Consider the following 115343-nt stretch of genomic DNA (forward strand, 5'->3'; position numbering starts at 1 on the left):
CGTCCCCCCCCCCCCCCCCCCTCCCCCCCCCCCCCCCCCCCCCCCCCCCCCCCTCCCCCCCCCCCCCCCCCCCCCCCCCCCCCCCCCGCCCCCGTGGTTCACCGCTCCGCCGCGTCCGCCTTCGGCATCGCCGTCTGCGGGACCACCAGATCCGCCCGCTCCCGAGTCGTCGCCACCAGGTCGGCGTTGCGCTGGTCCGTGCCGAGCACCCATGCGACCGCCTCGTCGTGACCCTTGCCGAACTCCTCGTGACGGGCGACGAGGCGCCGCACACGCTCGGTCTCGTCGGGCGCGCAGAACCAGACCTCGTCCAGCCGGGCACGGACCCGGGCCCATGCCCCCTCCTCCAGCAGCAGGTAGTTCCCCTCGGTCACGACCAGGCGGGCATCGGGCGGCACGGGGATCGCCCCGGCTATGGGCTGCTCCAGCGTCCGCTCGAAGCCCGGCGCGTACACCACGTCGGGCTCGTCGTCGCGCAGCCGCCGCAGCAGGGCCGCGTACCCGGCCGCGTCGAACGTGTCCGGCGCGCCCTTGCGGTCCCGGCGGCCCAGGCGGTCGAGTTCCACGTCGGCGAGGTGGAAGCCGTCCATCGGGACATGGGCGACCCAGGGGTCCCCGCCGCCGTTGAGCGAGCTGGTCAACCGCTCGGCGAGGGTGGACTTCCCGGCTCCCGGGCTGCCGGTGATCCCCAGCAGGGCGCGGCGGCCGGGGCGGACGAGTGAGGCGGCCCGCTCCAGCAGGTCCTCGAAGGTCAGGGACATGCGGACGACGGTAGACCTTATTCGGCTTAGCCGGGCCCGGACGGGGCAGGGGAGCGGTGCTGGAGCCAGGAGCGGGACGTGCGGGAAAGCGGAAGGTGATCATGGGAGAGGAGCGCGAGCCGGAGTCGGTGGGCGACGTCGAGGCGATGCGGGAGGAAGTGGCACGGCTGCGGGCGGAGATCCGGCAGCTGCGCACCAGGACGGCGGGCCGCCCTGTGATCGCCCAGGCCCAGGGCATGCTGCGGGAGCGCTACGCGCTGCCCGACGCGGAGACCGCCTTCGCCCTGCTCCAGCGCGCTTCGCAGCAGTTCAACGTCAAGCTGCGGGCCCTCGCCGAGGCCGCCGTGAGCGCGCCCAGACCCGAAGGGCGCAGCGCCCTGTGGTTCCCCGGCCGGGCCCGACGGCCGGAGCCCCCGTTCACCTTCGAGGAAGGCCGTGCCCGCCGCACCGGGCGCGGCAACCGGAGCGCGGTCCTGGCCGCCGTGCTCAGCCAGACGCTCGCCGTCGTCGGCACCGACATGGGCAACGTCCAGATCGCCGACCGTTCCGAGGGCGGACTGCGCATCGAGCGCCACACGGGCCTCACCGCGGACTTCGTCGACTTCTTCGCGTTCGTCGGCGAGGAGGGCACCTCGTGCGCACTCGCCGCCCGTGATGTCACCCAGGTGACGGTCCGGGACGTGGCGACGCACCCGGTGTTCACCGAGGACGCCCGGCAGGCGATCCTCCTGGCGGGCAGCCGCGCCTGCCACAGCGTGCCCCTGACCACCACGTCCGGGCTGTGCGTGGGCATGGTCTCGGCTCATCTCGCACACCCGGTCAAGGAGCTGACGCGCGCCCAGCTGAAGGCCCTGGCGGTCGTGGGTGCCGAGGCCGGCGAATGGCTCGCCTGGTACGACCGCACCGTCGTCCTGGACGCCCTGGAACACCTCCATGCCCTCGGCCGCGCCCACAGCGGCAGCCGCGTCCCCCGCCGCTGACCGGTTCTCGCGATCTTCCCCCACTGACTCCCGCCGCACGGGGAACCTGACTTCCATGACAGAGACGACCGAACCGACGGAACTGGGCCTCCCCAAGCCCATCCGGGCCTGCCTCTTCGACCTCGACGGCGTCATCACCCGGACCGCCGTCGTGCACGCCGCAGCGTGGAAGCAGGCGTTCGACGAGTTCCTGCGCCGACGCGACGGCGACTCCTTCCGGCCCTTCGACCGCGGCGGCGACTACGACGAGTACGTCGACGGCCGCCCCCGCGCCGACGGCGTACGCACCTTCCTCGCCTCACGGGGCATCCACCTGCCCGAGGGCGGCCCCGACGACCCGCCCGACGCCCCCACCGTCCACGGCCTCGGCAACCGCAAGAACGACCTGCTCCTCCAGCTCATCCGCACCGACGGGGTCGAGGCCTACGAGGGCACCCTCCGCTACATCGAGAAGGCCCGCGCCCAGGGCCTGCTGACCGCGGTCGTCTCCTCCAGCGCCAACTGCCGGGACGTCCTGCGCTCCATCCACGCCGAGCACCTCTTCGACGTGCGGATCGACGGTGTGGTCGCCGCCGAGCGCGGCCTGCCCGGCAAACCGGCTCCGGACACCTTCCTCGCCGCCGCCCGCGACCTCGGAGTCGAACCCGCGGAGGCCGCCGTGTTCGAGGACGCCTTCGCCGGCATGGACGCCGGACGCGCGGGCCGTTTCGGACACGTCGTCGGCATCGACCGCGTCGGCCAGGCGGACGCCCTGCGTGCCCACGGCGCGGACGTCGTCGTACGGGACCTGACGGAACTGGGGGACTGGGCGTGATCATCCACCGGTCGTACGGCGTCGCCCCCTGGGCCCTGCGCGAACGGCGCCTCAAGCTGGACCTCCTGCCGCAGAGCGAATCGGTGTTCGCCCTGTCCAACGGCCACATCGGCTGGCGCGGCAACCTCGACGAGGGCGAGCCCCACGGCCTGCCGGGCACCTACCTCAACGGCGTCCACGAGACCCACCCACTGCCGTACGCGGAGGCCGGCTACGGGTACCCGGAGTCCGGGCAGACGGTCATCGACGTCACCAACGGCAAGATCATCCGCCTGCTCGTCGACGACGAGCCCTTCGACCTGCGCTACGGCCGCCTGCGCTCCCACGAACGCGTCCTCGATCTGCGCTCGGGCTTACTGCGGCGCACCTGCGAGTGGACCTCCCCGGCCGGGACGACCGTCCGTGTCCGCTCCACCCGCCTCGTGTCCTTCACCCAGCGGGCCGTCGCCGCCGTCGCCTACGAGGTGGAGGCCGTCGACAGCGGGGCCCGCGTCGTCGTCCAGTCCGAACTGGTGGCCAACGAGCAACTCCCGCAGCGCAACGGCGATCCCCGCGCCGCCGTCGCCCTGCAGTCGCCGCTGGAACCGGAGGAGCACTTCGCGGACGGACCCCGGCTGAGGCTCGTCCACCGCACGCGACGCACCGGACTGCGGGTCGGCGCCGCCGCCGACCACCTCGTCACCGGACCCGATGAGATCACCACCAGCGGTGAGAGCAGGGACGACGTCGCCCGCCTCACCGCCACGACCGTGCTGGAGCCCGGCCAGAGCCTGCGCGTGGAGAAGTTCGTCGCCTACGGCTGGTCCGGGACCCGTTCGCTGCCCGCCGTCGCCGACCAGGTCGACGCCGCGCTGTCCGCCGCCGCGTACGGCGGCTGGGAGGGACTCGTCGACGAACAACGCGCCTACCTGGACGACTTCTGGGCCCGCGCCGACGTCGAGGTCGACGGCGACGAGGAGATCCAGCAGGCCGTACGGTTCGCTCTGTTCCACGTGCTCCAGGCGGGCGCCCGCGCCGAACAGCGCGCCCTGCCCGCCAAGGGCCTCACCGGCTCCGGGTACGACGGTCACGCCTTCTGGGACACCGAGACCTTCGTCCTGCCCCTGCTCACCTACACGGCGCCCGGCGCGGTCACCGAGGCCCTGCGCTGGCGGCAGAGCACCCTTCCGGCCGCCCGCGACCGCGCCGCCCAACTCGGCCTGAAGGGCGCCGCGTTCCCCTGGCGGACCATCGACGGTTCGGAGGGCTCCGCGTACTGGCCCGCCGGCACGGCCGCCTTCCACGTCAACGCCGACATCGCCGACGCCGTGGTCCGCCACACCGCCGCCACCGGCGACACCGACTTCGAACGCGACACCGGCCTCGAACTCCTCGTGGAGACAGCCCGGCTCTGGCGCTCGCTCGGCCACCACGACCCCCACGGCGCGTTCCACATCGACGGGGTGACCGGCCCCGACGAGTACAGCGCCGTCGCGGACGACAACACGTACACCAATCTCATGGCCCGCGCGAACCTCCTGGCCGCCGCGGACGCCGCGGAACGCCACCCCGAGCGGGCCGAGCGGCTCGGCGTCGACGACGAGGAGAGCGCCGCCTGGCGGGACGCCGCCCACGCCATGCACGTCCCCTACGACCACGAACTCGGCGTCCACGAGCAGCACGCCGGGTTCACCCGCCACCAGCGCTGGGACTTCCGGGACACCCGCCCCGACCAGTACCCGCTGATGCTGCACTTCCCGTACTTCGACCTCTACCGCAAACAGGTCGTCAAGCAGGCGGACCTGGTCCTCGCGATGTACAAGTGCGGCGAACACTTCTCCGAGGACCAGGTGGCCCGCAACTTCGCCTACTACGAGCCGCTCACCGTCCGCGACTCCTCCCTGTCCGCCTGCTGCCAGGCGGTCATCGCCGCCCAGGTCGGCCATCTCGAACTGGCCTACGACTATCTGACCGAGGCGGCGATGATGGATCTGCGGGACCTGGAGAACAACACCCGCGACGGTCTCCACATCGCCTCCCTCGCCGGAACCTGGACGGCACTGGTCGCGGGCTTCGGCGGAATGCGCCACCGGGGCCCGACCGTCGACTTCGCCCCCCGGCTCCCCGAGCGGCTGAGCCGGCTCGCCTTCAGCCTCGGACTGCGGGACACCTGCCTGCGCGTCGAGATCAGGCCCCGCCACGCCACGTACGAGCTGCTCGGCGGCGACTGTCTGACCATCCGTCACTACGGCGAGCCGGTCAACCTCGACGGGGAGAAGCCCCTGCGGCTGGACATCCCGGCCGCGCAACCGGTCGGTCCGCCCCCGCAGCAGCCGCCACACCGGCGCCCCGGCCGCCGCGGGAGGCGGAAGGTGTGAGACACCCGACGCCACGGATCGCCGTCGGCCGGGCGCTCGCCTTTCGGGGTCAGCCGCAGAAGGCGGCGTCCAGCGTGCGGTTCATGGTGCTGTACACCGTCCCGTTGTTGGAGGTGTTGGCGAACGACGTCAGACTCCGCTTGGCCGACTTCGAGGTGAACGCCCAGGTGTAGTAGCCCTGCACGGTGCCCGTGTGCCCGTACACCGAGATCCCGCACGACAGATCACGGCGGCGCAGCCCCAGCCCGTACGCCTGTGTGCTGTTCACCGGTGTCCACCGCAGCATCTGCTTCAACTGGGCGGCGGAGGTGAGCTCGCCCCGCAGCAGCGCGGAGAGGAACGTGTTCAGATCCTTGCCGCTGGACACCAGGGCCCCCGCGCTCTGCGCCCAGGACACGGTCTGCCGCGTCGAGTCGATCTTCCGGCCGGAGGAGTCGGCGGTCATGTAACCGCGCGCGTACAGGCCGGGGATCGTGTTCTTCGGATGGACGTAGTAGGTGTCGGTCAGCTTCAGCGGCTTGATGATGCGCTCCTGGTACACCGTCGCCACCGACTTCCCGGTGAACTTCTTGATGAGCATGCCCGCCACGACGAAGTTCGCGTTCGAGTACGAGTAGACGGCGCCCGGCTTGTTGGTGAGTGGCTTCGCGAGCGACAGGTCCATCAGCTGGCGGAGGGTGTAGACCCGGTTGCGCACGTTCTCGAAGCCCTGGACCGGCCGTGCGAAGAGGGTGCTGGCGTGGTCGTACAGACCGCTGCGGTGGCTGAGCACATGACGCACGGTGATCCGCTTGTCGGGCAGCAGGCCGGGCAGATAGGTGTTCACCGAGGTGTCGAGCTTCAGCTTGCCCTCGTCGACCAGTTGCAGCAGCACCACCGTCGTGAAGGTCTTGGTGACACTGCCGACGCGGATCCGGTCCCCGGTGCCGATGGCCCGTCCGGTGCTCCGGTCGGCGACGCCCTCCGCCAGATGGATGGCCTTTCCGCTGTCGTCGATCCGCGCGAACGCGCCCGGCGCACCCTGCGACAACGCCGTACGCAGCACCTTGCGCAGCTCAGCCTTGTCCGGTGCCGCCAACGGGGCCACGGCCGCGGCGGGGTCCGGCCGCGCTGCGGTGCCGTGCGCGACGGGCGGCGTGGCCGCCTGCGCGGGGACCGCCAGGAGGGACGACACGACCGCGCCCAGGGCCGCCGCGCTGGTGACCACCGTTCTCGAAACCATCTGATTCGTCTCCCGTCGCCTTCAGTCCGTCGACAGGGTGCATTGGAGTCCAGTGGTCACGGAGAGTCAAGTAGCGAGTGGGGGTGCCGAGTTGAGCGACTCGAAAGAGGGAAAGGCGCCGGGGTTCGGTTTCAGCCGCCGAACAGCTGCGTCCAGTAGGTGCCCGCGGCGCCGCCCCCGGTGAATCCGACGCCCATGTGGGTGAAGTCGCGCTTGAGGATGTTCGCGCGGTGTCCCGGGCTGTTCATCCATCCGTCCACGACCTCGGCGGCGGAGCGCTGCCCGCACGCGATGTTCTCCCCGATCGACCGCCGGGTGGAGCCGGCCGCCGCCGCCCGGTGCCACGGCTCGCCGCCGTCGGGGGACGTGTGCGCGTAGAAGGCCCGCGCCACCATGTCGTCGCAGTGTGCCTGCGCCGCTGCGGTGAGCCGCGGGTCCGAGGTGAGCGGGGGCAGACCGGCCGCGGCCCGCCGGGCGTTGGTGAGGGCGGTGACCTCGTCGGCCGTCCGCCGCAGCCCTTCGGCGGAGAAGGGCTCGGCCCACAGTGCCGTCCAGAACACGGTGTCCGAGCGTGGGCCGGTCGCCCGGCCGAGGCCGGCCTCGGTGCATGCGGGCAGGCAGAGGGTGTGCCGGGCCTGCGGGTCGGAGAGACAGTAGTCCACGAACTCGGCCGGAGTGCGGGGACCGGAGACCAGGTGCTCGCCGACGGTCAGACAGCGGTAGCCGCCGATGGCGACCCGCTGGTGGACGGAGAGCCCGTCCGCCCCTTCCGAGGCGAGCCGGCCCTGTGCGGCCATCGCGGCGGCGTGCTCCTGCGCCGCGGCCGTGAGGCGGGGGCTGAGCGATACGGGAGGGGAACCGGCTGAGGCCCGGGCGGAGTTGACCAGAGCGAGGAAGCCGTCGGGGGAGGCGGCCCGCGGGGCCGTGGGCGCGGTGCGGGGCGGTGCGGGCGGGGTGACGCCATGCCGGGGAGCCGCCCGGGTCGCGGCGTCGCGCCCTCCCCGGGGCGGAGCTGCCGTGTCCTCCACGACGTCGACCCCGAAGTCCCTCGCCACGCCGGCCAGTCCGTCCGCATACCCCTGCCCCAGGGCCCGCAGCTTCCAGCCCGGCCCCCGGCGGTACAGCTCCGCCAGCAGCAGTACCGTCTCCCGCTGGGGCCTCGGCGGGGTGAAGCGGGCGAGGGCGCGGCCGTCGACACCGGTGACGAGCAGGGTCGGAGCGGGGAGGCCGCCGAGGGGCGTGCCCGGTTCGGCCGGGCTGATCACGACGGTGAGGCGGGTCGCTCCGGCGCGCAGCGCGGGCGGATCCACCGTCAGGGTCGTGCCTGCGAGGCGGGCGCCGGGCGCCGTCGGCTGGTTGTAGAAGACGAAGTCGGTGTCGCCGCGGACCTTGCCCGTGTCGTCGGTGACGAGGGCGGAGACGTCGAAGGGGCCGGGCACCCTGATCGTCAGGGTGCCGTGCGGCAGGGGCACATTGCCCCCGGGTACCAGCTCGCTCATCGGGGCCGTCCGTCGCAGTGACCGTCAGCCCGACAACGTCTCACCCCCGCAGGGCGGTTCCCGTGCCGTCACCGCGCTCGGCGGCCAGGGCGTCCTGCCGTCCGGAGCGCAGGGACTTCAGGGCCAGCAGCAGGACGCCGATGTCGTCGAGGTACACCGGGTCGGGCAGCACGTCCGTCGGCAGGACGAGATAGAGGACGGCGCCCCAGAACACCCACTTGGGGCCGGTGGGGAGTCCGGCCCGCTGGAGGTCACGCCGGGTGCGCACCAGTCGCAGGAGCAGCCATACGGCCACGCCGAGGACGGCGGCCGCGACCACCACGACCGCGACGATCACACCCCAGGTCCAGGAGTCCATCGGTCCCGCCCCTCGCTCGTACGTACCCGTACCTTCTCATCGTCTTCCCGGCACGGGCGCCGCCTACCGCGTCCGGACGCACGTGTCAGTGCGAGGCGCGGGCGTGGTTGTGGTCCACGAGGGCCTGGCTGACCGCCCGGATGGAGCGGGCGATGTGGCTCAGCTGCATGACCTCGGCCGCGTACATCTTGATCGTGTGCTCGATGACCGACTCGGACATCCCGAGGCCGGGCAGCTCGGAGCGGGCGGTCTGCAGGGCCGTGCGGGCGACCCGGATCTCGTGCTGGACCTGGATCTGGGCGTGCCGGGCGAGCAGCACGGGGTGCCGCATCATCGCCGGGTAGCTGCCGTAACGCGCCGGCACCAGCTCGCGCAACCACTTGGCCGCAGACCGCTCCCAGTCGTAGCTACCGGGTGTCTTGACCTGGCACGGCCAGTCCGTGCGGATCGGCGAGGTGGTGAGGGCCATGTTCAACGCTCCGGTCTTGCATCGACGCGAAAAAGTCCAACAGGTGGAGTCCGGGCGGCCCCGGTCTAGGGGATGGCCGGGGCCGCTGCACCCGGGGCGCCGTGGTGGGTAGGAGCGGACGGTCCCGGGCGGACGACGCGTCCCGGTGTCCCACCGGGCCGCGATCCGGGAGCAGTATTTATATATACCGATGAGTTTGCAAGGGCATGAAAAAATTCATGCCGGAAAAGATCTGAATAAGCCCGTGCTGTCGGGACGTAGGGGGACTCAGTCCCTGAGGAAGAACTGATGCTGCTCGGAGACCTGCTCGTACGCCTCCAGCCGCGCCTGGGTGCGTTCCGGATCGGCGTCCGTCATGGCCTGGAGCAGCGCCGAGGACATCATCACCGGGGCGGCGTAGGAATCGAAGACCAGGCGTGATCCGGTGCCGGTGGCGAAGACGGCGTCGGCCTCGTCCACGAGCGGTCCGAACCCCAGGTCGGTCACCAGGGCCACCCTCAGCCCGGCCGTGCGCGCGACCCGCAGCGCGGTGAGCGTCTCCTGCGCGTGGCGGGGCATGGAGAACGCCAGCAGCCAGGTGCCACCCGCCTCACGGGACTGCAGCAGGGCGTCGTAGGCGACCGTGCCGCCCTTGGTCACGAGCCGGACGTCGGGGTGGATGCGGCGGGCGGCGTAGGCGAAGTACTCCGCGAGGGCGCCGGAGATCCGCAGGCCGAGGACGGTCAGCGGGGTCGAGCGGGACAGGGCGCGGCCCACCTCGATCACCTGGTCCGGGTCGGCGAAGTCGCGCCGCAGGTTCTCCAGGTTCTCGATCTCGGCGTCCACGGCGGCCTGGAGTTCGTTGCTGCGGTCCGGCGCGGGCGCACCGGGCGCGCTGCCGAGGGCGGCGAGCGCGATGGCCTGGAGCCGCTCCCGCAGCGCGGGATAACCGCTGAAGCCGACGGCGGCGGCGAACCGGGTCACCGAGGGCTGGCTCACGCCGACGCGGTCCGCGAGGTCCGTGATCGACAGGAAAGCGGCCTCGGTGATGTGCTCGATGAGGTACTGGGCGATGCGCCGCTGCCCGGGGGAGAGCCGGGGCCCGTCGAACAGCTCCCTGAGCCGGGCCGTGGGCGACGGCTCGGTCTCCTCGGCGGTCCGCCCGGACGTGATCGCTGATGCCTGCGCGCGTGCCTGCTGCGGCGATGGCACCCGCGTGCCTCCTTCGTCTCCCACGACCACTCAACATAGCCCACGGTCAGCGCGGTCACGGGCGGGTCCCAGGTCACCCTCCGGGCCGGGCGCCCGGTGCGCGTGGACACCGCTGCGGGCGGTCGACCGGTGCGCGACCTGCGGCAACCCTGTTTCGGGCCCACCATGGGGGTACCCGCACGCTGTCGTCCACACCAGGGAGAAGGCTCGTGACTCTGCCACGTCTGCCCGTGTCACAGGTCGAGGTCGTGCTCTGCGACTGCTCCGCACAGGACGCCGAGCGTGTCTTCGCGTGCCTGTGCGCCCATTTCGAGTCGGACCGGCGTCCCGAGGACCCGCCGCACGAGACCGCAGGCGACCGGCCCACCATGTGGACCGGCACCTACGACACGGCGGCCGTCCCCGCCGGCGCCGAGGAACCCGCCGCACGGCTGTCCGGCCCCGTCACCGTCGATGTGCAGGGCAGCCCGCCCGCCGTACGGATGCTGCGGGCAGCACTGGAGGAGAGCTATTCGGTGCGGCAGGTGGGTGTGGACGCCGGTGACCAGGAAGTGAGCCTGCAGCTGCGGCTCGAAGGACGACAGGAGAGCTGATGACGGCAGTGGGGGTGGGCAGCGGGCAGGCGGCCCGCGGTTCCGCGACGGAGGGTGCGGCCAGGGCCGGGCTGACGGCACGCGGAGTCATCTATCTGCTGGTCGGGGCACTGGCCCTGCAGATCGCCTTCGGCGAGGGCGGGCAGCAGGCGGACCGGCAGGGCGCACTGGAGGAGATGTCCGAGAAGCCCCTGGGCTCGGTCCTGCTGTGGGCATTGGGCATCGGCGTGGTCGGCATGGCCCTGTGGCGGCTGTCGGAGGCGGTGTTCGGCGCGGCGGGCCCGGACGGCCGCAAGTGGACCAAGCGGCTGGCCTCCGCCGCGCGGTTCGTCTTCTACGCCTTCGTCGCCTACTCGGTGCTGATGTTCGCGGCAGGCTCGGGCGGCGCGAGCGGCGGAGCAGGGGGCTCCAGCGACGAGCAGTCCAAGGACGTGACGGCCCGCGCCCTGGAGCTCCCCGCCGGCCAGTGGCTGGTCGGCGCGGCGGGGGTCGGAGTGATCGTCGCGGGCGTCTGGATCGCCGCCCGGGCCCTGATGCGCTCCTACCACAAGCACCTGCAGCTCGGTGAGATGTCGCGCCGCACCCGTCGCGTCGTGGACATCACCGGGGTAGGCGGCGGGGCCGCGCGGGGCGTGGTGTTCGCCGCGGCCGGTGCCTTCGCCGTCCGGGCCGCCATCGACTACGAGCCGGACAAGGCCAAGGGCCTGGACGACACCCTGCGCTCCTTCGCCGACACCCCCGCGGGACCCGCGCTCCTGGCCTGTGTCGCGGCGGGCCTCGTCCTGTTCGGCCTCTTCTCGTTCGCGATGGCGCGCTGGCGGCGGGTCTGATATTCGCTCACGCGAACAGCCCGTCGAGGAAGGGTCACGCCGGGCTGGGACAGGGCACAACTGGCCGATGCACCGAGCGGGTTCACTCATGCGAGTGAAGTGGTCGATGTTCCCGCTTGCCTGTGCCGGGCGCGGCGCCATCCAGGAAGGAGGACACCCACCGAGCCTGGAGGACGCCGTGCCCGAGGGGACCGACAACGGATACGCCACTCCGGAGCGAGGCCGCGACGAGACGGCGGACGAGCGCGCCGACCGCCGCTGGGGCGAACTCATCCAGGAGGTACGGGTCGCCCAGACCGGGGTGCAGATCCTGTTCGGCTTCCTGCTCACGGTCGTGTTCACCCCGCGCTACGCGGAGCTGGCGCAGACCGAGCAGACCATCTACATCGTGACAGTCGTCCTCGGCGCCGCCGCCACCGGCGCCCTCATCGGCCCCGTCTCCTTCCACCGGATCGTCGCCGGCCGCCGCATCAAACCGGCCGCCGTGCTCTGGGCCGCCCGGCTGACCGTGGTCGGCCTGATCCTCCTGCTGGCCACGATGACCGCCGCGCTGCTGCTGATCCTGCGCGTGGCCAGCGACGACGGCTATGTGCCCTGGCTGGTGGCGTGTGTGCTCGTCTGGTACCTGCTGTGCTGGTTCGCGCTGCCGGCGTGGATCCGGCACCGTCACGCGGGCGGGTGACGTCCGCGGCCGGCGTGAACGGTGTGGTTGCCCCCGGGGCTCATGGTGCGCAAGCGTGACACGTCATGGCCCCTGACCACAGCAGCCCCGCCCCTTCCCTGAGCCGCCGTCAACTCCTCGCCGCCACCGGCGCCGCAGCGGTCCTCGGTGCCGCGGCCTCGGCGACGCCCGCAGCCGCCCGTGACCGCGCCGCGACCGCTGCCGGTCTCGCTCTCACCTTCACCCGGGCCACCAACGGCGCGGCCACCCCCGCACCCGGCGGCGACACCCTGATCGCCGAGGTGCAGAGCGAGCTGTGGTCCCTGCCCCGAGGCGGCGGCAAGGCGGTCCCCCTCACCCCGGCCGGACTGGAACCCAACCGGCCGACGCATTCCCCGGACGGCTCCCTCGTCGCCTTCTGCGCCTACCAGGGCGGCGGCTTCCACCTGTGGACCATGCGCCCCGACGGCACCGGCCTGCGGCAGCGCACCCACGGACCCTGGGACGACCGGGGGCCCGCCTGGTCGCCCGACGGCACCCGGATCGCCTTCGGCTCCGAACGCGGCGGCGACCCCGTGACGGGCAGTCCGTACCGCATCCACGTCCTGCACCTGGCCACCGGGGACATCACCCGCGTCACCGGCCTCCCCGGCCAGGAGGGCCCCCTCCAGGACGGCGGCTGGGAGGACTTCGACCCCACCTGGTCACCCGACGGCAGCCGGCTGCTGTTCGTGCGGGCCAAGGTCGTCACCTCCGCCTCGGGCACGGGCGTCGAGTCCCGGACCATCGCCGCCGTGTCCGCCGACGGCACCGGCCCGGTCACCGTCGAACACACCGGGACCGGGGCCGCGCAGGTCATGACGCCCGCCGTCGCCCCCGACGGCCGCCTCGCCCACCTGCGCACCACCGCCTCACCCAACGGCTCGTGCACGCTCGTCGTCGACGGCGAGCCGGTCCGCGTCGACGGCGACATCGCCCCCGTACCGCCGCGCTGGACACCCGACGGGGCACTGCTGATCACCCTGGACGGACAGTTCACCCTCGTCCGCCCCGACCGCCCCGAGCAGCCCGACACCATCCCCTTCGAGGGCGTGCTCCCCGTCGACCGGCCGCGCTACCGCGTCAAGGAGTACGACCTCGGGCAGACACGGGTCGGGCCCGTGCGCGGCATCCATCTGCCCGCGCTCTCGCCCGACGGGCGGAGCGTCGCGTTCGCCGCCCTCAACGCGCTCTGGCTGGCCGGGACCTCGGGCGGACGTCCCCCGAGGCGGCTGCGGACGTCCCCGCCGACCCGCTGCCTCCTCGCGCCCTCCTGGTCCCGCGACGGGCGTTTTCTCGTCTACGCCGACGACCGCGACGGCCTGCTCGGCGTGTACCGGCACGATCTCGCCACCGGCGAGGAGACCGCCCTCGCGACCGGTGGCCGTGTCATGCCCGCTCTCTCGCCCGACGGAGGCCGACTGGCCTGCCTCGACCTGACCGGACGCCTCGTCGTCCGCGACCTGGCGAGCGGCGAGGAACGCGTCCTCGCCTCACCTCTGGGCGGTGGCGGGCTGCCCGGCAGACCGAGCTGGTCCCCCGACGGCAGGTACCTCGCCCTGTGCGACCGCAACCGTCTGGGGGCGCGCTTCCGGGAGGGCTACAACCTCATCCGGGTCGTCGACACCACCACCGGGGCCGACCGTCTGCACGCGGTCGCCCCGCACGCCTCCATCGCCGACCGCTACGACTCCGGGCCCGTCTGGTCGCCCGACGGCCGCTGGATGGCCGTGATCGTCGAGTCCGCGCTGTGCCTGCTGCCCGTCGCCGCCGACGGCACCCCACGCGGCGAACTGAGCACCCTCACCACCGAACCCGCCGACCACCCCACCTGGTCCGGCGACTCCAGGACCCTCCTGCACCTTTCCGGCACCCGGCTCCGCCTCCTCGACATCGCCGACGGCCGCACCCGCACCGTCCGCGTGCCCCTCGACCGCCCCCGGAGCACCCCCGCCGACACGGTTGTCCACGCCGGGCGGCTCTGGGACGGCACCGGCGACACCGTCCGGGAGGACGTCGACATCGTCGTACACGGCGGCCGCATCACCGCCGTCGAAGCCCACCGCACCGGCCGCCGGGCCACCCTCCACCGGGTCGACGCCTCCGCGCACACCGTGCTCCCCGGCCTGTGGGACACCCACACCCACCCCTGGCACAGCACCTACGGCAGCCGCCAGGCCGCCGGCCAGCTCACCTACGGCGTCACCACCGCCGTCTCCCTCGGCGGCTTCGCCTACGAACAGGTCCGCATCCGCGAGGAGGTCGCCGCCGGCCGGCTCGCCGGGCCCCGGCTGCTCACCACCGGTGAACTCCTCGACGGCGCCCGCGTCGCCTACAGCATGGGGCGCGCCCACCGCACCAGGGCCGGCCTCCGCCGCTCCCTGGAACGGGGCGCCGCGCTCGACTGGGACTTCGTCAAGACCTACGTCCGGGCACCCGGCTGGGTGATGAGCGAGGCGGCGCGCTTCGCCCACGAACGGCTCGGCGTCCGCACCGGAAGCCATCTGCTGTCACCCGGGGTCCAGCTCGGCCAGGACCTGACCACCCACCTCCAGGCCACCCAGCGCGCCGAGTTCGGGCACGCCCTCACCACCACCGGGCGCGCCCACCAGGACGTGGAGGAGGTCTACAGCGCCCACGGCGTCGGCTTCTCCCTCATCGCGACGCCCTTCACCGCAGCGCCGCTCCTCGGCGCGGACCCCTCCCTCGCCGACGACCCGCGGGTCACTGTCGTGATGCCCCCGTGGGACGCCGTCTCCGTACGACAGTCCGCGGGCACCCCTCCCACGCCCGCCCAGCTCGCCGCGCTGCGCACCGAGACCGACGTCTACCGGCGGATCCTCGCGGCCGGCGGTCTGGTGGCCCTCGGCACCGACCAGCCGCTCCGCCCCGTCGGCCTCTTCCTCCACCTCGCCCTGCGTGCCCTGCACGCCGGAGGCCTGAGCCCCGCCGAGACCCTGCGCACGGCGACCGTCATGCCGGCCCGGCTGTTCGGTCTCGACGACCATCTCGGCACCGTCGAGCCGGGCAGGCTCGCCGATCTGACCGTCGTCGACGGCGACCCCTTCACCGACTTCGACAGTCTCGTGCGGACCGTGTCGGTCCTCAGGGGCGGCACCCACTACTCCACCGAGGACCTGGTGGCCGCGTACCGGCCGACCGCGCGCCGGGCGAAGGCCGCCGAGAGCGACGAGCACTGGCTGGAGGTGGGCCGGCTGATGCGCAGGGACGAATGCTGCGACATCCACTGACGGGCTGACGGGCCGGAGCCTTCTAGCGATCGGTGTCCTTGCCGATGAACAGTTCGGCGAACGTCGACGCGGCGGCGGGAGAGCGCAGGACGCGCCGCAGCCTGGCTCTCGCCGTGCCGGCCCGGAAGGGGTCACCGGACGACGGGCCGTGCAGCAGCTCCGCCAGCCACTGCGAGAACTCCTGGTAGTGCCAGACCCGCCGCAGACAGGCCGCCGAGTACCCGCGCAGCCCGCTGTCGTCGCCTTCGCCCAGATACGCCACCAGGGCGTCCCCGAGCAGCAGGGCGTCGTGCAGCGCCAGGTTCATGCCCTTCGCGGCGATCGGCGCGACCAGGTGGGCGGCGTCGCCCGCCAGGTACAGCCGCCCGTACGCCATCGGTTCGGTGACGTAGTTGTGCATGTCCAGGACCCGCTTCTCGACCAGGGGCCCCTCCGTGAGCGGCTCGGCGCCGGTCACCGCCAAGCGGGCGTGCAGCTCGGACCAGACCCGCTCGTCCGGCCAGTTCGCCGGGTCGTCGCCGGCCGGGACCTCCAGGTAGTAGCGGGTGACGTCGGGGCTGCGGGCCATGTGCCCGGCGAAGCCTCGCGGATGGACGCCGAGGATCACACAGTCCGACGACGGCGGGGCCTCAGCGAGGAGTGCCAGCCAGCCGACGCCGTGGTCATGCCGGGCGACGGTCGTGTGCTCGGCGGGCAGCGCCGTCCGGGTGACCCCGCGCGCGCCGTCGCAGCCCGCGACGAACTCACAGCGCACCAGCCGCCGTTCATCCGTCTCCGCGTCCGTGTACGACACCGAGGGGTGCCCGCCGTCGAGGTCGTGAAGCTCCACGTCGCGTACACCGAAGCGGATGTCGCCGCCCCGGACGTCCGCGTACTCCCGCACCAGATCCGTCACCAGCAATGGTTGCGGATACACGTAGTGGTGGTGCCCGGTGAGCTCCGTGTACGGGAACCGCTGCCGCTCGCCGTCGAAGCGGAACTCGAACTCGGTGTGCACCGGCGCCCGCTCCACGAGGCGGTCGGCCAGCCCCCGCCGCTCCAGTGCGCGTACCGCCCACTCCTCCAGGAAGCCGGCGCGCGCCCGCCGCTCGATGAACTCCCGGCTCTCGGTCTCCAGGACCACACAGTCCACGGCGGCGGCCCGCAGGATGTTGCCGACGGTGAGCCCGGCGGGCCCCGCGCCGACGATGACAACGGGGGTGCGCCCGGCAGTGGGGGAGACCGGACAAGGAGTGGGGGTGGTCACCCGGGCATTATGCCGGGCGCCTCCGCGAACGTCCTCAAGTGCTGTGGGGACCAAGCTGGTTGGCGCAGACGGGCACGGCGGACGTCACAAGCCGAACCGCCGTGCCCACTCCGTGATGTCCGCCGGGGTCGTGTTGCCCCCGCACACCACCAGGCCGAGCCGGGCCCCTTTGCCGACACGTTCCACGACCCGCCGGGCGGCGGGCAGCAGACAGCCGGCGGCCGGCTCCGCCCACACCTTGGCGTGCTCGGCGAGGTCCAGAACACCGCGGACCGCCTCGGCGTCCGGCACCACGAGGACGTCCTCGACGAGCGCGGACACATGGTCGTAGGTGAGGCGGGAGGCGGAGGGGGCGCTGAGCGTGGTGACGACCGAGGAGAGATCGACGGTGACGGGCCCGCCCGCCGCCAGGGCCTCGCTCATGCAGGTGGCGCCCTCGGTCTCCACCCCCCAGACGCGGACCTCCGGGCGCAGTGCCCTGAACGCGGCGGCGACACCGGCGATCAGACCGCCTCCGCCGATGCTGACGAGCACGTCCGTCACTTCCCCGGCGCCCCCTGCGCCTCCTGTGGCCCCTGTGGCCCCGGTGTCCTCGGCGAACTCCAGGCCGACGGTGCCCTGACCGGCGATCACCACCTCGTCGTCGAACGGGTGGACGAGGGTGAGGCCCTCCGCCCGCAACCGCTCCGTGAGCGCGAACGCCTCGGCCATGCCGTCGGTGAGCCGCAGCGACGCGCCGGCGGCCTCGACGAGTTCCGTGGACCGCCTGGGCGCGGTCCGGGACATCACCACGGTCGCCTTGACGTGCAGGGCCGCCGCCATGTGGGCCAGGGCGATGCCGTGGTTGCCGCCGCTCACCGCGACGACGCCGGCCGCCCGTTCCGCCTCGGTCAGCGACAGGAGCTTCGCGGTGGCGCCGCGGGCCTTGAAGGAGCCGGTGCGCTGCAACAGCTCCAGCTTGGCGGTGACCGGTACGCCGAGGAACTCGCTGAGCCCAGGGCTCCGTACGGTCGGCGTCCGTACGACGTGATCGGCGATCCGCTCGGCCGCCGCCCGGATCTCGGAGAGCCCGATCAACCCATCCACCCCGTTCCACGATGCCCTTGCCGACGCCGGCCGGCCCGGCGTTCTGCCTCGACCTTGATCCACGACGGCGCGGAGGTCAAGCGACATCGGATGCCCAGCAGCTCAGGGGCGCGGGGAACCGTGCGAACAACCCCCACCTAACCGCAGCCGCCAACGCACCCGAACCCGCCGGCCACCAGTCACCCCGGCTCACCCCAGGCGTTGCGCCCAGTCCGACGGCACGCGGCCCGCGGGGCCCGGTGCCGGCTGGTCCGCCGGGTGGCTGTGCGGCGGCGCCAGGTCGGGGCCCGACTCGTACATCTCGGACGTCTCGTAGTTCCAGAACCACGTCTCGCCCGGCTCGTAGCTCTGGACGAACGGGTGCCCGGCGGCCGCGGCATGCGCGGTGGCGTGCTTCGCGGGGGAGGAGTCGCAGCAGCCGATGTGCCCGCACTGGGCGCAGCGCCGCAGGTGGAACCACCAGCCGCCCGCGGCGTCGCACTCCACGCAGCCGTCCCCGCTCGGCGGTACGGCGGGATCGATCCCGGCAGGCAGGCTCATGACGTCTCCTCGGGCGCTTCGGATTCGGGGGCGAGGGTGAGGTCGAGGTCCGGCGCGGGCGCCGTCAGCGGCAGGAAGACCTGGAAGCGGGTGTCGCCGGGTTCGGAGTGGACGTCGATGTGCCCGTGGTGCTTGTTGACGACGATCCGCCAGGAGATGTCGAGGCCCAGCCCGGTGCCCTGCCCGACCGGCTTGGTCGTGAAGAACGGGTCGAAGATACGGCCGCGGATGCCGGCCGGGATGCCCGGCCCCGTGTCACGGAACTCGACGAGCAGCTGGTCGCGCTCGTCGCGGGCCGTGCGCACCGTCAGCGTTCCCTCGCCACCGGTGTCATTGATCGCGGCGACCGCGTTGTCGATCAGGTTCGTCCACACCTGGTTCAGCTCACCCGGATAGGCGGGGATCTTCGGCAGTGTGCGGTCGTACTCCTTCACGACCCCGATGCGCTCCCCGATCTTCCCGGACAGCATCAGCAGTGTGCTGTCGAGGAGTTCGTGCACATCGGCGTTCTGGTACGGGGCCCGGTCCAGCTGGGAGTACTGCTTCGCCGCGTCGACGAGCTGGCTGATCCGGGTCGTGGAGTCCTCGATCTCGTTCATCAGCAGTTCGGTCTCGACCGTGTAGTTGAGCCAGCGCACCGCCCCTTCGAGGGTGTGCTCGTCCACCGCCGCCGCGACCCGGTCCAGCCAGTCGGTGTCGAGTCCGGCCTGCACGAAGTTCGGCGCGAGCTGCCAGCCGCCCGCGATGCCGTGGTCGTCGAGCCAGTCCGTCAGCTCGTCCTCCCGGTCGGCCGCCTCCAGCGGGCTGAGCGGCATGGCCTTGGAGACCTGCTCGGCGGTCCGCTCCTGGAGCTCGACCAGCGACTCCAGTGTCTCGCGCCGGTACGACCCCGAGGCGATCGCACCCAGCTTGTGCCGCATCCCGGCCACCCGTTCTCGTAGCGCGGACGTGGCCCGTACGGCTGCCGCGGCCGGGTTGTTGAGCTCATGGGTGAGGCCCGCCGACAGCGAACCGAGCGCCAGCAGCCGCTCGCGCTGCCCGATGGTCCGCTGGGTGTTCTGGCTGCCGAAGAACAGCCCCTCCAGCAGATGCACGGCCATGGGGAACCACTCGCGCATGATCTCGGCGAAGGAGGCCGAGGGCAGGATGAAGAACCGGGACGGCTCGATGACCCGCATCGAGCCCTTGTAGCGGGCCTGGTCGGCCTGGTCGCCCAGATACGCCTGGAAGGCGCCCGCGTACACCCCGCGCTGCGACGTCCGGTTGAGCTCCACGTCGTCGTCGCCGACCTGCCGCGACATCACCAGCGTGCCCTGGAGGAGCACGAAGAAGCAGGTCGCGGGCTCGCCCTCACGGTAGACCCAGCCGGGTTCGAATCGTTCCACCCGGCCCTCACGGCACAACCGGTCCAACTGCTCGGGCGACAGCTTCTCGAAGAGGAACAGCGTGCCGAGCTCCGCCCGGTCGCAGTCCAGCGGCTGCCCGCTCACGACAGCATTCCCGGAACCCGGGCGGAGCTCATGACTGCTCCAGATAACGGTGCACGAGCATGACGGCCATCGCTCCCTCTCCCACGGCGGACGCGACCCGCTTCGCGGACTCGTACCGGGCGTCCCCGGCGACGAACACGCCGGGCACATTGGTCTCCAGGTGGTACGGCGGCCGGTCCAGCTCCCAGCCCGCCGGCGGGCCCCCGTCCACGGTCATGTCGGGCCCGGCCAGGATGAAGCCGCGCTCGTCGCGCAGTACGGTCCCGTCCAGCCAGTCGGTGAGCGGTTCGGCGCCGATGAACACGAACATCCACTGCGCGTCCACCAGCTCCTCGTGCCCGCTCGCGACGTCCCTGAGCGTGAGCCGCTCCAGCTGGTTGGTGCCGTGCGCGGCCTCGACGACCGTGCCGGTGCGGACGTAGATGTTGGGTGTCTCCGCGAGCTGCTGGATCAGGTAGTGCGACATGGACGCCGTCAGTGAATCCCCGCGGACGAGCAGCGTCACCGACTTCGCGCCGCGGGACAGGTACATCGCGGCCTGCCCCGCCGAGTTCGCGCCGCCCACGATGTACACGTCGTGCCCCTGGCAGGCGGCGGCCTCGGTGAGCGCCGAGCCGTAGAACACGCCGCAGCCGTTGAGGTCGGAGCAGCCCGGCGCGTCGAGCTGTCGGTACGACACGCCGGTCGCCAGGATCACGCTGTGCGCGGCGACGGCCGAGCCGTCCGAGAACCGGATGGTCCGCGCCGCCCCGTTCACCTCCAGGCCGCTGACCTCACGGGCGGTCAGGATCTCCGCGCCGAACTTGGTGGCCTGCCGCCGGGCCCGCTCCGTGAGCTGTGCGCCGGACACCCCGTCGGGGAAGCCGAGGTAGTTCTCGATCCGCGAGCTCTGCCCCGCCTGGCCCCCGGTCGCCGACCGCTCGACGAGCAGCGTCCGCAGCCCCTCCGAGGCCCCGTACACGGCGGCGCCCAGCCCGGCCGGGCCACCGCCGATGACGACCAGGTCGTAGAACTCCTCCGCCGGTGTCGTCGCCAGCCCCACCCGCTCGGCCAGTTCCGGGTCCTCCGGCGCCACCAGCGGCGTACCGTCCGGCGTGACGACGAGCGGCAGCCGCTGCCCGTCCGCGCCGGCCGCGGCGAGCAGCCGCCGCCCCTCCGGCTCGTCGGACGAGAACCAGCGGTACGGCACCTGGTTGCGGGCCAGGAACTCCCGGACGCCCGAGGACCGCGCGGACCAGCGGTGCCCCACCACCTTCGTCGTGCCGACGCAGGTCCGGTCGGCCGCCCGCCACGCCTGCAGCAGGTCGTCCAGGACCGGATAGAGCTTCTCCTCCGGCGGGTCCCACGGCTTCAGCAGATAGTGGTCGAGGTCGATCACATTGATCGCGTCGATGGCGGCGTTGGTGTCGGCGTACGCGGTGAGCAGGACCCGGCGGGCCCCCGGATACACGTCCAGGGCCTGCTCCAGGAACTCGATGCCGTTCATCTGCGGCATCCGGTAGTCGGCCAGGACGACCGCCACCTGGTCGCCGCGCAGCTTCAGCTCCCGCAGCGCCTCCAGGGCAGCCTCGCCGGACTCGGCCCGCACGATCCGGTACGACTCGCCGTATCGCCGCCGCAGGTCCCGGGCCACCGCACGCGACACCCCCGGATCGTCATCCACGGTGAGGATCACGTTCCGCGCCGGACCGACTGCCTGAGTCATATGCCTCCCGCCCCGAGCCAATGCGCTCATCGTATGTTCGGATGTTCGGGTTCGCGCGGTTTCGCGGTCTCCTCGGCACCGGGGCCCGTGCGGGCCGCCCCTCAGGCCCGGCGACCGGAGAGGACACAGAACTCGTTGCCCTCCGGGTCCATGAGAACGACCCAGGTCTCGGCGCCCTGCCCGACGTCCGCGTGCCGGGCACCGAGGGCGAGGAGACGGGAGACCTCCGCCGCCTGGTCCACGGGACGGAAGTCGAGGTGCAGCCGGTTCTTGAGCGTCTTCGCCTCGGGGACCGGGGTGAACAGGAGTCCCGGCAACCGGTCGGGCGCCGGACGGATCTCGTACTCCTCGGGCGAGTCGTTCACGACCACCCACCCGAGCGCCTCGGCCCACCAGCGCCCGAGGGCCACCGGATCGGCGGCGTCCACCACAACCTGCTCCCAGTTCAGGTCCATGGCGCGAGGGTAGTGAAGACTGGGCCCGTCAGCCTGATGAGACGAAGAAAGGTGGCCGATGTCGACGCGCCCGATCACTGCCGGAGTGGACGGTACGTCCGAGAGCCTCGCCGCACTGGCGTGGGCCGGCCGGGAGGCCGTACGCCGGGGCACAGCGCTCCGAGTGGTGCACGCCTGGCAGTGGCAGCCGCACGAGGCGATCACCGTGGACCGGGACGGACAGGCCCGGTGGGCACTGGACGCGCTTGCCGAGGCCGTGCGGAGCGTGTCCGAGCGGAACCCGGACCTGGAGATCTCGACGGACCTCGTCGAGGGTCCGCCCGTCGAGTCCCTGACCGCCGCCGCGGAGCACGCGGAGACCTTGGTGCTGGGCTCGCGCGGCCACGGAGCGGTGGTCGGCTTCCTCCTCGGCTCCGTCGGACAGCAGGTCCTCGTCGACTCCCCGCGCCCTGTCGTGTTCGTCCGCGCCGGGGACGATGCCTCCGCCGAGGCCGCCGGACGCGAGGTCGTCGTCGGCCAGAACGGCACACCCGAGGACAGCGCCGCCACCCTGCGGTTCGCGTTCGAGACCGCGGCTGCCCGAGGCGCCGCCCTGCGCGCGGTCCGCGCCTGGACCCTGCCCCCGCTGTACGCGTACAGCCCCGGTTCGCTGAAGCTGCTCGACGAGGCGGGCGGCCTCGAACCGTACGAGAAGAAGGCACTGGCCGCCGCCCTCCAGCCGTGGCGGGACCGCTTCCCCGACGTACCGGTCACCGAACACGTGGAGATCGGCAGCGCCGGTCAGGTCCTGCTCTCCGTGGCCGGGCACGCCCAGCTGATGGTCGTGGGCCGCCGCGCCCGCCGTACGGCCGTCGGCGCCCGCATCGGCTCGGTCGCCCACGGCGTCCTCCACCACGCGGGCTGCCCGGTGGCCGTGGTTCCGCACGACTGAGCGGCGTCGGGTGAACGGCGAGGTCACCCCCCGCCCCGGCCACACAGGCCGGCCGCGGAACCGCATGGGCGGCCCCAGCACCGGCCCCAGCCCGTGGGTCTTTGCGCTGGCGGCGGCCACAGGTCCACGACCCGCCTCGCCCATCGGGACGGGGTCCGCAGGCGCTCCAGGTCCGTGTCCGGCCCCTCGTCCACGGCCGGGGGCCGCGCGAATTCACTGGCCGAGAGAAAGGCCCTCACGGGATGCTGCGCACGTGATCGAGCGAGAGGCCGCCCTTCGGGCTGTCCAGGAACAGCTGGAGTGCGACTATCAGAAGTGGCGGGCCGTCAGCGCGGACGCGGTGAGGATGGCTGTGGTCCGTGTCAAGGAGCACGAGCTGGTGTGGATCGTCTCCTGGCAGTCCGCGGCCTTCCTACGCACCCGGAACTCGAAGTACGCGCTGGTCGGAAATGGGCCGTACCTGGTTGACCGCGTCGATGGGGGACTGCACCGGATCGGCGTCGTATCCGCCAGAACCGGCGCCTGGGAGACCGACTACCGAGCCCGCATACGTGGGTTGCCGGTACGCACCGCAGTGGACGATCTGCACGATGCGGTACGCCAAGTCGCCGCTGCACGCGGACGCATGCACGCTGTGCGAGAACTGCGCCGGAAGCTGCCCGTGCTCTCGCCTGCAGAGGCCGTCGAGTACCTGAGCGCGCTGCTGGACGGTGCTGCGCCCGCGCGCCTTGTGGCCGTCGCCACCAGGGAACTCGTCGAGCCTCTCAACCCGGTGCTTGCGGTGAAGACCGTTCTGAGCGGGGCGGCGATCCGAGCCGGTCGGAGACCTGACGGATGACGGGAAAGCCGGTCGGCATACCGATCACTCAGCCGGTCCGCTCACATCGCCGTGACGTCGTCCACCGGCGGCGGCAGCACCGCGCGCGCCTTGGGCAGGACGTTGTCGATGTAGTCCTTCACGGCGATGTCCAGGCCGATGTCGTGCTGTGCCCGCTCCGACAGGAACCAGCGGTGCTCCAGCAACTGGTGGTAGATCTCCGCCGGGTCCATCGAGCCGCGCAGGCCCGGTGGTACGGCCCGCACGGTCGGGCGGAACACCTCGCGGACCCAGCGGTGGGCCAGCACCTCGGGGCGGGCGCCGAGGGGGTCGCCCGGCGCGTAGTCGTCCTGGGTGGCCATCCAGCTCTCCAGGTCGTTCAGCAGTCGGCGGGCCTGGTTCTCCTCGGTGTCCAGGCCGGTCAGCCGCAGCAGCTGCCGCTGGTGGTGGCCCGCGTCCACCACCTTCGGCACGAAGGTGACCGTGTCACCGTTGGAGGAGTGCTCGATCTGCATCTCGGCCACATCGAAGCCCAGGTCGTTCAGACGGCGGATGCGGCGCTCGATGTAGTGGTACTTGCCGGCCGGGTACACCGAGGTGCGCGTCAGCTCCTCCCACAGCTTGCGGTAGCGGGAGCAGATCTCGTTGCCGAAGTCGATCGGGTCCACCGAGGGGTGCAGCGCCCCGGAGGCCTCCAGGTCCAGCAGCTCCCCGCTGATGTTCACCCGGGCCAGGTCGAGGTCGTACTCCCGCTGCCCGGTGCTCAGCTGCGGGTGCAGGTCACCGGTCTCGGCGTCCACCAGATACGCGGCGTACGCGCCCGCGTCCCGCCGGAACAGGGTGTTGGACAGTGAGCAGTCGCCCCACGCGAAGCCCGTGAGGTGCAGCCGCACCAGCAGCACGGCCAGCGCGTCCATCAGACGGTGCATCGTCGCCGGACGCATGGTCGTCTCGAACATCGAGCGGTACGGCATCGAACCGCCGAGGTGCCGTGTGATCAGCACCGGCTCCAGCGGGGCGCCGGCGTCGTCGGTGCGGCCGGTGACCACGCCGAGGGCGTCCACAGCCGGGATGCCCAGCCGGTCCAGGTCGCGCAGCAGCTGGTATTCGCGCAGCGCGGGCCGCTCGGCGAGCTCCTTGACGGCGATCACCTCGTCGCCCGCGCGGGCGTAGCGCACGACGTGCCGGGAGATACCGCGGGGGAGCGGCACGAGGTGGTGCTCGGGCCACTCCTCCAGGGGCAGGTGCCACGGCAGTTCGAGGAGCAGCGCGGGGTGTTCCGGGTTGGTGGCGCTGATCTGCAGTGCCATGGGTCCTCTGCCTTCGTCTCACGGTCGAACGGGGTGCTCACGGGCGGGCGGCCGACCGCCCCCGCTGGAGCATCTCCGCATCTGGAGGACCGTTTCGTCAACAGAGGGTGAAGCAGACACGTCCGCCGGGGGCACGGGCGGAGGCGGCGGACCGCGTCGTCACGGGCGGGGGCGGCGGAAGACGTCGTCGGAGTCGTCCCAGCCGGGGATGTCCTCCGTCACCGAGCGGCGGGCGGCCCGCGCGGAGGTCGCGTACATCGTCTCGATCTCCGCCGCGTACCGCTGCACGATGGTGTCCCGACGCAGCTTCATCGACGGGGTCAGCATGCCGTTGGCGAGGTCGAAGGGCTCGGGGAGGACACGGAAGACCCGGATGGACTCCGAGCGCGACACGGTGCTGTTCGCAGCGGCGATCGCCCGCAGCAGCTCCTGTCGCAGCGCGTTCTCCTCCCGTGCCTCCGGCCCCATCAAATCGTTCGCGGGGCCCAGCGCTCCCCGCCAGTGGGCGAGGAACTCCGGGTCCAGCGTGATCAGCGCGCCCACACAGGGCCGGTTGTCGCCCACGACGACCGCCTGGTGGATCAGCGGGTGCATCCGCAGCTGCTCCTCCAGCGGCGCCGGGGCCACGCCCTTGCCGCCGCTGGTGATGATGATGTCCTTCTTGCGCCCGGTGATCGACAGATAGCCCTCGGAGTCCAGCCGCCCGATGTCCCCCGTGGCCAGCCAGCCGTCCTGGAGCGCGGCCCGGGTCCCCGCCTCGTCGTTGATGTACCCCTGGAACACCGACGGCCCGTTGACCAGGATCTCCCCGTCCCGCGCCACCCGGATCTCGGTGCCCGGCAGCGGCCGGCCCACGGTGCCGAACTTCTCCCGGCCCACCGGCTGCGCGGTGATGCCCCCCGCGGTCTCCGTCAGACCGTACCCGTCGTGGACGAGGATCCCGATCCCGGCGTAGAACAGCGCGAGATCGCGGTTGAGGGGGGAACCGCCGGAACAGCCACCGCGCACCCGGCCGCCGAGCGCGGCACGCAGCTTGCGGTACACGGTCCGGTCGTAGAAGGCGTGCTGGAGCTTCAGATCCATTCCGGGACCCGGTCCCGTGTCGAGGCGGTGCCGCTCCGCGGCGAGCGCGTAGTCCTGCGCGGTGCGCACCGCGCGCTCGAACACGGCGCCGCGTCCGGCCTGCTGGGACTTGCGCAGGAAGTTCTTGTAGATCTTCTCGAAGACGTACGGGACGCCGAACAGGAACGTGGGCCGGAACGACAGCAGCGCCGCCGACAGCGCCTCCTCGCTCAGCTCCGGCTCATGCCCGAGCAGCAGCCCGCCCCGCAGGCACATCCCCTGGATCATCAGACCATAGACGTGGGAGAACGGCAGGAAGGCGAGGATCGCCGGCTGCTCCCCGGGTGCCGACGCGGTCTGCCGCCATCCGGCCAACAGGACATCGCAGGGGCCGGCGAGACTGCGGTGGGACAGCGCACAGCCCTTGGGGTGGCCGGTGGTGCCGGAGGTGTACGCGATCACCGCCGTCGAGTCGGGCATCACGATGCGGCGCAACGAGTCCACGGTCGCGTCCGGCACGTCCCGGCCGACCTCGACCAGCTGCGGCAGGGCGTCGGCGTCCAGCTGCCACACATGGCGCAGCAGCGGCAGCTTGGCGCACACCGAGCCGACCGTCATCACGCTCTGCTCGTCCTCGACGACCACGCCCACACAGGCCGCGTCCCGCAGGATCCACTCCACCTGGTCGCGCGACGACGTCGGATAGATCGGCACGATCTCCGCGCCCACCGACCACAGCGCGACGCCGAGCACCGTCCACTCGTAACGGGTCCGCGCCATCACGGCCACCCGGTTGCCGGGCCGGATCCCGCAGGCGACCAGCCCCTTGGCCAGCCCCACCACCTCGTCGCGTACCTCCGCCGCACTGAGTGGCGTCCAGCCGTCCGGGGCGCCGGACTCGCGGCGCGCGATCTGCGGCAGCGCGGGATCACGCTGCGCCGTGTCGAACAGTGAGTCGGCGAGTCCCCCGGTCATGACCGGGAGCGCCGACGGAGCAATGCCGAACGTGCTCATGCGCTGCTCCCCAGCCCTTCCCTGCGCGCGATCCCGCCGATGGTGCGGTGACCGGCGGTGATCGAACGTAGCGTACGGCGCCGACACGCGCGCGTGGAATGGGGAAGTCGTCGCCACGTGACGCATCGGGCGGGGCCGCCCGCTCGTATCCGCACAACGGGCGGCGAACGTGATGTACGGCACGTGGGGGACCCCGCCCCGGACCCTTTGGCGGGAATCGTCGCTGCACACGGCTTGATCACCTCTGACCGGCGGTTATGCCCCGACTTCGGACGCCCGGCAGGTGTGGCACTGTGGTGCGCGCGAGCGCGGGAGTTGTCCCGCCGACGTGGAGAGGTGGACGGTGCGCGAGCCCAACGTGATCGGGGACTGGCAGGAGTACGACGGCGACCTGGCCGGCCTGCGTGTGCGCGTCCACGGCCTGGAACCCGCACAACCGCCGCGAGGCGGCGACGACGCCGCCGAGGGACTGACGTACTTCCGGTTCCGGGTGACCGTGGAGAACCGCGGCACCGGCCACGTCGGCCTCCACCTGGAGGACGGGCAGCTCGACATCCGCACCGGCCCCGAAGGTGAGAGCGCCTTCCTGGACTGGCGCAACTCCAAGTTCATCGAGGGCTTTGACCTCTACCCGCTGCGCCGCGCCACGGCCGTCCTGTACGCCGCCGCGCCCGAGGCCCAGCTCATCCAGCTCGACATCCAGGTCCAGCTCCGGGCCGACGAGGAGTGGACCGAGCGCTATCTGTGGTCCGGCGGCATCGGCGTCGCCGAGGAGCTCCACGACCCGGCCTGCGGCACCGTCCGGGAAAGCCTCGCCGGTCAGATCAGCGCGTTCCTGCACGAGGAGGCGGAGCGGGGCGCGGGCTGAGCCCGGCCGCCCCGTCGTGTGGGCGGAGTACGCGGGTGATACTCCGCCTTGCGATGCACTGCACCGGACGCCGCGAGCTGTCCGGCAAACCTTTCCGGTCGCAGCACTACTGTAGGAGCGGTCCCGCAGCCACGACCGGCGCCCGGCCGCGGGTGCCGGGGGAGTGCCGGTGGGGCGCGTCGTCACAGTCCCAGCTCCTTCAGCACCGACACCACGCGTTCGTCCTGGGCGTCCAGGAAGTCACCGAACTCGTCGCCGGTGAGGAAGGCGTCGTCCCAGCCGTTCTGTTTCAGGGACTGCCGCCACTCCGGGGAGTCGTGCAGTTCTTCGACCAGCCGGGTCAGCTTGTCCCGCTCGGCGTCGGTGAGACCGGGCGGGGCGACGATGCCGCGCCAGTTGGTGAAGTTCACGTCGTAGCCCGCCTCCCGGAGCGTCGGCGCGTCCAGTCCGGCCACGCGCTCGGGGCCGGTGACCGCGAGCGGCCGCAGTTCGCCCGCCCTGATCTGGTCCAGGTACTCGCCGACCCCCGACACCCCGAAGGCGACCTTGTCGCCGAGGATCGAGGCGAGCAGCTCACCGCCGCCGTCGAAGGGGATGTAGTTGACGTCCTTCGGCGCGATCCCGGCCGCCCGGGCCATCAGCATCGGCGCCAGATGGTCCGGCCCGCCCGGCGCCGAGCCACCGCCCACCGGGAGCTTGCCGGGGTTCTCCTTCCAGGCGCCGATGAGATCGTCGATGGTCCGGTACGGCGAGTCCTTGGCGACGACCACGACGTCCTGCTCCTCGGTGAGCCGCGCGATCGGCGTGGTGTCCGCGAGGGTCTTGGGCGCGTCGTTGGAGCGGACGGCACCGACGACGCCGAGGCCCATCGACATCGCGAGCCTGCCGTTGCCGTGCTCGCTGACCAGCCGGCTCAGCCCGACCGTGCCGCCCGCGCCGGGCAGGTTGAACACCTCGATGCCGTGCGTGAGCCCGGCGTCCTCGGCGTTCTTCGCGGCCGTGCGGGCCGTGATGTCGTAACCGCCGCCCGGCGTGTTCGGCACCATGAAGCGCAGGCCCGGTATCTGCGTGCCCGTGTCGCCGCCGCTGCCGGTCGTCAGCAGCGGCGGCCCCACGAAGACGAGCACGGCGGCGCCGAACAGAGCGAGGGCGTGCCGCCCCCGAGGGGTGCGCAGGCGCACGAGTTGTCACCACCAGTCGTGTACGTCGAGGAAGGAAAGTGACCCGGGACACAGCGTGCCCAGCATCAAGGAACGTGTACCGGTTGCGAAGGCAAGGGAGGTTGTGGTCTTTGTGGTCACGGCCTCTGTCACCTTATGGGCACTCTCCTCCCACCTCTCTTCTCCTGACCCCCCACGAGCGCCATCATTGTGCGACCCACCGCACGAGCCGACGTCCGAGCCCCCGGCGTCGCTTCCGCACCAGAGATGAGTCCGTCGTGGTCGCCGAGTTCCGCCGCCATACCCTCGCGGGCGAGATGCTGGTCCTCCAGCTCGCCATCGTGGTCGTGGTGCTGCTGGCGGTCGCCGGGGTCTCGCTCACCCAGTCCGCGGCCACCTTCAACCGGGTCGAGGGGCGTCGCGTCACCGCCCTCGCCGAGCAGCTGGCCGCCAACCCCCTGGTCCGCGACGGGCTCGCCCGGGCCCTGCCCCAGGAGGCCCTGGCTCCCCTGGTGAACTCCACCCAGACCCAGTCGGGCGTCACCTCGGTCACCGTCGCCGACGCCGACGGCAGGATCGTCAGCTCCACCAACCCCACCGTCATCGGCGACCGGCTCCCGCTCGGCGAGGGCGCGGCCCGGGGTCGCGGCTGGTCCGGCTCGCTCACCCTCGACGACAGCCGTCAGCTGGTCGCCCAGGTGCCCGTGCTCGGCGCCACCGACGACAACCTCGGCCGGCTCCTCGGCACCGTCATGGTCGGCGAGGCCTCCCCGACCGTGTGGCAGCGCCTCAGCGGCGCCTCCTCGTACCTCCTCGCCTACCTGGGCGTCGCCAGCGGCCTCGGTGTCGCCGGCTCCTGGTTGCTCGCCCGCCGTGTCAAACGCCAGACCCTCGGCCTGGAGCCCCGCGAGATCGCCGGCCTCGCCGAACACCGCGAGGCCATGCTGTACGGCATCGCCGAGGGCATCGTCGCCCTGGACCCGCAGCACCGGGTCACCCTCGTCAACGAGGTGGGCCTGCGCCTGCTCGACCTGCCCGTGGACTGCGTCGGCAAGAGCCTGAGCGAGCTGGGCGTCAAAGGGCGACTGCGGGACGTGCTCACGGGCGCGCAGGAGATCCCCGGCGGCAAGGGCGACGAGGTCGTCATACGCCGGGGCCGCGTCCTCGTCATGAACCGGATGACCGTCACCAAGGACGGCCGCCACCTCGGCTCGGTCACCACCCTGCGGGACCGCACCGAACTCGCCAGGCTGGAACGGGAGATGGGCTCCTTCCGCAGCTCCTCGGAGCTGCTGCGCGCCCAGGCCCACGAGTTCGCCAACCAGCTGCACACCATCTCGGGGCTGATCCAGATCGGCGAGCAGGACGAAGTGGTCCGCTACATCCGGGCGCTGAGCCGTCACCGGCAGTCCCTCGACATGACCCTCAGCCGCCGTGTCCGTGACACCGCGGTCGCCGCGCTCCTCATGGCGAAGGCGTCCCTCGCCGCCGAACGCAAGGTCAGTCTGCGGATCTCCGAGAGCACCGCGCTGGACCGCCTCGCCCCGGAGGACGCCGCCGACGTCGCCACCGTGGTCGGCAACCTCGTCGACAACGCGGTGGACGCCGCTGCCGCCCCCGGCGAACCCGGCGACCGCGAGGCCTGGGTCGAGGTGGAACTGCGCCAGGACGCCTCCAGCGTGGAGATCGTCGTACGCGACTCCGGCCCCGGCGTCGCCCCCGAACTCGCCCGTGAGGTGTTCTCCCACGGTTTCACCACCAAGGCCGCCCAGGAGGGCGAACGCGGCATCGGCCTCGCCCTCACCCGCCTGGTCTGCGAACGCCACGGCGGCGAGATCTCGGTGACCAACACCCCCGACGGGGCGATGTTCACCGCCCGCATGACCGTCAGCCACCTCACCGACGCGGTGGCGGAAGGAGCGACACCATGAGCCCTGGGCCGCCCACGATCGATGTGCTCGTCGTCGACGACGACTTCATGGTGGCCAGAGTCCACCGCACCTTCGTCGAGCGGGTCGAGCCGTTCCGGGTCGTCGGGGTCGCCAGTACCGGGGAGCAGGCGGCCGCCGCGGTCGACGAACTGCGCCCCGACCTCGTCCTGCTCGACCTGTACCTGCCCGACGTCTTCGGCCTCGATGTCATACCCCGGTTGCGCACGGCCGGCCACGACTGCGACGTCATGGTCATCAGCGCCGCGCGGGAGGCCGACACGGTGCGCGGCGCGGTCCGCCACGGCGTCGTCGACTACCTCCTCAAGCCGTTCGAGTTCGAGGAACTGCGCTCCCGGCTGCAGCGCTACGCCGCCCAGCGGGGCCGGCTGCTCACCGCGGTCGTGCAGAGCCAGGCCGATGTGGACCGGGTCCTCGCGGGGGCGTCGGCGCCGCAGGCCTCGGCGGCCGGCGCCCTGCCCAAGGGCATGAGCGTCGAGACCGCCGACCTCATCGAACGCACCCTCCGGTCCGCCGACGGCACCCTGTCCGCCACCGAGTGCGCGACCCTCGCCGGCATCTCCCGCGTCAGCGCCCGCCGCTACCTGGAGTACTTCCACGCCAACGGCGCCGCGGACGTCTCCCTCCGCTACGGCGTGGCGGGGCGCCCGGAGCGCCGGTACAGCTGGCGGGTGTGAGGGGAGCGGAGCGCTCTCCTGCGCTACCGCATCCCGAGACGGGCCTCGGCGGTCGGTATCCGTTCGAGGACGCCTCCCGCGAACACGTCGTACAGCGGCAGGGTCTCCAGGTGGACGTAGCCGATGTGGCAGTCGCAGACGGCCAGCGGGCAGACGCGGGGCGCGAGGGCCGTACGGAAGGAGCCGTCGTAGAGGTTGCCGAGTTCGTCCCGGACGAAATGGCACCGCCTGACGGTCCCGTCACCGTCGACGGACACCACCGTCGAGCCGGTACGGCACGCGCGGCCCGCCGACCGGTGCGGATGGCGGCTGAACGGGAACAGCGGGTCCAAGGCGGTCCACAGGGCCGCCTCCTCGTCGGTGTAGGTGTGGCCCTCGGCGGCGTTCACCCACAGGTACACCTCCGCCGGCAGCTCCGCGCGCAGCCGGCCGGCGTGCTCCAGATGTTCCGGCAGGCCCACGATTCCCACACTGAAGCGGATCCCTGTCGCGGCGAGCCGTCGGGTCTTGCCGAGGAACCGGTCGTACGGGGTCTGGCCAGGGTGGTACGTGCACCACAGAGCCACCGTGTCCCGGTCGGCCTCCGTCAGCCACTCCGTGCGGCAGCTGAGGTTCGTCTGGATCGCCACCCGGTCGATGTGCGGCTCGTGCGACAGCTCGACCAGCGCCCGCCGGTACCACGACCGCGTCAGCCCCTCACCCCACGGGGTGAAGAGCAGCGAGAGCCGGTCGTCGGTCTGTGCCCGCGCCCAGCCGGTGAACCGGTCCAGCGCCGCGCGGTCGGCCCGCAACTGTGCCGTCGAGTCGCGGCGCTTGGCGAACGGGCAGTAGGGGCAGTCGTAGTCGCACGAGGCGAGCGGCCCGCGGTACAGCAGGGTCAGGTCCATGGCGGCCGTCACTTCAGCTCGTAGTCGGCCATCGCGGCCCGTACGGCCGGGGAGAAGAAGCCGGGACCGATGGCGTCCGAGTGGGCCAGCCCCTCGTCGGACAGCTTGAGAACGGCCCCGCCCGTGTCCGCCAGCCAGCCGCGCGAGGCCAGCCGCTCCAGTTCCGCCGGGAAGTCGTCGTAGGGATCGGCACCGAACCGCCGCCGGTAGTCGGCCACCGGCAGGCCCTGCGCCTGGAGCAGCGACTGCAGCAGATGACGGCGCCGCGCTTCGTCCTCGTCGACCTCACGGCCGTGCACGGCCCGCCCGAAGTCCTCGGTGGCGGTGTAGTCGTCGATGATGCCCCGGATCTCCCGCATCGCCACCGCGTAGTCGAAGGAGTAGTGCAGCCTCGACGTGTACGAACGGGCGCCGCAGCCCAGGCCGATCATGCCGTCGGTCTGGCAGGCGTAGTCGTCCGGGCCCTGCGGCGGCGCGTCCGCGCGGCGGAACATCCGCATGGAGACCTGCTCATAGCCCCGGGCGAGCAGATGGTCACGGCCCTCGCGGTAGCGGCGCAGCCGTGCGGCGTCCCAGGCGCGGTCCGCCGACTCGGGGTCGGCGTGCCGGCCCAGACCCGTCAACGGCCGTACGTACAGCGGGTAGAGGTAGATCTCCTCGGGCCGCCAGGCGAGGGCCGCGTCCAGGGAGAGCCGCCAACTGGCCGCCGTCTGCCCGTCGATGCCGTAGATGAGATCGATGTTGAGGACCGGGATGCCGACGTCGCGGATACGGGACAGCGCCGCCTCCACAGCGGCACGCCGCTGCGGTCGTACGGCCGCACGCGCCTCCTCCTCGACGAAGCTCTGCACACCGAGGCTCAGCCGCGTCGTGCCACGCCCGGCCAGCACGGACAGCCGGTCGGCCGTCGCCGTCGCGGGGGACGCCTCGACCGACAGCGGGATCGCCCGCAGATCCGCGCCCATGTGCCGCTCCGCGATGTCGCAGAGCCGCTCCAGCTCCGCGGCCTCCAGATAGGTCGGGGTGCCACCGCCGAACGCGGCGTTCGCGAACCGCACCGGCTCCGTGTCGCCGAGCGCGTCCCGGACGGCGATCGCCTGCCGCTCCAGGGCGTCCAGGTAGCGTCCGGTCAGCCCGTCCGGAGCGCCGATCCGCGTGAACAGGTTGCAGAAGCCGCAGCGGACCTCGCAGAACGGTATGTGCGCGTACAGCGACAGGGCCGCCTTCGGCTCACCCGCCCACAGGTCGGAAAGGCGCGGCCGCTCCGGGAGCCTCCTGTACGCCGTCTTGTGCGGATAGGCGTACACGTAGTGCTGGTACGGGCGAACGGGGGGCGCGGTCACGGTCATGCGGACGGCTCCAGGAAGAAGTGGCTGTAGGGGACGGTCCACACGGCCTCGTGGCCCAGGCGGTGCCCGGTGTAGCCGTCGTCGCCGTAGGTCGTCCCGTGGTCGGAGCAGACGACGGCGAAGCAGCGGCGGCGCGAACTCATCGCGGCGAAGAGCCGCCCGATGTGCCGGTCGACGTACTCCAGGGCCGCCGCGTGCGTGGCCAGGCTGTCGCCCGCCTCACGGGTGGCGCCCGGCAGATGGAACCAGTTCGGCTGGTGCAGCGCCGAGGCGTTGAGGAACAGGAACAGCCGCTGCTCGGCGGGCAGCCCTGCCACCACCTCCTCGGCACGGGCCACCTGGGACTCGAAGGAGGTGGGGGACGCGACGGAGAACTCCGGCTCCCAGTGGCTCTCCTGGAACATGCCCGGCAGGACGCTGCCGAGCGCCCCCTGCTTGTTGAAGAACCCGACACCACCGACGCACACCGTGCGATAGCCGCGCTCGGCGAGCGCCGACACCAGGTCGGGGCTGTCGAACACGAAGGTGCGGCCCGCGGTCGTCTCACTGCCGGCGAACCGGCTCGCGAACAGCCGGGGGTGCGGCCCCGGTGCCGCCGGGGTCGGCAGGAAGCCCGCGAACATTGCCTGGTGCGAGGCGTAGGTGAAGCTGCCGGGCGCGTGCCGCTTCTCCCAGACGCCGCCGGGCAGACGGGCCGCCAGGTTCGGGAGCCGGCCGGCCGCCGCCAGCTCCGCCGCCACGTCGTACCGGAGCGTGTCGAGGGTGAGCAGCAGCAGGTCGTCCCGGCCCACCACCTCGTTCATGTCGGGTGCGGGTGCGGGTGCGGGTGCGGGTGCGGGTGCCTGGGCTGGTGCTTGGCCCGGGTCGCGTGCGGCCTCGGCTCCGGGCAGCCGGGGGGCCGTGTCAGAAGGGCGCATGGTCGTTCCTTGGCTGGGGGTGGTGCGAGAATGCCGGCGGCAGCCGGTCCCGTACGGCCGCGATCTGCGCCGTGTAGGTGTCCTCTCCCTCCGCCGGTCCGCCCGGCAGGCCGGTCAGCCGGGGCAGCAGATCGCCGAAGGCGTTGACCTCTCCGACGGCGAACCGGCGCCAGCCGATCGCCGGGAGCAGATCCACCCCGACGCTCAGTGTGCCCGGGAAGCAGGCCGCCGCCCGCTCACAGATGTCGAGGGCCTGGCGCCAGCGGTCGCCCGCCGCGTCGACGACCGACGTCAGATCGCCCCGCGCGCCGCCGAGATGGAGGTTGGTCAGGGGGAAGCGGCTGGTGCGGACCACGGCGTGGGTGGCCCGGCCCGCCACGACCACCACACGCAGATCGGCGGACCTGCCCTGGGCGGACGCCTTCGGCAGCCAGCGTTCGATGTGCAGACCGTCGGGCGCGAGAGCATCGACGATCCCGGCGATCTCCCGCTCGTCGGTGTACCGGCGCACCCGCAGCGAGTTGTGCAGCCGGAGCGGGGTGCGCAGCCGGCCGTCCGCCGCGACCTCCACCGAGGTGGTGGCCCTGACCCGGCCGCCCGCCGCCGACTCGACGGCCAGCACACCCGATGCGGAGGAACCGTGCGCCGGTTTCACGAAGACACGCGGCATCCCGTGCTCCCGCATCATCGCCCGTACGTCGTCCCAGCCGCGCACCGTCGTCGCGGCGCCCGAGGTGGGCGAGGGCGGCACCGGGACGCCCGCCGCGTCGAGCCGGGCGTGGCACAGCCGTTTGTCGAACAGCACCGCCAGCTCCGCCGGATCGTCCAGCCGGACCCCGCCCCGCAACGACCCGACCGCGTCCAGGAAGCGCTTGTACCAGGTGGCCGAGCCCTCCACGCGCGTCGGATCGTCGACGTCCCGCAGCAGCCGGTCCACCGCGGCGTTCTCGCCGGGCGAGTCCAGACGCACCACCTCGTCGTCGGCGAACTCGTGGCCGCCGTCGCGCAGGACGTCCCGCCACTCGACGACCCGCGGTGTCCCCACGCCGGCGGCCTGGGCCGCCGCGACGAACAGCCCCACCCGGCGGTTCTCGCCGTTGCCGACGACCGCCCACCTGAACGGGTCCGCACCCGCACCGGTCCGACCGGACACACCGACACCCCTCACCTCGAACCCCCCGAAACCCTGTGCCGCGCGCCGTTACTCGCCGACCGCGACGAAGCGCCAGACCGTGCCGTCGTCGTCCTCGTCCGAGTCCGCGTCGTCCGGGTCGACGTCGACCTGGACGCCCTCGGCCTCCAGGGAGTCCCGGAGACGGTCGCGGATCGCCGAGCTGAGGTAGTTGTGGTGCAGGTCCAGCGTGGTGAGGTGGGTCAGCGGCTGCCCGGTGAGCAGCGCGGTCGCGCCGTCGTCGGTGAGGACGCCCATCGACACGTCGAGGACGTCGAGGCGGGCCACCACCGGGGCGGAGGCCAGCGCCGTGCAGATGTCGTCCTGAATCTCGCTGTTGCGCAGCGCCAGATGCTTCAGGGCGGGCAGCCGGGTGCCCGCCAGGATCGGCGCCAGGTCGGCCACCTCACAGTCACCGCCGTACTCGGACGTGCCGAGCCACAGGTCGAGGTGGACGAGGGCCGGCAGATCGCTCGCCGCCACGCCCCGCACCGCCTCGACGGGCATCCCGCCCGTCTCGACGGTCAGCTTCCGCAGCCGCTCGTGACGCAGTGCCGGGAACACGAGCCCCTGCCCACCGCGCACACCGAACTCCTCCAGCTCCGTGAAGGCCGCGAGCAGCGGGCTGACGTCGCCCTGGTTGATCCAGGAGATCTCGCACTCCTCCATCACGATGTCCCCGAGGAACAGCGCGCGCAGCGCGGGCAGCCGGTCCTTCGCCGCCACCAGGGTCTCGATCACTGTCTCGGGCCCGCTGTCGTACGCCTCGCTCCACGCGCCCACGACCAGTGCCCGCACCCTCGTGGTGTCGACCGCGGCGAGGAACCGCGCGAACGCGTCCTCCCACGCCTCTTCGCTGTCGTACGCGTCGACGGCGACGGACCAGGCCACCTCTCCCGGAGCGGGCAGCTCACCGGCGTCCTCCGGTCCCTTCACCGAGTCGGGGAACTGGACGACGGGCAGGTCGTGGAACTCCCGCAAGTGGCTTCCGATGGTCATGTGTCCCCGCCCCTTCGTTCCATGTCGGTGGGCAGGATCCGAGCCCGTGCGCGGATCCCCCCGTTGCTCCCCGGTGCGCACACGGCGCCGTCGGGTAGGGGAGTTCTACCAAGTCCCTCTGACAACGCGGACAGCGGACCCCGTTGCTTGTGGACCGGCACCTGACCGGCACCGTGAACAGGGGCTCAAGGGGCCCCGCGTACGGGGCGATTGTCAGTGGCTGCCTCTACGGTCCTTTCCATCCGGAGCACAGCGAGTGCCCCGACGGGAGGGAGACCCATGTACCGGCAAGGAGACGTCCTCATCGTGCCGATCGCGGAGACCGCCGTGCCCGACACGGCGCGTGACGCCGCGTCGGAACCGCGCGACGGACGGGGCCGGCTCGTCCTCGCCCTCGGCGAGGTCACCGGACACGCCCACGCCGTCGTCGGACCCGGCCGCCTGATCCGCGAGACGAACGCCTTCGGACCGATGCTGCTGCACGTGCCGGAGGGCGCCCGTGTCGTCCACGAGGAGCACGCGCCCATCTCCCTGCCGAAGGGCTGGTACCGGGTCGTACGCCAGCGCGAGTACGTGCCGGGTTCGGTGCGGATCGTCGCGGACTGAACAGCTGGGATACGGCAGCCCCGGCACACGGCTGCCGGAGGACAGGACGACGAGATCGTGACATCCAGGAGGAACGGCGTGGCGGAGCGGACGAGTTGGCGGACGGTGGCGGCGGCCACGGGACCGGGCGACAAGGCACGGACCGAGGCGGGCGTACGGCTCGCCTACCGGCGGGCAGGACTGCCGGAGCCCCGGCGGATCGTGTGGGCCCGCTCGCCGCTGGAGGCGGTGCGGCTGTTGTCGGGAACACCGGCCGAGGGCGGCGAGGCGCTGACCGGCACCGGGGCGAGCGTCCGTGACGCCGTCCGCAACCGTCCGGTCGCCGCCGCGCGCGACATGCTGCACACCCGTCTGGGCCCGGCGGGCTGGAGCGACCACTGGCGTGCGGCCGGCGCGGACCTTTGGGAGACCACCCGCCCGCTCGTCGACCGTGTCCGCACCGGCGTCGTCGAGGCACTGGCCCCGGACGACCGCAAGGAGGAGACCCGCATCCGGCTCCTCCTGCTGGACGCGGTCCTCGGACAGCACGACGCGGCCTGGCTCTCCGCCTTCGACGAGACCACCGGCACGGGGGGTTCGCCCGTCACCGGCACGAGCACCGAGTCCGTGACCGGCCCCGGCACTGCGCCCGGCCCCGGCACTGCGCCCGGCCCCGGCCTCGACGGACTCGCCGAGGTCGCCCGTACGGCGGGCTGGTGGTGGCCGTACGAGAACGTCGCGGTCGTCACCGAGCGCCCCACCGAACTGCACCGGGACGAGGCGGGCCGGCTGGACCGCGGCGACGGCCCCGCCCTCGCCTACTCCGACGGCTTCGCCCTGCACGCCTGGCGCGGCCTGCCGGTGCCCGGCGAGTTCCTCGACTCCCTCACCGCGCTGACGCCGGCGCGGATCCGCGAGGAGGAGAACGCCGAGCTGCGCCGCGTCATGCTGGAGCACTACGGCTACGACCGCTACCTGGAGGAGTCCGGGGCCAAGCCGGTGAACCGGGACGAGACGGGTGTGCTCTGGCGCGTGGAACTGCCCGGCGACGAGGACGTGGTGATGGTGGAGGTCGTCAACTCCACCCCGGAGCCCGACGGCACGAGCCGTACCTACTGGCTCCGGGTGCCGCCCACGACGCGCACGGCCCGCGAGGGAGTGGCCTGGACGTTCGGGCTCGGCGCCGAGGAGTACGAGCCGCTGCGCCAGACCTGAGCTCTGGCGGCGCGGCGCAGGACGTACGCCCCGGTCACTCGAACCGTGAGGTGTCGCCCGCCCCCTTGCGGATGATCTCGGCCTCGCCGCTGGAGAAATCGATCACGGTCGTGGGCTCCGTGCCGCAGTCACCGGAGTCCACCACGGCGTCGACCTGGTGGTCGAGCCGCTCCTTGATCTCCCAGCCCTGCGTCAGCGGCTCCTCCTCGTCGGGGAGCAGCAGGGTGCTGGAGACCAGCGGCTCACCCAGCTCCGCGAGCAGGGCCTGGGCCGCCTTGTGGTCGGGGATGCGCACCCCGACGGTTCGCTTCTTCGGGTGGAGCAGCTTGCGCGGCACCTCCCGGGTGGCGGGAAGGATGAACGTGTAGCTGCCGGGCGTCGACGCCTTGACGGCGCGGAACACGTCGTTGTCGACGTGCACGAACTGGCCCAACTGCGCGAAGTTCTGGCACACGAGGGTGAAGTGGTGGCGGTCGTCGAGCCGGCGGATCGTACGGATCCGCTCGATCCCGTCACGACTGCCCAACTGGCAGCCCAGCGCGAAACACGAGTCCGTCGGATAGACGATGAGCCCGTTCAGACGGATGATGTCGGCCACCTGACCGATGGCGCGCGGCTGGGGGTTGTCGGGGTGCACGTCGATGTACTTGGCCATCTTCCGAGCTTATGCCTCCGCTGGGCCGGTCAGCGGACCCGCCGGGCCAGTACCTGTCCCGGCCAGGTTCCGGACAGGAAGCGTTCGGTGCGTGTGAAGCCGTTGCGCTCGTAGAACGCGACGAGTTCGCCCCCGCCGCCCGCCCAGCAGTCGACCCGCAGCAGTTCCACACCGGCCCGCCGGGTCTCCTCCACGGCGTGGGCGAGCAGGGCCGCCCCGATGCCCCGTCCGGCCTGGCGCCGGTCGGAGACCAGCAGCCGCACGTACATCTCGGGCTCGTCGGCCGGCGGGATCGGCATGTGCGGGCTCGGTCCGGAGTCCAGGACCAGAGCACCGACGGGTGTGCCGTCCCGCTCGGCGATGTGCGGGGCGTTCTCCGTCATGTACCGCTCGATCCGCTCCGTCCCGTCGGGCCGCCGCGAATACGGGATCGTGCCCCACTGCTCGGTGTTGCCCCGGGCGTTCATCCAGGCCACGGCCCCGTCGAGCATGTCCAGCACGGCCGGCGCGTCGGTGCGGGCGCCCGGCCGGATCCGCAGGTCGTCCGTCATGTCGTCCACGACGCAGAAGCCTAGACACCCCCTGTCACAGCCGCGCACCCTTTTTCGCCGAGGGCCGGCGACTGCTCCTGGGAGCGCGGGGAACTGCGCGACCGGCCACGAACGACACGCAGGCCGACCACGGTCGGCAGTCCCCCTGAGGCTTCCCGGCGGAGCCTTACGCGCCGCTCGCCCGCAGCATGTCCTCGCGCTCGACGATCTTCACGCGTTCGCGGCCCTGCGGCTCGCCCAGCGCCTTCTCGGCGGCATCGAGCCTGTACCAGCCCTCCCACGTCGTGAAGCGCACCTCGCGCTCCGCGAGGAAGGCGTCCACGGCCTCGGGTGCCGGGGCGGAGGGCTCGTGCAGACGGCCGTTCGCGAAGTCGTCCAGCAGGTTGGAGACCGTCTCGTTGGCGTCGCCCTTGGTGTGTCCGATGAGGCCGACGGGGCCACGCCGGATCCAGCCCGTGACGTACGTCGACTGAAGGTGCTCGCCGGTCTCCTGGAGGACCCGGCCGCCCTCGTCCGGGACGGTGCCCGACTCGAGGTCCCAGGGCAGCTTGGGCAGCTTGTCCGAGAGGTAACCGACCGCCCGGTAGACCGCGGTGACGTCCCAGTCCTTGAACTCACCGGTGCCCTTGACGTTGCCGGTGCCGTCGAGGGCGGTGCGTTCGGTGCGCAGGCCGACGACCTTGCCGTCCTCGCCGAGGATCTCGGTCGGCGACTCGAAGAAGTGCAGGAACAGCTTGTGCGGGCGCTCGCCGATGTCGCGGATCGCCCAGTTCTCCAGGGTCTTGGCGACCATGTCGGCCTGCTTGTTGCCGCGCCGGGTCGCGATGGAGCCCTCGTCGTAGTCGATGTCCTCGGGGTCGACGATGACCTCGATGGTGGGGGAGTGGTCCAGCTCCCGCAGCTCCATCGGGGAGAACTTCGCCTGCGCCGGGCCGCGGCGGCCGAAGACGTGGATCTCCAGCGCCTTGTTGGCCTTCAGGCCGTCGTAGACGTTCGGCGGGATCTCCGTCGGCAGCAGTTCGTCGGCCGTCTTGGCGAGGACACGGGCCACGTCGAGCGCGACGTTCCCGACACCGAGGACGGCGACCTTCTCGGCCTCCAGCGGCCAGGTGCGCGGGACGTCCGGGTGGCCGTCGTACCAGGAGACGAAGTCGGCCGCGCCGTACGAGCCGTCGAGGTCGATGCCGGGGATGTCGAGCGCCCGGTCGGCCGTGGCGCCCGTGGAGAAGATCACGGCGTCGTAGAAGGCACGCAGGTCGTCGAGGTTGATGTCCGACGGGTAGTCGACGTTGCCGAAGAGGCGGATCTGCGGCTTGTCGAGCACCTGGTGCAGGGCGGTGATGATGCCCTTGATGCGGGGGTGGTCGGGGGCCACGCCGTAGCGGATCAGTCCGAACGGGGCGGGCATCCGCTCGAAGAGGTCGATGGAGACACCGGGTTCGGTGGCAACGTCGGACTTCAGCAGCGCGTCGGCGGCGTAGATACCGGCCGGGCCGGCTCCGACTATGGCTACCCGCAGAGGGCGGGGCATGGTGAGGTTCCCTTCGAGCGGAGACAAGCGACTCGACGGCAACCCTAAACTAAGGCAACCCTTACCTGGTACGCGGGTCGGGTCTATGACCTCATAAGCTGATCTTATGGCATGGGGGCGTGCCGGCGGTCGGCAGGGCGGTACTCGACCAAGGCGTCGGCCATGGATGTGGACGCGATGTGTTTGCCCGCGCGGTGAACGGCAACGCGGACTCCATGAGCCGAACCAACAACGACACCAACGAGAGCACTTCGTCCGCCGAGACGGCCGCCGCCAAGACGCGCCGGACCGCCGACAAGGCGACCGCCCCGGCCACCGGGACCGCCAAGAAGGCCGCCGCCAAGGCGGATGACGCCGCGTCAACCGCCAAGAACGGGGCCGGACGTGCGGCCGACACCGCGAACAGCGCCATGCACAGCGCGGTCAAGGGTGTCGAGGCGGGCCGCCAGGCGGTCGTCCAGGCCTCCGGTCAGGTCGCCGCCACCGCCAGGACGGCGGTGACCGTCCTCGCGCACCGCAAGTTCGTCGCCGCGGGCGTGGGCGCGGGGCTGACCGCGCTGACCGCCGCCTCCTACCTGGCCGGACGCCGGTCGGAGCGTCATGTGCACGGCCCGCTGACCCGGCTCACCGGCGGACGCATCTGACCTCCGCCCGCAGGACGCCGCACCATCGCGGTACGACGCTCGGGAGGCGGCGAGAGCGCTGCCTCCCGAGCGCCAGCGCGACCGGCCGCGGCGCCGGGTGGTCGGACCTACCAGCGACCCTCGACCTGGTCCTTGATGCGCCGGTCGTACAGGTCTCGAATCGCGGTGAGCGTCTCGTCGGAGAGCGCCGGCAGCGCGGCCGCGGCCGCGTTGGCCCGCGCCTGCTCAGGCGTGCGGGCGCCCGGGATCACGGTGGTGACACCCGGCAGCTGGATGATCCAGCGGAGCGCCAGCTGGGCCGGGGTGAAGCCCTCGGGCGCCAGCCCGGCGAACTCCACCGCGGCCTCGACCCCCGTCTCGTAGTCGACACCCGAGAAGGTCTCGCCCTGGTCGAAGGACTCGCCGTGCCGGTTGTACGTGCGGTGGTCGTTCTCGGCGAAGACCGTGTCCTTGGTGTACTTGCCCGACAGCAGCCCCGAGGCCAGCGGCACCCGGGCGATGATCGCGACGCCCGCCCGCTCGGCCGCCGGAAGGACCTCCAGAAGCGGCTTCATCCGGAACGGGTTGAGGATGATCTGCACGCTCGCCACGTTCGGCCGGGCGATCGCCGTCAGCGCCTCCGCGCAGGTCTCCACACTGACGCCGTACGCGGCGATGCGCTCCTCCTCGACGAGGGTGTCGAGCGCGTCGAACACCTCGTCGGAGGAGTAGACGGGCGTGGGCGGGCAGTGCAGCTGCACCAGATCGAGACGGTCCACGCCGAGGTTGCGGCGGGAGCGGTCGTTCCAGGCCCGAAAGTTGTCGAGGACGTAGTTCTCGGGGATCTGGGCGACGCGACGGCCCATCTTCGTCGCGACGAACACATGGAGGTCCTGCCGGCTCCGCAGGAACGTGGCGATGGTCTGCTCGCTTCGCCCGTCGCCGTAGACGTCGGCGGTGTCGAAGAAGGTCACCCCCGCCTCGGCCGCCGCCTCCAGCACCGTCAGGGCTTCCTTGTCGTCGACGTCTCCCCAGTCGGCGCCCAGCTGCCATGTGCCGAGCCCGACCACGGACGCGTGCTGACCCGACCTACCGAATGCGCGTTCTTCCATGCGGTCAGTCTGTCATCCGTCCCCCCTGCTCAGTGCGGGAAGGCACGCGGACGGCGCTGTCGGGGCAGCTCGTCCCGGAACTGCTCGATGACCGAGCTGATCTGCCGGGTGAGGACGGTCTTCTCCAGCCGGTCGAGATAGAGGTTGCGGCGGGCGAGACCCACCGCGTCCACGCAGAAGTACAGGGCCATCAGCGGATTGACGAACAGTTCGCTGCCGCGGGTCCGCTCGGTGAACCGGACGTCCCCGAAGTCCCCGCGCACGGCCGCCGCCACGGAACCGTTGACGATGCTCGGATACTCGGGCGTGCACCGCTGCGCGTGGGCCACCGCGTCCAGGTACAGGGCTCCCTCAGTGCTGTCGCGCGGCAGCGAGAACGCGCCCAGGTAGGCGCCGTCCCGGTCCAGCGCCGCCAGGTTCTCCAGGACCAGCGCGTGGCTGACCCCGTGATAGGCGTCCACTCCGAAGCCGAGGCAGGCCACCAGCCGGTCCGGGACCTCGTCCAGTCCTGCCACCGCGCCCAGACTCGCCATGTCCTCCTCCGGCGTCCCGAGCCCGTGTTCGTCCCCGCGCATCAGGATGTCCGTGCCACCGTCCACCAGCACGATCGCGTCCACGCCGCCGAGGTGGTCCAGCAGCGCGCGGTAGGCGTCCCTGAGCGGTGCGACGCCCGTACGGGACAGGGCGTGGACCGTCGCGGGCATCCCGTGCAGGTCGAGCCACCGGGCGAGGGTGCGCTCGGGGAAGTAGTCCCCGCGGGAGACGGTGTCCGGGCCGATGGCGGCGACGTCCTGCTCCACCCAGACGTCCAGATCGAGGCCGTACAGATCGGCGAAGGAGAGGTTGGCGAGGTGGACCTGCTTGCCCGCCGAGCGCAGGGCGAGGGCCAGCGGCAGGCCGGCGTAGACGTCGAAACCGCCACCGGCACCGGCGACGAGGACACGCCGGGCGTCATGCAGGCGGGTGAAGAACGCGGGCTCAAGGAGGGAGAACACCCCGGGGAAGCTAACAGGGACATGCGCTCGGGGCGCGGGATTTGCCGACGGCCGCCCCCCGCGATCGGCGGCCGGCCGGCACCACGGATGCGCGGACCTCGGATTTCCCCCGCCGGCGACGGTGACGAAGAGCCACCCGGCCGGTTACCGTACCGGGCAGTAACCGGAGCGTATCCAGGAGGCACCCATGCCGCAGCTCGAAGTCGCCGGAGCGAGCCTGACGTACGACGACGAGGGCCCCCGCGACGGCGACGGGGTGCCCCTGGTCCTCATCCACGGCTGGACGGCGAACCGGCACCGCTGGGACCACCAGCTCGCCCATTTCTCCGGCAAGCGCCGGGTGATCCGGCTCGACCTGCGCGGGCACGGCGAGAGCACCGGCGCCGGGGTGCGCACCATCGCGGAACTCGCCGACGACGTCCTCGCGCTCCTCGACCACCTGGAGGTCGAGCGGTTCGTCCTCGTCGGCCACTCCATGGGCGGCATGATCTCCCAGACCATCGCCCTCGCCCACCCCGACCGGGTGGAGCGCCTGGTGCTGGTCAACTCCATCGGCCGGATGGCCTACAGCCGCGGCCGGGGCCTGCTCATGGCCGCCTCGACGCGCGTCCCGTTCAAGCTCTTCGTCGCCGCCAACATCCAGCGCGCCTTCGCCCCGGGCTATCCGCGCGAGGAGATCCGCGAGTACATCCGCGCCTCCTCGGCCACCCCGCGCGAGGTCGTCATGACCCTGTACGGCGCCATGCGTGCCTTCGACGTCCTGGACCGGCTCGGCGAGATCCGTATCCCCACCCTCATCGTCCACGGCTACCACGACATCCAGCTGCCCGTCTCCCAGATGCTGCGCATGGCCAAGGCCTACCCGGACGCCGAAGTGCGCATCCTGGACGCCGGCCATGAGCTCCCCGTCGAGAAGCCGGCCGAACTGACCGCCACGCTCGACCGCTTCCTCACCGGCAGCCGCGTCTGACGCCCCCGCTTCGCCGCCCGCACCGTGGGGGCGAGGCTCACACGGCGGGACGTGACCGCGAGGCCCCCCGCCCCAGCAGATCGCCGAGCGACCGCAGCCACCGCAGTGCGGCACCGATCACGGCCCTCGTCCTCGCCAGCCGCCCGATGTCCTCGGCGAGGGACAGCGCCGCGCCGGTCCACGCGAAGCCGAAGGACCACACCGACAGCCATTCGCACAGGTAGAGGGGCGTGATCAGCCAGTCGTCGCCGACACCTGTGGCGGCAGCCGCTCCGGCCAGCGCCATGAAGACGAGGATCAGCACCCCGGCCACCAGATACGGCCGCCGGACGTACGACCGCTCCTCGATGCCGGGCGCCCAGTACATCAGGAGGCAGAACCCGGCCATCGAGGTCAGCAGCCCGACCGCGAAGACCAGATGGAACACGGAGACCGTCAGCTGCCCGGCGTCCGCGCCGGAGGCGGGCGCCGTCGGGAAGAGGGCGACACCGAGCGCGCAGCACCCGGCGATCGTGCCCATCACGTCGTTCATCCGGTTGAAGCGGTAGATGACCAGGAAGGTCCCGAGCGCGCAGAGACTTCCGACGAAGACGTCCCGCGTGCTCGTGTGGTACGCGCCGCTCATCGAACCGGGCCACACGCCGTCCCCGGAACGACCGTCGAGCAGCGCGGCGATCCAGTTGCCGAGCGGCAGCGCCAGGGGCAGCAGGACACCGATGATCCCGACCCCCAGGCGCAGCCGCATCACTGTGCGCGCGTCCTGATCCCGCTGTGCCGTTGCCACCCGGTCCCGCAGGGGCACGGTGACGGTCCCGTCCGTGCTCACGGAGCACCTCCTCACCGGAATGCGCCGGGCGAAGGCGTGCCCGCCACCGGGAGATGACCGGAAGCAGTCGAACGCAAACTCGAACACGCTCGGTGTGTGGGGCCTTTCAGACAGTCAACCGCCGTTCCGCCGCGGCAAGTACCTCCGTCACGCGAAGACCGAACGCCGCGTCGCAGGGATGCGGCCGGCCGCCACGGGCCGCCGCCAGTAGGGCGTCACCGGCCCGCACCAGTGCCGGTACGACACCCCCCTCGTCGGACGAGGGCAGGACGGTCGCCCCGCTCCGGCCCCGGAACTCGGCGGTCGCCCCCGAAGCCGCGGGCGGCGCGGAGAGGCTGAGCGTCACCGTGCTCGACGCGCCACCGGTGTGGACGAGGACCAGGTGCACCGTGTCCTCGGCCCCGCGCACGGCGGTGACCTTCCTGACGTCCCCGAGCACCGGCAGCAGCACCGACAGGGCATGCGGGCCGACATCCCACAGGGCGCCCTTCTCCCGCCGCCACGGCGACGCCGCGAACGGGCTGTCGCTGTCGCCGTGGAACAGCGATCCCAGCCACTCCGCGCGGGCCGTGAACCAGCCGCCGGCGTCCGCCTGTTCGGTGATCCACGCCTCTGTCGCCGTCTGGAAACGTGCGGTGAAGAAGACCACCGAGGCCACCCCGGCCCGCTCGACGGCCTCGACGACGGCCCGCCCCTCCGCGACGTCCGTGGCGAGCGGCTTGTCGAGCAGCAGATGGCAGCCGGCCTGCGCGGCCCGCACCGCGAGCGGTGCCTGGACGGACGGCGGCAGGGCGACGGCTACCGCCTCCACATCGGCGAGCAGCGCGTCCACGTCCTCGTACACCGGCAGCCCGCCGTGCCGGTCGGCGAGGGCCTTGGCGGCCTCCGGACGCCGGCCCCACACCCCGGCGAAGTCCAGCTCCCCGTGCGCGCTCAGCGCGGGGGCGTAGGCCGTCTCCGCCCACGGTCCTGTCCCGAGCAGTCCGATACGCATGCCGTTGTCTCTCCTCGACGCGATGTGATCCGTGCCCTGGGGGACCTCGGGAACCTCAGGACAGTGTCTGTTCGGTCCAGATGGTCTTGCCGGTGGGGGAGTAGCGGGTGCCCCAGCGCTGGGTGAGCTGGGCGATCAGAAAGAGCCCGCGCCCGCCCTCGTCGGTCGTCGCCGCGTACCGCAGATGGGGAGAAGTGTGACTGCTGTCCGTGACCTCGCAGATCAGGTTGCGGTCGTGTATCAGCCGGACGCGGATGGGCCCGCTGCCGTACCGGATGGCGTTGGTGACCAGTTCGCTGAGGATCAGCTCCGTGGTGAACACCAGGTCGTCCAGGCCCCATTCGGTCAGCTTCCGGGTGGCGTCCGCGCGGGACCGGCCGACGGCCGCCGGGTCGGCGGGCACCTCCCATTCGACGACACGGCCGGTGTCCAGCGCCCGCGTTCGGGCGACGATCAGCGCGATGTCGTCGCTCGCCCGGCTCGGCGGCAGCGCGTCGAGCACGGCCCGGCACGTGCCCTGCGGCGAGGCGTCGGCCCCGGCCAGCGCGGTGCGCAGCAGCTCCAGACCGTCGTCGATGTCCCGCCCCCGGTCCTCGACGAGTCCGTCGGTGTACAGCACCAGCCGGCTGCCCTCGTCGAGGTCCAGCTCGGCCGTCTCGAACGGCAGACCGCCGAGTCCGAGCGGCGGACCGGCCGGGACGTCCGGGAAGTCGACCCGGCCGTCGGGCCGGGCCACCGCGAGCGGCGGGTGACCGGCCCGGGCGACGGTGCAGCACCTCGACACCGGGTCGTAGATCGCGTACAGACAGGTGGCCCCGGTGATGGGGGCCGAGCCGTCCTCCGCCTCGTCCTGGTCGATCCGGCTGACCATCTCGTCGAGCAGCCCGAGGATCTCGTCGGGCGGCAGGTCCAGCGCGGAGAAGTTGTGCACGGCCGTCCGCAGCCGCCCCATGGTGGCCGCCGCGTGCAGCCCGTGACCGACGACGTCGCCGACGACGACCGCGACCCGGCTGCCCGACAGGGGCAGTACGTCGAACCAGTCCCCGCCCACCCCGGCCTGCGCGGGCAGATAGCGGTAGGCGACCTCCAGGGCGCTCTGCTCGGGCAGGCTGCGCGGCAGCAGGCTCCGCTGCAACGTCACGGCCAGGGTGTGCTCGCGCGTGTAGCGCCGCGCGTTGTCGATGGAGACCGCCGCCCGGGCGACGAGCTCCTCGGCGAGGGCCAGCTCCTCCTGGTCGAACGGCTCCGGCTTCTCCGAGCGCCAGAAGCTGGCGACGCCCATCACCAGGGGGCCCACGCGCAGCGGCACGGCGATGAGCGAGTGGATGCCGTACTCGACCACCTGCGCCGACCGCTCCAGGTCCTGCGCCTGCCAGCCGGGCGACCTGCTGAGATGCGTCTCCAGGACCGAATGGCCGCTCTCGATGCTGCGGGCCTGCGGGGAGGAGGCGACCAGCTCGATCTTCTCGCCCACCTTGTACAGGGGGGCGTCCTTGCGGATCCCGCTGAACGCCGTGCGGCGCAAGGTGGTGACAGCCTCGGGTTCGTCTCCGCTGAGGGCCGCGGGAGCCAGGTCCACCGTCACGAAGTCCGCGAACCGGGGGACGGCCACCTCGGCCAGCTCCTCGGCGGTACGGGTCACGTCCAGGGTGGTACCGACGCCCACCCCGGCGTCGTACAGCAGCTTCAGCCGGCCCCGCGCGGACTCCGCCCGGCCGGAGAGGGCGCGCAGCTCGGTGGAGTCGCGGAGCGTGGCGACACTGCCGGACGGCTCCCCCTGGAGGTCGGTGGGCCGCTGGTTGACCGCGAGCAGCCGGTCGCCCACCAGGTGCACCTCGTCGTTGGCGATCCGGCCCGACGCCAGCAGATCCGCCATGTGCGCTTCGAGCCCCAGGGAGGAGACGTCCTGCCCCTCGGCGCCGGCGGGCAGGTCCAGCAGGCGGTGGGCCTCGTCGTTGGCGAGCAGCAGCCTGCCCCCACCACCGACGATCATCACGCCCTCCCGCACGGCGTGCAGCACGGCGTCGTGGTGCTCGTACATGCGCGTCATCTCGGACGGGCCGAGGCCATGGGTCTGCCGCAGGAGCCGCTTGCTGACCAGGGCCGTGCCCGCCGTGGCGAGAGCGAGCGCGGCGGCCGCTGCGGCCAGGACGAGGGGCAGCTGCTGCTCGGCGACCCCGCCCACCTTTTCCGTCGTGATCCCGGCCGAGACCAGCCCCACGACCTGCCCGTCCGGGTCCTTGACGGGCACCACGGCCTGGACGAGCGGCCCGAGGGTCCCGGTGATCGCCTCGGTGAAGGATTCGCCCTTCAGCGCCGGTTCGAGGGTGCCGACGAACTTCTTGCCGATGCGGTCCGGCTTCGGGTGGGTGTAGCGGATCCCGTCGGTGTTCATCACGACGACGAAGTCCACCCCGGACTGGACCCGGGCGGCCTCCGCCCGCGGTTGGAGCACCGCCGTCGGATCCCCGGCGCTCAGCGCCTCCCGGGTGCCCGGCGCGTTGGCGAACGTCTCGGCGACGGCGAGCGAACGGTTGCGCGCTTCCTTGGTGCTGTCGTGGCGAACCTGGAGGACCAGCGCCACCACGGCCGACACCACCAGCACCAGCACGATCACCACCTGCAGCAGGAACACCTGCCCGGCGACACTGCGCCCGCTCAACGCCGACCACAACCCCCTCAGCGGCCGCCACCCCGGTTCCTTGCCAGGGGCGGCGGATCCGTGCGGTACCCGCCGGGCGCCGTCGTCCCGGCCCTGCTCACGCTGACCACGTGGACGGCGGGTCGGCTGAGCACGGGATCGACCCAGGAGACGGACCATGTGCCCATGTCTACACTGCCCCGCGTCCGTAGGCGAGAGGGGGTCACACCAAGTGACAGGCGTTCCCCCCGGCCGTACGGCCGAGATGCGTTCCGACGCGGCCCGAGCGCGTCCGACATGGCGATTCCCATGAGTTTCCTGTGAATCCGTGAACCTCTTGAACACACTGCGGTCCGGTTCCGTATGGGGCGGGGGCTTTGTATGCCCGGACCGACCGCGACGTTGTAGGAGTCACCGTGGGACGCACCACCAGGCGCAGACGCCCGACAGGAGCACGGCGCGCGACCTCCGCCGCGATAGCGCTGATCTTGGGCGGAGGCGGGCTCGTGGCCGCGAACGTCTACGCGTCGGCCACCGAGGACGGCGGCACCGAGGAAGCGGGCCAGTGGGCCAACTCCGCTGCCGCGACGATCGACTGCCCGGACGTCGGCAGCAAGCTGACGGATGTGCCCGAGGGCGCACGCGGGGAGGTCGACAACGAACTCGCCGCGCTCGACCGGCAGATAGCCGAGGCCTACCAGCGGCTGCAGAACTCCGCGCAGGCCCAGCAGCAGGACAGCGGCTTCGCCGAGAACGCGATCATGAACCCGCTCAAGGAGAAGCGGGCCGCGACGATCGAGCGCATCGCCATCGCGATCGACCGCGTCGGGGACCGCCCCGAGGGGCTCGACTCCCTCGCCGGGTGCACGTTGCGCGAGACCGGCAACGAGAACGGGGGCGACCAGGACGGCGGCGACCAGAACGGCGACGGCGCCGGACAGGACCAGGGGGGCGACCAGCAGGGGCAGCAGGGCAACGGCGGTCAGGCCGGCAACGGCCCGGTGGCCGCGGACTTCACGGACATCACCTCCGTCCAGCCGGCCGCCCAGGGCCCGGCCGAGGGACAGAACGCCTCCCGCGGCTCCTTCACCACTGCCTGCGGGGTGAACGCGAACGGCGTGTTCAACTCGGACAACGTCATCGTCGCCCCCGGTGTCAGCAACGGCGCCCACCACTTCCACGACTACGTCGGCAACCAGGCCAACAACGCCTTCGCCAGTGACGAGGACCTCGCGGCAGCCGAGACCAGCTGCGAGAACCAGGACGACAAGTCCTCCTACTTCTGGCCGGTGCTGCGTCTGCAGAACGGCACCGCCGAGCAGGACGCCAACTCGCCCGGCGGCGGCATCGAGGGCAATGCCGGCGAGATCGTGACGCCCAAGGAGGTCACCATGACCTTCGTGGGCAGCCCGCGGGGCGAGGTCGCCGAGATGCCGCGGCTGCTGCGCATCATCACCGGTGACGCCAAGGCGTTCGTCAACGGCCCGGCCAACGCCAACGCCTCGTGGAGCTGCACCGGGTTCGAGGACCGGCAGTTGAAGGACAAGTACCCGCTGTGCCCCGACGGCAGCGACGTCGTCCGCACCTTCAAGTTCCAGAGCTGCTGGGACGGCCGCAACATCGACAGCGCCAATCACCGCACGCACGTGGCCTTCGCCGCCGCCGACGGCAGCTGCCCGGGCGGCTTCCGCGCCATTCCGCAGCTCGTCCAGCGCATCGTCTACGACGTCGACGCGCCGAGCCTCGAGGACGGCGGCCGTACGGTCCCGCTGTTCGCGGTCGACTCCTTCCCCGAGCAGGTCCACAAGCCGGTCACCGACCACGGTGACTTCATCAACGTCTTCGACGAGGGCCTGATGCGCGAGATGGTCGACTGCATCAACGAGGGCCGTGAGTGCGACGCGGCGGACCTCGGCGGCGACCAGGGCGACGGCGGCGACCAGGGTGGCGACGCCGGCGGTGACCAGGGCCAGGGCGACGAGCAGCCCGGCGGTGACCAGGACAACGGCGGCGACCAGAACCAGGACGACGGCCAGGACCAAGGTCAGGACCAGGAGCAGCCCGGCAACGAGCAGGACCAGCAGCAGAACCAGGACCAGGACCAGGACCAGGACCAGGGGCAGGACCAGGACCAGGACCAGGACCAGGTCCAGGACCAAGGGCAGGACGAGAACCAGAACCAGGGCGAGGACGGCGACGCGGGCGAGTCCACGGACAAGGCCGACGCGCCCAAGACCCTCGTCTCGCCGAAGGCGACCCAGCGCGGGAAGACCGCCGGGGAGAGCCGGGGTGACGACCAGGGCGACGAGGCCGCCGCCGACCAGACCCCGGCCGGGAACATCCCCTCGGCCGCGGGCGCGGGCCAGGCCGGTTCCCAGGGACCCACGGGCTCCCCGTCGGCCATCGGTGACCTCGCCGACACCGGCGCCCAGATGTGGCCGGCCGTACTCGGCGGCGTCCTCGCGCTCTGCGGTGTCGTCCTGCTCCGCCGCGTGCGACGCGGAGGGATCCGATGAGGCCTCAGGGCCGCTGACACCGCCACCCCTCCGCCGTCCGGGCACAGTCCCGAAGCTCCGCCAACCTCGTGTCCGGAACGGGAACTGATCCCGTATCGGATACCGGGCGAGGCGGATGACGGCGGAGGGGTGGGCCCTTCCCGGCGCGCTGAGGGAAGGAGCCGATCCGAGGCCACCGGGCACGGGGGACGATCCCCCGGACCATCGCCGCGCCGGTGGTCACGAAAGGTCATCGATCTTCCCCGAGCGACCGGAATCGGCTGTCGCGCCCTCTGCTTTCAGCCGTACACTGACAAATCGTAGGCATGTGGGTGTAGTTGACGGGGGGATCCGACATGTCCGGAGACCAGTTCGGTCCATACGGAACGAGAGACCAGGACGGCTGGAGCCACAGCTACGTCGTGCCGCCGATGCCGTCGGCGCCGCCGCCCGGACCGGCGGACCCCTGGCGGGCCGTCGGCGTGGGGCTGCTCAACCTCAGCGGTCTCGGCCTCGGTTACGCCCTCGTCCGCCGGCCCCTGCTGACGCTGCTGTGCTGGGTGGCCACCGGCCTCCTGCTCTTCACCGTGCTGCCGGCCGACCCCGACGGCGTGTCCGGCACGACCCTGGTCGTCTACGGCCTGTTCCTCGTCCTCACGACCGTCCACGGCGCCATGGTCGGCCTGCGCAACCGTCTGGTGTGGCCCGCGCAGTCCCCGCTCGCGATCGTGCTCGGCGTCCTGCTCCTCGGCGTACCCGTCGCCGGCTCGCTGCTGTACGAGAGCGCGCGGAACGAGGCCACCGAGCAGATGCTCCTGGACCGCCTCGACACCGCCGACGACCTCGTGCGCAAGGCCTCGGGCGAGTCCTTCAGCACCACCCAGTCCGAGTACCGCAGGGCCCTGAGCGCCTACGACGACCTCAGCACCGACCACCCAGACTCCCGGGCGGCCGAGAAGGTCCCGGACCGGCTGAAGACGTTCTACACGACGGTCGGCGCGCCCTACGAGGAGCAGGAGTACTGCGACGCGATCGCCCCGCTCGAGTACCTGCGCACGGTCCCGCAGACCCTGAGCAAGAAGGACCTCGGCTCCCTGTCCACCTGGCCCGACGACCGGCTCGCGACGTCCCTGTACGAGTGCGCCTCGGCCACCCTCGCCAGCGGCGCGGGCGACTGGACCGACCACTTCCGCGACCTGCTGAACGACTTCCCCGACTCGGAGCAGGCGGCGAAGGTCGAGCCCGACGTCAAGACGGCCGTCGACAAGGCGATCAAGGCCGTGGGCGGCGACGACCCGTGCACCGCCGTGCAGCAGCTGGAGTCCCTCAGCCTCCAGGTCAAGGGCCTGCCCGGGGAGAAGGCAGGCGTGGACGAGGCCCTCGCCGACGACGCCGCCCGGGCCGACCGCTCCGCCTCCACCGGCGTGTACGCCTGCGGTGTGTCCCAGTACGAGGACGGTGAGTTCGCCGACGCGGTGACGTCGATGAACGACTTCGTCAAGGCCAACAAGAAGCACAAGAACGCGCCCCGCGCGAAGAAGATCGCCATCGCCGCCGAGATCGCCCAGGAGGTGCCGGCAGCAGGCAAGAAGCTGCCCACCACCCGTACCGGCGGCAGCATCACCGTCACCGTCAAGAACGACAGCCCCGACGAGATCCAGGTCATGTACACCGGCCCGGTGACCGGCACCTTCACCCTGAAGGGCTGCGGCGGCTGCACCAGCTACGACTGGAGCCGCACCCTCGACCCCAACTTCAAGCCGTGCAGCGGTGGCAAGAACTACCCGCAGCGCACGATCAGCCTCCCGGTCGGCACCACGTACTTCCTGCACAAGCCGAAGGGCGGCACCTCCTCCAGCCCCGCCTCGGACACCGCCAAACTGCAGTCGGGCTACATCTACACCGAGTGCGCCTACGTGACCACTGGCCTCGGCGCCAACTCGTGACGCGACCAGGGCGGCCGGGCGGTCGCGACCGGACGGCCGACGGGGGCGGACTCAGCCCCTTCGGCCCTCCACCCACGCGGCGACGTCGTCGAGGTCCTTCGCGACGGCCCTGCGCACCGCACGGGCACCGACCCCGCCCAGCACCCTGGCCAGCACACCGGCGACGGCACCCGTCGGCACCGCCGTGAACGTCATCCGGACGGTCGTCGCCGCGGGTCCGTCAGGACGCAGCTCCCACTCGGAGACGTAGCGGGAGCCGTGGGACCGGGCCTCCACCACATAGCGCTCGGGCGGCTCGCTCAGCGTCACGCCCATCTCCTCGGTGGCGTCCTTGCCGAACATGCGCCGGGTCTCCCGCCACCGCGTGCCCACCCCGAACACCCCGCCGGTGAGGACCTCCACCCGGACGACACCGCTCAGTATCCGCTCCATGCCGGCGAGGTCCGTCAGGGCCCCCCACACCCGCCCCTGAGAGGCGGCGACCCGCCGCTCCACGACGACACTCCCGCTGGTCATGACTCCCATGAAAGCACCGGGCCCCGACCACCGCCCCAGGACGACGGCCGGCGCCCCCACCCGGAGCACCCCACCACCCGCGAAACGAGGAGAAGCCGATGACCGACCGTCCCGAGGGTGCCCCGGCCCAGCCCCAGCCGCAGGATCAGCCGTCCGCGACTCCCCCCGGCCTGCCCGGTCCCGGTCCTGAGCACCAGGCCCAGGCCCAGCCCCAGCCGGCGCCGCAGCCGCAGACGCCGACACAGCCCCAGGTGCCGTCGTCGCCGAGCACCTACCCGTACCCGAACCCCCAGTCGCCCGCCGGATTCGGCCCTCCGGCCGCCTCCCTGCCCACGCAGCACAACCCTTACGGGCAGCCGCAGCCCGGCACCTACCCGCCCGGCGGCTACCCCGTGACTCCCGCCGCCCCCGGCTCGGGCGGCGCCGGACGCGCCGTGCTGTGGGCCGTGCTGGGCGCGGTGCTCGCCTCCGCCGCGTGGGCCGGCGGCGTCTTCCTCCTCGGCCGCGACGAGGAGGCGGACCTGCGCGGGTACGAGGTCAAGTCGGAGCTCTGCCGGGAGGTGGACTACTCCTCCTTCAAGGACGAGTACCCGGAGGAGGACTCAAGCCCCGTGAACCAGTCCCTGGAGCACGAGGCACTCGACCAGAGCTACTGCAGCCTCTCCCTGAAGACGTCCTCGGCCTCCACCCTCTCCGACGCGTACTTCTCGGTGGAGCTGGAGCTGCACAAGAAGACCGACCCGGGCCCCGAGTTCACCGCCCGGTGGTCCGAGTACGACCAGCGCTACGACGACTACGAGGTCGAGAGGATCAGCGGCTTCGGCGACGAGGCGTACCTGGTCACCGAGGACACCACCTCCGGCGACGACAGCAGTGGCAGCCGCTCGGCCACGCTCGCGGTCCGCGACGGCTGGGTGACGTACGAGATGAGCTGGAGCGCGTACGCGTCCTCGACCTACGACGACGTCAGCCTGCCGGAGGTCGAGGAGGTCACGGACTGGCTCAAGACCGACACCACCGCGACGCTGGAGAATCTCAAGGAGATCGACGGGGTGTAGCGCCGGGGCCGCGGACCGGAGCGGAGGCGGGGGCGCGAACGCCCCCGCCTCCTTCCCTCTCACCCTCACCCGGTTCAGTCACCGGCGGCCTTGGCGTAGTCCTGGGCCATCTGCCCGGCGAAGTCGTAGACGACGCACTGTTCGTCGCCCACGACCCACGCGTCGTGGCCCGGCGGGCAGACGAAGACGTCGCCCGGTCCTACCTCGCCCTCACCGCCGTCGTCCATGCGGATGTGCATGCGCCCCTGCGCGATGTAGCCGTTGTGGTGGATCTCGCAGCTGTCCGTGCCCGCGATCGGCGCGACCGACTCCGACCAGCGCCAGCCCGGTTCGAAGACGCCCACGGCGAAGTCCAGCCCTGTGAGGTGGACGGCTTCGAGGTGACCCCGCGGGAAGTCCCGCCGTTCGTCAGGCTTCTCGACCGTCTTGATCTCCAGCATGGCGGCTCCTTCCGTTCCGTCCCACCTCCCCATCGTCCGCCCGTCAAGCCGGGGCCGCCATCCGGGGGACGGGTGGTGCAGAAGATGCCGGGGTGGGCCGAGGGCCGTCTAATGAGGGTCGGAGATCGTTCCCAGGGAGAGACATGCGCTCAAGGCGTTCCCACGGCAGCGGCGGGGGCAGTAGCGAGACCGGCGGGCTGCGGAGACTGGGCGAGTGGTGCGCCCGCCACTTCGTGATCGTCATCGTCGCCTGGCTGGTGGTGCTGGCCGCCCTCCAGGTCCTCAACCGCTCCTTCGGCGGCGAGTACTCGGACAACTTCTCCCTCTCCGGCGTGCAGTCCCAGAAGGGCCTGGACGTACTGAAGAAGCACGATCCCGCGGCCGGCGGCTACAGCAGTCAGATCGTCGTGCACGACGAGGACAAGCCGCTGACCCAGCTCGGTTCCCAGATGTCCGATACGGTCGACGACCTGCAGAAACTGCCGCATGTGCTGTCGGTGCAGAACCCGCTCACCACGGCCTCCTCGCAGTCGTCGGACCAGTCGGACCAGTCGGACCAGTCGGGCCAGTCCGATCAGTCGAAGCAGCCGAACGTCGGCCCGCTGTCCTCCGACCAGAAGACGGCGTACATCACCATCCGCTTCGACGTCCAGCCGTCGACCCTCCAGGACAGCTACCTCAACGGTGTGGACGACTCCGTGCAGCCGCTGCGGTCGGCCGGCGCCGAGGTCGAGTACGGCGGCCCGCTCGGCGAACTGGCCCGACCCGCCGCCGACGACCGGGTGAGCGAACTGATCGGCTTCGGCGTGGCGATCGTCGTCCTGCTGATCGGTTTCGGCAGTGTCATCGCGGCCGGTCTGCCCCTGGTGACCGCGCTGCTCAGCGTGATCGGCGGCCTGGCCTGCCTCGGTCTGCTGGCCGCCGCCTTCACCTTCGCGACGGTCTCCCCGACCCTGGCCACCATGATCGGAATCGGCGTCGGCATCGACTACGCCCTGTTCCTGATCACCCGTCACCGTCAGGCCCTCATGGACGGCGCGGACCCGGTACACGCCGCCGGCCGCGCCGCCTCGACCAGCGGCCATGCGGTTCTCGTCTCCGGCTGCACGGTGATCGTCGCCCTCGCCGGGCTGTACGCGTCCGGCGTGAGCTTCATCGGCAAGCTCGGGCTCGCCGCCGCGACGACCGTCGTCTCCGCGATCGCCGGCGCCCTCACCCTGCTCCCGGCCCTGCTCGGCCTCATCGGCAGACGCATCGACCGGTACCGCCTGCGCCGTCCGGTCGCGGAGACCGGCGTCCAGGAAGGTGAGGAGATCACCGGGACCTGGCACCGCTACGCCCAGCGCGTGGAACACCACCCCTGGCGGTTCCTGTCGGCCGGCGTCGTGACCGTGGCGATCCTCGCGATCCCCGTCTTCTCCATGCAGCTCGGCCACATCGGTGACGGCGCCGACCCCACCTCCTTCACCGACCGGCGTGCCTACGACCTGATGACCGACGCCTTCGGGCCCGGCTCCAACGGGCCCCTCACCGTCGTCGTCGACCAGACCTCCGTCCCGTCCTCCGACCGGCAGTCCCTGCAGAGCACCGTGCAGAAGGACCTCGACGACGTGAAGGGCGCGTACGCGGTCACGCCGCTGACCCCCACTCAGGACGGGGACGTCCTGGTCGGCACGGTCTACTCCGACGAGTCCCCACAGAGCGCCGACACCACGGACCTCGTGAACCGTCTCGTCGACGACAAGCTGCCCGCCGCCGTCTCCGGCACCAAGGCCGAGGGCTATGTCACCGGCACCACCGCCTCCCAGGTCGACTTCCGCGACATCGTGGCGAGCCGGCTGGCCGTCATCATCGCCGTGGTCGTCTCCCTCGCCTTCCTGATCATCCTCGCCGTCTTCCGCGGTCCGCTCGTCGCGCTGAAGGCGGCGGTCCTCAACGTCCTGTCCATCGGGGCCTCGTACGGGGTGGTCGTCGCCGTCTTCCAATGGGGCTGGGGCGGCCCGGCCCTCGGCGTCAACGGCACGGTGCCCATCGAGAGCTACGTCCCGATGATGATGTTCGCCATCATCTTCGGCCTCAGCATGGACTACGAGATCTTCCTCCTCTCCCGTGTCCACGAGGCCTGGCAGCGCACCGGGGACGCCCGCGCCTCCGTCGCCCACGCCCTGGAGATCACCGCGCGCGTCATCACCTGCGCCGCCCTCATCATGGTCAGCGTGTTCGCCGCGTTCATCGTGAGCGACAACATCGTGGTGAAGATGCTCGGCCTCGGTCTCGCCGTGAGCGTGCTGATCGACGCGACGGTCGTACGCCTGCTCATGGTCCCCGCCGTGATGACCCTGCTGGGCAGCCGCGCCTGGTGGACGCCGCGTTGGCTGGACCGGGTGCTCCCGCACATCGACGCGGAGGGGGAGACGGCCAAACGGCCGGTCCCCACCTCGGTGGGGGCCGACCGCCCGACGAGCCGCTCACTCAAGTGATGTGACGTAACGTCTGATATGACGTACCGTCAGAACGTCAGCTTCCAGCTGTTGATGTAACCGGTGTCGAGGCTCGCCACGTCCTGGACGCGCAGCTTCCAGGTGCCCGCGGCGGTCTCGGAGGACGCGTCCACCGTGTACGTCGCGATCACGTCGTCGGCCGAGTCGGAGGACGAGGAGTTCTTCAGCCGGTACGCCGTGCCGTCCGGGGCGACCAGGTCGATGACCAGGTCACCGCGCCAGGTGTGGACGATGTTCACGTCCACGGTGAGCGGGTTGGACGCGGCCCCCGCCCGGTTGACGTTGATCGGGGAGTCGACGGTGGAGTTGTCGGGGATCTGGTAGTCGGCGGTGTTCTCGAAGACCGACTGGTTGCCCTCCTCGTCCACCCGCCAGGCGAAGCTCGCCGTACCGGTCTCACCGGCCGCGTCCGTCACGGTGACCGTCGGCGTCCAGTTGCCGGCCGTGGTCGGCGTACCCGAGATGCGGCCCGTGGCGGCGTCGACGGACAGCCCGTCCGGCAGACCGGTGGCCGCGTACGACAGGGAGCCGGCGTTGGTGGAGGACGCCTGGACGTCCAGCGTGACGGCCTGGCCGACCAGCGAGTACTGGGCCGCCGGCGGGACGACGGTCACGCCGTCGAGGATCCGGGAGCCGACGTTGATGGCGGCCCAGGCGTTGGCGGTGTTGTTGTAGGTCACCGAGCCGAGCCCGTACAGGTCGGCAGCGGCCTGCAGGGTGGCCGTGCGGGCGCCCGCGTAGTTGGTCGTGGACGTCATGTACGTGGTGAGCGCGCGGAACCAGATCTTCTCGGCGGCCTCGCGGCCTATCGGCGTCACCGGCAGACGGTCGTACGTCGGGGAGTCGTAGGAGACCCCGTTGACGACCTTGGCGCCGCTGCCCTCGGAGGCCAGGTAGAACCAGTGGTTGGCCGGACCGGAGGAGTAGTGGACGTCGATGGAGCCGAGCGAGGAGGACCAGTAGTCGCGCGAGACGCCGTCCTTGCTGGGCTTGTCCATGTAGCGCAGCGGCGTGCCGTCGCCATTGATGTTGATCTTCTCGCCGACCAGGTAGTCGCCGACGTCCTCGGGGTTGCCGGCGGCGAACTCGACGGCGGCGGCGAAGATGTCGGAGGTCGCCTCGTTCAACCCGCCCGACTCACCGCTGTAGTTGAGGTTGGCGGTGACCGAGGTGAGGCCGTGGGTCATCTCGTGCGCGGCCACGTCGATCGAGGTGAGCGGGTTGGCGTTGCCCGAGCCGTCGCCGTACGTCATGCAGAAGCAGGCGTCCTGCCAGAACGCGTTGACGTAGTTGTTGCCGTAGTGGACCCGGCTGTACGGGGCGACACCGTCGCCCCGCAGCCCGTTCCTGCCATGCACGTTCTTGTAGTAGTCCCAGGTCAGCGCCGCGCCGTAGTGGGCGTCCGCGCCCGCCGTCTCCAGGTCCGCGGTGGACCCGTCGCCCCAGATGTCGTCGGAGCCGCTGAACAGCGTGCCGGTGCCGGAGGAGCCGCGGTTCAGGTTGTACGTGCGGTGGTTGCCCCGGTCCGCGTCGGTCAGCGTGTACGAAGACCCCGACTGACTCGTGCCGAGGGTGACCGTGCCGCTGTAGCGGGTGTTGCCCGTGCCGGTGTGCACACCCTCGTACTCGAACAGCTTCTTGCCGGTCTGCGCGTCGGTGATGACATGCAGTTCGCTCGGGGTGTCGTCGTGCTGGAACCCGCTGACGACGGTCTCGTAGGCGAGGGTCGGCGTGCCCTTCGCGGCCCAGACGACCTTGCGGATGCTGTCCGCCCCGGTCTTGGCGGACCCCTCCTCCTTGGCCGCCTTGAGGGCCTGCTTCTCCGCGGCGGCCCGGCTGACCTCGGCGCTGAGGTCGGACACCTTCAGCCGGGGCTTGTAGGAGCGGGTGACGCTCTCGACCGCGCCGGACTTCGACGCGTGGACGATCAGGTCGCCGCCGAGGACGGGGAGCCCGGCGTAGGTGCGCTCGTAGCGGGTGTGCACGGTGCCGTCGGCGTCCTTGACGACGTCACGGACCCGCAGCTCCTCCTGGCCGCCCAGGTCGAGCCGGTCGGCGGTGCGGCCGGTGGCCTTCTGGGCCTTCCGGATGAGGGTCTTGCGCTGAGCGGGCGTCAACTTCGCCGGCAGTGAACCGCGGTCGGGCTTCGCGGCCGCGGGACGGGCGGTGCCTTCGCCGCCGTCGCCGCGAGCACTCGCGGGGCCGCCCGGTACCGCCACCGCGAGCATCGCTGCCGCGACGACGAGGGTGCCCATGGCCGTTGTACGTCTGTGGGGGGTGGATCTCACGCGAACTCCTTTGCTGCGGCCGACGTTGGACGAACGGCCGTACGAAGGACCCGGCGCACGGATGGGGCACCGGGTGGTGCAGGAAGAGCTGCGATGCGGGTGCGCGTGCTCCGTTGTGAGACGGAGTGGGCACAGAGTGACAGACGTGCGCTGCTTATGTCAGGGGCATATCAAGTCTTTGGCCGGAAAGTGTTCGATGATCGAGTGGCCGTCGGCGGTCTGACCACGGCCTACTCGCCGTCGGCCGGAGGAGTGTTCGAGGAGACCCTGAGTGCCGTCCGTCCCTTCGGGCAGCGACGGGTCGGACGGCACCCGGGTCCGGACGGAGGAGTGTGCGGTACCGGTGTCAGCCGTGGGCCGGGGGCGGTTGCGGGCCGCCCTCCAGGGAGTCGGCGTTCTTCAGATGGTCGCGCAGCCACTGCTCGGTGTGGTTCACATGCATCAGGGCGGCGGCGTGGCTGAGGACGGCATCACGGGTCGACAGGGCGTCGAAGATCGCCTCGTGTTCCGCCAGCGTACGGCCCGAGGCCTGGTCGTCGACCAGACCACGCCAGATACGGGCGCGCAGCGTACGGCCGGAGATGCCCTCCAGCAGGGTCAGCAGCGTTTCGTTGCCCGTGGCGGAGACGACGGCGCGGTGGAACGCCGCGTCGTGCGCGTTCAGCTGCTCGACGTCGTCGCGCGCCGCGCGCATGGCGTCCAGGTGCCGCTTCACCTCCGTCAGCTGCTCGTCGGTGATCCGGGTGGCGGCGAGTGAGGTGGCGACCGGTTCGAGGAGCCGGCGCACCTCCATCAGGTCCAGCAGCGCCACCGAGTCGCCCTGGAGCAGCTCCACCGCACCACCGAGACCCTCGAGCAGCAGGCTGGGCTGCAGACTGGTCACATAGGTGCCGTCGCCCCGGCGCACCTCCAGGACGCGGGCGACGGCGAGCGCCTTCACGGCCTCGCGCGCCAGGTTGCGGGACAGGCCCAGCTGCGCCGCCAGCTCCGGTTCAGGCGGCAGCTTCGAGCCCGGTGGCAGCGCACCGGTGCGGATCAGCTCGCGGATCTGCTCAATGGCCCGGTCCGTCAGAGACAACGCCCACCCCTTCCGTCTCCGGAGTGCGCTCCGCGCTGTTCCGCGTGGGTACGTCCGGTCTGATCAGGCCCCGGGCGCGAAGGTCGTCCCAGAGGCCTTCGGGCACGCGCCGACGGTACAGGTCCACATTGCGTCTGACCTGCTCCTCATTCCTCATTCCCAGGGTGACATTGATGATACTGGGATGGCTGAAGGGGAAGGCGATCGCGGCGGCGGGCAGGGTCGTCCCGTGGTGTTCGCAGACCTCGGCGATCTCCTGCGCCCGGGCGACGAGGTGCGGCGGGGCGTCCGCGTAGTCGTACTTCATGCCGGGGGCCGGGCGGTCCCGTGACAGCAGACCCGAGTTGAACACGCCGACGGCGACCACGCTCCTGCCGTGGTCGACGGCGGCGGGCAGGACGTCGTCGAGGGCGGACTGGTCGAGGAGGGTGTAGCGGCCGGCGAGCATCACGACGTCGGCGGCGGTCTCGCGCAGGAAGCGGGCCAGCATGGCGGACTGGTTCATGCCGGCACCGATCGCACCGATGACCCCCTGGTCGCGCAGGTCGGCGAGGGCGGGCATGGCTTCGTCGGCGGCCTGCCGCCAGTGGTCGTCGGGGTCGTGGAGGTAGACGAGGTCGAGGCGGTCGAGTCCCGTCCGCTCCAGGGTGGCGTCGAGGGAGCGGAGGACGCCGTCGCGGCTGAAGTCCCACGCGCGGCGCAGGTCGTCCCGGACGACGAACCCTTCGCTGTCGACGCCTTTCGGGCGCTCGTTGGGTACGAGGAGCCGGCCGACCTTGGAGGAGACGACGTACCGCTCGCGGGGACGGTCGCGCAGGGCGGCCCCCAGGCGCCGCTCGGACAGACCGAGCCCGTAGTGGGGCGCGGTGTCGAAGTACCGGATGCCCTCGTCCCAGGCGGCGTCGACGGCGGCCGACGCGTCCCGCACCGGCGTGACGCGGTAGAGGTTGCCGATGACGGAGGCACCGAAGCCGAGCTCGGTGACCTCGACAGAGGTGTTCGTGATCTTCCTGATGCGCACGACGTGCTCCTGGGGGACTTGGGCGGGACAGGGCGCCGGTCAGCGCCGGACGGCGGCCGAGCCACCGGCCACGAGCGCTTCGACCTCCGCCAGCGAGGCCATGGAGACATCGCCCGGAGTGGTCATGGCGAGCGCCCCGTGCGCCGTGCCGTAGGCGAGGGCGTGCTCCAAGGAGGTGCCGGTGAGCAGCCCGTGGATGAGACCGGCCGCGAACGCGTCACCGGATCCGATGCGGTCCAGGACCTGCAGACCGGGCATGTCGGGGCCCTGGAGGAAACCGGTCGTCGGTGACCAGGCCGCCGAGGACCAGTCGTTCACGCCCGCCGACGGCACCGCGCGCAGGGTCGTCGCCAGCACCCGCACCGACGGCAGCCGGCCGGCGACCTCGGCGAGCGCGTCGGGTACCTCGTCCGGGCCGACCCGCACCGCTCCCGGGTACGGTCCGGCCAGGCCGAGGGCGCCCACCACCACGTCGGCGTGGCGGGCGAGCCGCAGATCGACCTCGCGGGCCCGGTCGGCACCGCCGCGGCCCGCCCAGAGGCTGGGACGGTAGTTGGGGTCGTAGGAGACGGTGACGCCGTGGCGGCGGGCGGCTGCCATGGCCTCGTCGGCGACCTCGACGGTGGTGTCGGACAGGCCGGCGAAGATGCCGCCCGTGTGGAACCAGCGGGGGCCGGAGGCGAACAGCGCATCCCAGTCGATGTCGCCTCGGCGCAGCTGGGAGACGGCGGTGTGGGCGCGGTCGCTGACACCGAGGGCGCCGCGGATGCCGTAGCCGCGCTCGACGAAGTTCAGGCCGTTGCGGGCGGTACGGCCGATGCCGTCATCGGGCACCCAGCGGATGAGTGAGGTGTCGACGCCGCCCTGGAGGATCAGGTCCTCGACGAGGCGGCCCACCGCGTTGTCGGCGAGGGCGGTGACGACGGCCGTGCGCAGCCCGAAGCAGCGGCGCAGGCCACGTACGACGTTGTACTCGCCGCCGCCCTCCCAGACCTGGAAGGTGCGGCTGGTGCGGATGCGGCCCTCGCCCGGGTCGAGGCGCAGCATGACCTCGCCCAGGGCCACCACGTCGGTCACGGGGCGCCCCTCTCCACGGCCTCGGCGGTCAGCCGGCGTATCCCGTCGAAGTCGCGGCGCTCCAGACGACCGGGAGTGGCCATCCAGCTGCCGCCGACGGCGAGGACCGCCGGGTGGGCGAGGTAGTCGGACATCCCGTCGAGGCCGATACCGCCGGTCGGTACGAAACGCATCCCCGGGAAGGGGGCGGCCAGCGCCCTCAGCAGCGCGCTGCCGCCGAGCGGTTCGGCGGGGAAGAGCTTGACGGTGTCCAGGCCCGCCCTGAGAGCGCGCATCAGCTCCGTGGGGGTGGCGATTCCCGGCACGACGGGCACTCCGAGTTCGTGGCATCGCCTGATGACGTCCCCGTCGTAGCCCGGGGAGACGACGAAGCGCGCACCCGCCGCCACGGCTCGTTCCGCCTGCTCGGCGGTGAGCACCGTCCCGGCCCCGACGACCAGGCCGCCGTGCGCGGCCATGGCTTCGAGGACCTGCTCGGCGTCGCGGGTGCGGAGGGTGACCTCGGCGCAGCGTGCGCCGCCCGCCGTGAGCGCGTCGGCCAGCGGGACGGCTGTGGCGGGGTCGGGCACGGTCAGTACGGGCAGGATCCGACAGCCGTCGAGCACGTCCGCCAGGTCGGCGCGGCTCATCGGCCCAGCCATCCGCCGTCGACGGGCAGGATCGTGCCGTGGACGTAGGCCGCGGCGTCCGAGGCGAGGAAGACGGTGGCGCCGGCGAGGTCGTCCGCGTTGCCCCAGCGTCCGGCGGGGATGCGGTCCAGGATCGCCTTGCTGCGGACCGGGTCGTCGCGCAGGGCCTGGGTGTTGTCGGTGGCGATGTAGCCGGGGGCGATGGCGTTGACGTTGACGCCGTGCGGCGCCCACTCGTTGGCCAGGGCCTTGGTCAGACCGGCGATGCCGTGCTTGGCGGCGGTGTAGCCGGGCACGGTGATCCCACCCTGGAAGCTGAGCAGCGACGCCGTGAAGACGACCTTGCCCCGGCCGCGCGCCACCATCGCCGCGCCCACCGCCCGGGTCAGCGCGAACTGGGCGCTCAGGTTGACCTGGAGTACCGACTCCCAGTCGTCATCGGGGTGGTCGACGGCGGGGGCGCGGCGGATGGTGCCCGCGTTGTTGACCAGGATGTCCACCGGGCGGTCCCGGCCGGCCAGCTCCGCGCCCAGGGTGCGCACGGCCGCGGGGTCGGCGAAGTCGGTCCGGATCGCCTCGAAGCTGCGGCCTACGGCGGTGACGTCCTTCTCCACGTCGCTGCCGGACTCCTCCAGGGAGGCGCTCACTCCGATGATGTCGGCTCCGGCGGCGGCGAGTGCGCGGGCCATGGCCCGGCCGATACCGCGCCGGGCGCCGGTGACGACGGCGAGCCTGCCGGTGAGGTCGAAGGCGTTCATACGGTGGCTCCCTGCGCGTCGTCGGTGTTGTCGGTGCAGTCCACCAGGATCTTCATCACGTCACCGCCGCCCTCCAGCGCCTCGAACGCAGCCGGCGCCTGGGTGAGGGGGACGACCTTGCTGATCAGCCGGTCGGCGGGGATCGTGCCGTCCGCGACCAGGGCGGCCGCCCGCTCGAAGTCGGAGCGGTCGTACAACCGGGCGCCGACCAGGGTGAGTTCCCGCCAGAAGAACCGGTGCAGGTTCACCTCGCGTGGCCGGGGATGGATCGCGACCAGACACAGCCGGCCACGCACGCCCAGCACCTCGACGGCCGTGTCCACACCGCCCGCCGCACCGGACACCTCGAACGCCACGTCCGCGCCCGCGTCGGCAGTCCACGAGCCGACCAGGGCGCCGATGTCGTCGGCGGCCGGATCCCAGACGGTCAGCCCCAACTCCTCGGCCAGCGCGCGGCGGTGAGCGCTGACCTCGACCACCCGCACCTCGGCCCCGGCAGCCCGCGCGACCAGAGCGATCAGCACACCGACCGGCCCACCGCCCACCACGACGGTCCTCTCGCCCTCGCGGACCTCCGCCCGGCCGACGTCGTGGACGGCCACCGCGGTGGGTTCCACGAGCGCGGCCCGGTCCAGCGCGAGTGATTCCGGCAGGCGGATCAGGGTGGTGGCGGGTACGGTCCAGCGCTGCTGCATGGCGCCGGGGGAGTCGATGCCGATGAAGTCGAGGTGCTGGCAGACATGCCGGTGACCGGCCCGGCAGGCCGGGCAGGTGCCGTCCCAGCGCAGCGGCATCACGGTGACCGCGTCCCCGACCTGCCAGCCCTCCACGCCCGGGCCGACCCGGACGATGCGGCCGGACATCTCATGGCCCAGGACCGCGGGCGCGGCGACCCGGGCGTCCATGTCGCCGTGGAAGATGTGCAGATCGGTCCCGCAGATACCGACATAGGCGGGGGCCAGCTCCACCTCGCCCGGGCCCGGCGGCACACTCGGTGCGATAGCCGTGTCCAGCGTGCGGGCGGTCGTGTAACGGACGGCGAGGGTCATCGTGTTCCCGTGGTCTCTACGGCGCGGACGCCGATGGTCAGCAGCAGGTTGGCGTAGGTGCGGATGTCGGCGGTGACGATCGCCAGCGCCAGGTCGGGGGAGCGGGCGGCGTCGTAGAACGCGAAACGGCCGAGGCTCTCCACCGGGGCGGGCGCCAGACGCGCGCGGTACTCGGCCACGGCCGGCGGCTCGGGTTCGCCCTCGGGGGGCACCATCACCTGGGCCGACTCCACGGGCAGCGCGGTCAGCAGGACGTCGAGGACGGTCGTGACGTCCAGCAGACCGGGGGCCAGGTTCAGGTGGACGGTCCTCGCGCGGTCACCGGTGGCGGTGCTCGCCGGGTAGTGGCCGTCGGCGAGCAGGACGCGGGCGCCGTGGCCGGCGCCGGCCAGCGCCTGGAGGATGCCGGGGTGCAGCAGGTCGGTCAGGAGCACGGTGTTTCCTCCTTCCTCTCGGGGGTTGGTGGTTCAAGGGGGCCGAGGCGGTAGAAGTCGGTCGCGGTGCCGGCGAGGATCGCCTCCGTCTCGGTGACGGAGCAGTCGCCGAGCAGTTCCTCGACGGTCGCCGCCCACGCGTTCCAGCCGCCCGCGAGTACGCAGACCGGCCAGTCCGAGCCGAACATCAGCCGTTCGGCGCCGAAGACGGAGAGCAACAGCTCCCACACCGGGCGGATGGCGTCGGTCGTCCACGTCCGGTGGTCGGCCTCCGTGACCAGACCGGAGACCTTGCAGCGCACCTGCGGATGACCGGCGAGCCGTCTCAACCCCTCTTCCCAGGCGTCGAGTTCGCCCGAGGCGAGGGGCGGCTTGCCCGCGTGGTCGAGGACCACCGGCAGACCCGGCAGACGCTCGGCGAGCCGCACCGCCTGGTCGAACTGGTGGCCGCGGATGAGGACGTCGTACGCCAGGCCGCGCTCCGCCACCGCTCGCAACGCCCGCTCCACGGAGGGCCGTTGCAGCCATCGCGGGTCGGACTCGCCCTGGACCAGATGGCGTACGGCACGCAGATACCTGCCGCCGGGCCCCTCCCGCATCTCGTCGAGGACGTCGCCGACGTCCGGAGAGGTCAGGTCGGCCCAGCCGACGACCGCGCCGACCAGGGGGTCCCGCTCGGCCAGGGCGAGGAGGTCACGGGTCTCCGGTACGGAGGTGACGCACTGGACGACCACGGTGCGGCCCAGCCGCCGCCCGGCGATCGGCCGGGTCGCGGCCGCCCGCAGGTCGTCCGTGCCGAAGGTCCGGCGGAGCGGCTCATGACCGGGTTCGTTCAGCCAGGGCTGTGGGCGGTGGTCCAGGTCCCACACGTGGTGATGGGCGTCGACCAGCCGAGGGGCGTCAGACACGGGCCGACCAGACCGGGCCGTCGGGATAGGCGTACTCCTTGAGCGACTCGGGGTGCATCTGTGCGCTCAGCCCGGGCCGGGAGGGCGCCAGATAGAGGCCGTCGGCGATGCGGACCGGGTCCACGAAGTGCTCGTGCAGATGGTCGACGTACTCGATGACCCGGTCCTCGGTCGTGCCGGAGACGGCGACGTAGTCGAACATGGACAGGTGCTGGACCATCTCGCACAGGCCCACCCCGCCCGCGTGCGGGCACACCGGCACGCCGAACTTCGCGGCGAGCAGCAGGATCGCGATGTTCTCGTTGACGCCGCCGACCCGCGCGGAGTCGATCTGCACGATGTCCACCGCCTCCGCCTGGAGGAGCTGCTTGAACACGACCCGGTTGGCAACGTGTTCACCGGTGGCGACCTTGATGGGGGTGAGCGCCTTGCGGACGGCGGCGTGGCCGAGGATGTCGTCGGGGGAGGTGGGCTCCTCGATCCAGTACGGGTCGTAGGGGGCCAGCTCGCGCATCCAGTCGATGGCCGGCTGGACGTCCCACCGCTGGTTGGCGTCGACGGCGATGCGGATGTCCGGGCCGACGGTCTCGCGGGCGGTACGCATGCGCCGAATGTCGTCCTGGAGGTCCGCGCCGACCTTCAGCTTGATCTGCGTGAAGCCGTCGGCGACGGCCTCGCGCGCCAGGCGGGACAGCTTCTCGTCGGAGTAGCCGAGCCAGCCGGGGGTGGTGGTGTAGGCGGGGTAGCCCCGCTCCAGCAGGTGGGCGATCCGCTCCTCGCGGCCCGGCTCGGCGCGGCGCAGGATCTCCAGTGCCTCCTCGGGGGTGAGGGCGTCGGACAGCCAGCGGAAGTCGACCTGCGCGACCAGTTCCTCGGGCGTCATCTCGGCGAGGAAGCGCCACACGGGCCTCCCGGCCCGCTTGGCGGCGAGGTCCCAGGCCGCGTTGACGACGGCTCCGGTCGCCATGTGGATGGCGCCCTTCTCCGGGCCGAGCCAGCGCAGTTGGGGATCGTGGACGAGGGAGCGGGAGAAGGCCCCGAGATCGCCGCAGACCTCCTCGACGGACAGGCCGACCACGTGGGGTGCGAGGGCCGCGATGGCCGCGGCCTGGACATCGTTGCCGCGGCCGGTGGTGAAGGCCAGGGCGTGCCCCTCCAGCTCGTCACCGGCGTCGGTGCGCAGGACGACGTACGCGGCGGAGTAGTCGGGCTCGGGGTTCATGGCGTCCGAGCCGTCGAGGTGTTCGGAGGTGGGGAACCGCACGTCCAGGACGTCCAGGGCGGTGATGCGGGCGGATGAGGGCACGGTGGAGGACATGGGCGGCAACTCCTGTGACGGGCAAGGGGGAATCGGTCCCCATGCGACGAGACGTGAACGCGGCGGAGGTCGGGCGGCCGGCGACGGCCGCCCGGGTCACTCCTGGACCTTGCCGCCGGTGATGCGGGAGATGGCGAGGGCGACCAGGATGATCAGGCCGTTGAGGGCGCCGATCCACTGGGCGGGGACCCCCGCGAGGGTGAGCACGTTCTGGATCATGAAGAGCAGCAGGATGCCGCAGAACGCGCCGAACATGGTGCCCTTGCCGCCGTTGAGGCTGATCCCACCGATGACGGCGGCGGCGAAGACGGTGAAGATGTAGCCGTTGCCCTGCGCGGAGGCGACCGAGGCGAGACGCCCGGAGAGCATCAGCCCGGCGAGCGCGGCGAGCACGCTGCCGGTGACGATGACGATCCACAGCACCCGGTCGGTGCGGATGCCCGCCGCCTTCGCCGCGTCGACGTTGCCGCCGATGGCGTACAGCGACCGGCCGAAACCGGTCCAGCCGAGCACGACGATCGCGACGGCGAACAGCACCAGGCAGATCCAGATCGACGCCGGCATCCCGAACCATGCGGCGGTGCCGAGGTGGAGCATCGACTCCGGCAGCTGGAAGAAGGTCTGGCCGCCGGAGATACCGGTGAGGACACCGCGCAGCACGATCAGCATGCCGAGGGTGACGATGAAGCCGTTGAGGCCGAACCGAATGATCAGCAGGGCGTTGACCACGCCGACGAGCGCGCCCACGGCGAGGGTGACGGGCACGGCCCAGGCGCCGGGAAGCAGCCCGAGTCCGTGGCCGGCGCCGGTCGGCACCACCAGCCAGGCCGCGACTCCGGGCGCGAGGCCCATGGTGGACTCCAGCGACAGGTCCATCTTCTTGACGATCAGGATCATCGTCTGGGCGAGGACCAGCAGGGCCATCTCGGACATCGTCTGCAGGACGTTGACGAGGTTGTCGGCCTGGAGGAAGACGGGGTTGACGATCTGTCCGACGATCGCGATGACCACGATGGCCGGGACCAGCGCGAGGTCGCGCATCCGGGCCAGGGGGATCCGGCCGCCGAGCAGCGCGGCCCGCTTGGCCCGTGGCTCGGTCACCCCGGTCGCGGCGCTGTCCGCGAGGACGGATTCTGGCATCACGTCAGGCATGCAGGTCCACTCCTTCCATCGCGGCCACGAGTTCGTGGTCGTGCCAGCCGCGGGCGATCTCTGAGGTCACACGGCCCTGGAACATCACCAGGACCCGGTCGCACATGCGCAGGTCGTCGAGTTCGTCGGAGGCGATGAGCACCCCCGTGCCGGTCTGCGCGGTCTCCTCGACCTTGCCGAGGAGGAACTCCTTGGAGCGCACGTCCACGCCCGCGGTCGGGTTGATCAGGACCAGCAGCCGGGGGTCGTCGGCGAGGGCGCGGGCCATGACGACCTTCTGCTGGTTGCCGCCCGAGAGCGCGGAGACGGGCAGCTCGGGTCCCGGTGTCTTGATCGCCAGCTTCTCGATCATGTTGCCGGCCAGCCGGTCCCGTCGGTCACGGCTGAGGAAGCCGTTCGTGCCGAGCCGGTGGGGAACGGACAGGGTGGCGTTGTCCGCGATCGACATGTCCGGTACGAAGCCCTGGTGGTGCCGGTCCTGGGGGACGAACCCGGCGCCGGCGGCGAGCGCCGCGGGCACACTGCCCGGCCGGGGGCGCTTCCCGGCGATCTCCACCTCGCCCGCCGCCGCGGCTCTCAGGCCGACGACGGTCTCGGCGACCTCGGTGCGTCCGCTGCCGGCGGCGCCCGCGAGCCCGACGATCTCGCCGGCCCCGACCCGGAGGGTGACGTCGTCGTAGCCGTCGCCCCGCAGGGCGTTGACGTGCAGCGCGGCCGGGGCTGCGGCGTCGAGGGTGCCGGCCCGTTCCGTGCGCCGGTCGGTCGCGGCCTCGCCGGTCATGGCGGCGACGAGGTCGGTCCGGGCGAGGTCCGCGACCGGCGCCGTCACGATGTGCCGGGCGTCGCGGAAGACCGTCACCATGTCGCAGATCTCGTAGATCTCCTGGAGGTGGTGGCTGATGAAGAGGAAGGTGACGCCCTGGCGTTGCAGATCGCGGATGCGGCCGAAGAGGCGGTTGATGGCGGCACCGTCGAGTTGCGCGGTCGGCTCGTCGAGGATGATGAACCGCGCCCCGAAGGACAGGGCCCGGGCGATCTCCACGAACTGCCTTTGCTCGACGCTCAGTTCCCCGGCGGGGGTCTGCGGGTCGACGTCCACCGACCAGGTCGACAGCAGTTCCTGTGCGCGGCGCCGGGTGGCCTGCCAGCTGATGAGCCGGCCGCGGGCCCGGTCGTGCCGGTTCAGGAAGAGGTTCTCGGCGACCGTCAGGGTGGGGATGATGGTCGACTTCTGGTAGACGCAGGCCACGTGGCGCCGCCAGGCGTCCCGGTCGCTGAGCCGGGGAGCGGGCCGGCCGCCGAAGGTCACCGTTCCCTCGTCGGGGGCCTGGAGACCGGTGAGGACCGACACCAGGGTCGACTTGCCGGCTCCGTTGCGGCCGACGAGGGCGTGGGTCTCGCCGGGCCGGATGGTGATCCGGGCGCCGTCGAGGGCCACGGTCGGCCCGAATCGTTTGACTATGCCCGCCGCCTCGACGACGGGCGGGTCCGAGGGGGCCCGTCCGCCGTCCGCCGGGGCGGGCGCGGGGGTGACTGTCCGCTCCCCGTCGCTCATCTCAACCGCCTTGTTCTCGTGAGCCTTCGCATTCGGGTGAGGGATCAGCCGAGGTTGTTGCCCCACAGCGACTTGTCGTCGCTCTTGACGCTGGGCACACCGCCGTAGGAGCCGCCGTCGGCGGTGACGAGCGGGGCGGAGAGCTGGTCCTCCAGCAGGCCGTCGCGGACCTTGATGATGGTGCTGTCGTGGTCGGTCTTGCCGGGCTTGAACGTCTTCCCGTCGATCGCGGCCTTCAGGTAGTACAGGGCGTACTTGGCGTACAGGTCGGCCGGCTGGGAAACCGTGGCGTCGATCTTGCCCGCGCCTATGGACTTCAGTTCCTCGGGGATGCCGTCGTTGGACACGACGAACACGTGCTTCTTGTCCTTCGGGTCCACCAGCAGACCCTTCTGCTTGAGGACCTGCAGCGTCCCCGACAGCGCGAAGCTGGACTGCATGTAGATGCCCTTGATGTCCGGGTGCTGGGTCAGCCGGGTCTGGAGCTTCTGCGCGGCGACCGCGCCGTCCCAGTTGGTGGCCTCACCGAACACCGTGATGTCCGGGTAGTTCTTCTTCATGCACTCGTTGAACGCCTCGGTGCGGTCACGGCCGTTGATGGAGTCCAGACCGCCCTGGAGCATCACGACCTTGCCCTTGCCGCCGAGCTTGGTGCCGAGGAACTGGCAGGCCTTCTCGCCGTAGGCGCGGTTGTCGGCGCGTACCACCATGAACACATTGCCGCTGTCGGGGCGGGTGTCGACCGTGACGACGGGGATCTTCTTCGCCTCCAGCTGCGCCAGGCTCGGGGCGATGGCGGCGGTGTCCTGCGGGGCCATCGCGACGCCCTTGACGCCCTGGCTGATGAACGTCTGCGCGTTGGCGGTGAGCTTGGCGACGTCGTTCTGCGAGTTGGTGGTCTTGAGGGAGAGGCCCAGCTCCTTGGCGTACTCCGGCGTGTACTTGATGTACGAGTTCCAGAAGTCGGTGTCGGAGCGCGGGTAGTCGACGCCGACCAGCGGCTTGCCGCCCGACGCCGAGGAGTCGGTGGAGCCGCTGCCGCACGCACTGAGCAGCGCCAGTGCGGACAGGGCGGATACGGCGGAACAGAGGGCTGTTCTGAGTCTCATGAGGGCTTCCTCGCGCTGGTCCCGTAGCGGGAGTTGTTTCGCCTCGACGACATCCGTGTATCGCGGCGCAGTAGAGATGGGATGTCTTTATAGGCTCGCTTCGGCCCGGCTGTCCAGACTCTTGCATAACTCCAGGGAAATGGGCAGCTCAGTGGGTGTCCTGGTGATGGGTCTGACCTGATGAGTGCAAGATCCATCCCATGAATGCGGCGGGCGGATCCTTGCGGACACGCCGAGGTCGGGAGCGAATACATACCATGTCTATGCATGTGCATAGCGGGACAGAGCGCGACAATTGGGGGCAATGCCGCTTCCCTCTAGTGCTTTTCATCCCTGCACGCCCGTTGACATCCCGAGGCGGCGTGCCCGAACTTCGACCGTGTCCCCCTGCGTTCCCCCCTCCCCCTCCGCATCAGGGATGTGACCATGTCTAGTTCGATCAGCAGACGCCGGCTCCTGGCCGGGGCCACCTGGGTGGCCGCCGCGGCCGTCGCCGGCGGTGTCCTCGGCGCCGGCGTGGCCCAGGCGGCGCCCAGTACCTACACGCCCGACTGGAATTCGGTCGACCAGCACCCGCCGGCCCCCGAGTGGTTCCAGGACGCGAAGTTCGGCATCTACTTCCACTGGGGCGTCTTCAGCGTCCCGGCCTTCGGCAACGAGTGGTACCCGCGCAACATGTACCGGGCCGGCGACTCCGCCAACCAGCACCACATCGCGACCTACGGCCAGCCCTCGGCGTGGCCGTACCACAACTTCATCAACGGTGCTCAGGACCTGGCGGGCAACTTCGTGCAGTTCGCGCCGAAGCTGAAGTCCGCCGGCGGGAAGTTCGACCCCGAGGAGTGGGTGCAGCTGTTCGTCGACGCCGGGGCCAGGTTCGCGGGCCCGGTCGCCGAGCACCATGACGGTTTCTCCATGTGGGACAGCCAGGTCAACGAGTGGAACTCCGTGAAGAAGGGCCCAGGTCTTGACCTGCTGAAGCTGTTCTCCACGGCCATCCGCGCCAAGGGCCTGAAGCTGCTGGTGGCCATGCACCACGCGTACAACTTCACCGGCTTCTACGAAGCCGCCCCCGCACAGACGGACCCCAGCCTCAAGAAGCTCTACGGTCAGCTGGGTTCGACCGCGGAGAACCAGCTCTGGTACGACAAGCTCAAGGAGGTCATCGACCGCGCCCAGCCCGACATCCTGTGGCAGGACTTCAATCTGGACGCCGTCGACGAGCAGCAGCGCCTGAACTTCCTGGCGTACTACTACAACCAGGCCAACAGCTGGGGCCGTGAGGTCGTCGCCACCTACAAGGACGGCATGAACGGCAAGGGCGAGGTCTTCGACTACGAGCGCGGCGGCCCGGCCGACCTCACCACCCCGTACTGGCTGACCGACGACAGCATCTCCAACAGCAGCTGGTGCTACACGCAGGGCATCGGCTACTACAGCATCAAGCAGATGCTGCACTCGTTCATCGACCGCGTGAGCAAGAACGGCAACGTGCTGCTCAACATCGCGCCGATGGCCGACGGCACCATCCCGCAGGCGCAGAAGGACATCCTGCTCGGCATGGGCGACCACCTGAAGCGCTTCGGCGAGTCGATCTACGCGACCCGTGCCTGGACGGTCTACGGCGAGGGCCCGACGAAGATGGGCGGTGGTTCCTTCACCAATCCGACGGCCGGCACGGCGCAGGACATCCGCTTCACCCGCAACAAGGCCGACAACGTCCTGTACGCCACCGTCCTGGGCTGGCCCGGCAGCTCCCTGACCATCAAGACGCTCAGCTCGGACCGCATCAACCTCTCCTCGCTGACCTCGGTGAAACTGCTCGGCTCCACCGCCGGCACCACCATCGACCTGCCCGCACCGACGCAGAACTCCTCCGGCCTCACGGTCGCCCTGCCGTCCTCCGCGCCCTACAGCGCCAACGCCTACGTCCTGAAGCTCTCCTTCTCCGGCACCATCCCGGCCGTGGCGCCGCCCGCAGGCGCCATCGCCTTCTCGGACGTCAACTACTCGGGCAACTCCGCCCCGTTGGCCCTCGGCGACTACACGGCCGCCGACCTGACCGCGGCCGGACTGGCCACACGCACCATCTCCTCCCTCCGCCTGGGCCCGGGCCACCAGGTGATCGGATACTCGGGAGACAACTTCACCGGCACCTCGTGGACGTTCACCGCCGACAACCCCGACCTGCGGAACACCGGCAACAACGACCAGATCACCTCCCTGAGGGTCCAGTTCAACCCGGCGACGTACTTCCGGATCACCAACCTCACCAACGGCCTGGCCCTGGACAGCGGCGGCGATGTCGCCTCCGGGTCCAACCTCAAGCAGTGGACGTGGGACGGCCACAACAACCTCCAGTGGCACGCCGAGCCGATCGCGGGCGGCTACTACCGGCTGGTCAACCGCACCAACGGCATGGTCGCCGACGGCTGGGGCGCCACCTCCGACGGCTCCGCGGCCAGGCAGGCGTCCTGGAACGGCAGCCCCAACCAGCAGTGGAGGATCACGAACCGGGGCGGTGACCGCTACACCGTCGCCAACCGTGCCACCGGCCTGGTCCTCGACGGAGGGGGCAACGTCTCCTCCGGCTCCGTCACCAAGCAGTGGACCAACGGGAGCAGCACCAACCTCCAGTGGACGTTCACGGCCCTCTGACCGGTCGGACGGCTGCGGCGCACGAACTCCGGCCGACAGGCGGGGGTCCCCCCGCCGATCGGCGGAGTGACGGCGGGCCGCCGGCGCGATGGGATGGGCCATGCCGCGCACACGAGGCGGCTGAACACGGAAGGTCCCCCCACACCGCCGGCGGGAAGCGGCGGAGGACACCGGCCCCTGAGCGGACGTCCTCCTGACGCCGGCGGGCGCCCCTCCGCCGCCCCCGGGCGGAGGGGCCTTCCCCCGTTCCACGGGCCGACCACGACGGACGGGCCCCCGGCGAACCACGCCGGGGGCCCGCGGCCGTCAGCATCCGGCGTCGGCGCACCGGAGCCGGTCCGGTGCGCACCGGCGGCCGGCCTCTGAGGTCAGGGCGTGCCGCCCATCGTGGTGAGCGTCGACCGGTAGGCCTGCTTCTTGTTGCCGCCGCGGTCGAACAGCAGCGGGTTCTCCCCGCTGCGCCAGGAGTCGCTGTCGCGGATGCCCCACACCGTGATGCCGGTGCAGCGCGCCACGTTCAGACAGGCCCGGACCGTGTTGGCGTACGCGTTCGCCGGGGCCTGCGCGATGTCCAGCTCGGTGATCTGCACGTCCACCCCGAGAGCGGCGAAGCTCGACAGCGTCGTCTGGAAGCTGCCGGGAGGGCCGCCGGCACCGAAGTGGGACTGGAGACCCACGCAGTCGATGGGGACGCCGCGCGCCTTGAAGTCGCGCACCATGCGGTAGACGCCCTGCGTCTTCGCGGCGTTCCAGTCCTCGATGTTGTAGTCGTTGTAGCAGAGCTTGGCCGACGGATCGGCGGCCCGGGCCGTGCGGAACGCCTCCTCGATGAAGCCGGTGCCCAGCACGTCCCGGAAGACCGAGCTGCGCATCTGGCCGCTGCCGCCGTCGGCGAAGGCCTCGTTGACCACGTCCCAGGAGTGGATGCGTCCCCGGTAGCGGCCCGCCACGGTGGTGATGTGGTTGTTCATCACGCTGCGCAGCGTGTTCGCGTCCCTGATGGAGTTGACCCAGCCGGGCAGCTGGGAGTGCCACACCAGGGTGTGACCGCGGACCTTCTGGCCGCGGGACGCCGCGCGGTTCACGATCTGGTCGGCGGAGCCGAAGGTGAACTGGCCGCGGCTGCGCTCGGTCGCGTCCCACTTCATCTCGTTCTCGGGTGTGACCTGGTTGAACTCGCGGTCCAGGATGCCGGTGTACTGGCCGTCACCGAGCCGGCCCGCGGCCACGGCGGTGCCGAAGTACCGTCCCGACTGGGCGGCTTGGGCGCCCAGCGTGCTGGCCCTCGGGGCGTCCGGCGAGTCCGGTGCGCGGTCCGCGCCGTTCGCGATGCCGGGCGTCACCAGGGCCACGACGGCTGCCAGGCCCAGTACCGACGCGCGACGTCGGCCGAGCCGTTTCGACGGGTTCATCGTTCTCCTCGTACGGTCGGGTGCGGGTGATGGTGATGCGGGTGCGACGGCCTCAGGGCGTGGACAGCTCGAACCGCGTGACGCGGACCGCGCCGCCCAGCGCCTGTGTGGCGTGGTTGAAGAGGGCGAACCGGTAGCCCATGAAGAAGCGCCAGTCGTTGCCCATGGAGAAGGCGGGACCGAGGCGGGTGAAGGTGACGCCGTCGGTGCTGTAGGAGAAGGCCGCGGGCCGGGGCGCTCCGGGACGGATGTCGGCGGTGGCCCGCAGCCAGACGCGACCGCCGGGCGCGTTCGCGCTCGCCCGCTCCACGCCCGTGCCGGTGGTGTTCCAACTGCCGTCCATCGTCAGCCCGTCCACCATCACGAGCCGGGTCACGCCGCCGTCGCGCTTGAGCCCGATCCAGGCGGAGGAGTCCCGAAGCAGCGCGAGTCCGGCCCGGTCGCCGTCCCGCATCGCCGAGTGGTCGAGCTGCACCGTGGCGGTGGACGTCGGCCCCTGGATGCGGTGCGTGAGGGTGTTCCGGGCCCAGTACAGGTCGTTGGTGACCGTCGCCGTCCGCAGGGTCAGGCCGTTGTTCACCGACCACTTGGTGTTGTCGGGGTTGTGGTTCCACTCCCACCTCGGCTTGAGGGCCGTCCCGTCGAAGGTGTCCACGCCGGTCATGGGGGTGACCTGGCGGGGCGGGGCGGGCACCACCGGGGCGGGATACGAGGTGCCCCACGCGCCGTTCACCAACTGCACCACGGGCCAGCCGTCCGAGGTCCAGGTGATGGGGGCCAGCGCAGGCACCCGGCCACCGGGGTAGGCGTCCACGAACGCCAGGTAGTACCAGGCGCCGTTCTGCGTCCGCACCAGCCCGCCCTGGTGCGGGACGCCCCCGCCGGGGATCGGCCCGCGCAGGTCGAGGAGGACCTGGCGCATGGTGTACGGACCGAAGGGGCCGCTGGACGACTTCAGGATGTACTGGCCGTTCGCGGGGCGGGTCAGGAAGATGTAGTACTGCCCGTTGATCTTGTAGAAGCGGGAGCCCTCCAGGGTGCCGACACTCGACGGTGTCGTGAACACCTGCTGGGTACGGACCTGGGTGCGGCCGTCGGGCGACAGCTGCGCCACGCTGATCGTGGTGTTCCCGTACGCCACGTACAGCGTGTCGTCGGTGTCCACGAGCAGCCCGGCGTCGTAGTACGGCGTGTTGATGGTGGTGAGCCTGTTCCAAGGTCCCTCGACGGCGGTGGCCGTGTAGATGTACGTCCTGGCGAAGTCGATCTGGCCGAGCCAGTAGAAGGTCCCGTTGCTCGGCCGGTGGGCCAGGGAGGACGCCCAGATGCCCCGGACGTACCCGCGACCGCCGTTCAGGTCGTACTTGGCGCCGAAGTCGAGGCTCGGCACCGAGTGGCCGGCGATCTCCCAGTTCACCAGGTCGTACGAGCGCAGGACGGGGGCGCCCGGCGAGTAGTGCATCGTCGAGGCCGAGGCGTAGTAGGTGTCGCCGACGCGGATGACGTCGATGTCGGCGAAGTCCTGCCAGACGACCGGGTTGGTGAAGTTCGCCGCGGCGCTGCCCGGCCCCTCGGCGGCGATGCCGCGGGCCGCCGCGGTCAGGGGGAGGAAGGCGCCCGACGCCAGCCCCGCGGCCGCGGTCAGCGCTCGACGACGGCCCCACTGGTGACGAGGGCATGACATATCCATGTCGGTCTCCTTGTGTGGCCGGGCCATTGGGGGCGGCGGGCGAACCGCCGGCGGCCGGGCGGTGGGGGGGCGGCGCCGGAGTGAGGTGCGGGTACGGCGATGTGCGCGTGCGTGGGGGGTGCTCTGTCTCTTCTCGCGGTGTGCGGCGATCGGGAGGGTCAACCCTGTTCGCCCTCTCGGACACCAGCCGACTCATCGAGCACTTCGGATGATAGGAGCACGATGAACCGAGTCAATACCCCTCGCATGATTCGCCTTTGAACTCGAAATCTTTCGCTCGATCAGGGGGCTGAAATCGAGCGGATGGGGCGCGAGGTGCGTCGGTCGAGAGGTGTTGACATGTACTGCTGCCTCTCTATGCTCCCGGACTACCACCGGGCGGCCGGTGTGGTTCGATCGTGAACAAGCTCGAATCTTGCGCCCGTTCATCAATGTCAGGTGCACGACATTTCATCGGTCCGTGACCGCTTCGGCGGTGAGGCGCTCACGGACGCGCGGTGCCCGCATCGGCCCCGCCCACCCCGCGCAGCCGTATTCCGAGACAGAGGAGTCGCATGATCACCAGGACAAAGAACCTCTTACGGCCCGCCGTGGTCGCGGTCCTGCTCGTCCTGACCATGGCTGGCACAGCCCTGACCGCAGGCCCCGGCGCGGGCTCCGCGCTCGCGGCCTCCGAACCCGCCGCCGGACCCGCCCGGGAGGCCGCCGCGAGCCCCGGCTGCGGCAAGGCGCCCGGCCTGGCCAGCGGTACCCACACGATCCAGAGCAGCGGCAAGAACCGGAACTTCATCCTGCGGGTCCCGGACGGCTACGACCGCAACCGCGCCTACCGGCTGGTCTTCGGCTTCCACTGGCTGGGCGGCACCTCCAACGACGTCGCCACGGGCCGTACCGTGGAGACCGGCACGTGGGCGTACTACGGGCTCCAGCGGCTGGCGAACAACAGCACGATCTTCGTCGCGCCCCAGGGCCTCAACAACGGATGGGCCAACTCCGGCGGCGAGGACATCACCCTCGTCGACGACATGCTCAGGCGGATCGAAGGGGCTCTGTGCGTCGAGACGACGCAGCGCTTCGCCCTCGGCTTCAGCTACGGCGGCGCCATGTCCTACTCGATCGCGTGCTCCCGCGCGAACGTCTTCCGCGCGGTCGCCGTCCAGAGCGGCGGCGTCCTCAGCGGATGCAACGGTGGTAACCAGCGCATCGCCTACCTCGGTGTGCACGGCCTCAGGGACAGCGTCCTGAACATCTCCGGCGGACGGTCGATGCGGGACAGGTTCGTCAGGAACAACGGCTGCGCCGCCCAGAACCCCCCCGAGCCGGCGCAGGGCAGCCTCCAGCACCGGGTCACCACCTACTCGGGATGCGCGGCCGGGTACCCGGTCGCCTGGGCCGCCTTCGACGAGGGGCACATCGCCGCGCCGCAGGACGGACGTGGCGGTGACAGCGGCTCCCGGACCTGGCTGCCGGGCGAGATCTGGAAGTTCTTCACCCAGTTCGGTTAGACCACCGCGCCCCGGGCGGGTCGGCCACGGGGGACCGGCCGACCATGACCGGCCGGCGCCGGACGCCGCACGAGCGTCCGGCGCCGGTCGTGTCACGCCCTTGTGCAGGCCGTGCCGTTCAGGCTGAACGCGCCCGGCGAGGCGAAGGCGCCGCTGTAGGTGCCCTGGAAGCCGAACGTCTGACTGCCACCGGGGGAGATGCTCGCGTTGTGCGCCAGGCTGCTCGCCGTGACGGAACCCGACGACGGCGACACGGACGCGCTCCAGGCTCCGGTGATCTGCTGACCGGACGGCAGGGTGAAGGCGAGCCGCCAGCCGTCGACGGGCGACGAACCCGTGTTGGAGACCGTGACGTTCGCGGTGAAACCGCCCTGCCACACGTTCGTGGCGTACGACACCGCGCACCCGGAGCCGCCGCCCGGACCGCCGGGCCCGCCGCCCGTCTCGACGGTGGAGGAGAACGAGTTCACGGACAGCCCCGTGCCGTTCCGCCAGGGCTCGAAACCGGCCTGAACACTCGTCAGGTACCAGTTGTTCTGCGCCATCCCGCGGGCCACGGCCTGCCGGACGAAGTCCATCACGTCGAAGCTCCAGCTGCCGATGGCCGACGGGGCGACGAAGGACAGCACGTCGTTGGAGCCGTTGCCGCCCTGCCACACCTGCCAGCTGCGCCCGCCCACGGTGGCCGTGCCGACCTGGGAGCCGATGGGCTGGATCGGGCCCACCTTGTTGAGCCAGATCATGATCTCGGTCCGGTTCACCCCGTCGGTGCGGGGCGTCGGGTCCAGCCAGATGTCGTACGAGGCGTTGTAGACGGCGTCGCCGACGTACCCGTACGAGATGCTGCTCGGCGCACTGGAGATGCGGGAGAGCTGCGCGGGGAGGTTCGTCCCCGGCGAGCAGTTGGTGTAGTGGCAGCCGTTGAAGACGGAGGGGTACGACTTCGGCGCGCCGTTGGTGGGGACGGAACCGTCGGCCCGGCTGACCCGGAAGCCGGAGCTCGTGGTCGTGACGCACTGGGTCTCGTTGCTGCCCCATCGGTTGTTCTGGACGACGTACCGGCCCTGGATGACGGCCGAGCCGAACTGTTCGCACACCGTCGTGTCGGCCTGGGCCGGCGGTGTGGCGGCGAAGAGCGCCGCGACGGTGGTGAGCGCGGTGACGAACGCGCCCAGCGGGCCGCGCAGGAGGCGCGGAAGACGTGGTGACGGTCGCATGGGGGACCTCTTTCGGAGGTACGGCCGGGAAGGTGGGGGTCTCGCAGGCGCTCCGGGCATCCCGCTATGGGAGCGCTCCCAATTCCTGTTCCGCTGTGGACTGTAGGAGCGCGGCCATGCCCCTGACAACCCTGGTGCAGTGGGTGAGTCCTCCTGCGTCACCGGGCCCGCAGCGCGTCCAGTGCGGCGAGGGCCACATGGAGTTCGGTGCGCTCCTCCCCGGATTCGAGGTCCCGGCCGAGGAGCCGCTCGATGGTGCGCAGACGCTGGTACATCGTTTCCCGGGCGAGACCGCCCCGGCGTGCGGCGGTCGTCTTGTTGCCGGCGGCGTCGAGGTAGTGGCGAAGCGTCGTCAGCAGGTCGGAGCCGTGCTGGGTGTCGTGCACGACGAGCCGGCCGAGCTGCCGCTCGGTGTACTCCTGGATCCGGGTGTCCTCACGCAGGGCGTACAGCAGACGCCGCAGTCCGATGTCGGACAGCTCGTGGAAGGAGCGGCCCTCAGGGCGGGGCGGGTTCGGGGGAGTGGCCTCGGCGACGCGGGCCGCCTCGCGGAAGGAGCGGGCGGTGTCGGCCAGATCCATGACCTCGCAACCGACACTCACGACCGGTCGCGGCTCCCCCTCCACAGCGGTGGCGCACAGGTGCTCGACGACCGGGCGCCAGGGCTGGGCGGGACGCAGGGCCAGCAGAACCCCGACACGGCCGGGCGCCAGCTCACCGACGAGCCCCGCGACGCCGGTCGCGTGGAGCACTTGGAGCAGTCGGGCCTCGGGCTCATGCCCCCCGCCGGCCGAGGGAAGGTCCACGAGGACCGCGACGAAGCGGCTCCGGTCGGCGGGCAGACCCAGCGCGGCACACCGGGCGCGCGCGTCCTCGGCGGAGCGATGGCGCTGTTCGACCAGGTCGCGCAGCGCGTTGCGGTGCGCGGTGCGCTCCCAGGGGGTGGGGTGGATGAGACGGGCCACGGTCAGGGCCATGGCGGTCCGCTCCAGCACGGTGCGGTCCTCCGGCCCGAAGACCTCCCCGTCCGGCCCGGCCGGGAGCATGGCCACCCGGCCCCAGCGTTCGCCCTGGTACTCGACGGGTGCCGTGAGCCAGCCCTCCGGTCCCTGGACCGCCGCACCCTCGTCCGGTCCGGTGGCCCGGGAGCGGTGTTCCCAGCCGGTGAGCGCCTCCTCGACGGTGCTGCCGGACGGCTCGCAGATCAGCGCCTGGTGCACCAGGTTCTCCAGGACGACCGTGCGACCGCTCATCTCCGCCGCCGCGCGGACCACGTCCTCCGGCCCCGCTCCGCGCAGGGTGAGAGCCGTGAACGCCTCGTGCACGCGCTGGGTGCGCCGCATCGCGTCCGCCTGGTTGCCGAGCAGCAGCGCGTGCACGACCTGGGTGACCTCCAGGAAGTTGACGTCCTTGGCCAGGGTGACGAGGGGCAGCTCCCGCACACGGCAGGCGTCGACCAGCGCGTCCGGCGGCCGGTGATAGCGGCGCACGAGTTCGATGACCAGCGCGGCGGCCCCGATGTCGGCGAGTTCGTCGACGTACCGGCGGACACCGGCCGTGTCCTGCGGCAGGGGCATCCCGGTGGTGAGGACGAGTTCACCGCCCTTCAGGAAGGACGCGGGATCGGTCAGCTCCGTGATGTGGACCCATCTGACCGGCCGGTCCAGCTGCGCCTCACCGGCCATGACCTGCGGTTGTCCGGCGGCCAGCACGGGGAGGGCCAGGGCGTCGGCCACGGTGAGCGGACGGGCCGGCCCCTGAGCGGCCCGATGGTTGTCGTTCACGGTGTCTCCCTGGGGTCCCCCGCAACCGTGCAGGCGGGGAGTGCCCGGCCACTGTGACAAGCGTCGCTGACCTGCGCAAGAGCGTTCCGAGGAGGAAAACAACCGGCGCCTTCCCGGTGGCGCTGACACAACGTCCGGATGTCGCGTCCCGCCCGGACACTTCGCGCGTTGGCACCGCCCGGCCCCGCCGAGATGCTCGAAGGGCCGCAGCAGAACGAAGACCGAGGCCGGGAGACGAACATGACCGCACTGTCACCGCACCTTCGCCAGGCCACGCCCGTGGTGGCCACCCGGGGCGAGGGCGTCCACCTCTACGGCGAGGACGGCCGCCGCTACCTCGACTTCACCGCCGGCATCGGCGTCACCAGCACCGGACACTGCCACCCCAAGGTCGTGGCGGCCGCCCAGGAGCAGGTGGCCACCCTCGTCCACGGCCAGTACACGACGGTGATGCACCGGCCCCTGCGGCAGCTCGTCGAGAAGCTCGGCGAGGTACTCCCGGCCGGCCTCGACAGCCTCTTCTTCACCAACTCGGGCAGCGAGGCCGTGGAGGCGGCGCTGCGCCTGGCCCGCCAGGCCACCGGCCGCCCCAACATCCTCGTCTGCCACGGCGGCTTCCACGGCCGCACGGTCGCCGCCGCCTCCATGACCACCTCCGGTACCCGCTTCCGGTCCGGCTTCTCCCCGCTGATGAGCGGTGTGGTCGTCACCCCCTTCCCGGCGGCCCACCGCTACGGCTGGGACGAGGACACCGCGACCCGTTTCGCCCTGAAGGAGCTGGACTACACGCTCCAGACGATCTCCTCGCCCGCCGACACGGCCGCGATCATCGTCGAGCCGGTGCTCGGCGAGGGCGGCTATGTGCCCGCCACCCGCGCCTTCCTCGAAGGGCTGCGGGAACGCGCCGACCGGCACGGCTTCCTGCTCATCCTCGACGAGGTGCAGACCGGCGTCGGCCGCACCGGCCGCTTCTGGGGCCATGAGCACTTCGGCGTCACCCCGGACATCCTCGTCACCGCCAAGGGCCTGGCCAGCGGCTTCCCCCTGTCGGGCATCGCCGCGTCCGAGGAGCTGATGGCGAAGGCCTGGCCGGGCTCGCAGGGCGGCACGTACGGCGCCAACGCCGTCGCCTGCGCCGCGGCCTGCGCCACCCTCGACGTCGTCCGCGACGAGAGGCTCGTCGAGAACGCCGAGGCCATGGGCAAGCGGCTGCGCCAGGGTCTGGAGGCGGTGGCCGACCGGACCCCCGGCATCGGCGACGTACGGGGCCTCGGCCTGATGCTGGCCACGGAGTTCGTCACCGAGGACGGCGCTCCCGACCCCGAGACCGCCGCCCGGGTCCAGCGCGCCGCCGTCGACGAGGGCCTGCTCCTGCTGCTGTGCGGCGCATGGAATCAGGTCGTCCGCATGATTCCGGCCCTCGTCATCGACGAGGCCGCGGTGGACGAGGGCCTCCAGGCCTGGGCCACCGCGGTCGAGGCCGGCACATCGGGAGCGGCACAGCGATGACCGACACCACCACGGCCCTGGAGGGGCTGGTCGCGCGGCTCACCGAGACCGCACCCGGACTGCGGGTGGAGACCGGACCCGGCTCCACCGGTCTCTACGCCTACGACGCCTCCAACTACCGGGTCCCCCCGCGGGCCGTGGTGTTCCCCCGCAGCGCCGACGACGTGGTCGCGGTGATGCGCGCCTGCCGGGAGGCCGGAGTTCCGGTCACCGCGCGAGGCGGCGGCACCAGCATGGCGGGCAACGCCGTCGGCCCCGGCGTGGTCCTGGACTTCTCCCGGTACATGAACCGGATCCTCGACATCGACCCGGTCGCACGCACCGCCCGGGTCGAGGCCGGCGTGATCCTCGACGCGCTGCGCAGCGCCACCGCCCTCCAGGGTCTGACCTTCGGCCCCGACCCGTCCTCGCACAGCCGCTGCACCCTCGGCGGCATGATCGGCAACGACGCGTGCGGCAACCGGTCGGTGCGCCACGGCCGGACCAGCAGCCACATCGAGGCCCTGGAGATCGTGACGGCCGACGGCGTGCGGGCCGTCGCCGACCACAAGGGCCTGCGCGCGGCGGACCCGAGCGACACGGCGGCGGTCCGGCGCGTCGCCCGCCTCCGCTCCGACGTGCGGGGCCTGATCGACGCCAACCTGGCGTCGATCCGCACCGAGCTGGGCCGTATCCCACGCCACGTGTCCGGCTACCAGCTGCACCACCTGCTGCCCGAGCACGGCTTCGACATGGCCCGTGCGCTGGTCGGCACCGAAGGCTCCTGTGCGGTCGTCACCGCAGCGACGGTCCGCCTGGTGGCGACCGCACAGGCCTCCACGCTCCTCACCCTCGGCTACGAGGACGTGGTCGACGCCGCCGAGGACGTCCCCGAGATCCTGCGCTGGAATCCCACCGCCGTGGAAGGCATGGACGAGGCGATCGTCGCCACCATGCGCGCCCGGCGTGGCCCGGACTCCGTGACCGGACTGCCCGAGGGACGGGCCTGGCTGTACGTCGAACTCGACGGCGACGACCAGGCGTCGGTCGACGCCCGCGCCGCCGAACTGCTCGACGTGCTCAAGGCCCAGGGCCGGATGACCGGCGGGCGGGTCGTGCGGAGCTCGCAGGAGCAGCGCTCACTGTGGCGGGTCCGCGAGGACGGCGCCGGGCTCGCCGCCCGCCTCGTCGACGGCGGGGAGTCCTGGCCCGGCTGGGAGGACGCGGCCGTCGCACCCGAGAACCTCGCCGCCTATCTGCGGGACTTCCGCAAGCTGCTGGCCTCCCACGGGCTCACCGGGGTGCTGTACGGCCACTTCGGCGCAGGCTGCGTCCACGTCCGCATCGACTTCGACCTCGCCACCGACCCCGGCCGGGCCGTCGCGCGCCGCTTCCTCGGCGAGGCGGCGACGCTCGTGGTCTCCCACGGCGGCTCCCTGTCCGGCGAGCACGGCGACGGGCGGGCGCGTGGTGAGCTGCTGGAGGTCATGTACAGCCACCGGATGATCCGGACGTTCGCCGCCTTCAAGGAGATCTTCGACCCGGAGGGGCTGCTCAACCCCGGTGTCATCGTGGACCCGGCCCCCCTCGACGCCGACCTCGCGCTGCACACCCCCGCCGAGGTGCTGCCCGTGGAGACGCTCTTCACCTTCCCGCACGACGAGGACGGCTTCGCGGGCGCGGTGCGCCGCTGCGTCGGCGTCGGCCGCTGCCGCAGCGACGCGGGCGGCGTGATGTGCCCCAGCTACCGGGCGACGGGGGAGGAGAACGACTCCACGCGGGGCCGGGCCCGGCTGCTCCAGGAGATGGTGCGGGGCGGGACCGTCGAGGACGGCTGGCGCTCGACCGAGGTGCGTGACGCCCTCGACCTGTGTCTGTCCTGCAAGGCGTGTTCCAGTGACTGCCCGGTCGGCGTCGACATGGCCACGTACAAGGCGGAGTTCCTGCACCACCACTACAAGGGCAGGTTCAGACCCCGTTCCCACTACTCGCTGGGCTGGCTGCCCCTGACCTCGGCCCTCGTCGGATACGTCGCCCGCCCGGTGAACGCGCTGCTGCGCGGCCCGTTCGGCAGGCTGCTCGCCCGCCTCGGCGGGGTGACGGTGAAGCGCCGGATTCCGGCTTTCGCCTCCCGGCACGCGCTGCGACGGGCCCTGCGGCGGGCGAGGACGGGCGAACCGGCGAAGACACTGCTCTTCGTCGACAGCTTCACCCGCGCCTTCCGGCCCGAGGTCGCGGGAGCGGCGAGCCGTGTGCTGGCCGACGCCGGCATCCCGTGCACGGCCCGGGACGGCCTGTGCTGCGGCCTGACCTGGGTCAGCACCGGTCAGCTGTCCGTCGCCCGCCGGGTCATGGCCCGTACGGTCGCCCGCCTCGACGACGGTGACGACCGCCCCATCGTCGTCGCCGAACCCAGCTGCGCCGCCGCCCTCAAGCGCGACGTACCCGAACTGCTCGGCACCGACGCGGCCCGGCGCGTCGCGGACCGCGTCCACACCCTCACCGGAGCGCTGGCCGATCTGGCGGCGCCCGGCTGGACGCCACCGGAGCTGCCGGAGAGCGTCGTCCTGCAGACCCACTGCCACGAGTACGCCACCTTCAAGGGCCGCCACCCCCGCGACCTGCTCGGTCGCCTCGGGGTGCGGAAGGTCGACGAGGCCGAGGGCTGCTGCGGACTCGCCGGCAACTTCGGCTTCGAGGCCCAGCACTACGACACCTCGATGGCCGTCGCCGACCTGGCGCTGAAGCCCCGCCTCGACGCCCTCGACGCCGGGGCACCGGCCGTGGTCGTGGCCGACGGCTTCAGCTGCGCCACCCAGATCGACCACCTCGCCGGTGACCGGGGCGTCCGCGCCCTGCACCTCGCGGAACTGCTCGACCCCGCCGCCGATCAATCTGGAGGAACCCCATGACCGACACACCCACGCAGTTGTTCATCGGCGGCGCCTGGGTCGATGCCGCAGACGGCGCCACCATGCCCGTCGACGACCCCGCGACCGGCGAGATCCTCTGTCATGTCGCCGACGCGGGCCCCAAGGACGCGCAGCTCGCCGAGGACGCGGCCGTCGCCGCGCAGGAGAAGTGGGCCCGTACGGCGCCCCGGGCGCGCAGTGAGATCCTGCGCCGGGCGTACGAGATCATCGTCGAGCGCACCGACGAGCTCGCCCACCTGATGACCGCCGAGATGGGCAAGCCGCTGGCCGAGGCCAGGGGAGAGGTGGCGTACGCGGCGGAGTTCTTCCGCTGGTTCTCCGAGGAGGCCGTCCGCATCGACGGCGGTCTCGGCACCCTGCCCGACGGCCGCAACCGCATGCTGCTCTCACGCCGACCGGTCGGCCCCTGCCTGCTGATCACTCCGTGGAACTTCCCGCTGGCCATGGGCACCCGCAAGATCGGCCCGGCGATCGCGGCGGGCTGCACGATGGTGCTCAAGCCGGCCCCCCAGACCCCTCTCTCCAGCCTGGCCCTCGCCGCGATCCTCAAGGAGGCCGGGCTGCCGGACGGCGTGCTGAACGTCGTCACCACCTCCCGTGCGGGGGAGGTGTGCGAACCGCTCCTGCGCGGCGGGCGGATTCGCAAGCTGTCCTTCACGGGCTCCACGGGCGTCGGACGCCTGTTGCTCGCCCAGAGCGCGGAAGCCGTGGTCAGGACCTCGATGGAACTGGGCGGGAACGCGCCGTTCATCGTCTTCGAGGACGCCGACCTGGACAAGGCGGTGGACGGCGCGATGCTCGCCAAGATGCGCAACATGGGTGAGGCGTGCACGGCGGCCAACCGCTTCTTCGTCCACACCTCCGTGGTGGAGGAGTTCGGGCGGCGCCTGGCCGAGCGCATGGGCGCACTGGTCGTGGGCCCCGGTACCCGGGACGGTGTCGACGTGGGTCCGCTGATCGACAGGACCGGACGGGGCAAGGTCGAGGAGCTTGTGGCCGATGCGGTGGAGCGCGGTGCCCGGGTGCTCGTCGGCGGCCGCACGCCGGAAGGGCCGGGCTGCTTCTACCCGCCGACCGTGCTCACCGACGTCGACCCGGGCAGCCGGCTGATGGACACGGAGATCTTCGGCCCGGTCGCGGCGATCCTCACCTTCGACGACGAGGACGAGGTCGTCCGCCGGGCCAACGACACCCCGTGGGGTCTGGTCGGTTACGTCTTCACCGAGGGCCTGGACCGCGCCCTGCGCGTCAGTGAACGTCTGGAGGTCGGCATGGTCGGCCTCAACACCGGCCTGGTCTCCAACCCGGCCGCGCCCTTCGGCGGAGTCAAGCAGTCCGGGCTCGGCCGCGAAGGGGGCCGGGTCGGGATCGACGAGTTCCTGGAGTACCAGTACCTCGCGGTACCGGTGGGATGACGGCGGCGGCGGTCCGGGGCACCGCCCCTCACCCGGCGCGGCTCCTCAGCGCAGGTGGCGGGCGGTGATCTCCGCGGCCGTGTCGGTCACCAGCCGTCCCAGCTCGGAGAGCCGGCCGGCGTCGAAACGGGAGTCGGGCAGGGAGACGGCCACGGCGGCCAGTGGGACGCCGTCACCGTCGAGGACGGGTGCGGCGATGGCGCAGACACCCTGGATGTACTGGTTGTGGTTGACGGCGTATCCGCGGTCCTTGACGCGGCGCAGTTCCGCACGCAGTTCCCCGGGGTCGGTGATGGTCTGGTCGCCGTAGCCCTCGAACGTGCCCGTCGCGAACGCGTCGAACTCGGACATCGGGAGGTGGGCGAGGACCGCGTGCCCTGCTGCCGTGGCGTGCAGCGGCGAGGTGTCGCCGATGGCGTGGAAGGTGCGTACGGCGTGTGCGCAGTCGACGCGGTCGACGACGACCATGCCGTGCAAGGCGTCGGGCACCGAGAGGTGGATCGTCTCGTTGACTGCGTCGCGCAGCCGGATCATCGGGTCGCGGGCGGCGGCGAACAGGCTGGAGCCCTGCAGTGCGGCCGGTCGTACGGCGAGGACGCGCGCCCCTATCTCCCAGCGGGTGGTGTCCTTGCGGTTGGCCCGCAGCCAGCCGGCCTCGTTGAGCGTGATCAGGGTGCGCTGCACGGTGGACTTCGGGAGACCGAAGATCTTCGTCAACTCCCCGACGGTCACGGGCTGGTGCTTGGCGACCGCTTCCAGGATGCGCAGCGACCTGGTGACGCTCTTCATCTCCATCCGGTGCCCCCTCAGGTCGGTTGGGTTGGTCCTGCCCGGTTCTTGACTCCCTGGTGGAGCCACAGCAAGATCGTGCCGGATTCTAGCATGGCGTTCCACAATATGGCATGCATGTCTGATGTCGGTCCGCCGTCGGTCGGCATCCAGGGGAAGGGGGATCAAGTGCCCGCGCGGCGATGGACAGCGATTGGCCCTGACCAGGCCATACCGCGCCGCGTGGTGCGATCGCCCTGTGTCCGGCTCCCCCCGGCCGGGCACAGGGCGGTGGCTGCGTCAGGCGCCCAGGCGGCGCCGGGCGATCTCCGTGGTCGTGTCGGCGACGAGGCGGCCCCACTCGGGCACCCGGTCCGCGTCGTACCGGGAGTCGGGCATGGAGATGGCCACGGCGGCCAGTGGGTTCCCGTCCTCGTCCAGCACGGGTGCGGCGACGGCGCAGACGCCGGGGCGGAACTGGTTCCGGTTGACCGAGTAGCCGTCGGTGCGGATCCGGTCCAGCTCGGCACGGAGCTCAGCGGGATCGATCGGTGTCGTGTCGCTGAAGCGTTCCAGTCCGCTCTTGAGGAACTCCTCGACGTCCCCCTTCGGGAGGTGGGCGAGGATGGCGCGCCCGACTGCGGTCGCGTGCAGGGGGGAGATGTCGCCGATCGTGTGGAAGGTGCGCACCGCGTGTGCGCAGTCGACGCGGTCGACGACGACCATGCCGTCCAGGGCGTCGGGCACCGAGAGGTGGATCGTCTCGTTCACCTGGTCCCGCAGTCGCACCATCGGGTCGCGGGCGGCGGCGAACAGGCTGGAGCCCTGCAGTGCGGCCGGTCGTACGGCGAGGACGCGCGCCCCGATCTCCCAGCGGGTGGTGTCCTTGCGGTTGGCCCGCAGCCAGCCGGCCTCGGCCAGTGTGACCAGCGTGCGCTGCACGGTGGACTTCGGCAGCCCGAAGAGCTTCGTCAACTCCCCGACGGTCACCGGCTGATGCTGTGCGACCGCTTCGAGGATGCGCAGCGACCTGGTGACGCTCTTCATCTCCATCCGGTTTCCCCCCGTTGATCCCCGGAATTTCTTGTGGACACCCTCTTGACTCCCCTCCGTACCGCTGTCATTGTCTGTGCCAGATTCTAGCACAGCGTTCCACAATGTGGCACGGTTCTCCAGGAGAAAGTCCGAGGGTGAGCCGGAGCACTCCGAGAAGCGGACGGATGCGAGCCGCGGGCCCCAAAGGGTCAAGCCCCCCGTCCAAACCCACTCGAATCGAACATCCTCGCGTCGAGGCCAGCATGCGCCTCGGTGGTACGAAAGGAAAGTCCTGTGTCAGCTGCCAGGAAGCGTGTCGCCGTCGTCGGTGTGGGAACGATGGGCAGCCAGGCCGCCTGGCGTCTGGCCGCCCGCGGCGCCGAGGTCGTCGGATACGACCGGTTCGCCCCCGGCCACGACCGCAGTGCCGGCGGCGGTGAGACCCGGATCTTCCGCAGCGCGCACTTCGAGGACTCCCGCTACGTCCCGCTCCTCAAGCACTCCGACACCCTGTACGAGCAGCTCCAGCAGGAGACCGGCCGCGAACTGCGCCGTCTGACCGGATGCCTGCTCATGGGGTCGACCGAGCACCAGCAGATGGCCACCGTCCTTCAGTCCATCGCCGAGCACGACCTCGACCACGAGGTCCTCGACGGTGAGGCCCTGGCCAAGCGGTTCCCGCAGTACCGGCTCGAGGACGGCGACGCGGCCGTGCTCGACCGGCGCGCCGGCTTCATCCGCCCCGAACTGACCATCCAGACCGCCGCCCGCCGCGCCGAGCAGCTGGGCGCCGTGATCCACCGCTACACAACGGTCCGTGAGATCGTCCCTGTCATGAACGGTGTGGAGATCCGCACCGACGCCGGCAGCCAGCGCTTCGACGCTGCCGTGGTCACCCCCGGCCCCTGGGTCAACGACCTGCTGCCCGGCCTGCCCTGGGAGGTGGACATCCGCCGCCTGGTCAGCGCGTGGTTCGTGCCCACCACTCCCGACGACTGGTTCGGCGAGGAGCGTCCCGCGTTCATCCGCACCGCGCCCACCCACTGCTATGGTCTGCCCTCCCCGGACGGCGTCTCCGTCAAGCTCGGCCTCTCCCAGGCCCTGCACAGGCCCGCGGGCGACCCGAACGCGCTGGACCGCACGGTGCAGCCGGAGGAGCTGGAGATCTTCAGCGAGCTGATCGGCCGCTATCTGCCGGATGTGCACCCGGACCCGACGCGTCTGACCGTCTACATGGAGGGCTACACCGAGAGCAGCCGCCCGCTGGTCGGCCCGCTGCCCGGCGCCGAGAACGTCGTCCTGCTCGCCGGGTTCTCCGGCCACGGCTTCAAGCTCGCGCCCGCCTTCGGCGACATCGCCGCCGACCTGGCGCTGGACGGCTCCTCCGGCCAGCCCATCGACTTCATCTCCACCGTCGACCGCACCGCGGCCTGATCCGAACGAGGTTGAGACATGACCCTGACCATCGGCTCGCTGCGTGCCGAGCCCGGGCAGAAGAGCCGGGGGAGCCTGCCCGCCGACCTCGGCACCACATCGGTGGACGTCCCGCTGATCCTCGTCAACGGGTCCCGTCCCGGACCCAGGGTGGTGATCACGGGAGGTGTGCACGGCGGTGAGTTCATCGGCGTCGACGCCGCCACCCGCCTGGCCGGGCTGCTGGAGCCGGACGAGGTCGCCGGCCAGGTGGTGATCTGCCCCGTGGCCAATCCTCCGGCCGTCTACGGGGGCAGGCTCAACATCTCCCCGCTGGACGGCGTGAACATCAACCGCGTCTTCCCCGGCGACAAGGACGGCGGCCCCACCGACCGGATGGCGGCCTGGCTGTTCGAGAACCTGATCGACGGCGCCGACGCCTACATCGACCTGCACAGCGGCGGCATCGACCAGCACCTGCTCGACTTCGTCGGCTACCGTCTCACCGGCGACGACGAGCTGGACGCGAAGAACAGGGCGATGGCCCACGCGGTCGGATACGAGCTGGTCGTCTTCGGCACCAGCGCCGACGGCGGCAACAGCCACGCCGCCGCCAACCGGCAGGGCGTTCCCGCGATCCTCGTCGAGACCGGAAAGCTCGGCGACCGCGACCCCGCCACCGTGGACAGGCTGCTCGACGCCCTGTACCGGCTGCTGCACCACCTGGGTGCCGTCGAGGCGTCGGAGCGCGTCAGGCCGGCGACCGCGCAGCCGAGTGACTGGATCTGGACCGGAGAGGTCGCCTCCGAGGTCACCGGTCTGTGGTACCCGGACGCGGTCACCGGTGACGAGGTGACCGAGGGTCAGACCATCGGCCGCATCATCGACCCGGTCGACGCCGCCGAGCACAAGGTCACCGCCACCGCCACCGGAACGATCATCTACGGCATGAACGGGCTCTCCGTCCGCCCCGGCACGGAACTCGCCGCCATCGCCACCCCGCACCACTGACGGGCCGCACGTCCGCCGGCCTGCCGACGGGCCGCATGCCCCCCACCGACTCCACCCCCCTACCTCACCGAGCTGGTCCCCCATTGCGCTACTTCCAGGAGATTTGTCATGAGTGATTCCATGATCGGTCGCAGAGCGCTCCTGCGCGGAGCAGGCGGTCTCGCCGCCCTCGCCGCCCTTCCCTCCCTCGCCGCCTGCGGCTCCGGCACCAGCCGGGTCTCGTCCGGCGGCGGCAAGGGCGGCAGCAAGACGGTGATCGTCCGTGACAGCGGCGGTTCCTACGGCGCGGCCCTGCAGAAGGCGATCTACACGCCGTTCACGCAGGAGACCGGTATCCAGGTCAAGGTGCTCAACCTGGACGACGCCCCGCTGCTGGCCCAGATCAAGCAGGGCCGCCCGCAGTGTGACCTCATCAACAACTCGATGATGTCCCACCTCAAGTACGTGGGTCAGAACGCCCTGGAGATGCTGGACCACGATCGGATCAAGAGCGTGAAGAGCGCGAAGATCCCCGAGGCCCAGGTCAGCGACCATGCGATCGGCAGCAGCTTCTACGGTCAGTGCATCGCGTACCGCACGGATGCCTTCGGCGGCCGCAAGCCCGAGTCGTGGGCGGACTTCTTCGACACCAAGGCGTTCAAGGGCGGCCGTGCGATGTGCAGCCCGGACGGTGACCTGCCGGAACTGGAGTTCGCGCTGCTGGCCGACGGTGTGCCCGCGGACAAGCTGTACCCGCTCGACGTGGACCGTGCCTTCAAGGTGCTGACCCGGCTGCGGTCGAGCATCAAGAAGTTCTGGGACAGCGGCCCGCTGCCCGGCGTCCTGCTGAGCCGCCAGGAAGTGACGATGTCGACCGTCTGGGACGGCCGGATCGCCGACCTGGAGAAGCAGGGCGTGCCGGTCACCCGGCAGCTGAACGGTATGCGCCGCCAGTTCCAGGGCTACGCCATCGCCAAGGGCGCGGCGAACGTGGACAACGCCTACCTGCTGATGGACTTCTCGCTGCGGGCCGAAAGCCAGGCCAACCTGGCGAAGGCCTTCCCGTCGAACCCGTCGTCGCCGCTGGCTTACGCCAAGCTCACCGAGGACCAGCGCAACGCGCTCGCCGGTGCGCCGAAGTACTACGACAAGGGCTTCGACACGGACGTCGACTGGTGGCTGAAGAACGAAGCGGCCGTCACCAAGCGCTGGCTGGAGTGGGCTCGTGGCTGAATTCGGTGTTGCCACACCGTCCGTCGAGGTGGCCGGCGTCAAGCCGGCCGCCGCGACCGGCAAGGCGCTGTCGGTGGTGGCTCTGCGCAAGACGTACGGGGGCGTCGTCGCCGTCGACGAGGCGTCCATGGAGATCGCCGCGGGGGAGTTCGTCACCTTCCTCGGCTCCTCCGGGTCGGGCAAGACCACGACGCTGATGATGATCGCCGGGTTCTGCGAACCCGACTCCGGCACCATCACCGTCGGGGGCCGGGACGTCACCCGCCTCGCCCCGCAGAAGCGGAACCTCGGTTTCGTCTTCCAGCAGTATCTGCTCTTCCCGCACATGACGGTCGCTGAGAACGTCGCCTTCCCGCTCACGCTGCGCGGCGTGGGCAAGGACGAGATCCGCCGCCGGGTGGGGGAGACGCTGGAGATCGCGGGCCTGTCCGGGTTCGGCGGCCGCAAGCCGCGCGAGCTGTCCGGTGGGCAGCAGCAGCGTGTCGCGCTGTGCCGGGCGCTGGTCTACCGCCCGCCGGTCATCCTCATGGACGAACCGCTCGGCGCCCTGGACAAGAAGCTGCGCGACCAGCTCCAGGTGGAGATCAAGACCATCCAGCAGGAACTGGGCCTGACCGTCATCTATGTGACGCACGATCAGGAAGAAGCGCTGGTGATGTCGGACCGTATCGCGGTGATGCGCAACGGTCTGATCGAGCAGTTCGACACCCCGCGGGAGCTGTTCGAGCGGCCGAAGACGCCGTTCGTGGCGGACTTCCTCGGCGCGGCCAACTTCCTGCCCGGCCGTGTGGACAAGCACGACGGCGAGCACACGTTGGTCCGCCTCGACAAGTCCGGCGGTCTCGTGAGGGCCCGCCGTCACCAGCTGGCCCCGGGTACACAGGTCAAGGTCGCCGTGCAGCCGGGCCGGCTGCGGGCCTGCGCCGCCGACGACGGGTTCTGTACCGGCACGGTCGAGACCGCCACCTACGTGGGCACCCTGGTGCGGGCGGGTGTCCGCATCGACGGCGGTGAGGCGCCGCTGCTGCGCCTGGAGGTACCGGCCGGGCGGGGCCCCGTCGCGGGCGAGCGGGTCGGGATCACCGCCGACCCCGAGGACGTCAACCTCTTCCCGACCGAACAGGGCGGGTGAGCCATGGCCGCCACCCTCACCGCGGGGGCCCCCGCCCGCCCGCGCAAGCTCCTCGCCTCGCGCCGCACACGTGTCGGAATCCTGTACGCGCTGCCGGTCGTGGTCTATCTGCTGGTGCTGTTCGTCTACCCGATCTTCAGCACGCTGCTGCTCAGCCTGAAGGACGCCGACGGATCGTTCACCCTGCACTGGTACGCCGACGCGCTGACGGGCGTGAACCTGTCGGTGCTGTTCACCACCCTGCGGATCTCCGCCGAGACGGCCGTGCTGAGCCTGGTCTTCGGGTTCATCCTGGCCCAGGCGATCTCCCGGCTCAAGCCGGTGTGGGCGGGCCTGGCGATGCTGGTCGTCGTCGTCCCGCACTTCGTCTCCGCCCTGGTGCGCACCTACGGCTGGATCATCATGCTCGGCGACAAGGGCCTGGTGAACGAAACCCTGGCGTGGGCACCGGGCGCCCCGTTCCAGCTGCTCTACAACGAGCTGGGCGTGGTCATCGGCACCACTTCGATGATGCTGCCGTACACGGTGCTGCTGCTGTACGGGGTGATGCGCGGGGTGGACCGGCGGCTGCTGGCCGCCGCGGCCAGCATGGGCGCGGGCCGGGTGACGATCTTCCGGCGGGTCTACCTGCCGCTGGTCGCCCCCGGGCTGGCCAGTGCCGGACTGCTCAGCTTCATCCTTTCGCTGGGCTACTACATCACCCCGGCCCTGATGGGCGGACCCAACCAGACGATGATCGCCACCCTCATCAACCAGCAGGTCACCAAGGAGAACCAGTGGAACGGGGCGGCCGCCCAGGGCGTCATCCTGCTCCTGCTCACCCTGGCCGGACTGCTGCTGGTCAAGGTCGTCAGCTCCCTCGGCGCCAGCCGTAGAAGGAAGGGCGGATCATGATGGAGCTGCGCAAGACCCTCGCCGGGCGGATCGTCCTGACCGCCATCGCCACCCTCATCCTGCTGTTCCTGGCGCTGCCGATCCTCGTCATCCTCGTCACCTCCTTCAGCAACAACGCCTTCGCCGCCTTCCCGCCCGAAGCATGGACGCTGAACTGGTACAAGGCCCTGTTCGCCGACGGCAGCAAATGGCCGGCCGCGCTGTCGCTGAGCGCCCTGGTCGCCGCCCTGAGCACCGTGTTCTCCCTGATCATCGGGGTGACCGCGGCGACCGCCCTGACCCGCAGTGAACTCCCGCTGCGCTCAGCGGTCTTCGCCCTGGTCCTCGGACCGCTGGTCATCCCGCAGATCGTCACCGCGCTCGGGTTGTTCCTGCTGTTCGAGCCCGCCGCGATGCTGGGCAGCCCGATCGCCATCGCACTCGGTCACACGGTGCTGGCCTCGCCGATCGCGGTGCTGATCCTGATCGCGACCCTGCGCGGCATCGACGAACGCCTGGAGGACGCCGCCGCGAGTATGGGTGCCGGCCGGCTGACGATCGCCCGGAAGATCACCTTCCCGCTCGCCGCACCCGGCATGATCGCGGCAGCGATCTTCTCCTTCATCACCAGCTTCGACGAGTTCTACATCTCCCAGTTCCTCTCCTCCGTCGACACCGTCACCCTGCCGGTGCAGGTCTACAACTCACTCACCTTCGAGATCGACCCCAGCGTGACCGCGGTCAGCGCGATCCTCATCGCCTTCGCGATCCTCGCCCTCGGCCTGGTCGCCCTGGTGCGCTGGCTCGGCTCCGGACGCCAGGAATCCCTCCTCTCGGTCGAGAACACCGTCGGAGTCGCCAACCCCGGAGGTGAAGCCGTATGACCGCCGCCGCCGCTCAGCCGGCCGCGGCCACCGCTCAGCGGCACCTGCTGCTGAACATGACCGCCAACGGATCGCTCGGCGTCGAGGGAGAAGAACTCCTCGTCGTCCGGCGAGGGGAGGGCCCGTACGTCGACGACGCGGACGGCAGGCGCTACATCGACGGCCTGTCGGGGCTGTACTGCTGCCAACTCGGCTACTCCTACGGCCCCGAGTTCGCCGAGGCCGCCGAACGGCAACTGCGCGAGCTGTGCTACAGCCCGCTGTGGACCGGCTCCGCGCACCCGACGGCGATCGAACTCGCCGAGCGGCTGTCCCGGATCGCCCCCGTCGACATCGAGCACACCTTCTTCTCGAGCGGCGGCGCCGAAGCCGTCGAGACCGCCTGGAAGATCGCCCGCCGCTACCACGCCCTGCGCGGGGAGCCGGGCCGGGTCAAGGCGATCGCCAGGCGCGGCGCCTACCACGGGCTCACCGTCGGCACCCTGTCGTTCACCGACGACCCCGGCCTCACGGAACCGTACGGCCCGCCGGCGATCGACACCCGGTTCGTGTCGAACACCAGCCGCTTCGGTCTCGCACCGGAGTTCGCGGACGACGAGGTGTACACGGCCTGGCTGCTCGCCGAGCTGGAGGCCACCATCCTGGCCGAGGGCCCCGAGACCATCGCGATGCTCATCGCCGAACCCGTGCAGAACCGGGGCGGCTGCATCACGCCGCCCCGAGGCTACTGGCAGGGGTTGCGGGCGCTGGCCGACCGGTACGGGTTCCTGCTCGTCGCGGACGAAGTGATCACGGGGTTCGGCCGGCTCGGGGAGTGGTTCGGCGGGGACCGCTACGGCGCCCGACCGGACATGGTCACCGTCGCCAAGGGCATCACCTCCGGCTACGCCCCCCTCGGCGCGACCCTGGTCGGTACCAAGGTCACCGACGTCATCAACCGGCCCGGCGTGGTCCTCAACCACGGCTACACCTTCGCCGGGCATCCGCTGAGCGCGGCCATCGCCCTGCGCAACCTGGAGATCCTGGACCGGGACCGCGTCCTGGACAACGTCCGCGCCCTCCAGGGCGACCTCGCCCAGCGGATGGCGGCCCTCAAGGACCTGCCGATCGTCGGCGACGTCCGCGGCACCGGGTTCTTCTACTCGTGCGAACTCGTCGGCGACCTCGACGACGGCGGCTTCAGCGACCTGGCCCGCGCCGGTCTGATCGCCGACCTGATCCCGCGCCGGCTGCGCGAGGCCGGCCTGCTCGCCCGTGTCTACAACCGCTCGTCACCGCTGGTCCAGATCGCACCCCCGCTGATCAGCGACCGCGCCGTCCTCGACCGTATCGCCGCGATCATCGCGGGCGTCCTCGCCGAGGCATCGGCCCGCATCTGATCCACGTCTTGGAAAGGTTCCCCATGTACTCCATAGGTCCGCTGACCGTCGCCCCCGGCGAGCGCGCCCAGGGCCTGATCCCGGTCGGCACCAGCAGCTACGGCGTGGAGCTCGGCATTCCGCTGATCGTCGTCAACGGCGCCCTCGACGGCCCGGTCCTGTGTGTGGACGCGGGCGTGCACGGCGACGAGTACGACGGCCAGGAGGCCATCCGGCGCGTGCTCGCCGAGCTCGACCCGGCCACCCTGCGCGGCACCGTCGTCGGCATCCCCTGCCTGAACACCCCGGCCTTCGAGGCCGCCGCCCGAGCGAGCGGCATCGACCACCTCAACCTCAACCGCATCTTCCCCGGCGACGCCGAGGGCTCCTACTCCCAGCGCCTGGCCGCCACCTTCGTCGAGCAGGTCGTCCCCGCCGTCGACGCCGTGGTCGACCTGCACACCGGAGGCGCCTACGGCGAGATAGCCCCGCTCGTCATCCTCCAGGGCGGCTACGAGGACCTCGCCACGGACCTCGCCCTCGCCGCCGGGCACGAGCTGGTCTGGAAGGGCGGCAAGTGGGGCGGCACCGTCCGCCACCCCGTCCTCGAGGCCGGCAAGCCCGCCATCACCATCGAATGCGGCGGCGCCACGTACCGCGAGGCCAACGTCGAGCACCACATGAACTCGATCCGCAACATCCTGCGCAGCCTCGGCCTGATCGACGGCGAGGCGGAGCTGCGGGACACCTACACGACCGTCTCCGGGACCTTCGCCCGCTCCGCCGCCGGCGGCTTCTTCGTCGCCCACGCCGAGCCGGGGGAGACCTGCAAGGAAGGCGACCTGATCGCCACCATCACCGACCACTACGGCACCACGCTGGAGGAGGTCCGCGCGCCGCAGGAAGGAATCGTGCTCTGGGTGCGCCGCATCCGCACGGTCCGCCCCGGCGACGAGGTCGTCATCTTCGGCGAGGTGCTCGGGGAGATCCGGCCATGAGCAACGAACTCCAGTTGACCGAGCTGCTCATCGACGGCAAGCAGGTCCCCGCCGCCGACGGCCGCTCCTTCACCGTCCTCGACCCCTCCGACGGGACGGCCATCGCCCAGGTGGCGTTGGCCGGCAAGGCCGATGTGGACCAGGCGGTGGCCGCCGCCCGTGCGGCGTTCACCTCCCCCGAGTGGGCCGGCCTGCGTGCCGCCGACCGTGGCCGCATCCTGTACCGGATCGCGGAGGCCATCCGCTACCAGGGAGAACGACTGGCCCGGCTGGAGAGCCAGGACGTCGGCAAGCCGCTGCGCCAGGCCAGGAACGACGTCGAGGCCGCGGCCCGCTACTTCGAGTTCTACGCGGGCGTCGCCGACAAGCTCGGCGGCTCGACGGTCCCGCTCGGGCCCGGCCTCATCGACTACACCGTGCGCGAGCCGATCGGTGTCTCCGGCCAGATCATCCCGTTCAACTACCCGCTGCAGAACACCGCCAGGGGTTCCGCCCCGGCGCTGGCCGCGGGCTGCACGGTGGTGCTCAAGCCGTCGCCGGAGGCGCCGCTGACCCCGCTGGAGATCGGCAGGATCGCCCTGGAGTGCGGTCTTCCCCCGGGCGTGCTGAACGTGGTCCCCGGTGACGGCGAGACCGGCGCGGCCCTCGCCGGGCACCCGGACATCAACCAGGTCACCTTCACCGGCTCGGTGCCGACCGGCATCAAGGTCGCCCAGGCGGCCGCCGCCAACGTGGTCCCCTCCGTCACGGAGCTGGGCGGCAAGTCCCCCGTCGTCGTCTTCGCCGACGCCGACTTCGACGCCGCGCTCGGCGCCGTCACCGCCTCGGCGTTCGGCAACGCCGGGCAGACCTGTTCGGCCGGCACCCGGCTGCTCCTCCAGCGCGGCGCCGAGGAGTTCCTGGACAAGCTGGTCGCACACGCCGCCTCCCTCAGCATCGGCCCCGGTCTCAGCGACCCGGACGTCGGCCCCCTCGTCGCAGCACGGCAGCGGGACCGGGTCCTCGGCTACCTGGAACTGGCCCGGGAGGAGGGCGCCGTGGCCCGGGCCGGCGGAGGTGCCCCCACCGACCCCGAACTGGCCGACGGCTACTACGTCCAGCCCACCGTCCTGACCGGCCTGGACAACCAGGCCCGGTGCGCCCGCGAGGAGATCTTCGGTCCCGTCGTCACGGTCATCGAGTTCGACGACGCGGACGAGGCACTGGAGATCGCCAACGACAGCCCGTACGGCCTCGCCTCCTACGTCTGGACCCGCGACATCGACCAGGCGATGCGCCTCGCCGAGGGCATCCGGGCCGGCCAGGTCTACGTCAACGCCACCGGCGTCGGCACCGGCGTCGAGCTGCCCTTCGGCGGTTACAAGCACAGCGGCTGGGGCCGGGAGAAGGGCCTTGAGGGCCTGTCGAGCTACCTGCAGACCAAGAACGTCTGCATCGGGTTCGGGCACCGGTCATGAGATACCGCAGCCTCGGAGAGCGCGGCCCCACCGTGTCGGTGGTCGGCGTGGGCGGCAACAACTTCGGCAGCCGCCTCGACGAGGACGGCACGAAGGCCGTCGTCCACGCCGCCCTCGACGCCGGGATCACCCTGTTCGACACCGCCGACATGTACGGCGGGTCGGGTGACCGGGGCGGCCGCCGAGGCGACGGTGAACGGCTGCTCGGTGCCGCGCTCAAGGGCCGTCGCGACGACGTGGTACTGGCCACCAAGTTCGGCATGGAGATGTGCCGGGACGCCGACCTGTACGGTCCGCGCGGGGCCCGCGCCTACATCCGGTACGCGGTGGAGGCATCGCTGACCCGGCTCGGCACCGACCGGATCGACCTGTACCAGTACCACGAACCGGACGGCGTCACGCCGCTGGACGAGACGGTCGCCGCGCTCCGGGAACTGGTCGACGAGGGCAAGATCCGCCACATCGGCTGCTCCAACCTCCCGGCCGAGCAGCTCACGGACGCCTTCGTCTCCACCCAGGCCTGCTACCACCTGCTCGACCGCGGTGCGGAACGGGACCTGATCCCGGCCTGTCTGCACCACGGCCTCGGCCTGCTGCCGTACTACCCGCTGGCCAACGGCCTGCTCAGCGGGAAGTACCGCCGCGGCGAGCGGCCGCCGCCCGGCAGCCGCCTGTCCTGGCGGCAGGGCTGGCTCACCGACGCCGCCCTCGACCGGGTCGAGGCGCTCACCGCGTACGGCGCCGCACGCGGCCTGACCCTCCTCCAGGTCGCCGTCGGCGCCCTGGCGGCCCTGCCCGCCGTCGGCTCCGTCATCTGCGGCGCCATGACACCCGAACAGGTCACCGCCAACGCGGCGGCGGCCGACTGGATACCGAGCCCGGCCGACCTGGCCGCGCTGGACGCGATCGTCAGCCCCGGCGAACGCGTCGTCTGAAGCCCCCCACTCCTTGAAGAACCCCCGCGAGATGAGGCTGAACACCATGCGAGAGATCGTCACCTTCGACGCGTATGCAACCCTGATCAACTTCGAGCTCGGCCCCACGACCCTGAAGGTCCTGGAGGACCGGCTGGACCTGGACAACCTGGACGTCGACGAGTTCCTCGACGACTTCCGCGTCATGCGCTTCCAGGCCGTCCTGGAGGCCTACCGCCCCTACCACGAGGTCCTGCACTCCAGCCTGCGCAACGCCATGCGCCTGCACGGCCTGGAGTACCGCGAGTCCGACGGCGACGCCCTGGTCGAGGCCGTCCCCACCTTCGGCCCCTTCCCCGAGGTCCCGGACGCGCTGCGCGCCCTCAAGACCAAGTACGAGATCGCCATCATCTCCAACACCGACGACAACTTGATCGCGCGCAACGTCGAGAACATCGGCGTCGAGTTCGACTACGTCATCACCGCCCAGCAGGCCGGCGCCTACAAGCCCGACCGCCAGACCTTCGAGTACGCCTTCAAGACCATGGGCGTCGAGCCGTCCCAGGTCATCCACACCGCGCAGGGCTGGGAGTACGACCACATCCCCACTCGCGACCTCGGCCTGAAGCGCCGCGTATGGATCAACCGCTACGGCCACCCCGGCAGCGCCGACTACCAGCCCTACGACGAGCTGCCCGACCTGTCGGGCCTGCCGAAGCTGCTCGGCTGCTGACCCAGGGCCCGACGGCGAAACAGGACCGAGAACACAGAGGACGCACGCCATGAAGCAGATCCCCTACTGGCTGGACACCGCTCCGGCCCGACCCGACCGTTCCGGAAAGGACCTGCCCGACGAGGCGGACGTGGTGGTGATCGGCGGCGGCCTCACCGGCCTGTCCACCGCCTACCACACCGCCCGCAAGGGTGCCCGGGTCGTCCTCGTCGAGAAGGACCAGGTCGGCTCGGGCGCCTCCGGGCGCAACGGCAGCATGTGCACCCAGGGCATCACCATCAGCCCCGCCGAGGCGCGCAAGCGCTACGGCCAGGAGCGCGCGCTGGAGCTGTACAACGCCTTCCGTGAGGCGGTCGACGTCGTCGAGGAGCTCACCAGGACCGAGAACATCGACTGCGACTTCCACCGTGCCGGGCGCCTCGGCGCCGTCTGCAAGCCCGGCCACTTCGACGGCCTGCGGGCCAAGCAGCGTGACCTGGCCGACAACTTCGGCCACGAGACGGTCGTCCTGAGCAAGAGCGAACTCCGCGCCGAACTCGGGACGGACTACTACCACGGCGCCCTGCTCGACCCGGACAGCGCCGCCCTGCACGTGGGCAAGTTCGTAGGCGGCCTCGCGGACGCCGCCGAGCGCGCCGGCGCCGAGATCCACGAGCGCAACGCCGCCACCGGACTCACCCGCCTCCCCGGCGGGGGCTTCGTGGTGGAGACCCTGCACGGCACCATCCGCGCCAAGCAGGTCATGGCGGCGACGGATGCCTACACCGACAAGTCGATGCCGTGGTTCCGCAAGCGGCTGATCAACGTCGGCAGCTTCATCATCGTCACCGAGCCGCTGGGGGAGGCGCGCGCCAAGGAACTCATCCCCAACGGCCGCCTGCTGGTCGCCCACAAGAACGTCGGCCACTATGTCCGCCTCACCCCCGACAACCGTCTCGCCTTCGGTGGCCGGGCCCGCTTCGCCCCCTCCAACCCGGCCTCCGACGTCAAGAGCGGTGACATCCTCAAGCGGGAGATGACCGAGATCTTCCCGCAGCTCGCGGGGGTGCGCATCGACTACGTGTGGGGCGGCATGGTCGGTTTCTCCTGGGACCGCATTCCGCACGCCGGCGAGGCCAACGGCCTGTACTACTCCATGGGTTACTGCGGACACGGTGTCCAGATGGCCACGTACATGGGCCGAGCCGTCGCCGAGATGATGGACGGCAGGCCGGAGGCCAACCCGCTGCGCGGCTTCGGCTTCCCGAAGGTCCCCGTCCCCTTCTACAACGGCACCGCCTGGTTCCTGCCGTTCGGCGGCGCCTACTACAAGGCGAAGGACCGTCTGTTCTGAGCAGGCGCCCACACCGGTGACACCACGGGGGCCTTTCGCGCGGCAGACGCGGAAGGCCCCCGCGCCGCCCTTTGAGAGAGAGCCCGTACAGCCATGACCGCCGCCACCCGCAGCGAACACGATCTCCTCGGCGACCGGGACGTCCCCGCCGACGCGTACTGGGGTGTCCACACCCAGCGCGCCACGGAGAACTTCCCGATCACCGGCATGCCGATCTCCGCGTACCCGCACCTGATCGAGGCGCTGGCCGCGGTCAAGGAGGCCGCCGCCCTCGCGAACGAGGAACTGGGGCTCCTGGAGGCGAGGAAGGCCGCCGCCGTCGTCGCCGCATGCCGGGAGATCCGCTCCGGCAAGCTGCACGACCAGTTCGTCGTGGACGTCATCCAGGGCGGCGCGGGCACCTCGACGAACATGAACGCCAACGAGGTCGTCGCCAACCGGGCGTTGGAGCTGCTCGGGCATGCCAAGGGGCAGTACGGGTTCCTGCACCCGAACGAGGACGTCAACCTCGGCCAGTCCACCAACGACGTCTACCCGACCGCCGTGAAGATCGCGACGGTGTTCGCGGTGCGGGGCCTGCTCAAGGCGATGGCCGTGCTCCAGGACGCCTTCGCGGGCAAGGCCGTGGAGTTCCGCGACGTGCTCAAGATGGGGCGTACCCAGCTGCAGGAGGCCGTGCCGATGACGCTCGGCCAGGAGTTCTCGGCCTTCGCCGTCATGATCGAGGAGGACCGGTCCCGGCTCGCCGAGGCCGTCGAGCTGATCCATGAGATCAACCTGGGTGCCACGGCCATCGGCACCGGCCTCAACGCGCCCGCCGGGTACGCGGAGTCCGCGCGTCGTCATCTCGTGGACATCACCGGACTGCCGCTGGTCACGGCCGCCAACCTCGTCGAGGCCACCCAGGACTGCGGTGCCTTCGTGCAGATGTCGGGTGTGCTCAAGCGGATCGCGGTCAAGCTCTCCAAGAGCTGCAACGACCTGCGCCTGCTCTCCTCCGGGCCGCGCGCCGGGTTCGGCGAGATCAACCTGCCGCCGGTGCAGGCGGGTTCGTCGATCATGCCGGGCAAGGTGAACCCGGTGATCCCCGAGGTGGTCAACCAGGTCGCCTTCGAGGTGATCGGCAACGACGTCACCATCACGATGGCCGCCGAGGCCGGACAGCTGCAGCTCAACGCCTTCGAGCCGATCATCCTGCACTCCCTGTCGGAGTCCATCACCCACCTGCGCAACGCCTGCCTGATCCTGGCCGAGCGGTGCGTGCACGGCATCACCGCGAACACCGGGGCACTGCGCGCGGCCGTGGAGAACTCCATCGGTCTGGTCACCGCGCTCAACCCGCACATCGGCTACACGGCGGCCACCGACATCGCCAAGGAGGCCCTCGCCACCGGCCGGGGCGTCGCCGAACTGGTACTGGAGAAGGGCCTGTTGCCCGCCGAGACACTCGCCGGCCTGCTGCGCCCGGAGGTCGTGGCCGGCAGGGGCCAAGTGCTGGCCTGACGGCCGCCGACGCCCACGCCCGCACTCGCCCGCGACCCCGGCCCTCACCCGACCGACGAGGAACACCCATGAGACTGCAGGACGTCAACGCCGTGATCACCGGGGCATCGAGCGGGATCGGTCAGGCGGTCGCCGCCCACCTCCGGCGCGAGGGCGCCAACCTCCTGCTGACCGGACGGCGGCCCGAGCTGCCCGAGCGCCATCCCGACGACCTCTACCTCGCGGGGGACCTCGACGACGAGGGGTTCGTCGTCGATCTCGCCGCTCGCGCGAAGGATCACCTGGGGGACGTGGGGGTGGTCGTCCTCTGCCACGGACTCCAGCGGTCCGGCCCGCTTACGGAGACGACCTACGACGTCGCACGCGATGTCCTCCACGCCAACCTCCTCAGCGCGTTCCTGGTCATGAAGCACCTGATGCCGCTGGCTCCCGAGGCGGGGGCGTCGATGGTGTGCGTCGGCTCCCGCCTCGGCATGGTCGGCATGCCGAACCAGACCCTGTACTCCGCCGCCAAGGGCGGCCTCATCGCGCTGGCCCGCGGAGCCGCGATCGAATGGGCGGACCGCGGCATCCGCGTCAATGTGGTCGCCCCCGGTCTGACCGTGACGCCGATCATCGAGGCCTCGTTCCAGCGACGCACCGACCCCGCCGCCTACCGGCGCGTCAGAGAGGAGTCCATACCGATGCGCCGGCTCGCCACACCCGAGGAGATCGCCGACGCGGTCCTCTTCCTCGCCTGCCCGGAGTCGTCCTACGTCACCGGCGCCGTGCTGCCCGTGGACGGGGGCTACACGGCGTTCTGAGCCCCACGGAACCCGGGACGGCCGGGGGGCGAGCCCCGCGCCGCAGCGCGGCGACACCGTCACCAGTCCGTGTCGTCCCATTGGTCCAGCAGCGCTTCGGCCGTGTCGGCGTCGGGTTCGGGAGGGGTGCCGTGCACCGACTGCTCGGTCCAGATCACCTTCCCCCGGGCCAGGTAGCGGGTGCCCCACCGCTGCGTGAACTGCGCCACGAGGAACAGACCGCGCCCGCCCTCGTCGGTGTCGGCGGCCCGGCGCAGGTGGGGTGAGGTGCTGCTGCCGTCGGCGACCTCACAGATCAGACTGGCGCCGTCACGCAGTACCCGTAGCCGCCTCGGGGCGCTGCCGTAGCGGATGGCGTTGGTGACCAACTCGCTGATCACGAGTTCGGTGGAGAAGGCGAGGTCCTCCAGCCCCCACTCCGCCAGCCGGCCGGCGACCCCGGCCCGTATCCCGGCGACGGCGGCGGGATCAGCGGGGATGTCCCAGTCGGCGACCTGGGAGGGATCCAGCAGGCGGGACCGGGCGACGAGCAGGGCGATGTCGTCGCCGGGGCGGGCCGGCAGCAGGGCGTCGAGCACCTCCCGGCAGGTCTCCTCCGGTGTCCGGCCCGGCCCGGCCAGGGCCTCGTGCAGCAGCGCGAGACCGGTGTCGATGTCCCGCTTCCGGTCCTCGATCAGCCCGTCGGTGAACAGGACCAGCCGGGAGCCCTCGGCCAGGGTGTACTCGGCCTTCTCGAAGGGAAGCCCGCCGCCCAGCCCCAGTGGCGGGGAGACAGGCACGGCCAGCCGCTCGACCGTGCCGTCCGGGTGCACCAGGGCTGGTTCCGGATGCCCGGACCGGGCCAGGGAGCACCGCCCGGCGACGGGGTCGTAGACGGCGTACAGACAGGTGGCCCCCGTGATGCCCTCGTCGTCGACGCTCCCCTCGTTGTCGACCCGGGTGACCAGCTCGTCCAGATGCCTGATCAGCTCGTCCGCGGACAGGTCGAGGGACGAGAACGTGCGCACCGCCGTACGCAGCCGGCCCATGGTCGCCGCGGCGTGCAGACCGTGACCCACCACGTCGCCCACCACCAGCGCCACCCGGGCCCCGGGCAGGGGGATGACATCGAACCAGTCGCCGCCCACACCCGCCCGCGCGGGCAGATAGCGGTGGGCGACCTCGACGGCGGACTGCTCGGGCAGCGAGCGCGGCAGCAGGCTGCGCTGCAGGGTCACGGCCAGGGCATGCTCGCGCGTGAAGCGGCGAGCGTTGTCGATGGCCACCGCGGCCCGGGCGGCCAGTTCCTCGGCGAAGGCCAGGTCCTCCTCCTCGAAGGCGTCCCCCTCCGCACGCCACAGACTCACCACACCCAGCACCACACCGCGGGCCTGCAGAGGCACGGTGATCAGCGAATGGAGGCCGGAGTCCAGGATGCGTCGCGCGCGGTCGTCACCCTGGGCCCGCCAGCCGCGCGAGGAGGTCAGGTCGGCGTCCAGGACGGGCCGGCCCTGCTGGACGGCGACGGCCACGGGAGTGCCGGGTACGAAGCCGATGCGCTCACCCACGGGGAAGAGGGGCCAGGCCCCCCGGTCACTGTGCGCCGCCGCGCGACGCATCTCCAGGCTCGGCCCGACCGGCTCGTCACCCTCCAGGACCGGATCCCGGAGGTCGACCGTGGCGACGTCGGCGAACCGCGGGACGGCGACCTCGGCCAGTTCCTCGGCGGTGCGCACCACATCCAGCGTGGTGCCGATCCGCACCCCCGCCTCGTACAGCAGCCGCAGCCGCTCTCTGGCCACGGCCGCCCGGCCCGCCAGAGACTGCAGCTCCGTGGTGTCCCGCAGCGTCGCCACGCGGCCCCGCCTGTCGTCGTGCCGGTCGACGGGGCGGATGTTGACCGCCAGCAGATGGTCGCCGGCCAGATGGACCTCGTCGTTGACCGCCCGGCCCGACGCCAGCAGTTCGGCCGTACCCGCTTCCAGGCCCAGATCGGTGACACGGCGCTGCTCCGCGTCCGCGGGCAGGTCCAGCAGGCGCCGTGCCTCGTCGTTGGCCAGCAGCAGCCGTCCGTCACCATCGATGATCAGCACCCCCTCCCGCACCGCGTGCAGCACCGCGTCGTGGTGCTCGTACATCCGGGTCATCTCGGCGGGACCGAGACCGCGGGTCTGCCGTCGCAGTCGCCGCGACACCAGCGCGGTACCTCCCGTGACCAGTGCCAGCGCACCGCTGACGGACCCGAGCAGGATCGGCATCTGGCGTTGGACCACGGAGTTGACGTTCTTGACCGTGACCCCGACGGACACCAGACCGACGATCTTGCGCCCTCCCGCGTCGAAGACGGGGACCGTCGATTCCACGGCGAGCCCGAGGCTGCCCTCGATGTCCTGGGTGAAGGGCCGACCGGCAGCCGCCTCCTTGCGCAGGGCGAAGACATGTTCCCCGATCAGATTCGGGTTCGGGTGGGTCCAGCGGTAGCCGCGCGGATCGATCGCGACGACGAAGTCGACGCCGGTCAGCTCACGGGTCTCCTCCGCCCGCGGTTGCAGCACGGCGGTGGGGTCGGCGGACTTCATGGCCTCGGCCGTTCCCGGGGCACGCGCGAAGGACTGGGCGACTCCCAGCGACAGCCGACGGGCCTCCTCCGTGCTCGACGTGCGGGCTTGCAGCACGAGCGCCACGCCCGCGGCGGCCGCGAACAGAACCACCAGCACCAGCTGCCACAGGAACACCTGACCCGCGACGCTGCGCGCGCTGAGCACGGAACGCGAACGGGTTCCGGGCGGGCGGGAGGGCGAGCGGGGTGACGCGTCCAGTTCCTCGATCGGGGGCGCGGTGGCTGCCGCACGGGAACGACGACCGCCGAGCCGCTCGGACGACCGGTCGAAGATGCTGGTCATGTCCACGGGATGTCCTTCCCGGTGCCCGGCGGGAGCCGGCGGTGTCGAGAGGCGGTGCCGATCCGCCCCTCTCCCGTGTCCTCAGGACCGCACCCACTCCTGCCAGCGCTTGATCACGGCTTCCTTGTTCTCGACCCACCAGCCGACGTCGAGGTCGAAACCGGTGTAGAGGTGCTCCGGAGAGCTGGCCAGATCCGCGGCGGCCCTGGGCAGGTACTTGTACGCGGTCGGTACCACGGGGCCCATGGGGTAGATCTCGGCGAGGGCGGCCTGCACCTCGGGGCGCAGGGCGAAGTCGATGAGCTTGTAGGCGGCATCGGGGCGCCGGGCGCCGTGGGGGATGCCGAAGCCGTTGCTCTGCCGACGGGCGCCGTTCCACTGGTAGGCGAGCGGGGCGCCCCGCTGGATGAGATGGTTCGTGCGGCCGTGCCAGACCGTGGTGGCGGTGACCTGTCGGCGGTCCAGCAGCAGCCCCGGCGTGGCGCCGTCGTCCCAGAACTCGCGCACGGCGCCCTTGATCTCGTCCAGGGCCGCGAAAGCCCGGTCGATGTCGAGGGGGTAGAGCCTGTCTGCGGCCACACCGCCGGCGAGGAGGGCGAACTCCAACTCGGGCGGTCCCGCCTCCGGGCTCTGCAGGGAGCGGACGCCCGGAAGCACCTTGGTGTCCCAGAAATCGGCCCAGGACTCCGGTGCCCTCCCGTCGAACGCGTCGGTGCGGTACGCCATGACGCTGGCCCAGTAGTTCTTGCCGACGCCGTGGGAGGTGAGCAGGGACTGGGCGATGCCGGCCTTCCGCGTGCTCCTCAGCCGGTCGTAGTCGAGTTCCTGGGTGGCGCCGTCCTTCGCGAAGAGGGCCAGTGCGCTCATGTCGATGTCGATGAGGTCGGGCGGGTGCCCCTCCTCGATCCGGGCGAGGATCTGCGCGTACGCCGGGATGTTGACCACGTCGACGCGGATGCCGGTCTCCTTGCTGAACGGTTCGTAGACCGCCTTGCGGTGCGCTTCGCCGTAGGCGCCGCCGATGTCGCGGACGACGACGGTCCTGCTGTTCCCGGGTCCTCCGGTGTTCCGGGCGGTGGGGGTCCCGCACGAGGTGGACGAGAGGGCGGCGGCACCCGCCGTGACTGTGCCGATGCCTCGGAGAAACGTTCTTCGGTCGATTCCGGCGTCCTTCACCGTGTGCCTCCTGCGAAGCCGGATGCGGTGCCCGTGGACGGGACTGTGGGCGGGACGCCGCCGACGTTCGCGGCTGGGACGCGAGCCGGATCATGAGTCGGCCGGGGCGACGGTGAGCCCGGTCACGTCATGGTACGGCCATCCGACGTGATGCCCACATGGTTGTGCCCGGCATTCCCGGCGCAGCGGGGCGGACACCGCCGTCCGCCCTTGACCAGGCGGGTTTCCAGACACCGGGTGCCGGAACGAAGGCCTTCGTCGGCCCCTCCGCGTGGGACGGAGGTCCCTGGCGGCGCCCGGTGCGACGGTCGCGGCATCCGCGACACCTCGCGCGGGCGGCGGTCGGCAGTGCCTCGCGATCGCCCGCGCACCGCTGGGACGGCCCCGGCCGCCGCGCATGGCCGAGGCGACCGAGCAGTGCGACGCCGTCGCCGTCGGCGGTGATGGGTCACACGGCCACGAGCTGCCACTCCTGGCTGGTGCCGGTGCCGACGGGCTGCTGAACGACGCGGGCGCCCGCCTGCGTCGAGGCGCCGTCGACGTCCACGCACCAGCCGTTGCGGACATTGACCAGCCGATGGTGGCCGTCGCCCGCGTCGACGAGCCTCCAGTGCTGGTTGTCGCTGCCGGCGTCCTGCCACTGGATCAGCTGGGCGCCCCGGCCCGAGCCGCCGGGGCTGTCCAGCAGCCGGCCGCTGTGGCGGGCGGCCAGGCGGAATGAGCCGTCGGCCTCGGGCAGCAGTCGCCACTGCTGGTTGACGGCGCCGGACCAGCCCCACTGGATGATCCCGGCGCCGTCGGCGGTGCTCGCGCCGGGGACGTCGAGGACCTGGCCGCTGCGCCGGTTCACGATCCGGAAGAAGCCGCTGAGCAGGGAGACGGTGATCTCCGTGGGCCGGCCGGCGGCCAGCGACACCTTCCTGGCGTGGGAGCCGAGGGAGGACGGGGTGACGGTCGCCGTGGTCGACACGGAGGTCATGCCACGACGGCTGATCAGGGTGACGTCCTGGTCGACGGCGGAGGTCACGGACAGCGTGGCGGTCCGTGCGGCCAGGTCCCACGCGAGGCTGTGGATCCGGATGCGCCCACGGGCCCGGACCCCGGTGATCGTGCCCTTCGGGAACTGTTCGGGAAGGGCGGGGAGGATCTCCAGCACGCCGGGGCGGCTGTAGAGCAGGGCCTCGGCCAGCACGCCGGGGATGGCGTTGGCCGCGTCCGCGTTGTAGATGTCGAGATCGGGGTTGTGGGAGGTCATCAGCGACTTGAAGACCATGTTGTTGCCGAGGATCTTCCGCAGGTTCCCGTAGACCTGTCCGCCGTCCTTCAGCCGGGCCCCTGCCAGGGCCCGGTGGAGGCTGCCGTGCGCGGAGACGTTCTGGTCGCCGCGCAGTTCGAGGGCCCGCTTCGCCGTGCGGACCAGGGCGGGCTCCTCCTCGGGGTTGGCCTCGTGCAGCGGCCAGGCGCCGTACAGGTGCTGGACGTGCCGGTGGTTGTAGCGGTCGGTGAGGCTCGGCCAGGACCATTCGGCCAGCGCCCCGTCACCGTTGACGCGGTAGTCCGGGATCTTCTTCAGCAACGCCGTCCAGCGTGCGACACCCTGACCGGTGCCCTGCTCGACACCGAGGGCGTCGGCGGCGTCGATCGCGGCCCGCAGCGCGTGCTTGCCGGCCATGATGTCGCCGGTGGCGTTGACCGAGAAGCAGACGCCCGTGTTGCCGGGGGAGTTCTCCATGGAGAAGGAGGGCACGAAGACGGCTTTGCCGTTCGCGTCGGTACGGGTGAGGAAGTCCTCGTAGAAGAGGGCCAGTTCCATCAGTGCGGGGCCGAGTCTGTCCCGCAGGAAGGCCTGGTCGCCGGTGACCTCGTAGTACTCGAGCAGCGGGTACAGCAGCCAGTCGGCGCCACCGGTCCAGGTGTGGCCGGGGAAGTCGCCCCCGTTGAAGTGGAGCATGTGGCCGTATTCGCCGTCGGTGCGGGAGGGGGCGAGGAAGCCGCGCGCTCCGTAGAGGTTCTTGGCGTTGGTGCGCCAGTCGTCGAGCTGTCCGAGGATCAGGTCGAAGTAGCCCTGCATGGGCTCGGTGAGGTCGAGGATGTTGCCGCCGGCGACCTGGAGGTTGACGTTGGCGTCGGTGGTGAAGTCGTCGGCCCAGGCGGCGCCCCATGATCCCGCCCAGATGCCGGTCAGGCGGGGTGGCAGGATGCCGCTGGAGCTGAGGAAGAAGTAGCGGCCGGAGTCGTACAGCCGCTCCAGGAGCGCCGTGTCGATGACGCTGCGGTCGGCGTTCTGGCGGGCGATGAGTTCGCTGACGGAGAGCCGGTGGTCGGCGGCCGGGACGTTCAGGTCGAGGCGGGAGCGGTCGTAGAGGTCGGTGTGCAGGGCCGTGTGCCGTGCGCGCAGCTCCGCGTAGTCCGTGCCGAGCGCGGCCAGCCGGCTGTGCAGCGGCTCGGAGTCCCAGCCGGTGGACGACTCGTAGCGGTCCAGCTTCGTCAGCAGCAGCACCTTGGCCGCCCTGGCCACCACGATCGTGGAGCCGCTGACGGTGACCGTGGCGCCGGCACCGGAGGCGACGACACGGGTGACGCCCTCATAGCCGTAAGCGCCTTGGTCCGAGGGGTAGGTGCCACGCAGATTCAGGTATCCGGAGCCCTGGGCGACGGTGGCGCGCGTGGTGAAGCTCAGGCCGGCGGGCAGTCCGTCGAGCGCGGTGTGGACGCTGAGTGTCGTATCGACGGTGCGGCCGGCAGCGGGTGTCAGCTCATGGACGATCACGTTGTCGGCGCGTGAGACGAACGCCCGGCGGGTCCAGGTGCCGTACTGGTCGGTCCAGCTGGAGCTCACCTCGCCGGTGCGGAAGTCGGTGACCCGCCCGTAGTCGCGGACCGCCGTCATGCCCGGGGTGTCGATGCGCAGCTCGTACGCCGGGTGGTACGACTGCGTCCAGCGCAGGGACCAGCCCGCGGCGAAGTCCCGGTTGGCCCCCGTGTAGTCGCCCGCGAGTGCCTTGTCGCGCGCGTCTTCCAGACGGCCGGAAATCACCGGCGGCTTCACGTGACGGGTGCCGTTCGGCAGTACCAGCCGATGGTGGTTGAGGACCACCTTCTCCAAGGCGGGCGCACCGTACAGCACGGCACCGTGCTCGCCGTTGCCGGTGAGGAAGCCGTCGGTCCAGGCCGAGGCGGGGGAGGTGTCGTAGATGCCCCGCTCGGGGAGCGTGATCTGCGGTGGGACGGCCGCTGCCGCCCGGCCGGAGAGCACACCGCCGGGCACGGCTGCTGCCCCCGCAGTCAGGGCGGCGGTGGCGAGGAAGGTTCTGCGGCCGAGGGGGCTGCCCGGCTCGGCGAAGCCAGGACGATCACTTAGGGACATGGGATGAATTTATAGAGTTCATCCGTGACCATGTCCAGACCGTTAGGGAAAGGTCGGTGGGGTAAGGGGCAATCAGGACGTTCATGGGATGAATCGTGGATGGCGGCCCTACTTCCTACAGGGAGGCCAGCAGGCCGTCGAGCGCCGCCCGTTGGTGGTCGGGCGTCGTGGTGTGCGGTACGAGCAGCGCGTTGACCTGGAAACCGGCCAGTGCGGCGAGCAGGACGTCGGCGCTCCGCTCGTCCGGCGCGGTGCCCTGGATCTCGCCGGCTGCCCGGGCCTGGGCCAGGCATCCGGCCATGCGCTGCCGCCACCGGTCCACGGCGGTGACGTGGACGGCCGCCATGCGCGGGTCGTGCTGGGCCCGGCCCCAGAAGGCGACGACGACCCGGGCCTCCAGCAGCCGTGTCTCGTCCAGCGGCATGATCTCGTGGCACAGGCGGCGCAGCGCGACGAACCCGGTGGCGTCACCGATGACCCGCTCGGCCCGGGTGTCGGTGCTCTCGACGGCGTACTGGAAGGCCGCCTGGAGGATGTCGTCCTTGCCGCGGAAGTACGGGGCGAGTGCACCGTTGGCGTATCCCGCCTCGGCGGCGAGATCGCGCATGGTGACGGCGTCGAGCCCCTTGCGGGCGATCAGCGCCCACACCGCTGCGACGATCTCACGACGGCGTATGTCATGGTCGACGATCTTCGGCATGAGCCCGGCGACTCCCTTCCGGTGACGGGACCGGCTCCCTCCGGTGCCGGTTCACCATGCCATGGCCGTCATCGTCACGACCATGAGGACCGCCGCGGCGTCCTGCGGCCGGGCCACCGGGCCGTGCCCTTCGCGCAGTTGGCCGAACATGACGGTCCCGGTTCGCGTCGCCGCCCAGCAGCCGGCCACGAGCAACGCGAGTCCGCCGCTCCCCGTACCGGCACCGTGGTGCTGCCCGGCCGTCCCCGTCGGCAGGGTGGCCGCCACCAGGAGTGCCATCGTGGCGAGGTCGGCCGTCTCGGCGGCTCTGCCGCGCCCCGGGCACCCGGCACACAGACGCCACAGGGCGGCCGCCCCCACGACGGCGGTACCCGTCAGCACCGTCCCGCTCGATCGCCCGATCGGGAGGACCATGACCGCCATCACCGCCGCGACGACGACATGCGGGCCCCAGCCCCGCACCGGCCCCGGCAGATGACCGGACAGGCAGACCACCGCTGCCGCCAGGCCGGTCACCCCCAGCAGTTCATGCATCGCAGCAGCCGTGGGAGGCGGCCGCGCCGGGAGGGACGTCCAGCGTCGGGTTGCGGTCGAAGAAGCCGGTCGGCGTGAGCTTGAAGCCGGTGTGGTCGACGGGCATGACCGGCCAGTCCTCGGGGCGGGGTGCGTGGGTGAGGCCGAAGGTGTGCCACACGACGAGTGACCTGCCGTCGAGGGAACGGTCCGCGGCGGTGAAGGCGGGCAGGCCCGCGCCCCCGGGATGTTGGTTGACGAAGTCGCCGGCCGGGTAGCGCTCGGCTGGATCGTACGCGGTGACCCACAGATGCCGGGTGGCGAAGGCCGCGCGGGCGGCGATGGAGGAGCCCGGGTCGGCCAGCAGGGTCGGCCTGCCCTCCGGGTGGAGGGTGTAACCGACGGGCGCGCCGAGGGAGTTGAGCGACTCGGGATTCGAGATGTGCCAGACACGGCCGACGCTCACGTCGGCGTCCCGCTGGGCCTCC

92 protein-coding genes and 2 pseudogenes (1 of these 94 running past the window's edge) are annotated in these 115343 nt (G+C 71.5%); 39 read left to right on the forward strand and 55 right to left on the reverse strand.

Annotation, left to right across the window (positions count from 1 at the left end; all coding sequences use genetic code 11):
* Nucleotides 1-98: 98 nt before the first annotated feature.
* Complete coding sequence (locus tag ACZ43N_RS20985; RefSeq protein ID WP_468099305.1) at nt 99-761, reverse strand: nucleoside/nucleotide kinase family protein; 663 nt, start codon at nt 759-761, stop codon at nt 99-101.
* A gap of 101 nt (nt 762-862) precedes the next feature.
* Here ACZ43N_RS20985 and ACZ43N_RS20990 point away from each other — a divergent pair, with 101 nt between their 5' ends.
* The 3 genes from ACZ43N_RS20990 to ACZ43N_RS21000 are packed head-to-tail and all read left to right on the forward strand — an operon-like array spanning nt 863 to nt 4912.
* Nucleotides 863-1741: an ANTAR domain-containing protein gene (locus ACZ43N_RS20990; protein WP_468099307.1), complete on the forward strand. Its 879-nt coding sequence runs from the start codon at nt 863-865 to the stop codon at nt 1739-1741.
* A 55-nt stretch (nt 1742-1796) separates the two neighbouring features.
* Nucleotides 1797-2555: an HAD family hydrolase gene (locus ACZ43N_RS20995; RefSeq protein ID WP_468099309.1), complete on the forward strand. Its 759-nt coding sequence runs from the start codon at nt 1797-1799 to the stop codon at nt 2553-2555.
* Nucleotides 2552-4912 (forward strand): glycoside hydrolase family 65 protein, encoded by a 2361-nt coding sequence (locus tag ACZ43N_RS21000; protein ID WP_468099311.1) that lies wholly within the window; start codon nt 2552-2554, stop codon nt 4910-4912. Before ACZ43N_RS20995 ends, ACZ43N_RS21000 begins: the two co-directional genes overlap by 4 nt.
* A gap of 49 nt (nt 4913-4961) precedes the next feature.
* Here the strand turns inward: ACZ43N_RS21000 and ACZ43N_RS21005 are convergent, their stop codons facing one another.
* The 5 genes from ACZ43N_RS21005 to ACZ43N_RS21025 form a co-directional block, all read right to left on the reverse strand.
* Entirely contained in the window at nt 4962-6134 is a 1173-nt protein-coding gene (locus ACZ43N_RS21005; protein ID WP_468099313.1) for a serine hydrolase domain-containing protein, read from the reverse strand.
* A 131-nt stretch (nt 6135-6265) separates the two neighbouring features.
* The gene (locus ACZ43N_RS21010; RefSeq protein ID WP_468099315.1) at nt 6266-7633 is read right to left on the reverse strand and encodes a CAP domain-containing protein; all 1368 of its coding nucleotides are present in this window, start codon (nt 7631-7633) and stop codon (nt 6266-6268) included.
* A 40-nt stretch (nt 7634-7673) separates the two neighbouring features.
* Nucleotides 7674-7991 carry a DUF1232 domain-containing protein gene (locus ACZ43N_RS21015; protein WP_468099317.1) on the reverse strand — a complete coding sequence of 106 codons (318 nt, stop codon included), beginning with the start codon at nt 7989-7991 and terminating at the stop codon, nt 7674-7676.
* An 85-nt stretch (nt 7992-8076) separates the two neighbouring features.
* Nucleotides 8077-8460: a hypothetical protein gene (locus ACZ43N_RS21020; protein ID WP_468099318.1), complete on the reverse strand. Its 384-nt coding sequence runs from the start codon at nt 8458-8460 to the stop codon at nt 8077-8079.
* 267 nt (nt 8461-8727) lie between these two features.
* Nucleotides 8728-9651: a MurR/RpiR family transcriptional regulator gene (locus ACZ43N_RS21025; protein ID WP_468099319.1), complete on the reverse strand. Its 924-nt coding sequence runs from the start codon at nt 9649-9651 to the stop codon at nt 8728-8730.
* 209 nt (nt 9652-9860) lie between these two features.
* On the opposite strand from ACZ43N_RS21025, the gene ACZ43N_RS21030 reads away from it, so the two are divergent.
* From ACZ43N_RS21030 to ACZ43N_RS21045, 4 genes are all read left to right on the forward strand, one after another.
* On the forward strand, nt 9861-10244 hold the full coding sequence (locus ACZ43N_RS21030) for a hypothetical protein (protein ID WP_468099321.1): 384 nt from the start codon (nt 9861-9863) through the stop codon (nt 10242-10244).
* Nucleotides 10244-11074: a DUF1206 domain-containing protein gene (locus ACZ43N_RS21035; RefSeq protein ID WP_468099323.1), complete on the forward strand. Its 831-nt coding sequence runs from the start codon at nt 10244-10246 to the stop codon at nt 11072-11074. Before ACZ43N_RS21030 ends, ACZ43N_RS21035 begins: the two co-directional genes overlap by 1 nt.
* A 178-nt stretch (nt 11075-11252) precedes the next feature.
* Complete coding sequence (locus ACZ43N_RS21040; RefSeq protein WP_468099324.1) at nt 11253-11756, forward strand: DUF6328 family protein; 504 nt, start codon at nt 11253-11255, stop codon at nt 11754-11756.
* 65 nt (nt 11757-11821) lie between these two features.
* Complete coding sequence (locus ACZ43N_RS21045) at nt 11822-15025, forward strand: amidohydrolase family protein (protein WP_468099325.1); 3204 nt, start codon at nt 11822-11824, stop codon at nt 15023-15025.
* Between the two features lie 22 nt (nt 15026-15047).
* Here the strand turns inward: ACZ43N_RS21045 and ACZ43N_RS21050 are convergent, their stop codons facing one another.
* The 6 genes from ACZ43N_RS21050 to ACZ43N_RS21075 all read right to left on the reverse strand — a co-directional run bounded on the left by ACZ43N_RS21050 (nt 15048) and on the right by ACZ43N_RS21075 (nt 21547).
* On the reverse strand, nt 15048-16271 hold the full coding sequence (locus ACZ43N_RS21050) for a 4-hydroxybenzoate 3-monooxygenase (RefSeq protein WP_468099326.1): 1224 nt from the start codon (nt 16269-16271) through the stop codon (nt 15048-15050).
* Between the two features lie 84 nt (nt 16272-16355).
* On the reverse strand, nt 16356-17348 hold the full coding sequence (locus ACZ43N_RS21055; RefSeq protein ID WP_468099484.1) for a threonine/serine dehydratase: 993 nt from the start codon (nt 17346-17348) through the stop codon (nt 16356-16358).
* A gap of 198 nt (nt 17349-17546) precedes the next feature.
* Entirely contained in the window at nt 17547-17897 is a 351-nt protein-coding gene (locus tag ACZ43N_RS21060) for a UBP-type zinc finger domain-containing protein (protein ID WP_468099327.1), read from the reverse strand.
* Nucleotides 17894-19387, reverse strand: a complete 1494-nt coding sequence (locus tag ACZ43N_RS21065) for an ATP-binding protein (protein WP_468099329.1) — start codon at nt 19385-19387, stop codon at nt 17894-17896. The genes ACZ43N_RS21060 and ACZ43N_RS21065 overlap by 4 nt, the downstream gene beginning before the upstream one ends.
* Nucleotides 19388-19415: 28 nt before the next feature.
* On the reverse strand, nt 19416-21092 hold the full coding sequence (locus tag ACZ43N_RS21070; RefSeq protein WP_468099330.1) for an NAD(P)/FAD-dependent oxidoreductase: 1677 nt from the start codon (nt 21090-21092) through the stop codon (nt 19416-19418).
* 101 nt (nt 21093-21193) lie between these two features.
* Entirely contained in the window at nt 21194-21547 is a 354-nt protein-coding gene (locus ACZ43N_RS21075; protein WP_468099331.1) for a VOC family protein, read from the reverse strand.
* A gap of 58 nt (nt 21548-21605) precedes the next feature.
* Between ACZ43N_RS21075 and ACZ43N_RS21080 the strand changes: the two genes are divergently transcribed.
* Nucleotides 21606-22478: a universal stress protein gene (locus ACZ43N_RS21080; RefSeq protein WP_468099333.1), complete on the forward strand. Its 873-nt coding sequence runs from the start codon at nt 21606-21608 to the stop codon at nt 22476-22478.
* A 253-nt stretch (nt 22479-22731) separates the two neighbouring features.
* Nucleotides 22732-23316 (forward strand): YrhB domain-containing protein, encoded by a 585-nt coding sequence (locus ACZ43N_RS21085; RefSeq protein WP_468099334.1) that lies wholly within the window; start codon nt 22732-22734, stop codon nt 23314-23316.
* Nucleotides 23317-23357: 41 nt separating this feature from the next.
* Here ACZ43N_RS21085 and ACZ43N_RS21090 read toward each other — a convergent pair whose 3' ends face one another.
* Together ACZ43N_RS21090 and ACZ43N_RS21095 are read right to left on the reverse strand one after the other, a co-directional pair.
* The gene (locus tag ACZ43N_RS21090) at nt 23358-24605 is read right to left on the reverse strand and encodes a DUF4032 domain-containing protein (protein WP_468099336.1); all 1248 of its coding nucleotides are present in this window, start codon (nt 24603-24605) and stop codon (nt 23358-23360) included.
* Nucleotides 24606-24764: 159 nt separating this feature from the next.
* A complete protein-coding gene (locus ACZ43N_RS21095) occupies nt 24765-26681 on the reverse strand; it encodes an AMP-dependent synthetase/ligase (RefSeq protein WP_468099338.1) in 1917 nt (638 codons plus the stop codon).
* 343 nt (nt 26682-27024) lie between these two features.
* On the opposite strand from ACZ43N_RS21095, the gene ACZ43N_RS21100 reads away from it, so the two are divergent.
* Entirely contained in the window at nt 27025-27549 is a 525-nt protein-coding gene (locus tag ACZ43N_RS21100) for a hypothetical protein (protein WP_468099339.1), read from the forward strand.
* Between the two features lie 182 nt (nt 27550-27731).
* Here ACZ43N_RS21100 and ACZ43N_RS21105 read toward each other — a convergent pair whose 3' ends face one another.
* On the reverse strand, nt 27732-28730 hold the full coding sequence (locus ACZ43N_RS21105) for a Bug family tripartite tricarboxylate transporter substrate binding protein (RefSeq protein ID WP_468099340.1): 999 nt from the start codon (nt 28728-28730) through the stop codon (nt 27732-27734).
* Between the two features lie 257 nt (nt 28731-28987).
* On the opposite strand from ACZ43N_RS21105, the gene ACZ43N_RS21110 reads away from it, so the two are divergent.
* Together ACZ43N_RS21110 and ACZ43N_RS21115 are read left to right on the forward strand one after the other, a co-directional pair.
* The gene (locus tag ACZ43N_RS21110; protein ID WP_468099342.1) at nt 28988-30640 is read left to right on the forward strand and encodes a sensor histidine kinase; all 1653 of its coding nucleotides are present in this window, start codon (nt 28988-28990) and stop codon (nt 30638-30640) included.
* Nucleotides 30637-31335: a response regulator gene (locus ACZ43N_RS21115; RefSeq protein WP_468099343.1), complete on the forward strand. Its 699-nt coding sequence runs from the start codon at nt 30637-30639 to the stop codon at nt 31333-31335. Before ACZ43N_RS21110 ends, ACZ43N_RS21115 begins: the two co-directional genes overlap by 4 nt.
* A 23-nt stretch (nt 31336-31358) precedes the next feature.
* Here ACZ43N_RS21115 and ACZ43N_RS21120 read toward each other — a convergent pair whose 3' ends face one another.
* From ACZ43N_RS21120 to ACZ43N_RS21140, 5 genes are all read right to left on the reverse strand, one after another.
* Nucleotides 31359-32222: an STM4011 family radical SAM protein gene (locus ACZ43N_RS21120; RefSeq protein ID WP_468099344.1), complete on the reverse strand. Its 864-nt coding sequence runs from the start codon at nt 32220-32222 to the stop codon at nt 31359-31361.
* Nucleotides 32223-32230: 8 nt separating this feature from the next.
* A complete protein-coding gene (locus tag ACZ43N_RS21125) occupies nt 32231-33571 on the reverse strand; it encodes an STM4012 family radical SAM protein (protein WP_468099346.1) in 1341 nt (446 codons plus the stop codon).
* Entirely contained in the window at nt 33568-34374 is an 807-nt protein-coding gene (locus ACZ43N_RS21130) for an STM4013/SEN3800 family hydrolase (protein ID WP_468099485.1), read from the reverse strand. Before ACZ43N_RS21130 ends, ACZ43N_RS21125 begins: the two co-directional genes overlap by 4 nt.
* A 100-nt stretch (nt 34375-34474) precedes the next feature.
* The gene (locus ACZ43N_RS21135) at nt 34475-35641 is read right to left on the reverse strand and encodes an STM4014 family protein (RefSeq protein ID WP_468099348.1); all 1167 of its coding nucleotides are present in this window, start codon (nt 35639-35641) and stop codon (nt 34475-34477) included.
* A gap of 48 nt (nt 35642-35689) precedes the next feature.
* On the reverse strand, nt 35690-36658 hold the full coding sequence (locus ACZ43N_RS21140; protein ID WP_468099349.1) for an STM4015 family protein: 969 nt from the start codon (nt 36656-36658) through the stop codon (nt 35690-35692).
* A 279-nt stretch (nt 36659-36937) separates the two neighbouring features.
* Here ACZ43N_RS21140 and ACZ43N_RS21145 point away from each other — a divergent pair, with 279 nt between their 5' ends.
* On the forward strand, nt 36938-37264 hold the full coding sequence (locus ACZ43N_RS21145) for a hypothetical protein (RefSeq protein WP_468099351.1): 327 nt from the start codon (nt 36938-36940) through the stop codon (nt 37262-37264).
* 78 nt (nt 37265-37342) lie between these two features.
* Entirely contained in the window at nt 37343-38458 is a 1116-nt protein-coding gene (locus tag ACZ43N_RS21150; protein WP_468099353.1) for a DUF6745 domain-containing protein, read from the forward strand.
* Between the two features lie 34 nt (nt 38459-38492).
* Here the strand turns inward: ACZ43N_RS21150 and ACZ43N_RS21155 are convergent, their stop codons facing one another.
* From ACZ43N_RS21155 to ACZ43N_RS21165, 3 genes are all read right to left on the reverse strand, one after another.
* The gene (locus ACZ43N_RS21155) at nt 38493-39113 is read right to left on the reverse strand and encodes an L-threonylcarbamoyladenylate synthase (protein WP_468099354.1); all 621 of its coding nucleotides are present in this window, start codon (nt 39111-39113) and stop codon (nt 38493-38495) included.
* 29 nt (nt 39114-39142) lie between these two features.
* The gene (locus tag ACZ43N_RS21160; RefSeq protein ID WP_468099487.1) at nt 39143-39664 is read right to left on the reverse strand and encodes a GNAT family N-acetyltransferase; all 522 of its coding nucleotides are present in this window, start codon (nt 39662-39664) and stop codon (nt 39143-39145) included.
* A gap of 166 nt (nt 39665-39830) precedes the next feature.
* Nucleotides 39831-41195 carry an FAD-dependent oxidoreductase gene (locus ACZ43N_RS21165; RefSeq protein ID WP_468099356.1) on the reverse strand — a complete coding sequence of 455 codons (1365 nt, stop codon included), beginning with the start codon at nt 41193-41195 and terminating at the stop codon, nt 39831-39833.
* Nucleotides 41196-41410: 215 nt separating this feature from the next.
* On the opposite strand from ACZ43N_RS21165, the gene ACZ43N_RS21170 reads away from it, so the two are divergent.
* Nucleotides 41411-41839: a hypothetical protein gene (locus tag ACZ43N_RS21170; RefSeq protein ID WP_468099358.1), complete on the forward strand. Its 429-nt coding sequence runs from the start codon at nt 41411-41413 to the stop codon at nt 41837-41839.
* A gap of 107 nt (nt 41840-41946) precedes the next feature.
* On the opposite strand, the gene ACZ43N_RS21175 is transcribed toward ACZ43N_RS21170, so the two are convergent.
* Both ACZ43N_RS21175 and ACZ43N_RS21180 read right to left on the reverse strand, forming a co-directional pair.
* Nucleotides 41947-42930, reverse strand: coding sequence for an aldo/keto reductase (locus ACZ43N_RS21175; protein ID WP_468099360.1), 984 nt, complete (start codon nt 42928-42930; stop codon nt 41947-41949).
* 29 nt (nt 42931-42959) lie between these two features.
* The gene (locus ACZ43N_RS21180; RefSeq protein ID WP_468099361.1) at nt 42960-43925 is read right to left on the reverse strand and encodes a DUF1152 domain-containing protein; all 966 of its coding nucleotides are present in this window, start codon (nt 43923-43925) and stop codon (nt 42960-42962) included.
* A 187-nt stretch (nt 43926-44112) separates the two neighbouring features.
* Here ACZ43N_RS21180 and ACZ43N_RS21185 point away from each other — a divergent pair, with 187 nt between their 5' ends.
* Nucleotides 44113-44895, forward strand: a complete 783-nt coding sequence (locus ACZ43N_RS21185; RefSeq protein WP_468099362.1) for an alpha/beta fold hydrolase — start codon at nt 44113-44115, stop codon at nt 44893-44895.
* Nucleotides 44896-44932: 37 nt separating this feature from the next.
* Here the strand turns inward: ACZ43N_RS21185 and ACZ43N_RS21190 are convergent, their stop codons facing one another.
* From ACZ43N_RS21190 to ACZ43N_RS21200, 3 genes are all read right to left on the reverse strand, one after another.
* Complete coding sequence (locus ACZ43N_RS21190; RefSeq protein WP_468099363.1) at nt 44933-45721, reverse strand: hypothetical protein; 789 nt, start codon at nt 45719-45721, stop codon at nt 44933-44935.
* Nucleotides 45722-45827: 106 nt separating this feature from the next.
* On the reverse strand, nt 45828-46715 hold the full coding sequence (locus ACZ43N_RS21195) for a Gfo/Idh/MocA family protein (RefSeq protein ID WP_468099365.1): 888 nt from the start codon (nt 46713-46715) through the stop codon (nt 45828-45830).
* Nucleotides 46716-46770: 55 nt separating this feature from the next.
* Entirely contained in the window at nt 46771-49536 is a 2766-nt protein-coding gene (locus tag ACZ43N_RS21200; protein ID WP_468099367.1) for a SpoIIE family protein phosphatase, read from the reverse strand.
* Nucleotides 49537-49862: 326 nt separating this feature from the next.
* Here ACZ43N_RS21200 and ACZ43N_RS21205 point away from each other — a divergent pair, with 326 nt between their 5' ends.
* Together ACZ43N_RS21205 and ACZ43N_RS21210 are read left to right on the forward strand one after the other, a co-directional pair.
* A complete protein-coding gene (locus ACZ43N_RS21205) occupies nt 49863-51872 on the forward strand; it encodes a DUF1996 domain-containing protein (RefSeq protein WP_468099489.1) in 2010 nt (669 codons plus the stop codon).
* A gap of 335 nt (nt 51873-52207) precedes the next feature.
* On the forward strand, nt 52208-53797 hold the full coding sequence (locus ACZ43N_RS21210; protein ID WP_468099369.1) for a hypothetical protein: 1590 nt from the start codon (nt 52208-52210) through the stop codon (nt 53795-53797).
* Nucleotides 53798-53848: 51 nt separating this feature from the next.
* Here ACZ43N_RS21210 and ACZ43N_RS21215 read toward each other — a convergent pair whose 3' ends face one another.
* On the reverse strand, nt 53849-54313 hold the full coding sequence (locus ACZ43N_RS21215) for an SRPBCC family protein (RefSeq protein WP_468099371.1): 465 nt from the start codon (nt 54311-54313) through the stop codon (nt 53849-53851).
* 98 nt (nt 54314-54411) lie between these two features.
* On the opposite strand from ACZ43N_RS21215, the gene ACZ43N_RS21220 reads away from it, so the two are divergent.
* Entirely contained in the window at nt 54412-55371 is a 960-nt protein-coding gene (locus ACZ43N_RS21220) for a hypothetical protein (protein ID WP_468099373.1), read from the forward strand.
* A gap of 74 nt (nt 55372-55445) precedes the next feature.
* Here the strand turns inward: ACZ43N_RS21220 and ACZ43N_RS21225 are convergent, their stop codons facing one another.
* Nucleotides 55446-55811 (reverse strand): cupin domain-containing protein, encoded by a 366-nt coding sequence (locus ACZ43N_RS21225; RefSeq protein ID WP_468099375.1) that lies wholly within the window; start codon nt 55809-55811, stop codon nt 55446-55448.
* Nucleotides 55812-55954: 143 nt separating this feature from the next.
* Between ACZ43N_RS21225 and ACZ43N_RS21230 the strand changes: the two genes are divergently transcribed.
* On the forward strand, nt 55955-58291 hold the full coding sequence (locus tag ACZ43N_RS21230; RefSeq protein ID WP_468099376.1) for an MMPL family transporter: 2337 nt from the start codon (nt 55955-55957) through the stop codon (nt 58289-58291).
* Nucleotides 58292-58320: 29 nt separating this feature from the next.
* Here the strand turns inward: ACZ43N_RS21230 and ACZ43N_RS21235 are convergent, their stop codons facing one another.
* The 13 genes from ACZ43N_RS21235 to ACZ43N_RS21295 form a co-directional block, all read right to left on the reverse strand.
* The gene (locus ACZ43N_RS21235) at nt 58321-60600 is read right to left on the reverse strand and encodes a M4 family metallopeptidase (protein ID WP_468099377.1); all 2280 of its coding nucleotides are present in this window, start codon (nt 60598-60600) and stop codon (nt 58321-58323) included.
* Nucleotides 60601-60946: 346 nt separating this feature from the next.
* Complete coding sequence (locus ACZ43N_RS21240; protein WP_468099379.1) at nt 60947-61678, reverse strand: FadR/GntR family transcriptional regulator; 732 nt, start codon at nt 61676-61678, stop codon at nt 60947-60949.
* Nucleotides 61653-62699: an aldo/keto reductase gene (locus tag ACZ43N_RS21245; protein WP_468099380.1), complete on the reverse strand. Its 1047-nt coding sequence runs from the start codon at nt 62697-62699 to the stop codon at nt 61653-61655. Before ACZ43N_RS21245 ends, ACZ43N_RS21240 begins: the two co-directional genes overlap by 26 nt.
* Nucleotides 62700-62738: 39 nt before the next feature.
* Nucleotides 62739-63776 (reverse strand): PfkB family carbohydrate kinase, encoded by a 1038-nt coding sequence (locus ACZ43N_RS21250; protein WP_468099381.1) that lies wholly within the window; start codon nt 63774-63776, stop codon nt 62739-62741.
* Nucleotides 63773-64405 (reverse strand): bifunctional 4-hydroxy-2-oxoglutarate aldolase/2-dehydro-3-deoxy-phosphogluconate aldolase, encoded by a 633-nt coding sequence (locus tag ACZ43N_RS21255; RefSeq protein ID WP_468099383.1) that lies wholly within the window; start codon nt 64403-64405, stop codon nt 63773-63775. Before ACZ43N_RS21255 ends, ACZ43N_RS21250 begins: the two co-directional genes overlap by 4 nt.
* Nucleotides 64402-65163: an SDR family oxidoreductase gene (locus ACZ43N_RS21260; protein ID WP_468099385.1), complete on the reverse strand. Its 762-nt coding sequence runs from the start codon at nt 65161-65163 to the stop codon at nt 64402-64404. Before ACZ43N_RS21260 ends, ACZ43N_RS21255 begins: the two co-directional genes overlap by 4 nt.
* The gene (locus ACZ43N_RS21265; RefSeq protein ID WP_468099387.1) at nt 65160-66212 is read right to left on the reverse strand and encodes a zinc-dependent alcohol dehydrogenase; all 1053 of its coding nucleotides are present in this window, start codon (nt 66210-66212) and stop codon (nt 65160-65162) included. The genes ACZ43N_RS21260 and ACZ43N_RS21265 overlap by 4 nt, the downstream gene beginning before the upstream one ends.
* Nucleotides 66209-66646 (reverse strand): RbsD/FucU domain-containing protein, encoded by a 438-nt coding sequence (locus ACZ43N_RS21270; RefSeq protein ID WP_468099389.1) that lies wholly within the window; start codon nt 66644-66646, stop codon nt 66209-66211. Before ACZ43N_RS21270 ends, ACZ43N_RS21265 begins: the two co-directional genes overlap by 4 nt.
* Nucleotides 66637-67554, reverse strand: coding sequence for an amidohydrolase family protein (locus ACZ43N_RS21275; RefSeq protein ID WP_468099390.1), 918 nt, complete (start codon nt 67552-67554; stop codon nt 66637-66639). Before ACZ43N_RS21275 ends, ACZ43N_RS21270 begins: the two co-directional genes overlap by 10 nt.
* Nucleotides 67547-68872 (reverse strand): L-fuconate dehydratase, encoded by a 1326-nt coding sequence (locus tag ACZ43N_RS21280; protein WP_468099392.1) that lies wholly within the window; start codon nt 68870-68872, stop codon nt 67547-67549. Before ACZ43N_RS21280 ends, ACZ43N_RS21275 begins: the two co-directional genes overlap by 8 nt.
* Nucleotides 68873-68968: 96 nt before the next feature.
* Nucleotides 68969-70012, reverse strand: a complete 1044-nt coding sequence (locus tag ACZ43N_RS21285) for an ABC transporter permease (RefSeq protein ID WP_468099491.1) — start codon at nt 70010-70012, stop codon at nt 68969-68971.
* A 4-nt stretch (nt 70013-70016) separates the two neighbouring features.
* Nucleotides 70017-71579: a sugar ABC transporter ATP-binding protein gene (locus tag ACZ43N_RS21290; protein WP_468099394.1), complete on the reverse strand. Its 1563-nt coding sequence runs from the start codon at nt 71577-71579 to the stop codon at nt 70017-70019.
* A gap of 44 nt (nt 71580-71623) precedes the next feature.
* A complete protein-coding gene (locus ACZ43N_RS21295) occupies nt 71624-72688 on the reverse strand; it encodes a sugar ABC transporter substrate-binding protein (protein ID WP_468099396.1) in 1065 nt (354 codons plus the stop codon).
* A 426-nt stretch (nt 72689-73114) separates the two neighbouring features.
* Here ACZ43N_RS21295 and ACZ43N_RS21300 point away from each other — a divergent pair, with 426 nt between their 5' ends.
* A complete protein-coding gene (locus ACZ43N_RS21300) occupies nt 73115-75346 on the forward strand; it encodes an alpha-L-fucosidase (protein ID WP_468099397.1) in 2232 nt (743 codons plus the stop codon).
* Nucleotides 75347-75717: 371 nt separating this feature from the next.
* Here ACZ43N_RS21300 and ACZ43N_RS21305 read toward each other — a convergent pair.
* A pseudogene (locus tag ACZ43N_RS21305) lies at nt 75718-76758 on the reverse strand (glycoside hydrolase family 10 protein); the annotation flags it as partial.
* Between the two features lie 52 nt (nt 76759-76810).
* Nucleotides 76811-78442, reverse strand: coding sequence for a glycoside hydrolase family 43 protein (locus tag ACZ43N_RS21310; protein WP_468099493.1), 1632 nt, complete (start codon nt 78440-78442; stop codon nt 76811-76813).
* Between the two features lie 623 nt (nt 78443-79065).
* Here ACZ43N_RS21310 and ACZ43N_RS21315 point away from each other — a divergent pair.
* Nucleotides 79066-79947: pseudogene (locus ACZ43N_RS21315) on the forward strand (CE1 family esterase); the annotation flags it as partial.
* 98 nt (nt 79948-80045) lie between these two features.
* Here the strand turns inward: ACZ43N_RS21315 and ACZ43N_RS21320 are convergent.
* Both ACZ43N_RS21320 and ACZ43N_RS21325 read right to left on the reverse strand, forming a co-directional pair.
* Nucleotides 80046-81170 carry a GH12 family glycosyl hydrolase domain-containing protein gene (locus ACZ43N_RS21320; RefSeq protein WP_468099399.1) on the reverse strand — a complete coding sequence of 375 codons (1125 nt, stop codon included), beginning with the start codon at nt 81168-81170 and terminating at the stop codon, nt 80046-80048.
* 158 nt (nt 81171-81328) lie between these two features.
* A complete protein-coding gene (locus tag ACZ43N_RS21325; RefSeq protein ID WP_468099401.1) occupies nt 81329-82954 on the reverse strand; it encodes a PucR family transcriptional regulator in 1626 nt (541 codons plus the stop codon).
* A gap of 240 nt (nt 82955-83194) precedes the next feature.
* Here ACZ43N_RS21325 and ACZ43N_RS21330 point away from each other — a divergent pair, with 240 nt between their 5' ends.
* Genes ACZ43N_RS21330 through ACZ43N_RS21340 form a run of 3 tightly spaced genes read left to right on the forward strand, consistent with a single transcriptional unit; the run spans nt 83195 to nt 88790 of the window.
* Complete coding sequence (locus ACZ43N_RS21330) at nt 83195-84463, forward strand: aspartate aminotransferase family protein (RefSeq protein ID WP_468099402.1); 1269 nt, start codon at nt 83195-83197, stop codon at nt 84461-84463.
* Nucleotides 84460-87354 (forward strand): FAD-binding and (Fe-S)-binding domain-containing protein, encoded by a 2895-nt coding sequence (locus tag ACZ43N_RS21335; RefSeq protein ID WP_468099403.1) that lies wholly within the window; start codon nt 84460-84462, stop codon nt 87352-87354. Before ACZ43N_RS21330 ends, ACZ43N_RS21335 begins: the two co-directional genes overlap by 4 nt.
* Nucleotides 87351-88790: an NAD-dependent succinate-semialdehyde dehydrogenase gene (locus ACZ43N_RS21340; RefSeq protein WP_468099404.1), complete on the forward strand. Its 1440-nt coding sequence runs from the start codon at nt 87351-87353 to the stop codon at nt 88788-88790. The genes ACZ43N_RS21335 and ACZ43N_RS21340 overlap by 4 nt, the downstream gene beginning before the upstream one ends.
* 45 nt (nt 88791-88835) lie before the next feature.
* Here ACZ43N_RS21340 and ACZ43N_RS21345 read toward each other — a convergent pair whose 3' ends face one another.
* Together ACZ43N_RS21345 and ACZ43N_RS21350 are read right to left on the reverse strand one after the other, a co-directional pair.
* Nucleotides 88836-89579 carry an IclR family transcriptional regulator gene (locus ACZ43N_RS21345; protein WP_468099494.1) on the reverse strand — a complete coding sequence of 248 codons (744 nt, stop codon included), beginning with the start codon at nt 89577-89579 and terminating at the stop codon, nt 88836-88838.
* Nucleotides 89580-89858: 279 nt separating this feature from the next.
* On the reverse strand, nt 89859-90605 hold the full coding sequence (locus ACZ43N_RS21350; protein WP_468099496.1) for an IclR family transcriptional regulator: 747 nt from the start codon (nt 90603-90605) through the stop codon (nt 89859-89861).
* Nucleotides 90606-90887: 282 nt separating this feature from the next.
* On the opposite strand from ACZ43N_RS21350, the gene solA reads away from it, so the two are divergent.
* From solA to ACZ43N_RS21420, 14 genes are all read left to right on the forward strand, one after another.
* On the forward strand, nt 90888-92027 hold the full coding sequence (solA, locus tag ACZ43N_RS21355) for an N-methyl-L-tryptophan oxidase (protein WP_468099406.1): 1140 nt from the start codon (nt 90888-90890) through the stop codon (nt 92025-92027).
* An 18-nt stretch (nt 92028-92045) separates the two neighbouring features.
* Nucleotides 92046-93017: a succinylglutamate desuccinylase/aspartoacylase family protein gene (locus ACZ43N_RS21360; protein ID WP_468099408.1), complete on the forward strand. Its 972-nt coding sequence runs from the start codon at nt 92046-92048 to the stop codon at nt 93015-93017.
* A 108-nt stretch (nt 93018-93125) separates the two neighbouring features.
* A complete protein-coding gene (locus tag ACZ43N_RS21365) occupies nt 93126-94229 on the forward strand; it encodes an ABC transporter substrate-binding protein (RefSeq protein WP_468099409.1) in 1104 nt (367 codons plus the stop codon).
* Nucleotides 94222-95361, forward strand: a complete 1140-nt coding sequence (locus ACZ43N_RS21370) for an ABC transporter ATP-binding protein (RefSeq protein WP_468099411.1) — start codon at nt 94222-94224, stop codon at nt 95359-95361. The genes ACZ43N_RS21365 and ACZ43N_RS21370 overlap by 8 nt, the downstream gene beginning before the upstream one ends.
* Before the next feature lie 3 nt (nt 95362-95364).
* Nucleotides 95365-96255, forward strand: coding sequence for an ABC transporter permease (locus ACZ43N_RS21375; RefSeq protein WP_468099413.1), 891 nt, complete (start codon nt 95365-95367; stop codon nt 96253-96255).
* Entirely contained in the window at nt 96252-97118 is an 867-nt protein-coding gene (locus tag ACZ43N_RS21380; RefSeq protein ID WP_468099414.1) for an ABC transporter permease, read from the forward strand. Before ACZ43N_RS21375 ends, ACZ43N_RS21380 begins: the two co-directional genes overlap by 4 nt.
* Nucleotides 97115-98497 carry an aminotransferase class III-fold pyridoxal phosphate-dependent enzyme gene (locus ACZ43N_RS21385; RefSeq protein ID WP_468099416.1) on the forward strand — a complete coding sequence of 461 codons (1383 nt, stop codon included), beginning with the start codon at nt 97115-97117 and terminating at the stop codon, nt 98495-98497. Before ACZ43N_RS21380 ends, ACZ43N_RS21385 begins: the two co-directional genes overlap by 4 nt.
* 8 nt (nt 98498-98505) lie before the next feature.
* Entirely contained in the window at nt 98506-99474 is a 969-nt protein-coding gene (locus ACZ43N_RS21390) for a succinylglutamate desuccinylase/aspartoacylase family protein (protein WP_468099418.1), read from the forward strand.
* Entirely contained in the window at nt 99471-100931 is a 1461-nt protein-coding gene (locus tag ACZ43N_RS21395) for an aldehyde dehydrogenase family protein (protein ID WP_468099420.1), read from the forward strand. The genes ACZ43N_RS21390 and ACZ43N_RS21395 overlap by 4 nt, the downstream gene beginning before the upstream one ends.
* The gene (locus ACZ43N_RS21400; protein ID WP_468099422.1) at nt 100928-101866 is read left to right on the forward strand and encodes an aldo/keto reductase; all 939 of its coding nucleotides are present in this window, start codon (nt 100928-100930) and stop codon (nt 101864-101866) included. The genes ACZ43N_RS21395 and ACZ43N_RS21400 overlap by 4 nt, the downstream gene beginning before the upstream one ends.
* A 46-nt stretch (nt 101867-101912) precedes the next feature.
* Entirely contained in the window at nt 101913-102578 is a 666-nt protein-coding gene (locus ACZ43N_RS21405) for a haloacid dehalogenase type II (protein WP_468099423.1), read from the forward strand.
* A gap of 49 nt (nt 102579-102627) precedes the next feature.
* Entirely contained in the window at nt 102628-103911 is a 1284-nt protein-coding gene (locus tag ACZ43N_RS21410) for an NAD(P)/FAD-dependent oxidoreductase (protein ID WP_468099424.1), read from the forward strand.
* 93 nt (nt 103912-104004) lie between these two features.
* Nucleotides 104005-105414: an aspartate ammonia-lyase gene (aspA, locus tag ACZ43N_RS21415; protein WP_468099425.1), complete on the forward strand. Its 1410-nt coding sequence runs from the start codon at nt 104005-104007 to the stop codon at nt 105412-105414.
* 68 nt (nt 105415-105482) lie between these two features.
* Nucleotides 105483-106217 (forward strand): SDR family NAD(P)-dependent oxidoreductase, encoded by a 735-nt coding sequence (locus ACZ43N_RS21420; RefSeq protein ID WP_468099427.1) that lies wholly within the window; start codon nt 105483-105485, stop codon nt 106215-106217.
* 59 nt (nt 106218-106276) lie between these two features.
* Here the strand turns inward: ACZ43N_RS21420 and ACZ43N_RS21425 are convergent, their stop codons facing one another.
* The 6 genes from ACZ43N_RS21425 to ACZ43N_RS21450 all read right to left on the reverse strand — a co-directional run.
* On the reverse strand, nt 106277-109099 hold the full coding sequence (locus ACZ43N_RS21425; RefSeq protein WP_468099428.1) for a SpoIIE family protein phosphatase: 2823 nt from the start codon (nt 109097-109099) through the stop codon (nt 106277-106279).
* An 81-nt stretch (nt 109100-109180) separates the two neighbouring features.
* Nucleotides 109181-110275: an ABC transporter substrate-binding protein gene (locus tag ACZ43N_RS21430; RefSeq protein ID WP_468099430.1), complete on the reverse strand. Its 1095-nt coding sequence runs from the start codon at nt 110273-110275 to the stop codon at nt 109181-109183.
* 448 nt (nt 110276-110723) lie between these two features.
* Nucleotides 110724-113642, reverse strand: coding sequence for a glycosyl hydrolase family 95 catalytic domain-containing protein (locus ACZ43N_RS21435; protein WP_468099432.1), 2919 nt, complete (start codon nt 113640-113642; stop codon nt 110724-110726).
* 115 nt (nt 113643-113757) lie between these two features.
* Nucleotides 113758-114342, reverse strand: a complete 585-nt coding sequence (locus ACZ43N_RS21440; protein ID WP_468099433.1) for a TetR/AcrR family transcriptional regulator — start codon at nt 114340-114342, stop codon at nt 113758-113760.
* A gap of 51 nt (nt 114343-114393) precedes the next feature.
* Nucleotides 114394-114876, reverse strand: coding sequence for a hypothetical protein (locus ACZ43N_RS21445; RefSeq protein ID WP_468099434.1), 483 nt, complete (start codon nt 114874-114876; stop codon nt 114394-114396).
* Nucleotides 114869-115343, reverse strand: the final stretch of a protein-coding gene (locus ACZ43N_RS21450; protein WP_468099435.1) for a primary-amine oxidase. 1454 nt of this gene lie beyond the right edge of the window; 475 of the gene's 1929 nt are visible here — the last part of the coding sequence; its start codon lies beyond the right edge, outside the window; its stop codon occupies nt 114869-114871. The genes ACZ43N_RS21445 and ACZ43N_RS21450 overlap by 8 nt, the downstream gene beginning before the upstream one ends.

This window comes from Streptomyces sp. NPDC030814, from assembly GCF_055572155.1.

Coding starts and splice junctions, on each gene's coding strand:
- ACZ43N_RS20985 (WP_468099305.1), bottom strand. CDS start 761: ATGTCCCTGACCTTCGAGGACCTGCTGGAGCGGGCCGCCTCACTCGTC.
- ACZ43N_RS20990 (WP_468099307.1), top strand. CDS start 863: ATGGGAGAGGAGCGCGAGCCGGAGTCGGTGGGCGACGTCGAGGCGATG.
- ACZ43N_RS20995 (WP_468099309.1), top strand. CDS start 1,797: ATGACAGAGACGACCGAACCGACGGAACTGGGCCTCCCCAAGCCCATC.
- ACZ43N_RS21005 (WP_468099313.1), bottom strand. CDS start 6,134: ATGGTTTCGAGAACGGTGGTCACCAGCGCGGCGGCCCTGGGCGCGGTC.
- ACZ43N_RS21010 (WP_468099315.1), bottom strand. CDS start 7,633: ATGAGCGAGCTGGTACCCGGGGGCAATGTGCCCCTGCCGCACGGCACC.
- ACZ43N_RS21015 (WP_468099317.1), bottom strand. CDS start 7,991: ATGGACTCCTGGACCTGGGGTGTGATCGTCGCGGTCGTGGTGGTCGCG.
- ACZ43N_RS21020 (WP_468099318.1), bottom strand. CDS start 8,460: ATGGCCCTCACCACCTCGCCGATCCGCACGGACTGGCCGTGCCAGGTC.
- ACZ43N_RS21035 (WP_468099323.1), top strand. CDS start 10,244: ATGACGGCAGTGGGGGTGGGCAGCGGGCAGGCGGCCCGCGGTTCCGCG.
- ACZ43N_RS21045 (WP_468099325.1), top strand. CDS start 11,822: ATGGCCCCTGACCACAGCAGCCCCGCCCCTTCCCTGAGCCGCCGTCAA.
- ACZ43N_RS21060 (WP_468099327.1), bottom strand. CDS start 17,897: ATGAGCCTGCCTGCCGGGATCGATCCCGCCGTACCGCCGAGCGGGGAC.
- ACZ43N_RS21070 (WP_468099330.1), bottom strand. CDS start 21,092: ATGACTCAGGCAGTCGGTCCGGCGCGGAACGTGATCCTCACCGTGGAT.
- ACZ43N_RS21075 (WP_468099331.1), bottom strand. CDS start 21,547: ATGGACCTGAACTGGGAGCAGGTTGTGGTGGACGCCGCCGATCCGGTG.
- ACZ43N_RS21080 (WP_468099333.1), top strand. CDS start 21,606: ATGTCGACGCGCCCGATCACTGCCGGAGTGGACGGTACGTCCGAGAGC.
- ACZ43N_RS21090 (WP_468099336.1), bottom strand. CDS start 24,605: ATGGCACTGCAGATCAGCGCCACCAACCCGGAACACCCCGCGCTGCTC.
- ACZ43N_RS21095 (WP_468099338.1), bottom strand. CDS start 26,681: ATGAGCACGTTCGGCATTGCTCCGTCGGCGCTCCCGGTCATGACCGGG.
- ACZ43N_RS21115 (WP_468099343.1), top strand. CDS start 30,637: ATGAGCCCTGGGCCGCCCACGATCGATGTGCTCGTCGTCGACGACGAC.
- ACZ43N_RS21120 (WP_468099344.1), bottom strand. CDS start 32,222: ATGGACCTGACCCTGCTGTACCGCGGGCCGCTCGCCTCGTGCGACTAC.
- ACZ43N_RS21125 (WP_468099346.1), bottom strand. CDS start 33,571: ATGACCGTGACCGCGCCCCCCGTTCGCCCGTACCAGCACTACGTGTAC.
- ACZ43N_RS21130 (WP_468099485.1), bottom strand. CDS start 34,374: ATGAACGAGGTGGTGGGCCGGGACGACCTGCTGCTGCTCACCCTCGAC.
- ACZ43N_RS21140 (WP_468099349.1), bottom strand. CDS start 36,658: ATGACCATCGGAAGCCACTTGCGGGAGTTCCACGACCTGCCCGTCGTC.
- ACZ43N_RS21145 (WP_468099351.1), top strand. CDS start 36,938: ATGTACCGGCAAGGAGACGTCCTCATCGTGCCGATCGCGGAGACCGCC.
- ACZ43N_RS21155 (WP_468099354.1), bottom strand. CDS start 39,113: ATGGCCAAGTACATCGACGTGCACCCCGACAACCCCCAGCCGCGCGCC.
- ACZ43N_RS21160 (WP_468099487.1), bottom strand. CDS start 39,664: ATGACGGACGACCTGCGGATCCGGCCGGGCGCCCGCACCGACGCGCCG.
- ACZ43N_RS21165 (WP_468099356.1), bottom strand. CDS start 41,195: ATGCCCCGCCCTCTGCGGGTAGCCATAGTCGGAGCCGGCCCGGCCGGT.
- ACZ43N_RS21170 (WP_468099358.1), top strand. CDS start 41,411: ATGAGCCGAACCAACAACGACACCAACGAGAGCACTTCGTCCGCCGAG.
- ACZ43N_RS21175 (WP_468099360.1), bottom strand. CDS start 42,930: ATGGAAGAACGCGCATTCGGTAGGTCGGGTCAGCACGCGTCCGTGGTC.
- ACZ43N_RS21185 (WP_468099362.1), top strand. CDS start 44,113: ATGCCGCAGCTCGAAGTCGCCGGAGCGAGCCTGACGTACGACGACGAG.
- ACZ43N_RS21195 (WP_468099365.1), bottom strand. CDS start 46,715: ATGCGTATCGGACTGCTCGGGACAGGACCGTGGGCGGAGACGGCCTAC.
- ACZ43N_RS21200 (WP_468099367.1), bottom strand. CDS start 49,536: ATGGTCCGTCTCCTGGGTCGATCCCGTGCTCAGCCGACCCGCCGTCCA.
- ACZ43N_RS21210 (WP_468099369.1), top strand. CDS start 52,208: ATGTCCGGAGACCAGTTCGGTCCATACGGAACGAGAGACCAGGACGGC.
- ACZ43N_RS21215 (WP_468099371.1), bottom strand. CDS start 54,313: ATGACCAGCGGGAGTGTCGTCGTGGAGCGGCGGGTCGCCGCCTCTCAG.
- ACZ43N_RS21220 (WP_468099373.1), top strand. CDS start 54,412: ATGACCGACCGTCCCGAGGGTGCCCCGGCCCAGCCCCAGCCGCAGGAT.
- ACZ43N_RS21225 (WP_468099375.1), bottom strand. CDS start 55,811: ATGCTGGAGATCAAGACGGTCGAGAAGCCTGACGAACGGCGGGACTTC.
- ACZ43N_RS21230 (WP_468099376.1), top strand. CDS start 55,955: ATGCGCTCAAGGCGTTCCCACGGCAGCGGCGGGGGCAGTAGCGAGACC.
- ACZ43N_RS21255 (WP_468099383.1), bottom strand. CDS start 64,405: ATGAGCCGCGCCGACCTGGCGGACGTGCTCGACGGCTGTCGGATCCTG.
- ACZ43N_RS21260 (WP_468099385.1), bottom strand. CDS start 65,163: ATGAACGCCTTCGACCTCACCGGCAGGCTCGCCGTCGTCACCGGCGCC.
- ACZ43N_RS21265 (WP_468099387.1), bottom strand. CDS start 66,212: ATGACCCTCGCCGTCCGTTACACGACCGCCCGCACGCTGGACACGGCT.
- ACZ43N_RS21280 (WP_468099392.1), bottom strand. CDS start 68,872: ATGTCCTCCACCGTGCCCTCATCCGCCCGCATCACCGCCCTGGACGTC.
- ACZ43N_RS21285 (WP_468099491.1), bottom strand. CDS start 70,012: ATGCCAGAATCCGTCCTCGCGGACAGCGCCGCGACCGGGGTGACCGAG.
- ACZ43N_RS21290 (WP_468099394.1), bottom strand. CDS start 71,579: ATGAGCGACGGGGAGCGGACAGTCACCCCCGCGCCCGCCCCGGCGGAC.
- ACZ43N_RS21295 (WP_468099396.1), bottom strand. CDS start 72,688: ATGAGACTCAGAACAGCCCTCTGTTCCGCCGTATCCGCCCTGTCCGCA.
- ACZ43N_RS21300 (WP_468099397.1), top strand. CDS start 73,115: ATGTCTAGTTCGATCAGCAGACGCCGGCTCCTGGCCGGGGCCACCTGG.
- ACZ43N_RS21310 (WP_468099493.1), bottom strand. CDS start 78,442: ATGTCATGCCCTCGTCACCAGTGGGGCCGTCGTCGAGCGCTGACCGCG.
- ACZ43N_RS21320 (WP_468099399.1), bottom strand. CDS start 81,170: ATGCGACCGTCACCACGTCTTCCGCGCCTCCTGCGCGGCCCGCTGGGC.
- ACZ43N_RS21330 (WP_468099402.1), top strand. CDS start 83,195: ATGACCGCACTGTCACCGCACCTTCGCCAGGCCACGCCCGTGGTGGCC.
- ACZ43N_RS21335 (WP_468099403.1), top strand. CDS start 84,460: ATGACCGACACCACCACGGCCCTGGAGGGGCTGGTCGCGCGGCTCACC.
- ACZ43N_RS21340 (WP_468099404.1), top strand. CDS start 87,351: ATGACCGACACACCCACGCAGTTGTTCATCGGCGGCGCCTGGGTCGAT.
- ACZ43N_RS21345 (WP_468099494.1), bottom strand. CDS start 89,579: ATGAAGAGCGTCACCAGGTCGCTGCGCATCCTGGAAGCGGTCGCCAAG.
- ACZ43N_RS21350 (WP_468099496.1), bottom strand. CDS start 90,605: ATGAAGAGCGTCACCAGGTCGCTGCGCATCCTCGAAGCGGTCGCACAG.
- ACZ43N_RS21360 (WP_468099408.1), top strand. CDS start 92,046: ATGACCCTGACCATCGGCTCGCTGCGTGCCGAGCCCGGGCAGAAGAGC.
- ACZ43N_RS21365 (WP_468099409.1), top strand. CDS start 93,126: ATGAGTGATTCCATGATCGGTCGCAGAGCGCTCCTGCGCGGAGCAGGC.
- ACZ43N_RS21375 (WP_468099413.1), top strand. CDS start 95,365: ATGGCCGCCACCCTCACCGCGGGGGCCCCCGCCCGCCCGCGCAAGCTC.
- ACZ43N_RS21380 (WP_468099414.1), top strand. CDS start 96,252: ATGATGGAGCTGCGCAAGACCCTCGCCGGGCGGATCGTCCTGACCGCC.
- ACZ43N_RS21385 (WP_468099416.1), top strand. CDS start 97,115: ATGACCGCCGCCGCCGCTCAGCCGGCCGCGGCCACCGCTCAGCGGCAC.
- ACZ43N_RS21395 (WP_468099420.1), top strand. CDS start 99,471: ATGAGCAACGAACTCCAGTTGACCGAGCTGCTCATCGACGGCAAGCAG.
- ACZ43N_RS21400 (WP_468099422.1), top strand. CDS start 100,928: ATGAGATACCGCAGCCTCGGAGAGCGCGGCCCCACCGTGTCGGTGGTC.
- ACZ43N_RS21405 (WP_468099423.1), top strand. CDS start 101,913: ATGCGAGAGATCGTCACCTTCGACGCGTATGCAACCCTGATCAACTTC.
- ACZ43N_RS21410 (WP_468099424.1), top strand. CDS start 102,628: ATGAAGCAGATCCCCTACTGGCTGGACACCGCTCCGGCCCGACCCGAC.
- aspA (WP_468099425.1), top strand. CDS start 104,005: ATGACCGCCGCCACCCGCAGCGAACACGATCTCCTCGGCGACCGGGAC.
- ACZ43N_RS21420 (WP_468099427.1), top strand. CDS start 105,483: ATGAGACTGCAGGACGTCAACGCCGTGATCACCGGGGCATCGAGCGGG.
- ACZ43N_RS21425 (WP_468099428.1), bottom strand. CDS start 109,099: ATGACCAGCATCTTCGACCGGTCGTCCGAGCGGCTCGGCGGTCGTCGT.
- ACZ43N_RS21435 (WP_468099432.1), bottom strand. CDS start 113,642: ATGTCCCTAAGTGATCGTCCTGGCTTCGCCGAGCCGGGCAGCCCCCTC.
- ACZ43N_RS21440 (WP_468099433.1), bottom strand. CDS start 114,342: ATGCCGAAGATCGTCGACCATGACATACGCCGTCGTGAGATCGTCGCA.
- ACZ43N_RS21445 (WP_468099434.1), bottom strand. CDS start 114,876: ATGCATGAACTGCTGGGGGTGACCGGCCTGGCGGCAGCGGTGGTCTGC.